The sequence below is a fragment of the Janthinobacterium breve genome, from assembly GCF_051380895.1.
Taxonomy (GTDB): Bacteria; Pseudomonadota; Gammaproteobacteria; order Burkholderiales; family Burkholderiaceae_D; genus Janthinobacterium.
Genome location: NZ_JBNYXY010000010.1, coordinates 57,476 through 168,218, shown reverse-complemented (window position 1 = coordinate 168,218; position 110,743 = coordinate 57,476). Strand labels below are relative to the sequence as shown.

Annotated in this window: 108 protein-coding genes (2 of these 108 cut by a window edge); 62 read left to right on the top strand and 46 right to left on the bottom strand. The window is 63.1% G+C overall.

Going from position 1 to position 110,743, the window contains the following annotated elements:
- Together ACQ4W0_RS21050 and ACQ4W0_RS21045 are read right to left on the bottom strand one after the other, a co-directional pair.
- A protein-coding gene (locus tag ACQ4W0_RS21050; RefSeq protein ID WP_436578523.1) for a TerC family protein crosses the window boundary here: on the bottom strand, nt 1-1,164 show its 5' portion. It extends 384 nt beyond the left edge of the window; only the first 1,164 of its 1,548 coding nucleotides appear in the window; its start codon is at nt 1,162-1,164; the stop codon falls past the left edge of the window.
- A gap of 77 nt (nt 1,165-1,241) precedes the next feature.
- Nucleotides 1,242-1,583: a hypothetical protein gene (locus ACQ4W0_RS21045; RefSeq protein ID WP_436578522.1), complete on the bottom strand. Its 342-nt coding sequence runs from the start codon at nt 1,581-1,583 to the stop codon at nt 1,242-1,244.
- A gap of 227 nt (nt 1,584-1,810) precedes the next feature.
- Between ACQ4W0_RS21045 and ACQ4W0_RS21040 the strand changes: the two genes are divergently transcribed.
- Nucleotides 1,811-4,657, top strand: a complete 2,847-nt coding sequence (locus ACQ4W0_RS21040; RefSeq protein ID WP_436578521.1) for a M16 family metallopeptidase — start codon at nt 1,811-1,813, stop codon at nt 4,655-4,657.
- 69 nt (nt 4,658-4,726) lie between these two features.
- On the opposite strand, the gene ACQ4W0_RS21035 is transcribed toward ACQ4W0_RS21040, so the two are convergent.
- The 3 genes from ACQ4W0_RS21035 to ACQ4W0_RS21025 all read right to left on the bottom strand — a co-directional run bounded on the left by ACQ4W0_RS21035 (nt 4,727) and on the right by ACQ4W0_RS21025 (nt 6,150).
- On the bottom strand, nt 4,727-5,362 hold the full coding sequence (locus tag ACQ4W0_RS21035; RefSeq protein WP_436578717.1) for a YiaD family glycine zipper/OmpA-like lipoprotein: 636 nt from the start codon (nt 5,360-5,362) through the stop codon (nt 4,727-4,729).
- A 211-nt stretch (nt 5,363-5,573) separates the two neighbouring features.
- Nucleotides 5,574-5,720, bottom strand: coding sequence for a lmo0937 family membrane protein (locus tag ACQ4W0_RS21030; RefSeq protein ID WP_121670992.1), 147 nt, complete (start codon nt 5,718-5,720; stop codon nt 5,574-5,576).
- A 184-nt stretch (nt 5,721-5,904) separates the two neighbouring features.
- Entirely contained in the window at nt 5,905-6,150 is a 246-nt protein-coding gene (locus ACQ4W0_RS21025) for a hypothetical protein (RefSeq protein ID WP_436578520.1), read from the bottom strand.
- A 21-nt stretch (nt 6,151-6,171) separates the two neighbouring features.
- Here ACQ4W0_RS21025 and ACQ4W0_RS21020 point away from each other — a divergent pair, with 21 nt between their 5' ends.
- Nucleotides 6,172-6,318 carry a hypothetical protein gene (locus tag ACQ4W0_RS21020; RefSeq protein WP_436578519.1) on the top strand — a complete coding sequence of 49 codons (147 nt, stop codon included), beginning with the start codon at nt 6,172-6,174 and terminating at the stop codon, nt 6,316-6,318.
- Here ACQ4W0_RS21020 and ACQ4W0_RS21015 read toward each other — a convergent pair.
- Nucleotides 6,315-6,977, bottom strand: a complete 663-nt coding sequence (locus ACQ4W0_RS21015) for an outer membrane lipoprotein (RefSeq protein ID WP_436578518.1) — start codon at nt 6,975-6,977, stop codon at nt 6,315-6,317. The two genes, ACQ4W0_RS21020 and ACQ4W0_RS21015, sit on opposite strands and share 4 nt — an antisense overlap.
- Nucleotides 6,978-7,170: 193 nt before the next feature.
- Here ACQ4W0_RS21015 and ACQ4W0_RS21010 point away from each other — a divergent pair, with 193 nt between their 5' ends.
- Entirely contained in the window at nt 7,171-7,947 is a 777-nt protein-coding gene (locus tag ACQ4W0_RS21010; RefSeq protein WP_436578517.1) for a Crp/Fnr family transcriptional regulator, read from the top strand.
- A 78-nt stretch (nt 7,948-8,025) separates the two neighbouring features.
- Here ACQ4W0_RS21010 and ACQ4W0_RS21005 read toward each other — a convergent pair whose 3' ends face one another.
- Nucleotides 8,026-8,244 (bottom strand): YMGG-like glycine zipper-containing protein, encoded by a 219-nt coding sequence (locus tag ACQ4W0_RS21005; RefSeq protein WP_077401543.1) that lies wholly within the window; start codon nt 8,242-8,244, stop codon nt 8,026-8,028.
- Nucleotides 8,245-8,429: 185 nt separating this feature from the next.
- A complete protein-coding gene (locus ACQ4W0_RS21000; protein ID WP_436578516.1) occupies nt 8,430-10,478 on the bottom strand; it encodes an AsmA family protein in 2,049 nt (682 codons plus the stop codon).
- Nucleotides 10,479-10,748: 270 nt separating this feature from the next.
- Between ACQ4W0_RS21000 and ACQ4W0_RS20995 the strand changes: the two genes are divergently transcribed.
- The 7 genes from ACQ4W0_RS20995 to ACQ4W0_RS20965 all read left to right on the top strand — a co-directional run bounded on the left by ACQ4W0_RS20995 (nt 10,749) and on the right by ACQ4W0_RS20965 (nt 15,189).
- On the top strand, nt 10,749-11,153 hold the full coding sequence (locus ACQ4W0_RS20995; RefSeq protein WP_436578515.1) for a DUF4398 domain-containing protein: 405 nt from the start codon (nt 10,749-10,751) through the stop codon (nt 11,151-11,153).
- A gap of 30 nt (nt 11,154-11,183) precedes the next feature.
- A complete protein-coding gene (locus ACQ4W0_RS20990) occupies nt 11,184-12,083 on the top strand; it encodes an OmpA family protein (protein ID WP_436578514.1) in 900 nt (299 codons plus the stop codon).
- Between the two features lie 94 nt (nt 12,084-12,177).
- A complete protein-coding gene (locus tag ACQ4W0_RS20985; protein ID WP_099402792.1) occupies nt 12,178-12,714 on the top strand; it encodes a ferritin-like domain-containing protein in 537 nt (178 codons plus the stop codon).
- Nucleotides 12,715-12,772: 58 nt separating this feature from the next.
- On the top strand, nt 12,773-13,075 hold the full coding sequence (locus ACQ4W0_RS20980) for an ElaB/YgaM/YqjD family protein (RefSeq protein WP_035826246.1): 303 nt from the start codon (nt 12,773-12,775) through the stop codon (nt 13,073-13,075).
- A gap of 18 nt (nt 13,076-13,093) precedes the next feature.
- Nucleotides 13,094-13,480 carry a phage holin family protein gene (locus ACQ4W0_RS20975; protein ID WP_070224915.1) on the top strand — a complete coding sequence of 129 codons (387 nt, stop codon included), beginning with the start codon at nt 13,094-13,096 and terminating at the stop codon, nt 13,478-13,480.
- A gap of 75 nt (nt 13,481-13,555) precedes the next feature.
- Nucleotides 13,556-13,894 (top strand): hypothetical protein, encoded by a 339-nt coding sequence (locus tag ACQ4W0_RS20970; protein ID WP_071078646.1) that lies wholly within the window; start codon nt 13,556-13,558, stop codon nt 13,892-13,894.
- A gap of 140 nt (nt 13,895-14,034) precedes the next feature.
- Nucleotides 14,035-15,189 (top strand): patatin-like phospholipase family protein, encoded by a 1,155-nt coding sequence (locus ACQ4W0_RS20965; protein ID WP_436578513.1) that lies wholly within the window; start codon nt 14,035-14,037, stop codon nt 15,187-15,189.
- A 28-nt stretch (nt 15,190-15,217) separates the two neighbouring features.
- Here ACQ4W0_RS20965 and ACQ4W0_RS20960 read toward each other — a convergent pair whose 3' ends face one another.
- From ACQ4W0_RS20960 to ACQ4W0_RS20950, 3 genes are all read right to left on the bottom strand, one after another.
- Entirely contained in the window at nt 15,218-15,526 is a 309-nt protein-coding gene (locus ACQ4W0_RS20960) for a hypothetical protein (RefSeq protein ID WP_436578512.1), read from the bottom strand.
- A gap of 44 nt (nt 15,527-15,570) precedes the next feature.
- The gene (locus ACQ4W0_RS20955; protein WP_010396415.1) at nt 15,571-15,723 is read right to left on the bottom strand and encodes a DUF3309 family protein; all 153 of its coding nucleotides are present in this window, start codon (nt 15,721-15,723) and stop codon (nt 15,571-15,573) included.
- 67 nt (nt 15,724-15,790) lie between these two features.
- Complete coding sequence (locus tag ACQ4W0_RS20950; RefSeq protein WP_070278587.1) at nt 15,791-16,237, bottom strand: outer membrane lipoprotein; 447 nt, start codon at nt 16,235-16,237, stop codon at nt 15,791-15,793.
- Nucleotides 16,238-16,502: 265 nt separating this feature from the next.
- Between ACQ4W0_RS20950 and ACQ4W0_RS20945 the strand changes: the two genes are divergently transcribed.
- The 3 genes from ACQ4W0_RS20945 (at nt 16,503) to ACQ4W0_RS20935 (ending at nt 18,720) form a co-directional block, all read left to right on the top strand.
- Nucleotides 16,503-17,057 carry a hypothetical protein gene (locus ACQ4W0_RS20945; RefSeq protein WP_046682431.1) on the top strand — a complete coding sequence of 185 codons (555 nt, stop codon included), beginning with the start codon at nt 16,503-16,505 and terminating at the stop codon, nt 17,055-17,057.
- Between the two features lie 82 nt (nt 17,058-17,139).
- On the top strand, nt 17,140-17,451 hold the full coding sequence (locus tag ACQ4W0_RS20940) for a BON domain-containing protein (RefSeq protein WP_034786324.1): 312 nt from the start codon (nt 17,140-17,142) through the stop codon (nt 17,449-17,451).
- Nucleotides 17,452-17,523: 72 nt separating this feature from the next.
- A complete protein-coding gene (locus ACQ4W0_RS20935; RefSeq protein ID WP_436578511.1) occupies nt 17,524-18,720 on the top strand; it encodes an AI-2E family transporter in 1,197 nt (398 codons plus the stop codon).
- A 57-nt stretch (nt 18,721-18,777) separates the two neighbouring features.
- Here the strand turns inward: ACQ4W0_RS20935 and ACQ4W0_RS20930 are convergent, their stop codons facing one another.
- Together ACQ4W0_RS20930 and ACQ4W0_RS20925 are read right to left on the bottom strand one after the other, a co-directional pair.
- A complete protein-coding gene (locus tag ACQ4W0_RS20930; protein ID WP_436578510.1) occupies nt 18,778-19,725 on the bottom strand; it encodes a YihY/virulence factor BrkB family protein in 948 nt (315 codons plus the stop codon).
- A 67-nt stretch (nt 19,726-19,792) separates the two neighbouring features.
- Nucleotides 19,793-20,821 (bottom strand): OmpA family protein, encoded by a 1,029-nt coding sequence (locus ACQ4W0_RS20925; RefSeq protein WP_436578509.1) that lies wholly within the window; start codon nt 20,819-20,821, stop codon nt 19,793-19,795.
- A gap of 473 nt (nt 20,822-21,294) precedes the next feature.
- On the opposite strand from ACQ4W0_RS20925, the gene ACQ4W0_RS20920 reads away from it, so the two are divergent.
- On the top strand, nt 21,295-27,036 hold the full coding sequence (locus ACQ4W0_RS20920) for an alpha-2-macroglobulin family protein (RefSeq protein ID WP_436578508.1): 5,742 nt from the start codon (nt 21,295-21,297) through the stop codon (nt 27,034-27,036).
- A 14-nt stretch (nt 27,037-27,050) separates the two neighbouring features.
- Complete coding sequence (gene pbpC / locus ACQ4W0_RS20915; protein ID WP_436578716.1) at nt 27,051-29,138, top strand: penicillin-binding protein 1C; 2,088 nt, start codon at nt 27,051-27,053, stop codon at nt 29,136-29,138.
- 54 nt (nt 29,139-29,192) lie between these two features.
- On the opposite strand, the gene ACQ4W0_RS20910 is transcribed toward pbpC, so the two are convergent.
- Nucleotides 29,193-29,873: a hypothetical protein gene (locus ACQ4W0_RS20910; protein ID WP_436578507.1), complete on the bottom strand. Its 681-nt coding sequence runs from the start codon at nt 29,871-29,873 to the stop codon at nt 29,193-29,195.
- A 162-nt stretch (nt 29,874-30,035) separates the two neighbouring features.
- On the opposite strand from ACQ4W0_RS20910, the gene ACQ4W0_RS20905 reads away from it, so the two are divergent.
- The gene (locus ACQ4W0_RS20905; RefSeq protein ID WP_436578506.1) at nt 30,036-30,554 is read left to right on the top strand and encodes a hypothetical protein; all 519 of its coding nucleotides are present in this window, start codon (nt 30,036-30,038) and stop codon (nt 30,552-30,554) included.
- Between the two features lies 1 nt (nt 30,555).
- Here ACQ4W0_RS20905 and ACQ4W0_RS20900 read toward each other — a convergent pair whose 3' ends face one another.
- From ACQ4W0_RS20900 to ACQ4W0_RS20870, 7 genes are all read right to left on the bottom strand, one after another.
- Nucleotides 30,556-30,852, bottom strand: coding sequence for a hypothetical protein (locus ACQ4W0_RS20900; RefSeq protein ID WP_436578505.1), 297 nt, complete (start codon nt 30,850-30,852; stop codon nt 30,556-30,558).
- 105 nt (nt 30,853-30,957) lie between these two features.
- Entirely contained in the window at nt 30,958-32,304 is a 1,347-nt protein-coding gene (locus tag ACQ4W0_RS20895) for a sigma-54-dependent transcriptional regulator (protein ID WP_436578504.1), read from the bottom strand.
- Complete coding sequence (locus ACQ4W0_RS20890; protein WP_436578503.1) at nt 32,304-34,190, bottom strand: sensor histidine kinase; 1,887 nt, start codon at nt 34,188-34,190, stop codon at nt 32,304-32,306. The genes ACQ4W0_RS20895 and ACQ4W0_RS20890 overlap by 1 nt, the downstream gene beginning before the upstream one ends.
- Before the next feature lie 73 nt (nt 34,191-34,263).
- Nucleotides 34,264-35,055: an ABC transporter ATP-binding protein gene (locus ACQ4W0_RS20885; protein ID WP_035826298.1), complete on the bottom strand. Its 792-nt coding sequence runs from the start codon at nt 35,053-35,055 to the stop codon at nt 34,264-34,266.
- Nucleotides 35,056-35,066: 11 nt separating this feature from the next.
- The gene (locus ACQ4W0_RS20880; RefSeq protein WP_426072454.1) at nt 35,067-35,888 is read right to left on the bottom strand and encodes an ABC transporter permease; all 822 of its coding nucleotides are present in this window, start codon (nt 35,886-35,888) and stop codon (nt 35,067-35,069) included.
- Between the two features lie 30 nt (nt 35,889-35,918).
- Nucleotides 35,919-36,920, bottom strand: coding sequence for an ABC transporter substrate-binding protein (locus ACQ4W0_RS20875; RefSeq protein ID WP_436578502.1), 1,002 nt, complete (start codon nt 36,918-36,920; stop codon nt 35,919-35,921).
- Nucleotides 36,921-37,339: 419 nt separating this feature from the next.
- Nucleotides 37,340-37,576 (bottom strand): hypothetical protein, encoded by a 237-nt coding sequence (locus ACQ4W0_RS20870; RefSeq protein WP_436578501.1) that lies wholly within the window; start codon nt 37,574-37,576, stop codon nt 37,340-37,342.
- Between the two features lie 478 nt (nt 37,577-38,054).
- On the opposite strand from ACQ4W0_RS20870, the gene ACQ4W0_RS20865 reads away from it, so the two are divergent.
- Both ACQ4W0_RS20865 and ACQ4W0_RS20860 read left to right on the top strand, forming a co-directional pair.
- Nucleotides 38,055-38,555: a winged helix-turn-helix domain-containing protein gene (locus ACQ4W0_RS20865; protein WP_226938940.1), complete on the top strand. Its 501-nt coding sequence runs from the start codon at nt 38,055-38,057 to the stop codon at nt 38,553-38,555.
- Nucleotides 38,556-38,811: 256 nt separating this feature from the next.
- The gene (locus ACQ4W0_RS20860) at nt 38,812-39,684 is read left to right on the top strand and encodes a M90 family metallopeptidase (protein WP_436578500.1); all 873 of its coding nucleotides are present in this window, start codon (nt 38,812-38,814) and stop codon (nt 39,682-39,684) included.
- Nucleotides 39,685-39,693: 9 nt separating this feature from the next.
- Here ACQ4W0_RS20860 and ACQ4W0_RS20855 read toward each other — a convergent pair whose 3' ends face one another.
- Entirely contained in the window at nt 39,694-40,383 is a 690-nt protein-coding gene (locus ACQ4W0_RS20855) for a LytR/AlgR family response regulator transcription factor (protein WP_436578499.1), read from the bottom strand.
- The gene (locus tag ACQ4W0_RS20850) at nt 40,380-42,056 is read right to left on the bottom strand and encodes a histidine kinase (RefSeq protein ID WP_436578498.1); all 1,677 of its coding nucleotides are present in this window, start codon (nt 42,054-42,056) and stop codon (nt 40,380-40,382) included. Before ACQ4W0_RS20850 ends, ACQ4W0_RS20855 begins: the two co-directional genes overlap by 4 nt.
- 165 nt (nt 42,057-42,221) lie before the next feature.
- On the opposite strand from ACQ4W0_RS20850, the gene ACQ4W0_RS20845 reads away from it, so the two are divergent.
- From ACQ4W0_RS20845 to ACQ4W0_RS20815, 7 genes are all read left to right on the top strand, one after another.
- The gene (locus ACQ4W0_RS20845) at nt 42,222-44,324 is read left to right on the top strand and encodes a serine hydrolase domain-containing protein (RefSeq protein WP_436578497.1); all 2,103 of its coding nucleotides are present in this window, start codon (nt 42,222-42,224) and stop codon (nt 44,322-44,324) included.
- A gap of 96 nt (nt 44,325-44,420) precedes the next feature.
- Nucleotides 44,421-45,251: a transporter substrate-binding domain-containing protein gene (locus tag ACQ4W0_RS20840; RefSeq protein ID WP_436578496.1), complete on the top strand. Its 831-nt coding sequence runs from the start codon at nt 44,421-44,423 to the stop codon at nt 45,249-45,251.
- Between the two features lie 20 nt (nt 45,252-45,271).
- Nucleotides 45,272-45,949, top strand: coding sequence for an amino acid ABC transporter permease (locus ACQ4W0_RS20835; RefSeq protein WP_436578495.1), 678 nt, complete (start codon nt 45,272-45,274; stop codon nt 45,947-45,949).
- Complete coding sequence (locus tag ACQ4W0_RS20830) at nt 45,949-46,641, top strand: amino acid ABC transporter permease (protein WP_436578494.1); 693 nt, start codon at nt 45,949-45,951, stop codon at nt 46,639-46,641. The genes ACQ4W0_RS20835 and ACQ4W0_RS20830 overlap by 1 nt, the downstream gene beginning before the upstream one ends.
- Nucleotides 46,638-47,381 carry an amino acid ABC transporter ATP-binding protein gene (locus ACQ4W0_RS20825; protein WP_436578493.1) on the top strand — a complete coding sequence of 248 codons (744 nt, stop codon included), beginning with the start codon at nt 46,638-46,640 and terminating at the stop codon, nt 47,379-47,381. Before ACQ4W0_RS20830 ends, ACQ4W0_RS20825 begins: the two co-directional genes overlap by 4 nt.
- Before the next feature lie 105 nt (nt 47,382-47,486).
- Nucleotides 47,487-48,041, top strand: coding sequence for a glycine zipper domain-containing protein (locus ACQ4W0_RS20820; protein WP_436578492.1), 555 nt, complete (start codon nt 47,487-47,489; stop codon nt 48,039-48,041).
- Between the two features lie 196 nt (nt 48,042-48,237).
- Entirely contained in the window at nt 48,238-48,597 is a 360-nt protein-coding gene (locus ACQ4W0_RS20815) for a hypothetical protein (protein WP_436578491.1), read from the top strand.
- Between the two features lie 20 nt (nt 48,598-48,617).
- Here the strand turns inward: ACQ4W0_RS20815 and ACQ4W0_RS20810 are convergent, their stop codons facing one another.
- A complete protein-coding gene (locus ACQ4W0_RS20810; RefSeq protein ID WP_436578490.1) occupies nt 48,618-49,484 on the bottom strand; it encodes a universal stress protein in 867 nt (288 codons plus the stop codon).
- A gap of 168 nt (nt 49,485-49,652) precedes the next feature.
- Here ACQ4W0_RS20810 and phbB point away from each other — a divergent pair, with 168 nt between their 5' ends.
- On the top strand, nt 49,653-50,399 hold the full coding sequence (phbB, locus tag ACQ4W0_RS20805) for an acetoacetyl-CoA reductase (protein WP_436578489.1): 747 nt from the start codon (nt 49,653-49,655) through the stop codon (nt 50,397-50,399).
- A 176-nt stretch (nt 50,400-50,575) separates the two neighbouring features.
- On the opposite strand, the gene ACQ4W0_RS20800 is transcribed toward phbB, so the two are convergent.
- From ACQ4W0_RS20800 to ACQ4W0_RS20775, 6 genes are all read right to left on the bottom strand, one after another.
- A complete protein-coding gene (locus ACQ4W0_RS20800; RefSeq protein ID WP_436578488.1) occupies nt 50,576-50,947 on the bottom strand; it encodes a TraR/DksA family transcriptional regulator in 372 nt (123 codons plus the stop codon).
- Nucleotides 50,948-51,057: 110 nt separating this feature from the next.
- Nucleotides 51,058-51,477 carry a VOC family protein gene (locus ACQ4W0_RS20795; RefSeq protein ID WP_436578487.1) on the bottom strand — a complete coding sequence of 140 codons (420 nt, stop codon included), beginning with the start codon at nt 51,475-51,477 and terminating at the stop codon, nt 51,058-51,060.
- 79 nt (nt 51,478-51,556) lie between these two features.
- Nucleotides 51,557-52,030: a hypothetical protein gene (locus ACQ4W0_RS20790; RefSeq protein ID WP_436578486.1), complete on the bottom strand. Its 474-nt coding sequence runs from the start codon at nt 52,028-52,030 to the stop codon at nt 51,557-51,559.
- Nucleotides 52,015-52,728, bottom strand: a complete 714-nt coding sequence (locus ACQ4W0_RS20785; protein WP_436578485.1) for a hypothetical protein — start codon at nt 52,726-52,728, stop codon at nt 52,015-52,017. Before ACQ4W0_RS20785 ends, ACQ4W0_RS20790 begins: the two co-directional genes overlap by 16 nt.
- Before the next feature lie 83 nt (nt 52,729-52,811).
- A complete protein-coding gene (gene otnI, locus ACQ4W0_RS20780; RefSeq protein ID WP_436578484.1) occupies nt 52,812-53,603 on the bottom strand; it encodes a 2-oxo-tetronate isomerase in 792 nt (263 codons plus the stop codon).
- 244 nt (nt 53,604-53,847) lie between these two features.
- A complete protein-coding gene (locus ACQ4W0_RS20775) occupies nt 53,848-55,221 on the bottom strand; it encodes a DEAD/DEAH box helicase (RefSeq protein WP_219135656.1) in 1,374 nt (457 codons plus the stop codon).
- 290 nt (nt 55,222-55,511) lie between these two features.
- Here ACQ4W0_RS20775 and ACQ4W0_RS20770 point away from each other — a divergent pair, with 290 nt between their 5' ends.
- Nucleotides 55,512-57,236 (top strand): methyl-accepting chemotaxis protein, encoded by a 1,725-nt coding sequence (locus tag ACQ4W0_RS20770; protein ID WP_436578483.1) that lies wholly within the window; start codon nt 55,512-55,514, stop codon nt 57,234-57,236.
- 31 nt (nt 57,237-57,267) lie between these two features.
- Here ACQ4W0_RS20770 and ACQ4W0_RS20765 read toward each other — a convergent pair whose 3' ends face one another.
- Nucleotides 57,268-57,522 (bottom strand): hypothetical protein, encoded by a 255-nt coding sequence (locus ACQ4W0_RS20765; RefSeq protein ID WP_436578482.1) that lies wholly within the window; start codon nt 57,520-57,522, stop codon nt 57,268-57,270.
- Between the two features lie 218 nt (nt 57,523-57,740).
- Here ACQ4W0_RS20765 and ACQ4W0_RS20760 point away from each other — a divergent pair, with 218 nt between their 5' ends.
- From ACQ4W0_RS20760 to ACQ4W0_RS20745, 4 genes are all read left to right on the top strand, one after another.
- On the top strand, nt 57,741-58,394 hold the full coding sequence (locus ACQ4W0_RS20760) for a hydrolase (protein ID WP_436578481.1): 654 nt from the start codon (nt 57,741-57,743) through the stop codon (nt 58,392-58,394).
- 69 nt (nt 58,395-58,463) lie between these two features.
- Nucleotides 58,464-60,314, top strand: a complete 1,851-nt coding sequence (locus ACQ4W0_RS20755) for an amidohydrolase (protein ID WP_436578480.1) — start codon at nt 58,464-58,466, stop codon at nt 60,312-60,314.
- A 9-nt stretch (nt 60,315-60,323) separates the two neighbouring features.
- Nucleotides 60,324-60,524, top strand: a complete 201-nt coding sequence (locus ACQ4W0_RS20750; protein WP_436578479.1) for a DUF1427 family protein — start codon at nt 60,324-60,326, stop codon at nt 60,522-60,524.
- Entirely contained in the window at nt 60,521-60,679 is a 159-nt protein-coding gene (locus tag ACQ4W0_RS20745) for a XapX domain-containing protein (RefSeq protein ID WP_426072426.1), read from the top strand. The genes ACQ4W0_RS20750 and ACQ4W0_RS20745 overlap by 4 nt, the downstream gene beginning before the upstream one ends.
- 4 nt (nt 60,680-60,683) lie before the next feature.
- On the opposite strand, the gene ACQ4W0_RS20740 is transcribed toward ACQ4W0_RS20745, so the two are convergent.
- From ACQ4W0_RS20740 to ACQ4W0_RS20730, 3 genes are read right to left on the bottom strand one after another with little or no spacing between them, the layout of a single operon-like run.
- Nucleotides 60,684-62,027 carry a vWA domain-containing protein gene (locus ACQ4W0_RS20740; protein WP_436578478.1) on the bottom strand — a complete coding sequence of 448 codons (1,344 nt, stop codon included), beginning with the start codon at nt 62,025-62,027 and terminating at the stop codon, nt 60,684-60,686.
- The gene (locus ACQ4W0_RS20735) at nt 62,027-62,632 is read right to left on the bottom strand and encodes a TadE/TadG family type IV pilus assembly protein (RefSeq protein ID WP_436578477.1); all 606 of its coding nucleotides are present in this window, start codon (nt 62,630-62,632) and stop codon (nt 62,027-62,029) included. Before ACQ4W0_RS20735 ends, ACQ4W0_RS20740 begins: the two co-directional genes overlap by 1 nt.
- Complete coding sequence (locus ACQ4W0_RS20730; protein ID WP_436578476.1) at nt 62,632-63,120, bottom strand: TadE/TadG family type IV pilus assembly protein; 489 nt, start codon at nt 63,118-63,120, stop codon at nt 62,632-62,634. Before ACQ4W0_RS20730 ends, ACQ4W0_RS20735 begins: the two co-directional genes overlap by 1 nt.
- A gap of 562 nt (nt 63,121-63,682) precedes the next feature.
- Here ACQ4W0_RS20730 and ACQ4W0_RS20725 point away from each other — a divergent pair.
- The 10 genes from ACQ4W0_RS20725 (at nt 63,683) to ACQ4W0_RS20680 (ending at nt 72,690) form a co-directional block, all read left to right on the top strand.
- The gene (locus ACQ4W0_RS20725; RefSeq protein ID WP_436578475.1) at nt 63,683-64,378 is read left to right on the top strand and encodes a LuxR C-terminal-related transcriptional regulator; all 696 of its coding nucleotides are present in this window, start codon (nt 63,683-63,685) and stop codon (nt 64,376-64,378) included.
- Between the two features lie 204 nt (nt 64,379-64,582).
- Nucleotides 64,583-64,756 (top strand): Flp family type IVb pilin, encoded by a 174-nt coding sequence (locus tag ACQ4W0_RS20720; RefSeq protein ID WP_071650303.1) that lies wholly within the window; start codon nt 64,583-64,585, stop codon nt 64,754-64,756.
- A 116-nt stretch (nt 64,757-64,872) separates the two neighbouring features.
- The gene (locus tag ACQ4W0_RS20715; protein WP_436578474.1) at nt 64,873-65,433 is read left to right on the top strand and encodes an A24 family peptidase; all 561 of its coding nucleotides are present in this window, start codon (nt 64,873-64,875) and stop codon (nt 65,431-65,433) included.
- A 63-nt stretch (nt 65,434-65,496) separates the two neighbouring features.
- The gene (gene cpaB / locus ACQ4W0_RS20710) at nt 65,497-66,330 is read left to right on the top strand and encodes a Flp pilus assembly protein CpaB (protein ID WP_436578473.1); all 834 of its coding nucleotides are present in this window, start codon (nt 65,497-65,499) and stop codon (nt 66,328-66,330) included.
- Between the two features lie 29 nt (nt 66,331-66,359).
- Complete coding sequence (locus ACQ4W0_RS20705; RefSeq protein ID WP_436578472.1) at nt 66,360-67,868, top strand: type II and III secretion system protein family protein; 1,509 nt, start codon at nt 66,360-66,362, stop codon at nt 67,866-67,868.
- 9 nt (nt 67,869-67,877) lie between these two features.
- Nucleotides 67,878-68,150: a hypothetical protein gene (locus ACQ4W0_RS20700; RefSeq protein WP_436578471.1), complete on the top strand. Its 273-nt coding sequence runs from the start codon at nt 67,878-67,880 to the stop codon at nt 68,148-68,150.
- Nucleotides 68,151-68,187: 37 nt separating this feature from the next.
- Nucleotides 68,188-69,348: a CpaE/TadZ family protein gene (locus ACQ4W0_RS20695; RefSeq protein WP_436578470.1), complete on the top strand. Its 1,161-nt coding sequence runs from the start codon at nt 68,188-68,190 to the stop codon at nt 69,346-69,348.
- A gap of 63 nt (nt 69,349-69,411) precedes the next feature.
- Nucleotides 69,412-70,755 carry a TadA family conjugal transfer-associated ATPase gene (locus ACQ4W0_RS20690; RefSeq protein ID WP_436578715.1) on the top strand — a complete coding sequence of 448 codons (1,344 nt, stop codon included), beginning with the start codon at nt 69,412-69,414 and terminating at the stop codon, nt 70,753-70,755.
- 39 nt (nt 70,756-70,794) lie between these two features.
- Nucleotides 70,795-71,730, top strand: a complete 936-nt coding sequence (locus ACQ4W0_RS20685) for a type II secretion system F family protein (protein WP_436578469.1) — start codon at nt 70,795-70,797, stop codon at nt 71,728-71,730.
- 18 nt (nt 71,731-71,748) lie between these two features.
- Entirely contained in the window at nt 71,749-72,690 is a 942-nt protein-coding gene (locus ACQ4W0_RS20680; RefSeq protein WP_436578468.1) for a type II secretion system F family protein, read from the top strand.
- Between the two features lie 71 nt (nt 72,691-72,761).
- On the opposite strand, the gene ACQ4W0_RS20675 is transcribed toward ACQ4W0_RS20680, so the two are convergent.
- Nucleotides 72,762-73,544, bottom strand: a complete 783-nt coding sequence (locus ACQ4W0_RS20675) for an inositol monophosphatase family protein (RefSeq protein WP_152254720.1) — start codon at nt 73,542-73,544, stop codon at nt 72,762-72,764.
- Between the two features lie 195 nt (nt 73,545-73,739).
- Here ACQ4W0_RS20675 and ACQ4W0_RS20670 point away from each other — a divergent pair, with 195 nt between their 5' ends.
- The 12 genes from ACQ4W0_RS20670 (at nt 73,740) to ACQ4W0_RS20615 (ending at nt 87,675) form a co-directional block, all read left to right on the top strand.
- Entirely contained in the window at nt 73,740-74,504 is a 765-nt protein-coding gene (locus tag ACQ4W0_RS20670) for an RNA methyltransferase (RefSeq protein WP_436578467.1), read from the top strand.
- Nucleotides 74,501-75,403, top strand: coding sequence for a LysR substrate-binding domain-containing protein (locus tag ACQ4W0_RS20665; protein WP_436578466.1), 903 nt, complete (start codon nt 74,501-74,503; stop codon nt 75,401-75,403). The genes ACQ4W0_RS20670 and ACQ4W0_RS20665 overlap by 4 nt, the downstream gene beginning before the upstream one ends.
- Nucleotides 75,404-75,507: 104 nt before the next feature.
- Complete coding sequence (locus ACQ4W0_RS20660; protein ID WP_436578465.1) at nt 75,508-76,686, top strand: MFS transporter; 1,179 nt, start codon at nt 75,508-75,510, stop codon at nt 76,684-76,686.
- 86 nt (nt 76,687-76,772) lie between these two features.
- Nucleotides 76,773-77,300: a hypothetical protein gene (locus ACQ4W0_RS20655; protein ID WP_436578464.1), complete on the top strand. Its 528-nt coding sequence runs from the start codon at nt 76,773-76,775 to the stop codon at nt 77,298-77,300.
- A gap of 7 nt (nt 77,301-77,307) precedes the next feature.
- Nucleotides 77,308-78,954, top strand: a complete 1,647-nt coding sequence (locus ACQ4W0_RS20650; protein WP_436578463.1) for a GMC family oxidoreductase N-terminal domain-containing protein — start codon at nt 77,308-77,310, stop codon at nt 78,952-78,954.
- Nucleotides 78,951-79,910 carry an alpha/beta hydrolase gene (locus ACQ4W0_RS20645; RefSeq protein ID WP_436578462.1) on the top strand — a complete coding sequence of 320 codons (960 nt, stop codon included), beginning with the start codon at nt 78,951-78,953 and terminating at the stop codon, nt 79,908-79,910. Before ACQ4W0_RS20650 ends, ACQ4W0_RS20645 begins: the two co-directional genes overlap by 4 nt.
- A 301-nt stretch (nt 79,911-80,211) precedes the next feature.
- The gene (locus ACQ4W0_RS20640) at nt 80,212-83,850 is read left to right on the top strand and encodes an EAL domain-containing protein (protein WP_436578461.1); all 3,639 of its coding nucleotides are present in this window, start codon (nt 80,212-80,214) and stop codon (nt 83,848-83,850) included.
- Between the two features lie 135 nt (nt 83,851-83,985).
- Nucleotides 83,986-84,579 carry a phasin family protein gene (locus ACQ4W0_RS20635; RefSeq protein WP_436578460.1) on the top strand — a complete coding sequence of 198 codons (594 nt, stop codon included), beginning with the start codon at nt 83,986-83,988 and terminating at the stop codon, nt 84,577-84,579.
- Nucleotides 84,580-84,717: 138 nt separating this feature from the next.
- Entirely contained in the window at nt 84,718-85,389 is a 672-nt protein-coding gene (locus tag ACQ4W0_RS20630) for a TetR/AcrR family transcriptional regulator (RefSeq protein WP_436578459.1), read from the top strand.
- A 49-nt stretch (nt 85,390-85,438) separates the two neighbouring features.
- Entirely contained in the window at nt 85,439-86,212 is a 774-nt protein-coding gene (locus tag ACQ4W0_RS20625) for a tetratricopeptide repeat protein (protein WP_436578458.1), read from the top strand.
- A gap of 11 nt (nt 86,213-86,223) precedes the next feature.
- Complete coding sequence (locus ACQ4W0_RS20620) at nt 86,224-86,769, top strand: LOG family protein (protein WP_436510412.1); 546 nt, start codon at nt 86,224-86,226, stop codon at nt 86,767-86,769.
- 312 nt (nt 86,770-87,081) lie between these two features.
- Nucleotides 87,082-87,675 (top strand): PEP-CTERM sorting domain-containing protein, encoded by a 594-nt coding sequence (locus ACQ4W0_RS20615; protein ID WP_436578714.1) that lies wholly within the window; start codon nt 87,082-87,084, stop codon nt 87,673-87,675.
- 131 nt (nt 87,676-87,806) lie between these two features.
- Here ACQ4W0_RS20615 and ACQ4W0_RS20610 read toward each other — a convergent pair whose 3' ends face one another.
- From ACQ4W0_RS20610 to ACQ4W0_RS20600, 3 genes are all read right to left on the bottom strand, one after another.
- Entirely contained in the window at nt 87,807-88,319 is a 513-nt protein-coding gene (locus ACQ4W0_RS20610; RefSeq protein ID WP_096234633.1) for a YgjP-like metallopeptidase domain-containing protein, read from the bottom strand.
- Between the two features lie 100 nt (nt 88,320-88,419).
- Nucleotides 88,420-88,830 carry a KGG domain-containing protein gene (locus ACQ4W0_RS20605; RefSeq protein ID WP_436578457.1) on the bottom strand — a complete coding sequence of 137 codons (411 nt, stop codon included), beginning with the start codon at nt 88,828-88,830 and terminating at the stop codon, nt 88,420-88,422.
- A 35-nt stretch (nt 88,831-88,865) separates the two neighbouring features.
- Complete coding sequence (locus ACQ4W0_RS20600; protein WP_436578456.1) at nt 88,866-89,378, bottom strand: phasin family protein; 513 nt, start codon at nt 89,376-89,378, stop codon at nt 88,866-88,868.
- A 344-nt stretch (nt 89,379-89,722) separates the two neighbouring features.
- Here ACQ4W0_RS20600 and purU point away from each other — a divergent pair, with 344 nt between their 5' ends.
- Together purU and ACQ4W0_RS20590 are read left to right on the top strand one after the other, a co-directional pair.
- Complete coding sequence (gene purU, locus ACQ4W0_RS20595) at nt 89,723-90,592, top strand: formyltetrahydrofolate deformylase (RefSeq protein ID WP_436578455.1); 870 nt, start codon at nt 89,723-89,725, stop codon at nt 90,590-90,592.
- A gap of 39 nt (nt 90,593-90,631) precedes the next feature.
- Nucleotides 90,632-91,174, top strand: coding sequence for a YaeQ family protein (locus tag ACQ4W0_RS20590; RefSeq protein WP_034758748.1), 543 nt, complete (start codon nt 90,632-90,634; stop codon nt 91,172-91,174).
- A 60-nt stretch (nt 91,175-91,234) separates the two neighbouring features.
- Here ACQ4W0_RS20590 and ACQ4W0_RS20585 read toward each other — a convergent pair whose 3' ends face one another.
- Nucleotides 91,235-92,020: a head GIN domain-containing protein gene (locus tag ACQ4W0_RS20585; protein WP_436578454.1), complete on the bottom strand. Its 786-nt coding sequence runs from the start codon at nt 92,018-92,020 to the stop codon at nt 91,235-91,237.
- A gap of 186 nt (nt 92,021-92,206) precedes the next feature.
- On the opposite strand from ACQ4W0_RS20585, the gene ACQ4W0_RS20580 reads away from it, so the two are divergent.
- On the top strand, nt 92,207-92,842 hold the full coding sequence (locus ACQ4W0_RS20580; RefSeq protein ID WP_034758744.1) for a class I SAM-dependent rRNA methyltransferase: 636 nt from the start codon (nt 92,207-92,209) through the stop codon (nt 92,840-92,842).
- A 52-nt stretch (nt 92,843-92,894) separates the two neighbouring features.
- Here the strand turns inward: ACQ4W0_RS20580 and ACQ4W0_RS20575 are convergent, their stop codons facing one another.
- Nucleotides 92,895-94,169, bottom strand: coding sequence for a c-type cytochrome (locus ACQ4W0_RS20575; RefSeq protein WP_436578453.1), 1,275 nt, complete (start codon nt 94,167-94,169; stop codon nt 92,895-92,897).
- Entirely contained in the window at nt 94,166-94,906 is a 741-nt protein-coding gene (locus ACQ4W0_RS20570; protein WP_436578452.1) for a c-type cytochrome, read from the bottom strand. The genes ACQ4W0_RS20575 and ACQ4W0_RS20570 overlap by 4 nt, the downstream gene beginning before the upstream one ends.
- A 152-nt stretch (nt 94,907-95,058) precedes the next feature.
- Between ACQ4W0_RS20570 and ACQ4W0_RS20565 the strand changes: the two genes are divergently transcribed.
- Together ACQ4W0_RS20565 and ACQ4W0_RS20560 are read left to right on the top strand one after the other, a co-directional pair.
- Entirely contained in the window at nt 95,059-96,480 is a 1,422-nt protein-coding gene (locus ACQ4W0_RS20565) for an aminotransferase-like domain-containing protein (RefSeq protein WP_426072399.1), read from the top strand.
- Nucleotides 96,481-96,733: 253 nt separating this feature from the next.
- Nucleotides 96,734-97,081, top strand: coding sequence for a DUF4870 domain-containing protein (locus tag ACQ4W0_RS20560; RefSeq protein WP_436578451.1), 348 nt, complete (start codon nt 96,734-96,736; stop codon nt 97,079-97,081).
- Between the two features lie 161 nt (nt 97,082-97,242).
- Here the strand turns inward: ACQ4W0_RS20560 and ACQ4W0_RS20555 are convergent, their stop codons facing one another.
- On the bottom strand, nt 97,243-97,884 hold the full coding sequence (locus ACQ4W0_RS20555) for a 3'-5' exonuclease (protein ID WP_436578450.1): 642 nt from the start codon (nt 97,882-97,884) through the stop codon (nt 97,243-97,245).
- Nucleotides 97,885-97,893: 9 nt separating this feature from the next.
- Nucleotides 97,894-98,394: a ProQ/FINO family protein gene (locus ACQ4W0_RS20550; RefSeq protein WP_436578449.1), complete on the bottom strand. Its 501-nt coding sequence runs from the start codon at nt 98,392-98,394 to the stop codon at nt 97,894-97,896.
- A 576-nt stretch (nt 98,395-98,970) separates the two neighbouring features.
- Between ACQ4W0_RS20550 and rpoD the strand changes: the two genes are divergently transcribed.
- Nucleotides 98,971-101,520: an RNA polymerase sigma factor RpoD gene (gene rpoD, locus ACQ4W0_RS20545; protein WP_436578448.1), complete on the top strand. Its 2,550-nt coding sequence runs from the start codon at nt 98,971-98,973 to the stop codon at nt 101,518-101,520.
- A gap of 56 nt (nt 101,521-101,576) precedes the next feature.
- Here rpoD and ACQ4W0_RS20540 read toward each other — a convergent pair whose 3' ends face one another.
- From ACQ4W0_RS20540 to ppc, 3 genes are all read right to left on the bottom strand, one after another.
- Nucleotides 101,577-102,716, bottom strand: a complete 1,140-nt coding sequence (locus ACQ4W0_RS20540) for an HAF repeat-containing protein (RefSeq protein ID WP_436578447.1) — start codon at nt 102,714-102,716, stop codon at nt 101,577-101,579.
- 52 nt (nt 102,717-102,768) lie between these two features.
- Nucleotides 102,769-104,565, bottom strand: a complete 1,797-nt coding sequence (locus ACQ4W0_RS20535) for a PAS domain-containing sensor histidine kinase (protein ID WP_436578446.1) — start codon at nt 104,563-104,565, stop codon at nt 102,769-102,771.
- Nucleotides 104,566-104,742: 177 nt separating this feature from the next.
- Nucleotides 104,743-107,592, bottom strand: a complete 2,850-nt coding sequence (gene ppc, locus ACQ4W0_RS20530) for a phosphoenolpyruvate carboxylase (protein ID WP_436578445.1) — start codon at nt 107,590-107,592, stop codon at nt 104,743-104,745.
- A 221-nt stretch (nt 107,593-107,813) separates the two neighbouring features.
- On the opposite strand from ppc, the gene hemC reads away from it, so the two are divergent.
- The 3 genes in view from hemC to ACQ4W0_RS20515 are tightly spaced (each overlapping or abutting the next) and all read left to right on the top strand, a layout consistent with a single transcriptional unit that may run on beyond the window.
- Nucleotides 107,814-108,830, top strand: coding sequence for a hydroxymethylbilane synthase (hemC, locus tag ACQ4W0_RS20525; RefSeq protein WP_436578444.1), 1,017 nt, complete (start codon nt 107,814-107,816; stop codon nt 108,828-108,830).
- Nucleotides 108,823-109,605 carry a uroporphyrinogen-III synthase gene (locus ACQ4W0_RS20520; RefSeq protein ID WP_436578443.1) on the top strand — a complete coding sequence of 261 codons (783 nt, stop codon included), beginning with the start codon at nt 108,823-108,825 and terminating at the stop codon, nt 109,603-109,605. The genes hemC and ACQ4W0_RS20520 overlap by 8 nt, the downstream gene beginning before the upstream one ends.
- Nucleotides 109,602-110,743 carry the 5' portion of a uroporphyrinogen-III C-methyltransferase gene (locus tag ACQ4W0_RS20515; RefSeq protein WP_436578442.1) on the top strand. It continues 19 nt past the right edge of the window, so 1,142 of the gene's 1,161 nt are visible here — the first part of the coding sequence; its start codon is at nt 109,602-109,604; its stop codon lies beyond the right edge, outside the window. The genes ACQ4W0_RS20520 and ACQ4W0_RS20515 overlap by 4 nt, the downstream gene beginning before the upstream one ends.

Below are 110,743 nucleotides of genomic sequence, written 5' to 3'. Positions count from 1 at the left end.
CGAGCGCTTCAAGGTTTCCATGGCTTTCAGCACGCCTGCCGCTTCCGGCACGACGACGGCTTCGCGCATGCTGGCCGGGTCGATCTTGCCATGCGACACGAGATCTTCGATGAGGTCCTTGCTGCGCGCGATGCCCATCACATTGTCCAGGTCATCATTGCAGACAGGAATCATGCTGTGCGGCGTTTCGCGCAGCAGTTGCAGCATCTTCTCGCTGCTGTCGTTCAGGTTGACCCACGAGACGTCGCCGCGCGGCGTCATCACGGAGCGGATCGAGCGTTCGGCCAGGGTCAGCACGCCGCTGACCATGTTGCGCTCTTCCACGCCGAAGGCGGAGACGTCGGGCAGTTCCTTGACTTCATGCTCTTCGACAGCTTCGCGGCCCTTGCGCCCGCCCAGCAGGCTCAGGACGGCTTGCGCCGTGCGGTCGCGCAGCGGGGCGTTCGATTGCAGCTTGAGGAAGTTGCGGCGCGCCAGCTGATTGAAGAATTCGATGACGATCGAGAAACCGATAGCGGCGTACAAATACCCTTTCGGAATGTGGAAGCCCAGGCCTTCGGCCACCAGCGACAGGCCGATCATCAGCAAAAAGCTCAGGCACAGCACCACGACGGTGGGGTGGGCGTTGACGAAGCGCGTCAGCACTTTTGAAGCGAGCATCATGACGACGATGGAAATGACGACGGCCGCCATCATCACGTACAGGTTGTCCACCATGCCGACGGCCGTGATGACGGCGTCGAGCGAAAAGACGGCGTCAAGCACGACGATCTGCGCCACCACCAGGCCGAAGCCGGCGTAGACTTTCGGGCCTGTCTGGGCATGCGTGACGCCTTCGAGGCGCTCGTGCAGCTCGGTGGTGGCCTTGAACAGCAGGAACAGGCCACCGACGAGCAGGATCAGGTCGCGTCCGGAAAACGAGAATGTCCATAGGGAAAACAAGGGCGTGGTCAGCGTGACCAGCCAGGAAATCAGGGAAAGCAGGCCCAGGCGCATGACGAGGGCCAGGGTCAGGCCCAGCACGCGCGCCTTGTCGCGCTGGTGCGGCGGCAGTTTCTCGGCCAGGATGGCGATGAAGATCAGGTTGTCGATACCCAGTACGATTTCCAGTACGACCAGCGTCAGCAGGCCGACCCAGATTGTCGGGTCAAATAACCATTCCATGTGTGTAACCTTGTAAAGTCAGTAAGTATCAAACTTGCCTGGCGGCTAGTGCCCCAGGCGTGATGGGTGCTGCGGTATCAGTGGCGGACGCGCGGCGGTCGGGTGGCCTGCCGCGCGTCCGCTTCGGCAAGTGCGCCCGGTCCCGCTTGCCAAATGATGGCGCAAAACGGCGCCCCCTGGCGCGAGGTCGGGTACAGCGTGATGGGGTCGTTGTCGCATTCTTCGGCGTCGCAGTTGTCGCCGGGCTGGCCCGCATGGGCGTTGGGGTCAGGGCAATCCGCGACGAAGGCAGGCGTGTCAGTAATGCCGGCCGCGACTGCATGCTGGAATGGGGAAGGGCTGGCGTAGGCCATGCTGGCGAACGCCTGGGGTAAGGCGATGAAAACAAAAAGGCAGAGCAGGACGAGAGCTCGTCTCATATACAGGCAGATAGTTCTGGAACCATGGAGTATAACACGGGCAGATAACAGCCCGATGACAGGACTTGCATTAGTGATACGTATGCCGTAAATTACGAAATGGCAATAATTTCACGTGGCGGCGAAGACGCAGCGCGGGCCCCGTGACTATTCTTGCGTTCGTATCACATTGCGCCTGCGCTGATTGCTTGCGCACGTCTATAACGTAGTGTTACCAGGACTCCGCCTTGAAACCAATTACCGCCCTCCTGCTTGCCGCCGGCATCCTTTCGCCTTCCTTCATCCTGGCCGCCACCCCGGTGGACGCCGCACCGACCCAGAAAACCGGCAAGGCTGCACCCAACCGCGCCGGCGCCGTCAAAGTCACGTCCGTCGAAGGCATCACTGAATACCGCCTGGCCAATGGCTTGCGTGTGCTGCTGTTTCCCGATGCCAGCAAGCCGACTCTGACCACCAACATCGTCTACCTGGTCGGTTCGCGTCATGAAAACTATGGCGAAACGGGCATGGCCCACTTGCTGGAGCACTTGCTGTTCAAGCCCAGCGCCAACTTCGGCGTCAGGAAGGGCACCAAAACCCCCGTCGAGATCCTGAACTCGACGGGCGCGCAGTTCAACGGCACCACCTGGTACGACCGCACCAATTACTACGCTACCTTCCCCGCCAACGACGACAACCTGCGCCAGATGCTGGCCATGGAAGCGGACCGCATGGTCAACGCGGCCATCGACCAAAACGACCTGTGGAATCCGACAACGCAGAAGGGTGAAATGACGGTCGTGCGCAACGAGTTCGAGATGGGCGAGAGCGACCCGATCGGCGTGACCAGCGAACGCATCCAGGCCATCGCCTACGACTGGCACAACTATGGCAAGTCGACCATCGGCGCCCGCTCCGACATCGAGCAGGTGAACATTCCCCGCTTGCGCGCGTTTTATCATAAATATTATCAGCCCGATAACGCTGTGCTGATGGTGGCGGGCCGCTTCGATGAAGCCAAGGTCTTGCAGCAGATCAATTCGCTGTTCGGCAAGATCCCGAAACCCAAGCGCGTGATCGAACCGACCTACACGGCCGAACCGGTGCAGGATGGCGAACGCGCCGTGACGGTGCGCCGCAGCGGCGGCACGCAGTTCGTCGGCGCCGGCTACCACGTGGCGCCGTCCGGTAACCCGGACGCCGTCGCCATCGAGGTGCTGGGCCACGTGCTGACGGACGCCCCGGCCGGCCGGCTGCACAAGGCGTTGGTGGAAACCAAACTGGCCAGCAAGATCGAATACAACTCGGTGAGCAACCTGGAGCCGGGCTACAACCTGTTCGGCGCGCTGGTGCCCGTCGATGGCAACCTTGATGCGGCGCAAGCTGCCATGCTGAAAGTGCTGGAAGACTTGAAATCGCAGCCGATCACGGAGGCGGAAGTGGCGCGCGTCAAGCAGCAATTGAACAAGCAGATCGAACTGGCCACCTCGAACACGGCGCGCCTGACGATTGCCCTGACGGAGTCCTTGGCGGCCGGCGACTGGCGTCTGTTCTTCCTGCAGCGCGACTTGCTCGACAAGCTGACGACGGCGCAGGCGCAGGCAGCGGCCGAGAAATACCTGAAGAGCTCGAACCGCACCCTGGGCCGCTTCATCCCCACCGACGCGCCGGACCGCACGGTCGTGCCAGCTTACGCCGACGTGGCGCCGCAATTGGCCGGCTACACGGGCCGCGCCGTGGTGGCGCAGGGCGAAGCGTTCGATCCCAGCCCTGACAATATCGAAGCGCGCACGCAGCGCTTCACCTTGCCGAACGGCTTGAAGGGCGCCTTGCTGCCGAAGAAAACCAAGGGCAACACCGTCAGCGTCGTGCTGAAATTGCAGATCGGTAGCGAAGAGAGCTTGCGCGGCAAGGCGCAAGTGGGCAGCTACACGGCCAATCTCTTGTCGCGCGGCACGGATAAACTGTCGCGCCAGGAAGTGAAGGACAAGTTCGACCAGCTGGGCACGCAAGTGGCCATCACGGGCGGCGCCGAAGGCGTGACGGCGATGTTGACGGGCAAGCGCGAGAACTTGCCTGCCGCCATGGACCTGCTGGCGCAAGTGCTGCAAAAGCCCGCCTTGAGCGAGACGGAATTCCTGGAGTTGCAGCGCGAACGCGTGGGCCGCGCGGAGCAGGAATTGCCTGAACCGCAACCGCTGGCCGTGAACGCCTTCCGCCGCCTGCTCGACGCCACGCCGGAAGGCCATGTGCGCCACGTGGCCACCTTGCCAGCCGAACTGGCGCAATGGAAAGCCATCCAAGTGGCCGATGTGAAAGCCTTCCATGGCGCCTATTATGGTGCGTCGAACGCCACCGTTGCCGCCGTGGGCGATTTCGACCCAGCCGCGCTGAAGGCGCAAGTGGCCAGCCTGTACGGCAACTGGAAGGCGCAGCAGCCGTATGTGCGCATTCTTGATGCCGTCAAGCCCGTCAGCGGCGAGAAAGTCACCCTGGAAACGCCGGACAAGGCCAACAGCGTGCTGTTTGCCATCCAGCCGATTCCCCTCAAGGATGACGCCGCCACCTATCCCTCCTTGCTGATCGCCAATCACATGCTCGGTGGCGGCGCCTTGCGCAGCCGCCTGGCCGACCGCATCCGCCAGAAGGAAGGCTTGTCGTACGGCGTCGGCTCGCAAGTGACGGTACCGTCGCGCGAACCGGCCGGTTACTGGATGGCGTATGCCATCAGCGCGCCGCAAAACACGGTCAAGGTGGAAGCTGCCCTGCGCGAGGAAATCGCCAAGGCGCTGGCCGACGGCTTTACGCAAGAGGAATTGGTCGAGGCGAAAAAAGGCTGGCTGCAATCGGAAGAAGTGGGCCGCACGCAGGATGCGGGCCTGGCGCGCGAACTGGCCGGCTACCTGGCGCAAGACCGCACCATGGCCTACGACAAGGACCTGGAAACGAAAGTGGCCGCCTTGACCCTGGCGCAAGTGAACCAGAGCCTGCGCGAGTACCTGAAGCCATCGGCCGTCTCGATCGTGACGGCCGGCGACTTCGCCAAGGTGGCGAAGGAAGGTGAAAGCGGCGCCAAGGCAACGACGTCGAAATAAGCTGTTTTAGATGGAAGAAACCCGCTGGCAATGACATTGCCAGCGGGTTTTTTATTGATGTGTGTCAACTTAGCGTGGCGCTAACTCTGCAACGTAGATTTCCACGCGGCGATTGCGTGCGCGTCCCGATGCATCCGCATTCGAGGCGATCGGCTCGCGGGCGCCGCGGCCTTCCGTGACGACGCGCGTCGGCGAGACGCCGCGCATGGCCAGGTAGTCGCGCGTGTGGGCCGCGCGTTCTACCGACAGCGGTTCGTTGATGGAAGCGCTGCCCGTGCTGTCCGTGTGGCCGATGATGCTGACCGTGGTGTTCGGATTTTCATTCAGGGTGGCGGCAAAGCGGTCGAGAATCGGGCGGAAGTTGCCCTTGATGTCGGCGCGGTTGGTGTCGAAGGAAATATCGCTGGGGATTTCCATTTTCAGGCGGTTATCGGCCGTCTGCGTCACTTGCACACCGGTACCCTGTGTCGCTTGTTCCATCGCGCGCTTCTGGTTTTCCATGCGGTTCGACCAGATATTGCCGATTACGGCGCCCGCTGCCGCGCCAATCAGGGCGCCGCCGGCCGTGCGGCCGCTGCTGCCGCCACCGGTAGTGCCGCCGATCAAGGCGCCCAGGCCTGCGCCGACGCCGGCGCCCGTGGCCGTGCCACGTTGTGTGGCGGACATATCCGCGCAACCGCTAGCGGCCAATGCGATCACCAGCATGCCGATCAGGGATTTGGCGCCAGGGCCTTTTTTGAAGGTTTCTTTCATGGATTTTCTCCTTGTTTTGTTATTGGGACATACCCAGAATTACCTGCACACGTTACTGCAAAATGCAGCTGTTTGCCAGTGTGCGCGCACTGTACGCAAAAGGCGGCAAAAAGGCGGCGCCCGTTTGCACGCGCGCCGCCCTGTCTGGCCAGTGGATTGGCTACTATAAACCGCGCCCGCTGATCAGGCGCAGCAGGATCATGATGACGGCGACTACCAGCAGAATGTGGATGAAGCCGCCAATGGTATAGGAAGTTACCAGGCCCAGCAGCCAAAGAATAATGAGTACGACGGCGATTGTATACAGCATGATATGTCCTCCGAGAGTAATGTGTGGATGACGGCGACTGCCTTGGCCTTGCGAGGCGCTGGCGTCTGGCGCTGTCATCGGTTTTTGTCATTGCGCGGCGACTGGGTCGCTGAACGCTGATGCCATGACTTAGTGTCTACTTTGTTTCCCTTGCGTTCTGTACGCTGTCGTACACAAGGCTCAACTATCGGGGCCGGTCGGCGTGTTCATCTGCCATGCCCGGTATCCAGCCCAGCATGCCGGCCATGCCGACGGCGCCCGCCAGGCAGCTGACCATGCCGCCCGTTAGCAGCAGCATGACGCCGAACACGGGCGCGCTCGCTTGCAATGGCGCCAGGTCCAGCGCGCAGAAGCCCAGCGCGGTAGCCAGGATACCGCCGCCGATAAAGCCGAGCCAGATCCTGTTACCGCCTGTCTTGTCGTTTTTCATCGCATCTCCTTGAAGATATCCGTGAACTTTCCTGAGTGCATCATCTCGCGTGATGGCAAGCTCATCTGTACGCCAACGAACATTGCTAAAAAGAAAACGCCCGGACAGGCCGGGCTTGTGTTTGATTTGCAACGAATCGCGGCGGCGCCGCCGCCGCTGTTCGCTTAGCCCAAGGCGCGCAAGCCGCCGTTGACGACGCGCACGCGGTCGCCCTGGCGCCAGTTCGGCGCGGCGCTCTGGTGCACGGTGCGCGTCTTGCCGTTATCGAGGCGCACGACGATGTTGTAGCTGCGCGTGGCGCGCACGCTGCCTTCGATCTGGTTGCCGGCCACGGCGCCGCCAACGGCGCCCAGCACGGTGGCCAGTTGCCTGCCGTGGCCGCCGCCTACCTGGTTGCCCAGCAAGCCGCCGACGACGGCGCCGCCGGCCGCACCCACACCGCTGCCTTCGGCGCGCGTATTGACTTCATGGATGGCTTCGATCACGCCGCAATTGCTGCACACCTGCGGCGCCGGGGCGGCTGCCGCGTATTGCTGCTGTGCTTGCTGCTGCTGGCGTACGGGTTGCTGCTGAGGTTGCTGTGGCAGTTGCTGCGGCGGCAAAGCAGCCAGCGCTTGCGCGCCGGCAGGCTGCAAGTTCGCTTGCGGCTGGTTCGCCTGCAGGCTGGCCAGTTGTTCGGCCGAGGTGCTGGCCGCCAGTGTCCGGGCATCGCCCTGGGACGAGGGCAGCCAGCCCATCAGGGCCGCCGTGCCCACGCCGCAGAACAGCAGGACAGCGACGGCGGCGGCAAGCACCAGCGGATGGAGGGATTTGGTGGTGGTGGTCATGGAAAGCTCCTTGGTTTTTTTAAATAATGAAATGGGTAGTGCGTGTGATCCGTGCGATTCGCGTGTATTGCCAGTGTGCTGTGCCGCGTGCCGTGCTTCCGTGCGTCACCGTACATACAGGGACGGTACTGCACCGTAGGCTAAGTAAAAATTATGTCGAGTTGTAACGTTGTAACGACACCAAGGAAAAGCAATGCGACCAACGAACGCCAGCATGACCCTGTCCCGCGACGCAGGCCGATCTGGCCTGGGCTCGCCTGCGGGCACGCTTGACGCCGGCAACCGCTTGCTGGCCAGCCTGCCCGAGCACGATTTGCGGCACTTGACGGCGCTGTTCGATACCGTCACGGTCGAGGTGGGCGAGGTGCTGTACGAACCAGGCCAACCCATCGGCTACATCTACTTCCCCGGCGACTGCCTGATCTCGCTGCTGGCCGTGGCGGAAGGACGGATGACCCTGGAAGTGGGCTCCGTCGGCCGCGAAGGCGTGCTGGGCGCTTCCGTCGCGCTGGGACATGACCTGGCGCAAGTGCGTGCCGTGGTACAACGTTCCGGCACGGCAAGCCGCATCGCGCGGGCCGCGTTCTGCGCCGAGTTCGCCCAACTCGATTCCCTGCAGCGCCTGCTGTACCGCTACACGGATACCTTGCTGGCGCAAGCCATCCAGATTGCCGTGTGCAGTCGCTTCCACGTGCTCGAGGCGCGCCTGGCCCGTTCGCTGCTGATCACGCGCGACCGCCTGCAGTCGGAAAAATTTCACCTGACGCATGAATTCCTTGCCCATACTCTGGGCGTGCGGCGGGTCGGGGTGACCAAGGCAGCGAGCGCGCTGCAACAGCAAAAACTGATCACCTACAGCCGCGGCAATATCGAAATCATCGATTCCGCCGGCCTGGAAGCCGTCTCCTGCCGCTGCTACGCGCTGGTCAAGGACAGCGGCAGCATCGGCATGGCCAACGTCTTCGTCTGATTTTCCTCATCCTTGTGCCGCGGACGCAAAAAAGCGGGGCGGGCGCCTGGGCACCCACCCCGCTTTCTTGTGCGACGATTACTTCGGCTTGACCTGGTTGCCGATCACGCCGCCGACGGCGGCGCCGCCGACTGCGCCGATGGCGCTGCCGCCCGTCAGCACGGAGCCGGCAACGGCGCCCACACCGGCGCCGATGGCCGTGTTTTTATCCTGGCCCGACATGTTGGCGCAAGCAGTCAAGCTCAGCAGCAGAGCGGCAACGGAAGTGGTAGCGGCGATTTTTTTAATGATTTGCATAATAGTTCTCCTATGAATTCGGACCTCGTGGCGCCGGCATGGTATGGGCCGGTTGGACTTCGTGTCGCCACGTGTTTCAGGCACGATTACAGAATAGGATTGTGACAAGGCAAGGTCTGTTCGGCAACGCACATAGGGGTGTAACAATTGTAATTGTGCACGGCCGGCCTATCTTGCCATCTTGTTCAGCGGTGTTTGCGCGGTGTCTTGCCCGGTTTCGGCGCCACCGGCTTGACGCGCGCCTGGGCCAGCAGGGCTGCGCATTCGCTGTCCTCGCCGGGGCCGGCATTCACCAGCGGCAGCAGGGCGGCGACGGGCGCCACCACGGCCAGCGCCAGGGCGCCGCCGGCGCGCAGGGCCAGCACGCCCTTGTCGACGCTGACGTCGGGCTTGCTGAACGTACCTTGCACGTACAGGGGCGAGCGCAGCGAAAAGATGCGCAGCCCCTTGCTATCCGGCTGCAAGGTCAGGTCCAGTTGCTCATTGGCCAGGTTCACCGTGCCATCGATATGCAGCACCGCATCGTCCGTGTCGACGATGAACTGGCGCGTGCGCATCAGCCCCTTGGCGACGACGAAATCGGCGGCCATGCAGTTCAGCTTGACCTGTTTGTCGCCCACCAGCTTGGTCAGCACGATACTGCCGATATTCAAGCCCATTTCTTCCAGCAGCAGCTTGCTGATGCTGCCCCGGTTGATCAGCGCGCGCACTTCGCCGTTCGAACTGCCCAGCAGGCTAGCGACGGAATTGCCCGTGGCCGACAGCGAAGCGTCGCCATTGATTTCGCCCGCGCTGGCCTGCAGGGCCGGCAGGCGGGGAAACAGTTGCTGGATATGCAGGTGGCGCGCGCTGGCCTTGAGCTCGGCGGCGATGCCGTTGGCGATGACTTTGCCGCTGCCGTCGAGCTTGATCTGCGACGTCAGGGTGCCGCCCGCTACATTGAAGTTGAGCGGCGTCAGGGACAGCACGCCGTCCGTCAGCACCACATGCGTGTCGAGCTTGCTGATCGGCAACTCGGCGTCGCGCGTGATTTGATCGGCCGTGTAGCGCACATCGGCGTCCAGGCTGGTCCAACGCTCCGTCTTGAACGTTTCCACCGGCAGCACGCGGCCGGCCGGCTGCGTCGACGGCACGCCCCGTTCCTTCTTGCTGGCGCTGGAATCGGCGCCCACCAGCGGACCCAGATCGGAAAATTGCAGCAGGCGCGAGTGCACTTCACCCGTCAGGCGCTTGCGCGGCTTGCTGGCCGAAAAGGCTAGCTTGCCACGGATGTCGCTAGCCCCCACCTTGCCGCTGAACTGGTCGTACACCCATTCGCCGCCGCGCGGCGCCAAGGTGCCCGTCAAATGGCCTTCCGTGCTGAAATGCGGCGTTTCCGGCAGCAGCACGCCCGTCAAGGGATACAGGCGCGCCATGCTGGGTCCGGATATTTTCAGGCGCACGTCGAGCGCGGCCAGGTCTGCCGGGCGCGTCAGGGTGCCTTCGATGGCCACGCTGCTGCCGCTCGCGCGCATGTCGGCCTGGATGGGGAAGGGCGTACCTTGCTGCTGCAGCGACAGCACGCCGCCCGCCTTGCCGCCGCCTTGGATGCTTTCGCCACGGTATTTGCCGGACAAGGTCCAAGCGATGCCGTAGCGCGCATCGTCCGCGATGGTGTCGATATCGGCGCGCATCGCCGTGTGCGTGACGTCATCGTCAAGCGTCACCGTGCCCTTGCTGAAGACCACGCTTTGCAGTTCCAGCTGCCACGGCGACGGCTGCTCCTGCTTGTCGAAGGTCCAGTTGTTCTTGCCATCCTTGTTGCGCAGCAAGCGTACTTGCGGCGCGTCGAAGCGCAATTGCGGAATGATGATTTTCTTGTCCAGCAGGGCCAGGGGATTGAGTGTAAACGCCAGCTGGCGCACGCTGGCCAGCTGCGCTTCGCCATCCGTTGCTGCCATGGCGCTCGGGTTGCCCAAGCGTACATCTTGCGCCTGCAGGTGCGGCCACGGCAGGTAGGTGCGCCAGCTTTGTTGTCCCGCAGTCGGCGGCTGCTGCCACGTCAGCGACAGCTTGCCCGCAATGGCGAAGGGCCGGCCCAGCGCTTCACTGGCGCGCGCATTGAGCCAGGGCTTGGCGCGGTTCCAGTCCATATTGAGCAGGGCGACGGCCGCCGTGACGGGCAGGGCGACCAGCACGGCGGCGCTGGCGAGGGCGATTTTCTGGCGGCGCGAGAATGAGATAAAGCGTGGCATAGGGTGTGGGCTAAGAAGCGTTTCTTTCTGGACAGAAGCACGATGCTACAGGAATCGCTACAAAGCCGGGTCTGTTTCAGGTTTTGCTGGCGCAGGCGTGCGCTGGCGCACCTTGCCCACGCAAGTATTGTCGATTTCTTACTCTATGTGCGGCACCGAACGGATATGCGGGGAGCCGGAGCCTATAACGTCATACATCAAACGCCGTTCCTGATTCCAGATGCACCGACGTATGAACCTTATTGCTTAACATTCTCCAGGAGAAGAAAAATGACAAACCGAGATTTCACGCTGTCCCCACTGGCCGCCCTGGCTGCTTGCGCCACCGCCGTCGTCCTGATGACGGGCTGTTCCAGCCTGAAAACGCCAGCCACGGCCGATGTCGCCGTGTCGCGCGCGGCCGTCGATAACGCCGCCAGCGCCGGCGCCGCCGACCTGGCACCCGATGAAATGCGTTCGGCCCGCGAAAAAATGCGCATGGCCAACCAGGCCTTGAAAGACCGCGACTACAAACTGGCGCGCGACCTGGCCGACCAGGCGCAAGCCGATGCCAAGCTGGCGCAAAGCAAGGCCAACTCGGCCAAGGCCACCAGCGCCGCCGATGAAATCAACGAGAACATCCGCGTCATGCGCGAAGAACTCGACCGTGCCAACCAGCAAGCCCCGAAACAGTAACTAACAATAAGAACAGAACAGGACCCCATCATGAAAAAAGCTAACTACACCACGATTCCCGGCCTGCTGGCCATGGCCGCTTTGGTTGCCGCCTGCAGCTCCGCACCGACCACCACCAGCCTGCTCGACCAGACGCGCGGCGACTACATGGCGGCGCAATCGAACCCGCTGGTGTCGACCTATGCGCCACGCGAATTCCGCGAAGCGAGCGCTGCGCTGGACGCGGCGAACGCGGCCGCCACGCGCCAGGATGACAGCGAAAAGGTCGACAAGCTGGCCTACCTGGCCAAGCAAAAAATTGCCACGGCACAAGAGGTAGCCAAGCAGAAGGCTGCGGAAGCCGATATCGCCAACGCCGGCAAGCAGCGAGACCAGTTGCGCCTCGATGCGCGCACGCAGCAGGCTGACCAGGCCACGGCGCGCGCCCAGGCGGCGCAAGCCGATGCGGAAGCGGCCAAGGCCCAGGCGCAATCGGCCGAAGCGTCGGCACGTGACGCCACCGCCCGCGCCGCCGCGCTGGAAGTGCAGCTGGCCGACCTGGCCGCCAAGAAAACCGAACGCGGCATGGTCATTACCCTGGGCGACGTGCTGTTTGGCACGGACAAGGCGAATTTGACGGCCGATGGCACGAATACGGCACGCAAGCTGGCCGACGTGCTGAAAAACAACCCGCAGCGCACCGTGCTGATCGAAGGTTTTACGGATAGCACGGGCGGTTCCGCGCACAACCTGGAATTGTCGCAGCGCCGCGCCGAATCCGTGCGCAATGCGCTGCTGGAACAAGGCATCAGCCGCGACCGCATCGCCACGAAAGGCTATGGCGCCGCTTATCCGGCCGCCGGCAATGACAGCGCGGCGAACCGCCAGCTGAATCGCCGGGTGGAAATCGTCTTGTCGGAAGATAACACGGCCATTCCCGCCCGCCGATAGTATTGGGAAAAACGTCGCCAAGTGCGGCAGTAAAAGGCAGCACCGGCCGCTTTCCGGCCGGTGGATACCCATGCAAGACTTGAAAGGAAACATCATGACCCAAACATCTGTTGAGATTCCAGCTGGCATCGATACGGCCGCCATCCGCGCCGCCGCCAAAAACCTGGACGACGGCGCCGTGACGGCCGGCTACCAAGCCGACCGCCAGGAGTTGATCACCCTGCTGAATGGAGCGCTGGCCACCGAACTGGTGTGTATTGCGCGCTATAAACGCCATTACTACACGGTGAGCGGGCGCGACAATGGCAGCATCAAGGCCGAGTTCCTTGAGCATGCGCAGCAGGAGCAGGAACACGCCGACTGGCTGGCCGAACGCATCGTGCAATTGAATGGCAAGCCAGATTTTAATCCTGCAACATTGCTTGCGCGCAGCCATGCCGAGTATGATGACTCCGAAGACGTGCAAAGCATGGTGCGTGCCAACCTGATCGCGGAACGGGTAGCGATCGAGTCGTATCGCCAGATGATCGTGAAAATTGGCGACAAAGACCCAACCACACGCCATTTGTTGATCAAAATCATGGCTGTCGAGGAAGAGCACGCCGATGATATGCGCGATCTAATGGAATAGTGTTTTTGAGTAAAGTAGGTATAGTAACTACATTCATCCATAGCTAAGGAGCTAAACCATGTTGGAAAACAATATCACCACCGTCAATAACGATGTCAAAACCCTGGTCAAGGATGCGCAAGCCCTGTTCAGCGCCGCTGCCGCCCTGACCGGCGAAAAAGCCGATGAAGTGCGCGTCAAGGGCATGAAAACCCTGGATGCCGCCCTGGCCAAGGCGCACGAAGCGCAAGCGTCGGCTATCGTTGCCACCAAGCAGATGGCTGCTCAGGCAGACGGTTACGTCAAGGAAAATCCATGGCGCACGGTGGCCGTCGCCGCTGGCGTCGGCGTGCTGGTCGGCTTCATCCTGGGCCGCAAGTAATCCACCGTCAGGAGCGATATGGACAAGTCTGCTTCGTCTCACCAGGGGCCGGGATTGATCGGCTCGGTCGCCGGCCTGGCCAAAAACGCCGTCGGACTGATGTTGTCGCGGCTGGAACTGGCCACCATCGAACTGTCGGAGGTGCGCAATCACATGCTGCAGCTGGTGGTCATTTTCGCCCTGGCGACGGTGGCGGGCTTGTTTGCCATCGCTTACGGCAGCGTGCTGATCGTTTTCCTGGCCTGGGATAGCCTGGGCTGGAAGATCCTGGCGATCATGACGGTCGTGTTCGTACTGCTGGCCATTGCGCTGGTCATGTATGCGCGCGCCATGCTGCGTCAAGGAAAGTTGTCCATGCCCGCCACCATGGCGGAATTGAAGGCCGACCGCGACATGCTGATGTAAGCTGCTGGCGGGAACCACCGGGACTTGTGCCGGAACGGGGCCCGCCATGTCCAGCCTGCCTTACGAGGAGAATTCATGTCGGAAAACGACAAACTGGCGGCGCAAGCCGCCCGCAAGCGCCTGCTGATCGCCCAGGGCGAAATGTACCGCGTGGGCATCGTGCATGCGCGCGCCAACGTGGGCTATGCCCTGCGTCCCGAATCGCTGCTGCAGGGCGTGGTCGAGACGGCTGTCGGCTTTGCCGGCCACCGCGTCGAGTCCCTGCTGGCACCGGGCGGCATGCGCCTGCAAGGCGCCATGCCCTACGTGCTGACGGCACTATCGTTTATCGGACGCAAGAAGCTGGTCAAGCCGGCCCTGGTCCTCGTGGCCGTGGCCGCAGTGGCCGCCAGCTGGCTGCGCCGCAAGCGCTGACGCTGCCAATACCCGGAACGCCGTCATTGACGGCGTTTTTTTTGCCCGTACGCTAGGTCCGGCAGGTGCCAGCGCAAGCGCGCACAATCCCTTACAATGATTCACGCCGCACCCGCGCGGAGAACAGAGGGGCCATCTTGATGACGAATTCGAAGACACCGATCAATCAGTTAAATCCCTCGCGCCTGCGCATCGTGCTGGTGCTGCAAGGCGGCGGCGCGCTGGGCGCCTATCAGGCCGGCGTCTATCACGCCTTGCACGAACATGGCCTGGCACCCGACTGGGTGGTGGGCACCTCGATCGGCGCCATCAATGCGGCCATTTTGGCGGGCAACAAGCACGAGGACAGGCTGGTGCGGCTAAAACAGTTTTGGCAGCGCGTGGCGCACCGCGACAGCATCGACATGAATCTCGTTTCAGACCAGCAGCGCCGCTCGAACATCTGGCTGGCCACGCTCGATACGGTGTTGCGCGGCGTGCCCGGCTTCTTCAAACCGCGCTCATTCAGCCTGTTCCCGGCAGGAATTACCGTCAAGCCGGAAGACGCCAGCTATTACGACACGAGCGAGCTGGCCAGCACCCTCGATGAACTGGTCGATTTCGATTACCTGAACCAGCCCGGCGGCATGCGCCTGACGGTCAATGCCCTGCGCGTCAAATGTGGCAGCCTCACCAGTTTCGACAGCCAGCAGCGGCCCCTGACAGCCGACCATATCCGTGCCAGCGGCGCCTTGCCGCCCGGCTTTGCCGGCGTGCGCGTCGATGGCGACCTGTACTGGGATGGCGGACTGTACTCAAACACGCCGCTGGAAACCGTGCTTGACGACACGCCCCACGTCGACACCCTGGTCTTCATGGTTGACCTGTGGAGTTCGGAAGGGCCGGAACCGACCACCCTCGATGAAGTGCAGACGCGGCAAAAGGACGTCACCTTCGCGTCGCGCTCGAAGCGGCATATCGAAGATTACGTCAATACGCATACCTTGCAGCACAAATTGCGCGAACTCTACGCCAAGCTGCCCGACGACGCACACAATCGCCAGCAGACGGAAGAACTGGTAGCGCTGGGCTGCGACAGCACCATGCACATCGTGCGCTTGCCGTATGCGGGGCGCGACTGGCATATGGCGGCCAAGGATATCAATTTCTCCAAGGGCTCCATCGACTGGCGCTGGGAGCAGGGCTACCAGGACGCCTTGCGCGCGATCAAGGCGGCTGGCTGGCTGGCTTTTGTCACGGAAGACACGCCACTCGTGGTGCACGAGTTGCCGCCTTACGAGCGCGACGCCGCCTGATCCGGCGGCGTCGCAACAGCACTGCGCATCACTGCGGATGCGCCGCTACGCGCAGTTTTTCCGCGTTCGCCAGGTCTTGCCGGTAAGTGTCTTGCGCATCCTTCAGGCAGGACGCCCGCGTGGCGGACGGCTCCACACGGCAGGCTTTTTTGGCCTCGGCCAGGGCGGCGGCGATTTCCTTGCGCAAGGTGCGCAACTGGGCTTGCGCCGTGCTGTCTTCCTGGTACCAGCGGGCCGGATCGCCCGCTTGCGGGGCAGCGGTTTGTGCCTGGCTGAATGGTGCCAGGCTGCATGCCAGCACGAGGGCCAGCGCCGGGGAAATGAGTCTGTGTGTCATGATATTTCCTCCTTGAAATAAAAAAGGCGCCGCAGCGCCTTTTTTTACAACCTGCCCGTGAGTAATAGCAGGATCAGTATCACGACGACCAGGCCGGCGATGCCGCTGGGGCCGTAACCCCAGTTGCGGCTATGCGGCCAGGTAGGCAGGACGCCGACCAGGGCCAGGATCAAGATGATCAGAATGATGGTGCCCATGGCAACTCCTTGTTATCGTACGACGCATGCGGGATGGCGGGTGCCTGCTGGCACAATCCGCCGAGAATTAATAGCGGTAGACGCGGCCGTCAACGACGCGCACGCGGTTGCCTGGGCGCAAGTCGTTCGCGTTGTCCTGCACCACGGTGCGGTATTCACCGTTGTCGAGGCGCACGCTGATCTGGTAGGCCTGCGCTTGCTGCCTGCGGCCCTCTACCTGGTTGCCGACCACGCCGCCGGCGACGGCGCCAGCCACGGTGGCGGCCGTGCGTCCGCCGCCCGAGCCGATGGTATTGCCCAGCAGGGCGCCGGCGATGCCGCCGACCACGGCGCCGGCGCCGCTGGTTTGACCGCCACCCTGCACGATCTGGATGGAGTCGACGGTGCCGTACATGGCGGACTCAGGCTGGTTGGCCGGGTAGTATTGTTGTGACTGGGAAGGGCCGGTGGCGCAACCGCTCAGTACGGCGGTGGCGGCGAGCATCAGTGCAGCCAAGGTGGCATTGGTTTTCATTTTATTCTCCTGACGAGGTGAAGGTGTAGTGCCATCTTAGTTACGCCCCTGTTCCCGGTCTGTACGCTGCCGCACGCACTTATTTCGTATCGAAATGGTATTTTTGGCAAATGTGATGCATCAAAACGTTGTTATTTCTCCCTGTCCGCCTTCTGCTTTCAAAATAAATTACTTGTGTACGGCAGCGTACAGAAGAGCGGCGACGATCCACGTAAAACGGTAGTCATGCCAAGCAGACATGCTTGTCACCACCAGGGAGAAATACATGAACAAAAATAAGCTTTTCACCGCCATCGTCGTCAGCCTGGCCTGCGCCGCCTGGGGCGGCCAGGCAGTGGCCGCCACGCCGGAAGCGAAAGCAGCCTACAAGGCGGCTAACGAACAGGCTGGTTTGAATTACAAGCTGGCGCATGCCGAATGCGAAAAAATCACGGGCAACCCGAAGGATGTCTGCATCGCCGAAGCGAAGGCCGTGCGCACCTACGATGAAGCAGTTGCTCAGGCGCAATATACGAATACCCTGCGCGCCTACACCAAGGCGCGCATCAAGATTGCCGATGCCAACTACGACGTCGACCTGGCCCGCTGCAATGCGCTGACGGGCAACGACAAGGATGTCTGCGTCAAGCTGGCCAAGTCCACCAAGGTGGCGGCCCTGGCCGACGCCAAGGCGGACAAGAAAGTTATCGAAGCGCGCAGCGATGCGCGTGAAGCAAAGAGAAAAGCCGAGTACAAGGTCGCGACAGAAAAATGCGATGCATTAGCCGGCGCAGCCAAGGATGACTGTATCAAGGCTGCAAAAACCCAGTTTGGCTACTGAGCTCCCTCCGGCGCGCAGTCACCAGATTGGTATAAGAAGCTCATTGTGAGCACATTGATTGACCACTCCTAAGGAAAAAACCATGAAATTCACTAAATCTATCGCTACCGGCCTTTTCGTCGCTTCCCTGTTCGCCGTTGCAGGTTGCGCTTCGACCCCAACCAAAGAAGGCACGGGCGAGTACATCGACGACGCGGCGATCACCACCAAAGTCAAAGCCAGCATCTTCAACGAGCCTACCCTGAAATCGACGGAAATCAACGTTGAAACTTTCAAGGGCGTGGTTCAGCTGAGCGGCTTCGTGGCCCAGCCAGCTGACGCCGCCAAAGCGGGCGAAATTACCCGTGGCGTCAAAGGCGTGAAGTCGGTGAAAAACGACATCCGCGTCAAGTAATGGCATGACCTGCCGCAGCGCCCGGCCCGATGGCTGGCGCTGTGGCCCTCCACCGACCGTCGCGGGAATCGCATGCATATCCAGCCTTCAGATACCCCGCCCGAGCCGGTGGCGGCTGCCTCTATCGAGCCTGCCGGGCCACCTCCCGGCGCTCCCGTGGAGCATCCAGACGCATCCTTGCGCCTGCCGTTGCATGTCCATGCGCGCGGCCTGGCCTTGGGCATTATCGCTACTGTCAGCTTCATCTATGCGCTGCAATGGGCGCAGAAATTCCTCATTCCCGTCATCTTCGGCATTTTTATTGCCTACACCCTCAATCCCGTCGTCGCCTGGCTGGAAAAGCTGCGCCTGCCGCGCGCCATCGGCGCCACCGCCGTCACGGCCCTGATCCTGTTCGGCTCCATCGTCGTGGTCGAGCGCGTGCAGGGTGAGTTTGAATCCATCGTTGAAGAGTTGCCGGCCGCCACGCACAAGCTGTCGCGGCTGATTGCGGCCAATACGGGCGGCAAGAACAGCACCTTCCAGAAAATGCAAGCCGTGGCCAATGAAATCGAGCAAGTGGCCGCCGGCGCCGAAGCGCGCCGCAACAACCGCCGCGCCGCCGCCGCCGAGGCGCCCAACTTCAAGATCATGGACTGGGTCTGGGCAGGTTCGCTGGGACTGATGGGTTTCATCAGCCAGGCCACCATGGTCATTTTCCTCGTGTTTTTTCTGCTGCTGTCGGGCGACACCTTCAAGCGCAAGCTGGTCAAGCTGACAGGACCGTCGCTGAGCCGCAAGAAGGTCACCGTGCACATCCTGGAGGATATCAATACCTCGATCCAGAACTATATGTTCATGCTGCTCGTCACGAATGGCTTGCTGGCAGTCCTGATGTGGATCGCCTTGCGCGTAATCGGCCTGGAAAATGCGGGCGCCTGGGCCATCGTGGCCGGCTTGTTGCACATCATGCCGTATTTCGGCCCCTTGCTCATCACCATCGCCACGGGGCTGGTGGCCTTTTTGCAGTTCGAATCGCTGGAAATGGTCTTGCTGGTGACGGGCACCTCGATGGCCATCGCCACCCTGGTCGGCACCTTTGTCACTACCTGGATGACGGGGCGCATCGCCCGCATGAATCCCACGGCCGTCTTCATCAGCCTGCTGTTCTGGGGCTGGCTGTGGGGCGTCTGGGGCTTGCTGCTGGGCGTGCCCATCATCGTCATCGTGAAGGTGGTGGCCGAGCGCGTGCAGGGCATGGAAGTGGTGGCCGAACTGCTGGGCGAATAGCGTGCGGCAACGCCAACGGCGCCCGCAGGCGCCGTTGTTGCATGAGGCGGCAGGCAATCAGGACTGGTGGCGTTTCAATATCTTGACTTGCACATCGCCGTCTTCCGTCTTTGGCATGTCCTTCATGCTGCCCAGTTGCAGGGCGAACTGGCGCGTGAATTCGGCACCCAGGAAGAAAATTTGCGCCGAGTAATACACCCACAGCAGCAGGGCCACCAGCGAACCGGCTGCGCCATAGCTGCTGGCCACGCCGCTATTGCCGATATACACGCCAATCGCATATTTCCCCAGTGAAAACATGAAGGCCGTGCCGACGGCGCCGATCAGCACGTCGCGCCAGGACAGGCGCACGCGCGGCAGCATTTTATAGATGACGGCGAACAGGCTGGCGATGACGGCAAAGCCGATCAGGTTCGACAAAATGGTAAATAGCACGGCCGTGTCCTTCCACACGCCTTCCCAGAAGTTGGCGAGAATGGCCATGGCTGCATTGACTACCAGCGACACCATCAACAGGAAGGCCAGCACCAGCACCAGGCCAAAAGACAGCAAACGCGTGCGCAGCATGTCCCAGGCGCCCGCTTCCTTCAAGGCTGGCACTTGCCAGATTTCATCGAGACTGGCTTTCAGTTCGGCAAACACGCTGGTCGCGCCAAACAGCAGCAGGGCGCTGGCGATGAGGGTGGCGATGCGGCCCTGCTCATGGTTCTTCGCGCCGGCCAGCACCAGCTGGATGGCTTCGGCGCCTTGCGTGCCCAGCAATCCCTGCAATTGCCCCATCAGCTCGCCGCGCGCGGCGGCCGGGCCATAGAAAAAGCCGGCGATGGCAATTACCAGCACGAGGATGGGAGCGATGGAAAACAGGGTGTAATAGGCGAGGGCGGCGCCCTTGCTCGAGGCGCGGTGTTCCAGCCATTCGGTGACGGAACAGACGATGACCTTGCGCATCTGTTTGCTGAACGGCGCCAGGCCGGCCAGTTTGGGATAGCGGGTAGAGAAATTCATGGTGGCTTTCAATGAAAAAAAGGGGCCGCAGCCCCTTTTTTAACTAGTGGCGTACCACTGGCATTACTTATTGTACGCGGCGTTCGATGGTGATCTGTTCCACTTCAACGCGGCGGTTTGGTTCCAGGCACTTGATCAGGTCGGCACGTTTCTTGTTATTGCAGGTGACGACAGGATTGGTGGAGCCCTTGCCTTCGGCCGTCAGGCGGTTGGCGGCGACACCGTGGGCGACCAGGTATTCCTTGACTGCATCAGCGCGCTGCTGCGACAGTTTCAGGTTGTACTTGGGCGAGCCGATGCGGTCGGCATAACCACTGATGACGACGTTGTTGACGTCCGGTGCAGCGTTCAGCACGCGGGCGATTTCGTCTAGCTTGGTCTGTGTCGGGCCCAGCTTGGCGCTGTCGAACGCGAACAGTTCCGTTGCCGCCATCGTCACTTTTTCAAAGCGTGGCGGCGGTGGCGGTGGTGGTGGCGGCACGACCACGACGACTTCCTCGCGTACTGGCGGCGGTGGTGGCGGTGGTGCCGGCGGTGCCGGCGGTTTGTCGAACGCGAAGTTCAGGCCCACGGTGACATAGTAGTTGTTGGCCTTGCTGTTCGGATCGAAAGTATTGCCGCGCAGGAAACCGTGCACATTGCGCACGTCAGCCTGGACGGACAATTGATCCGTGATGCTGGACTGGAAGCCCAGGCCCACGCTGGCGTATGGCGAGCTCTTGCTGCGTTCACCAAAGGCGAAGCTGGTGTCCTTGTCGCGCTGCATGCCGGCACCCACCAGCAGGAAGGGACGGAAGGCTTTGCGCGAGAACATGTACAGGCCGTCTACGCCCAGCGTATTTTGCTGGTAGCGCTGACCGCCATCCTTGGAGCGGGCGTACGTGGTGCCCAGCTGGATATCCCAGTCAGGGGAAACAGGCTTACCGAAACGCAAGCCTGCGCCATAGCCGGTTTTATCCGTGGCAAAGTCGGAATCTGGCTTGAGTGCGTTGATGCTAGGTTGAATATACCAGGAGGGATTGATTTCCTGGGCCTGTGCGCCGAGGGCGGAGCACAGGACTGCGGCGGCAACGGCGATTTTTTTTAGATTATTCACAAGTAACTCCCAACGTTGATAAGAGATTTTCTCTACAGCATCAAAGCGACATCTTGCTACACGTGCTATTGCATGAGATAGACAACAACTCCAGGTGCGCCCGTCTTGCGATAAATGCACTGCTGTTGGACTAGAGAATACGATTTCAGGTTCGCGAGGTCGGTGCGTTAGCGCACAAAGCATTGTTGTATATCAATGGTGTTGCAGATTCACGACAAAGACATTGGTGTTGAAAAAAACTAATTTACTCGGTGGAATTTTGACCAGCACGGCCACTTCCTGGCGCCGCGGCAAGAGGCAATCGTACGACTTGTTCCCAGCATGCCACTGTATATTAGCAACAATGATGAGCTTGATAACTAATATTACATTGATGTTGTATTCCTGCCGCGTTCTGTTGCCTTGCCGGGCTTCCTCCGGGCAACTTGTGCGTGCCGCAGCCAGCTCCGCCACTTTTCATCAAGGAGTCACCCGTGCCTGACCACCGCCGAATTTTTTCTTCCCCGCTGTCTGGCAAACTGGGCCCGCTATGTCTGCTGCTCTCGCTGGGCATGGCTATGCCGGTCTGGGCCGATAGCGGCGTGTCTCTGTTTTCACCGAGCGGCACGGTCAAGGCCGTGCGCCAGGTGCGGGCCCAGTTCGCCACGCCGATGGTGCCGTTCGGCGACATGGGCTTGCCCGCGCCGTTCGCCATCGATTGCGGCAAGGCCGAGCCTGCCGTCGTGGTGGGCGCCGGGCGCTGGGCCGACGAGCGCAACTGGAACTTTGATTTCGAGCGCGACTTGCCCGCCGGCGTGGCCTGCAACTTCACCTTGAAAACGGGACTGAAGGACCTGGCGGGCCAGCCCTTGCAGGGGACGACGTCCTACCGCTTTTCCACGGGCGGCCCGGCCATCGTCGAGGCCGTACCGTATGACGGCCAGCCGTACATCGATGAAAACCAGATTTTCGTGCTGGGCCTGGACGCCGTGCCGAACGAGGCCAGCGTGGCCGCGCATGCGTATTGCCGCGCCGATGGCATCAATGAAAAGATTCCCGTGCGGCAGCTTGTGGGCAAGGAACTGGAGCAGGTCTTGATCCTGCGCAAGAGCTTTCTCGACCGCTACCTGACCGTGTATTTCAAGAAGCGGGGCACGCTGTGGAAAGTGGGCATGCCCGTCGCCAGCAAGGGCGCGCCGCCTTTGCCTGTCACCGTGCTGCAATGCAAGCGCAGCTTCCCCGCCAACGCCAAGGTTTCCCTGGTGTGGGGCGAGGGCATCGCCAGCGCCAGCGGCATCGCCACGGAGAAGGCGCAAACCCTGCAGTTCAAGACGCGTCCCGATTTCACGGCCAAGTTCAGCTGCGAACGCAGCAACCCGAAAGAACAGTGCATCCCCTTCCTGCCCATGCGCTTGCAGTTTTCTGCGCCCGTGAAAGCGTCGCTGGTACGCGCCATGACCCTGACAGGGGGCGGCAAGACGTATGCGCCGACGATTTCGAAGGAAGAGGAAAAAGCGGAATTCGTGCAGTACGTGAGCTTCAACGGTCCTTTCCCCGTGCAAGCCAGTTTTGTCCTGAGCTTGCCGCCGAAACTGACGGATGACGCGGGCCGTGCCTTGCTCAACCGAGCGCGCTTTCCCATGACGGTGCGCACGGGCGATCAGCCGCCGCTGCTGAAGTTCCCGGCCCCGTTCGGCATCATCGAAGCCAAGGGCGACGGCTTGCTGCCCGTTACGGTGCGCAATATCGAGCCTGTGCTGTCGGGCAAGGAAATTACCCATCCAGCCGCCACCACGGGCGCCACCTTGCGCGTGCCCGACAATGACGACAAGTTCATCATCGAGTGGATGCAGCGCCTGGCCGGCGATGGCGCCGGGGGCGAATACTGGCAGCCGTACGCGCAATATGCGGGCAACATGAGCAAATCCGTGCTGGCCGATGCCGCCGGCACGCACCCCATCAGCCTGCCCCGTCCCGATGGCAAGAAAACCTTTGAAGTGATCGGCATCCCGCTGCAGAAACCGGGCTTTTACGTGGTCGAGCTGGCCAGCCCCATCCTGGGCAAAGTGTTGCTGGGCAAACCCACCACGGCGTACATCCGCACGGCCGCGCTGGTGACCAACCTGGCGGCCCACTTCAAGCATGGCGCGCAATCGTCGCTCGTGTGGGTGACGTCGCTGGACAAGGGCGGGCCTGTTGCGAAAGCGCAAGTGGCCGTGCGCGACTGCGCCGGCAAGCTGCTGTGGCAAGGCGCCACGGGCGCGGACGGCGTGGCGCACATTCCCGGTGAGCTGGCCAATTCCAGCTGCAAGAACAATGGCCGCTACTTTATTAGTGCGCGCAGCGGCGGCGACATGACGTTCACCCTGTCGGACTGGGTGGGCGGCATCGAAGCCTGGCGTTTCAACCTGCCCACGGACGATACGCGCGCCGACAACACCTTGCTGGCCACGGTATTCGACCGCACCCTGCTGCGCGCCGGCGAAACCGTGCACATGAAGCATTTCATCCGCAAGCACACGGGCGAGGGCATGAGCCTGGTGGACAAGAACAACGGCCCCGGCAGCGCCACCTCCGTCGTCATCACGCACCAGGGCAGCGACCAGAACTACCAGTTGCCACTGCGCTGGTCGGCTACCGGCACGGCGGAAAGCGACTGGGTCATTCCCGCCGACGCCAGGCAGGGTGAGTACAGCGTGACGATGGCGGGCCGCCCGTCCGGCAGTTTCCGCGTCGAAGCGTTCCGCGTGCCCACCATGAAGGCCGTGCTGCAGGGCCCGAAAGCGCCCGCCGTGCAGGCGAAGCAGGTGGCCCTGGATGCGCAAATCACCTATCTGGCGGGTGGTGCCGCCACGAATGCACCCGTCAAGCTGCGCACGGTACTGCAAGACAAGAGCGTGACTTTTGCCGACTATCCCGATGTCAGCTTCAGCAATGGTGACGTGAAGGAAGGCCTGGTCAAGCAGGGCACGGGCTACGACGACGATGAAGGCGAGTGGCAGGATGAGGGCAATGGCGGGCGCGCCGGCGCCGGCGCGCCGGCCGCGCGCACGCAAAGCTTGACCCTGGACAAGGCGGGCGGCGCGCGCATCATCATCGACCAGCTGCCGCAGCTGTCCACGCCGCGCGACCTGGTGGCGGAAATGGCTTTTCAGGATGCAAATGGCGAGACGGCTTCCGTGGCCACGCGCGTGCCGTTGTGGCCATCGAATGTTGTGATCGGCATCAAGCCCGACGCCTGGGCCTTGAGCAAGGACGCCTTCAAGTTCACGGTCGCCGTGCTGGGCACCAATGGCAAACCCGTGGCAAATGCGGCCGTGGCCGTCGACTTCTTCCAGCGCAACAGTTATTCGCACCGCCGGCGCCTGATCGGTGGTTTCTATGCGTATGAAAACAGCAGCGAAATCGTCAAGCTGGGGCCGGCGTGCTCGGGCAAGACGGACAGTAAAGGCTTGCTGGTCTGCGACGTGAAGGCGCCCGCCAGCGGCAATTTGATTCTGCGCGCCCGCACGCAGGATGCGTCCGGCAATGCGGCAGTCGCCAACCGCGAAACCTGGGTGGCCGGCAGCGGCGACTGGTGGTTCAACGCCAGCGACAATGACCGCATCGACGTGCTGCCTGAAAAGAAACGCTATGAGCCGGGCCAGGAAGCGAGCTTGCAGGTGCGCATGCCCTTCCGTTCGGGCACAGCCTTGATCACGGTCGAGCGCGAAGGCATCCTCGACACTTATGTGCGCCAGCTGAATGGCCGGGAACCGGTGGTGAATATCCCTGTCAAAGCGAATTACGCGCCGAATGTGTATGTCTCCGTGTTTGTCGTGCGGGGCAGGGTCGATGGCGTGCAGCCGACCGCCTTGGTTGACCTGGGCAAGCCGGCCTACAAGATGGGCATCGCGCCGCTGAACGTGGGGTGGCAGGCGCATGAACTGAACGTCATGGTGGTGTCCGACAAGGAAGTGTATAAAACGCGCGACAAGGCGGAAGTGTCCGTGCGCGTGCGGCGCGCAGACGGTAAACCGCTGCCGGCCGGCGCCGAAGTGGCGCTGGCGGCCGTCGACACAGGGCTGCTGGAGTTGATGCCCAACGATAGCTGGAAGTTGCTCGACACCATGATGGCGCAGCGCAGCCTGCAGGTGGAAACGGCGACGGCGCAGATGCAGGTGATCGGCAAGCGCCACTTTGGCCGCAAGGCTTTCCCGGCCGGCGGTGGCGGCGGCAAGGGGGCCAGCCGTGAACTGTTCGACACCCTGCTGTTCTGGAAGGGCACCGTCAAGCTCGACGCCAAGGGCGAAGCCACGGTGCAAGTGCCGCTGAACGATTCCTTGACGGCGTTCCGCATCGTCGCCATCGCCAGTGCCGGCAAGGAACTGTTCGGCACGGGCAGCACGGATATCCGCAGCTCGCAAGACTTGATCCTGATGTCGGGCTTGCCGACCCTGGTGCGCGAAGGCGACCAGTTGCGCGCGGGATTCACCGTGCGCAATACCTCGGCCACATCCTTGAGCGTGGACCTCAACGCCAGCGCTGCTGGCAAGGCTTTGCCGCGCCAGAGCCTGACGTTGGTCGCGGGCGAAGCGCGCGAAGTGGGCTGGGATTACCAGGTGCCGCTCGGCGCGCAGAATATCGTGTGGGAGATAGTCGCCAAGGCCGGTAACCATACGGATAAACTCAAAATCACGCAAAAAGTGGGCCAGGCCACCCCCGTGCGCACTTACCAGGCCACCTTGCTGCAAATCGAGAAGCCCATCAATATGTCCGTGCAGATGCCGGCCGGCGCCTTGCCGGGCCGGGGCGGCATCCAGACCAGCTTGGTCGCCAAGCTGGGCGGCGAGCTGCCCGGCGTGCGTGAATACATGGCCGCCTACCCGTACACCTGCTTCGAGCAGAACACGTCGAAAGCCATCGCCCTGCAAGACCAGGATGCGTGGAACAAGCTGGCCGCCAGCTTGCCCGCCTACCTGGACAGTGACGGCATGCTGAAATACTTCCCCATCATGGAGCAGGGCAGCGACAGCCTGACGGCGTATGTGTTGTCGGCCACCAGGGAAGCGGGCTATGCGATTCCCGAGCAGACGAAAAACCGCATGGAAGAAGCCTTGACGGCCTTCGTGCAGGGGCGCATCGTGCGCCGCTCCGCGCTGGCCACGACCGACCTGGCCGTGCGCAAGCTCGCTGCCCTGGAAGCGCTGTCGCGTTCGAACAAGGTGCCGCCCGATGCGCTGGAGAGCATCAGCATCAGCCCGAACCTGTGGCCCACTTCCGCCGTCATCGACTGGAGCCTGCTGTTGCAACGCACGCCAAGCCTGGCGCGCCGCGATGCGCTGCTGGCCGAGGCGCAACAGATCTTGCGTTCGCGCCTGAACTTCCAGGGCACGACCATGGGCTTTTCCACCGAGCGCAAGGATAACTGGTGGTGGTTGATGGTGTCCGGCGACGTCAACGCCAACCGGCTGCTGCTGGCCGTGATGGACGACCCGGCGTGGAAAGATGACATTGGCCGCCTGGTGCGCGGCAGCATGGGGCGCCAGAAGAAGGGCCGCTGGGATACCACGGTGGCCAACGCCTGGGGCACCCTGGCCATCGCCAAGTTCTCGTCCAAGTTCGAATCCACACCCGTAACGGGCGCCAGCGCCGTGAAACTGGGCGGCGATACGCAAGCGCTCGTGTGGAATGGCGCGGCGAAGGTCGGCCCCGTGCTGCAAGCCTGGCCGAAGGGCACGGACACCCTGGGCCTGGCGCATAGCGGCACGGGCAAGCCCTGGGCCACCGTGCAAAGCCTGGCGTCCATCCCGCTCAAGGCGCCCGTGTCCAGCGGCTATACGATCAGGAAAACCATTACGCCAGTGGAACAGAAAACTACGGGCCTATGGTCGCGCGGCGATGTCTACCGCGTGCGCCTGGACCTGTCGGCGCAGGCGGACATGAGCTGGGTGGTGGTCGACGACCCGATTCCCGCCAGCGCCACGGTGCTGGGCAATGGCCTGGGCCGCGATTCGCAGCTGTTGACGGCAGGTGAAAAATCCACGGGCTGGGTCTGGCCCACGTTCGAGGAGCGGGCGTTTGACGCGTTCCGTGCGTATTACGCCTTCGTGCCGAAGGGCAACTGGAGCGTGGAATACACGGTGCGCCTGAACAACGCCGGGGATTTCAGCCTGCCGGCCACGCGCATTGAGGCCATGTATTCGCCCGAGATGTTTGGCGAGTCGCCCAATGCGAATGTGAAGGTGGGGCAGTGAAACGTCTGGCTTTGATGACGTGCAGCCTGCTGGCTGGCCCAGTGCTTGCACAAACGGTATTGACGCCGGCCCAGGTGCAGGCCGCCTACCGCAGTTCGGAGGCGCAGCTGCTGGACCGCAGCGGCGCACCCCTGCAATCCTTGCGCGTGGACATGAAAGTGCGCCGCTTGCCGTGGGTGCCGCTGGCCGATATTTCTCCCGCCGTGCAGCAGGCCGTGCTGCTGGCGGAAGACCAGCGTTTCATGCGCCATGGCGGCGTGGATGTGTCCGCGCTGGCCACGGCCGCCTGGGACAATCTGTTTTCGACAAAACCCCGCGGCGCATCGACCATCACCATGCAGCTGGCGGGCCAGCTCGATGCAGACTTGCAGGCGTCCTCGGGCGGACGCAGCCTGCGCCAGAAATGGGACCAGATGCGTGCCGCCCAGGCCATCGAAGACAGCTGGAGCAAGGCGCAGATTTTTGAAGCCTATCTGAACCTGGTGTCGTTCCGCGGCGAGCTGCAAGGCATCGGGTCCGCCTCGTACAGCCTGTTCGGCAAGGCGCCGTCGGGCCTAAACCAGACGGACGGCATCATTTTAGCCAGCCTGGTGCGGGCGCCGAATGCGCAGCCGGCCACCGTCACGCGGCGCGCCTGCGCGCTGGCGAAAGAGTGGCGCATGGACAGCAGTTGCCAGCTGATCGGCCAGCGCGTGCAGACGGCCTTGCAGCGCACGGCCCTGTACGCCGACCTGGCCGCCGCGCCGCAGGTGGCGCAGCAGCTGCTCAAGCAATCGGGCGCCGCCGTGCGTAGCACCCTCGATGGCCCCCTGCAACGCTTTGCGCAGGAAAACCTGCGCCAGCAACTGGCCTCCTTGCGCGAGCGCAATGTCAACGATGGCGCCATCATCGTGCTCGACAATCGCAGTGGCGAGATCCTCGCTTATGTCGGCAATGCGGGCGGCAGCCATGTCGATGGCGTGGCGGCCCTGCGCCAGGCCGGTTCCACTTTGAAACCATTCCTGTATGAACTGGCCATCGAGCGCCGGCTGATGACGGCCGCCTCCGTCATGGACGATTCGCCGCTGGACGTCGCCACGGCGTCCGGCATGTATGCGCCGCAAAACTACGACCGCAATTTCAAAGGCTACGTCAGCGCCCGCACCAGCCTGGCCAGCTCACTCAACATTCCCGCCGTGCGCACGGTGTTGCTGACGGGGCAGGACGGTTTTTACAACCGCCTGAAGGAAGTGGGCCTGTCCAGCCTGACGGAACCGGCCGAATACTACGGCCCTTCGCTGGCGCTGGGCTCGTCGGAAGTGACCCTGCTGGAACTGGCCAACGCCTACCGGGCGCTGGCCAATGGCGGGCTGTATAGCACCACCGGCTTGCAGCCGGGGCAGGCTGGCAAGGATAGACGCCGCGTGATGGAGCCGGGCGCCGCCTTCATCGTCGGCGATATCCTGGCCGACCGCGCCGCGCGCAGCATGACGTTTGGCTTGCGCAACGAACTGGGGACGAATTTCTGGAGCGCCGTCAAGACGGGTACGAGCAAGGACATGCGCGACAACTGGTGCATGGGTTACTCGGCGCGCTACACGGTGGGCGTCTGGGTAGGCAACTTCGACGGCAAGCCCATGTGGGACGTCTCGGGCGTGACGGGCGCCGCGCCCGTGTGGCGCGACGTGATGGACTATCTGCACAAAAACGTGCCCAGCCATGCCCCGAAAGCGCCGCCCGGCGTGCTGCAGCAGATGGTGGCGTATCAGCCCGCGCTGGAAGCGCCGCGCCGCGAATGGTTTATCTTTGGTACGGAAAGCCCCGTCATCGCCGTGCTGGGCGACACCGTGAAGCCAGTCGCCATCGTGTATCCGGCCGAGGACAGCATCCTCGCCATCGACCCCGACATCCCGCCAGCCCTGCAGCGTGTGTTCTTCCAGGCGCAGGGCAGCCGCGACTTGCGCTGGGTGCTCGACGGCAAGGATATGGGCGCCGCTCTTGATAGCATCAGCTGGCGCCCCGTGCCGGGCAAGCACGCGCTGGCCCTCGTCGACGATGCGGGCAAGACGGTGGCAAAGGTGGCGTTCCAGGTGCGGGGGAATGCGCTGGCGCAGCTGAATTAGGCGGAGTGATTCACGCCCTTGGCCCGCTTCTAGCGCAGTCTTGTTAAAAAGTATTTATGGTGCGCTGAGGATGTTCGTCAATGCGATGCGATACGCCGGCTGCACGTCGCCATCCTGGTCCAGCTTGTCCGTCATGATCACGCCGTAACCTTGCGCGTACCATACGTATTCGCCGCTTTTGCCTTTGCTTTTTTCACCGACGTCACGCAGTTCGAACTTGCAGGCATCGGGGAAGCGGCGACCGCCCAGTTCCAGGCGTTCCCAGCCGAGAAAGGTGATGGAGAAATCGCGTTTGTCCGTGCGCGTGGAGGTGGTGATCTTGTCGGACAGGCCCGCCAGCGGGTAGTGGGTGCTCGTTTGCGTGTCCGTGAATTGCACGCGCACTTCCTGGCCGGGACGCATCTTGGCGGGAATGGCCGACTGCGGCGTGTAGACGTTTTTGCTGCGCACGCTGCCGTCTTCGTTGTAGTGCACCATACCCGTGAGGAATACCTGGCCGTCGCGGATGTCCTGGTAGGACGTGGCCAGCAGCACGCCGCCGTCGAGGATCAGCTGCGTGCCCTTTTGCTTCTTGCCCTCGAAGGTTTCCTCGACGTTGACTTGCGCATCGCCATTGTTCTTGCTGAACTTGATGCCCGTCGTCAGCTCCATGCACTCGCCCACCGTGGGCGCCGCCTGTGCACCGACGGCGGCCAGTATGCCTGCCGCAATCATCGTTTGCCATGCTGCTTTCATTGCCATCCTTGTTATTTTTTAATGACGCGATGATAGCGTGTGGCTACTGTTCATGAGTGCACGATTGCCTTATGCTCGAGACGCGGGCGGCATCAGGACCACCTGCGACTGGTATCAACGGGCCGCGCGTTTCGCGGCATGGATCGTTGCAGGAGTTAGCCCATGACATTACGATTATCGATATTGCTGTGCCTGCTGTGCGGCGCGCTCGCGTTGCCAGCCGCGCAGGCGGAAGATGCGCCCTATGCCATGCGCGCCGCTTCGGCGCCGGTGCAAGGCGCGCTGGATCTGGGCTTCATGAATGAGGCACCCAACCGGAAATTCAAGCGGCGCGTGGACTTGTCCGCCATCACCCGCGCCGACGACCTGGCGGTCGTCAAGGCGGCCATCAATCCTGTCGTGGTTTTTTTTCAGGTAACAGGGGCGGTACGCCAGCCTGCGCATGCGATACGGATAGTGACGACCCGCAACGGTGAACTGGCCTTGATCAAGCCGCCGCGTATCGATGACTACAATTATCTTCTTGCGCGCCGCTTATGGAACTGGACCGTGCATGATGCACAGACCATCAGCTTGACGGTCGAGTTCGTGGGACTCAGTAATACTCGGCCCCACTATTCCAACACCTATGTCTTTGTCGAACGCTATGGCACCTGGCTGTTCGACCGCCATCTGCTGTAGTTCAGCGCGTCGTCGCTGGCGGCGAGGTGGCCGCTGCGCTGGCAGCCGGGGTGTCCTGCGTGGCCACGGGCTTGCCGCGGCGGCTGCGCTTGTCCGTGCGCGTTTTGCCGGGCTTGGCGTCGTGCACCAGCTTGCCTTTGTTGTCGAGCTTGTCGGACTGGTCCGATTTCTGGCCTGGATCATTCGGATTGTTGGTGTGGTTGCCCGTCTGGTTCAGATTCGTCGTCGACTGGGCTTGCACCCAGGCGCCGCCGACGGTCATCAGGGTGGCGGCCAGCAAGAGAGCGGCGGTTTTCATGGCAGTGTCCTGTGCAAGTGTTGATTCGAGCTGGCATTGTCACACACGCGCCCGCCCGCACGGGTAGGACGCCGCCGCATGGCTGTGTCGGCTATTTGCCTATGATTATCGAAATTGTTCCGTCGAGATATCAAATCGCTTGAGCTTGTCGTACAGGGTTTTCTTCGGGATATTCAAGGCAGCAGCCGCATCGATGACGTTGCCGTTGTGGCGGCGCAAGGCTTCCTCGATGATGGAAATTTCGAAGGTGTCGACTTGCTCGGCCAGCGAGGCTTCGCGGCAGCCGGCCGGACTCAGCGTGTCGTCGAGCAAGCCCAGCACGAAGCGGTCGGCCACATTGTGCAGCTCGCGCACATTGCCGGCCCAGCGCTGCGACATCAGGGACGCGATCAGTTCACCGCTGACGAGGGCGGCCGGCTGGCCATAGCGCAGCGCCGCCTGCAGCACGAAGAATTCGAACAGCAGGGGGATATCCTCGCGCCGGTTGCGCAGCGCGGGCAGGGTCAGGCTGGCCACGTTCAGGCGGTAATACAGGTCGGGCCGGAACTTGCCCTGTTCCGCCAGCACATTCAAATCTTCCTTGGCGGCAGCGATCACGCGGAAATTGACGGAAATCAATTTATTGGAACCAAGCCGCTCGACTTGCCGTTCCTGTAGCACGCGCAGCAGCTTGACTTGCAGGGCCAGCGGCATGCTTTCGATTTCGTCCAGAAACAGGGTGCCGCCGTTGGCGTACTCGATCTTGCCGATGCGCTGGCGCTGCGCGCCCGTGAATGCGCCTTCCTCGTGGCCGAACAGTTCCGATTCAAAGATCGATTCGGGCAGCGCGCCGCAGTTGATCGCCACGAAAGGGTGGTCGCGCCGCTCGCTGAAGTCGTGCAGGCAGCGGGCGATCAGTTCTTTTCCAGTCCCCGTTTCGCCCAGGATGATGATGTCGGCCGATTTCGGCGCCAGATTCAGCACCAGCTGGCGCACCTTGGCCATGGCCGCGCTGCGGCCCACGATGCGCGCCTCGATGCCGACCCGCTGCTCGAGCTGGCGGCGCAAGTTCATGTTTTCCAGCACCAGATGGCGTTTATCGAGCGCGCGGCGGCACACTTCCACCAGCAAGTCGGCGGAAAACGGTTTTTCGATGAAGTCGTAGGCGCCACGGCGCATGGCGCCCACGGCCATCGACACGTCGCCGTGACCGGTGACGAGGATGACGGGCAGGCTGGCATCCTGCGCCACGGCGATATCGAGCAGTTTCAAGCCATCCATGCCGGGCAGCTTGATATCGCTCAATAAAATGCCCGCAAATTCGGGCACCAGGTAGGGCAGCGCTTCTTCGGCCGTGGCGACGGCCGTGACTTGCAAGCCCGCCAGTTCCAGCGATTGCCGGGCGCCCTTGCGCACGACGGCATCGTCTTCCACCAGCAGCACTTGCATGCCTTCAAAATTATTCTCGTGCATCAGATGTTTCCTTCGTCTCTCTCCCCCGGGTCGCAGCTCAGGGTGATGGTAAATTGCGCGCCGCCCCCTTCCTGCGCGCTGCGGTTGCGCACGGCCAGTGCGCTGCCGGCCGCGCGCAGTATGCCTGCGCTGATCGATAATCCCAAGCCCAGTCCGTGTTCCTTGGTGGTATAGAAGGGGTCGAAGATCTTGTCGAGCGAGGCCAGCGGGATGCCGGGGCCATTATCGGTGATATGCAGCACGGCGAGCTTGCCTTCGCGGCGCACCTGGAACCATATCTGCACGGGCTCGCTTTCCGGCACGGCATCCATGGCGTTGGTGATCAAGTTGGTAAACACCTGTTCCAGGCCGATGGCGTTGCACAGCACGATGATGTCGTCCTCAAGCCAGCTTTCATGCAGGGTCAGCCGCTGCGAATGCTTGCGCGTGCGGATTTGCAGCATGGTTTGCGCAAACGCCTGGCGCACGCTGACGGGTTTGCGGGCATCGTCGCTGCGCCGCGCAAAGCCTTTCAATTGCGATGTGACATAGCCGAGGCGCTTGACGAGGTCGGAAATGGTCGACAGATTGTCCAGCGCATCGTCGATGCGGCCGCGCGCCAAAAAGACTTTGGCATTGTCGGAAAAAGTTTGCAGGGCGGCCAGCGGCTGGTTCAGCTCGTGCGTGACGCCGGCCGCCATCTGGCCGATGGCCGCCAGTTTGCCGCTTTGTACCAGTTCCGCCTGGGCATAGCGCAGGGTCTGCTCGGCCCGCTCACGTTCGGCCACTTCCGCTTGCAGGCGGCCATTCGCGTGCACCAGGTCGGCTGTGCGCTGCTCGACCTTGATTTCCAGCTGTTCGTAGGCGCGCGCCAGCGTCTGCTGTGCATTGAGCTTGTCGGCGATGCGGCGCCGGCGCTGGCGCGCATACATCAGGCCCAGCAGCAGCAAGGCCCAGCCCAGCGCGGCGGCCATCGCCCCGTTGCGCGCCGCCTCGTTGACCTGGTCGAGTTCGGCCAGCACTGTGATCTGCCATTGCAGCGGACCCAGCGCGCGGTTCACGGCCAGGTAGTCGGCGTTGCCGGACAGGGCCGGCGTGTCGCCCGACTGTTGGCGCTCCAGGGTCATCACGCTGGCGCCGTCGGCGAACTGGCGCAGCACCTTGTGCGGCAGGATGGGCAGGTTTTCCTGCAGGAACTGGCGCTGCTCGCTGATATCGTTCTTGGCGGCCGGCGACAGGGGCGCCAGGGTCTTGAACTTGAAGGCGGGCGTGGTGGCCAGGATGATCACGCCATTCGCATCCTTGACCCAGATCTGCTCGCCTGCACCGGGCGTGCGCCACGATTGTTCGATCCAGTCCAGGTTGACCTTGGCGGCGACGATGCCGATGATGCGTCCGTTGCGCTGCACGGGCTGCGAAATGAAGTAGCCGGCCTCGAACGTGGAGAAGCCGATGCCGTAGAAGCGGCCGATGCCGCCCGCGAACGCATCCTTGAAATAGGGCCGGAAACCGTAGTTGACGCCCACGTAGGAACTGCGCTCTTGCCAGTTGCTGGACGCCAGGGTCGTGCCCTTGTCATCGAGCACATACACGGCAAAGGCGCCCGCGCGGCGGTTCATGTCGACCAGGTAGGCGTTGATCTGCGCGACTTTGTCGGCGCTGGGCTGCTCCAGCAATTGCGCCACGGCATCGCTCTGGGCCACGGCCAGGGGCAGGAATTCGTATTTGTTCAGGGCGCCGCCGATGGACGCCGCATACAGTTCCGCGCGCGAATCGAGCGTGCGGTGCAATTCATCGAGCTGGCGCTGCTTGACCCAGGCATACGACGCCCACGTCAGCACGACCAGCGAGCCCAGGGCCAGCAGGGGGCCGAGCGCGGGTCTCAGGGTCCATTTGCCGAATGCCATGGTGCTCCGTGTGTCGGGTTGATGGGGGCAGGCCAGACGGCGCTGCCCCGGTGCTAACTAATCAGACATACTATCAGTCTGCCGTACTCGCCATCGTCTCCGCATTGTGATGGCGTTGCTGCTCTTCCATCACCATCTCGCCCAGCATGCGCTTCAGGCGGTTGAACTCCGGGTCGCTCGGGTCGCGCGGGCGGGGCAGGTCGATGGCCACGTCGCGCTTGATGGTGCCGGGACGGTAGGTCATGACGATGGTGCGGTCGGCCAGGTAGATCGATTCCTCGATCGAGTGCGTGACAAACACGATGGTGGTGCCGAAGACTTTCCAGATTTTCAGCAATTCATCTTGCAGGTTGCGCCGCGTCAAGGCATCCAGTGCGCCGAACGGTTCATCCATCAGCATGATGGGCGAATCGAGGGCCAGTACGCGGGCGATGGCCACGCGCTGGCGCATGCCGCCCGACAAGTCTTTCGGATAGCGGGCACGGAATTCCGTCAAGCCCAGCATGCTCAGCAGCATGTCGACCCGTTCCTTGATTTCGGCCGGCGTCTTGCCGGCGATTTCCAGGCCGAAGGCGATATTGCTCTCGATGCTCATCCATGGGAACAGCGCGTATTCCTGGAACACCATGCCGCGGTCGGGACCGGGTTCGGTGATCAGCTTGCCACCGGCCAGGATTTGGCCGGAAGTCGGCTGCGAAAAGCCGGCGATGGCATTGAGCAGGGTCGACTTGCCGCAGCCCGACGGCCCCAGCAGGCAGATGAACTCGCCGCTGGCGATTTCCAGGTTGATATCCTTCAGGGCGATGACGTCCGCGCCGCCCGTGGTGAAGATTTTATTGACTGCATTGATATTGATCGTGGTCATGGCCGTTCCTCTCAGTGTTCCAGGCCGCGGTGCCACTGCAGCAAATGATTATTCAGGGCATTCATGGCCATATCGATGGCCAGGCCGAACAGGCCGATGGTAAACATGCCGGCGATAATCTTGTCAGACCAGAAATACTCGCGCGCTTCCAGGATGCGGAAACCGAGGCCGCTGTTGACGGCGATCATTTCCGCCACGATCACGACGATGAAGGCCGTGCCCATGCCGATGCGCGCGCCGGCCAGGATGTAGGGCGTGGCCGCCGGCAGGATGACGCGGCGGAACATCGTCATCTGGCTGGCGCCCAGGTTGCGCGCGGCGCGGATATAGATGCCGTCGACCTGGCGCACGCCGGCGATGGTATTCATCAGCACGGGGAAGAAGGAACCGATGCTGATCAGGAAGAAGGCGGGCGGGTTGCCCAGGCCGAACCACAAAATCGCCAGCGGGATGTAGGCGATCGGTGGAATCGGGCGCAGCACCTGCACCAGCGGGTCGAACAGTTTATAGATGGTCTTGTTGGTGCCCATCAGCAAGCCCAGCGGCAAGGCCAGGCCGGCGCCGATGGCGAAGCCGCCCAGCACGCGCGATAGACTGGCCCAGGCGTCGTGCGGCAGTTCGCCGGAGAACATCCACACCAGGTAGTTGCCCGCTTCCGGCGTGTACGCTTGCATGGGGATCAGGTATTCATACCACTTCACCAGCACGGCCACGGGCGAGGGCAGGATTTGCGGATTGATCCAGCCAAACGTGGACAGCGCTTGCCAGAACAGCAGCACGGCCACGGGCACGATGGCACCGTGCACGAAGCGTTTCATCATTTGAATATTCATCGTGATACTTTCAGATTAGCGAGGTCGTGGTTAGCGTGGTACATAGGACTTCTTGGCTTTTTCCAGCAGATCCAGCTTGACCCAATCCTGGGCGGCAGGCGGTTTGGCCATGCGTCCCACGCCGAATTTCACCATGTAGTCGGTGGTCAGCTGTACGTGGCTCTGCGTGATGTCTTCCGTGAAGATGGCGTTGTCGATGGCATCGCGATAATCCTCGGACGTGATCTGGTTCTTGAACATCGATTCGCGCACGTATTTTTCCGCCAGTTTCGGGTCGGCCAGGAAGGCGCGGGTGGCGGCGACGAAGCAATCCATGAAACGCTGGGCCACGGCCGGCTTTTCCTTGTACATTTTTTCCGTCATCACGAGCGCGCGCACGGGCTCGCCCAGCGGCGTGTCATACGGCTTGATGATGGCCGCGCCGTATTTCTTGTGGATCGCCTGCGTGGAGTAAGGCTCGGATTGGCTCATGACGTCGATATCCTTGGTCAGCAGCGCCTGGTTCAAGTCCGGGTAGCCCATGTACAGGATCTGCACGTCCTTGCCCGGTTTGTCGGACCAGGTCAGCTTGGCCTTGGTGAGTTCGGCAAACAGCAGGATTTCCTGCGGGCCACCGCGCGTGACGCCGACTTTCTTGCCTTTCAGGTCGGCAATGCCCTTGATGTTCAGGTCGGGACGCCCGACGATCTGCACGCCGCCCTTGGCGAAGCCGCCCACCAGATACACGGGCAAGCCTGTGGCGCGGCCCGTGATGGCTGCTTCCAGCGCGCTGGCGGAGACGTCGATTTCACCGGCGATCATGGCTGGCACGATGTCGAGGCCCTTGGCGAAGATGCGTTCCTCGATTTTCAAGTCGTATTTCGGCGCAATTTCCTTCATGTAGGCGACGGCGCCGTAATGGGCGAATTTCAGGTTGCCCAGGCGGACCAGGTCGGCCGCATGGACGGCCAGCGGGAATTGCGCGGCCAGTGCGACGGCGACGGCCAGTGCCTTGGTGTTCAGGAAGGACGCGATACGGAAGGTGCTTGCCATGCTGTTGTCTCCAAAAAGTAGATGGTTTTATATAGTGGGTCAGGCTGCCGCTCTGATGGCGGTTATGAAAATATAAAAGCATCTTCCGTGCCAGTGGAGCGCATTTTGGCGTTTATTGCAAGTGATTGTTTATAAAGGTTTAATTTGAATCTATTGAAAATGGGAAATATCGATATTCCGTCTTTCCGCACGGCGAGGGGAAAGCTTGTGCGGATTGCCGCTTTTGGGCGGGCGGCGGGGTGGGCCTATTCCGTGCTGGCTGGCGCTGTGCCTGCCGTTGAACCTTCATGGCGTGGCCGACTCCAATCGTAAAAAAACGCGTTGCAAACAGGCTGGCAACGCGTAACTCCCCCGTGGAGTAGGGATGGCGCCGCATGGGCGCCTGATTGATCGCCGTCCGGCGGCCTCGTCTGTAGGCTTTACTTCGGCGCCGTGGCGGGCGGCAGGGCGGGCGCGGTGGCGGGATCGGTCAGCGGCGCAGGCGGTGTCGTGCTGCCAGCACCCGTTTCCGGCGTGGCCGGCGCGACGGGGGCGGGCATCACTTGTGGCGCGGAAGTGGGCTTGGGTGCCGTTTCGGGCAGCGGCGCTTCGGCCGGTTTCTTGCAGGCGGACAGGGTGACGAGCAAGGCGGCGGCCAACAGGGCGGGCATTTTCATGAAGTTTCCTTTGCAAGAGTCGAAGGTTCGCGATGCGGGCGGCGGGCGCCGCGCGCGAAGCTTGAATTTATTGCAATGGCGCTTCCGCTTCTGTTCGCTATTTCACTTTGCGCCATGAATGGAGGCGTAGAGAGGGAGCACAGCGTTTTTTAGGTGCCACTTAGATGCTATGAGAGAAAGAATTCAGTGGGGCAATATTTTTCACTTTCTTGCTTCTAATGTTCGTTAACGCACAGACCAGCGCGGTGCAGGATGGCATTCTGTGCCCAGACGCTCAGGATTTGTGGTGTTTTGGTATAAAAATTGCCAAGAACTTAACAATCCGGGCTACCGGCAATCGTTTAAAAGGAGTATTCAAATGCATGCAATGACTCAGTCTCACGTGAAGAGCGAATTAAAGGCAGCGCACCAGGAACTTCGTAGCCCCGAAAAAGGCTCGCAAATGGTAGAACGCGCAGCACCCATCCCCCCGGAGCGCATGAATCCCATTTCCATGGCACCGATCGAGCGCGTGCGTTCGACGTCGGCCACCCTGCGCCGCATCGAAAACATGCAAAAGCTGATCGGCGAATTGTCGCTGCACGAGATGCTGGCCGATGAAATCGCCTGGTTCCTCAAGTTTTCGCCATCGGGCGCCCGCAAATACATCCGCGACTTGCGCGAAGCGGGCGTGATCGAACTGGCACGCTATATCGAAGGCACCGCCACTTACCTGGGCAAGGCAGTGTACCAGCTGACGCCAGACCCTGAGCGCGTGCGCGCCTTCCTGGCCGCCATCGTCCAACCGAAACGCGAAGGCGCGCCACCGCGCAAGGACCGTCCCGGCCTGCGCGAGCAAAGCATGGCAGGCAGCGGCCGCCACTTCCACATCCTGGCCGATGACACGCATTACGCCATCCGCGTCAACCGCGGTCCCGTGACGCGCGATCCGCTGGTGGCTGCCTTGTTTGGTGCTCCACAGCAAAAGACGGCTGAATAAGTCTGCGCCTTGCGGGCCGCGTGGCGGCTGGCGGGCGTAATTTTTCAGATGCAGGTTGAAAGCCGGGTGTCGCCCCGGCTTTTGGCGTTGCCCGCGGCTCTTTGATCTAGTCTGATTGAAAAGACTGCAAGCATCCCCATGTGGGCTGGACTGCCCGCCCGTCCCGATGCGGGTTCATTCGAAGGAGCTTGTCCTTGTCTGCCTACGCCGCCTCCCTTAGCCTTATTGCCCTCGCTGTCCTGAAGCGGGTCGCCGCATGAACCCGCTGCTGTGGATTGCCCTCGTCACGGCCGCCATCGTCTTTTCGCTGTGGTTTCCCCGCTGGCGTTTGAAGCGTGCCCTGGCCAAGCCACTGCCGCCCGAAGGCCTGGCCGTGCTGGAAAGGAATATTCCCGTGTATGCGCGCATGCCGGCCCCGCTGCAGGAACAATTGCGCCACCTCGTCGTGCAATTCCTGTACCAGAAGAAATTCGTCGGTTGCGGCGGCCTGGAGATCACGGACGAGATGCGCTATACCATCGCCGGCCAGGCCTGTTTGCTGCTGCTGAATCGCCAGACCCAGGTGTATCCGGAGCTCGACACCATCCTCGTGTATCCCACGGAATTCATCGTCACGCGCAATGAAGTGGGGCCGGGCGGCGTGGTGACGCCATCGGCGAATGGTTTATTGGGCGAATCCTGGGGCGATGGCCGCGTGGTGCTGGCCTGGGACCACGTGCAGCGTGGCGCCGCCGACTGGACCGATGGCCACAATGTGGTGCTGCATGAGTTCGCCCACCAGCTCGACAGCGAATCGGGCGCCGCGAATGGCGCGCCGTACCTGCCCAGCGTGTCCAGCTACCGCAGCTGGGCCACGGTCCTGTCGCGCGACTTCGACAACCTGCGCCACGACGCCATGCTTCAGCAGCAAAGCGTGATGGACCATTACGGCGCCACGAATCCCGCCGAATTTTTTGCCGTGGCCACGGAAACCTTCTTTGAAAAGCCGTACCAGATGGCCGAGCACCATGCAGAGCTGTATGCGCAATTTTTGCAGTATTACAAGGTTGACCCGCGCGACTGGATGGCGCCGCCCGTGGAAGCTGAACACATGGCCTCGCCATTCCCCAACTTTGCCCAGCACTGGTAAGCGGGGACTTCAGCCCAGCAGCCGCTGTTTCAGCGCGGGATAGCTGCTGCGCGAGACGGGAATGCCCGTGCTGGTCTGCGTGTCGAGTGCGTATTTGCCGCCCGCCGCGATCTGCAGTCGCTTGAAGCCGAGGCTGTTGACGATGTAGGAGCGGTGCACGCGCAGGAAATGGGGCGGCAGCAGGGCCATGAGCTTGTCGATAGCCAAGTCGTGAAAACACTGTTCGCCGCTGCGCAGCACGATGTTGCTGTAGTGACCATCGGCTTGCACGTGGTCGATGTCGGCCATGGCGATCCATTCCAGCGCCCCCCGTTTCTTGACGGCCAGCGAGGCCGTTTCCGTGTGCCGCCCCGTATAGCGTTGCAGCGCCTTGTGCAGCCGTTCGCGGCTGAAAGGCTTGGCGACGAAGTCGAGCACGCCAAATTCGAAGGCGGTGATCGAGCGTTCCGCGTGCGCCGAGACGATGATGGTCTGGAACGAGGCGCTGCCGGCCTGGCGCAGCAAGTCATAGCCATCCGCGCCGTGCAGGTGCAAGTCCAGCAGCAGCAAGTCATACTCATGCTGCCGCAAGGCGGCTTGCGCCTGTTCCACATTGTCATGCAGCACGAGATTGCTGAGGCGTGCGCCGAAATGCGCGCGCACCTCGCGTTCCAGGCCTTGCGCGATCAGCGGTTCATCTTCCAGTATCAACACATTCATGGCGCCGCCGGCAAGGTAAAGGTGAGGCGCCAGCCCGCTGGCTGTTGTTCGCTGGCATATTCGCTGGCATAGCGGGCGGCATCGCCGAACACGGCGTGCAGGCTGGCGCGGATGTACTGTTCGCCCACGCCGCTGCCCGCATGCGGGCGAGCCTCGCCTTTGGGCAAGACCAGGGTGAGCACGTGCGTTTGCGCATGTTGTGCGATGCGCAGGATAAAGGCAGCGCCATGGCGGTAGCGGTTGTGGCTGAACGCATTTTCCAGCGCCGTCAGCAACATGGCGGGTGTCACGGTGATGCCCGCCGCCTCGCCATCGAGCTGCAGGCTGCACGGCTGCTGCAGCCGCGTGCCCATGATGGCCAGATAATTGTGGCACAGGGCCAGTTCCTGCGTCAGGGCGATGCTGGGCTGCTGCGCAAATTCATTGAGCATGCGCAACTCGGCGCCCAGCGCCTCGATGAAGGTTTCGGCCGCCTGCGGCGATTGCGCATTGAGCTCGCTGATCAGGCTGAGGGAATTCATCAGGAAATGCGGTTGCATGCTTTTGCGCAAGAGCTGGTTTTCCAGCTGCTGGGCGCGCGCCGCCTTGCTGCGTACACGCAACAACTGCGCCAGCAATTGCGCGCACAGGGGCAGCAGCAAAAAGCACACGACGAGGGCGAAGCCGCCTTCGGCAAACTGGCTGCCCGTCAGCAGGAACAGGGCGCACGAGGCCAGCGCGATCAGCGTGCCGCCACGGCTGCCCGGCAGGCGGCGCCTCAGGGCGACCAGGTTGAGCGCCAAGCTCGCCGCCAGGCCCGTCAAAAACATCAGCCAGCAGCGCGCGTCGAAATGCGTGGGCAGCGCTGCGGCCAGCGCGATGCACGCCAGCAGCACTGCCGCCGCCAGCGGCCAGCGCGGCAGGCGGTAGGCCGTATAAAAATACAGGGGTAGCAGGGCGGAAAACAGCCAGGTCAGGGCGCTGACGGCATACAGGCGCGGTAGGTGCAAGGGGTAGGCATAGCCTGTAACGCTGCGCCAGAGTTCCACCACCAGCAGCAGCGCCGCCACCAGGCACAGCGCGGCAAACATGGCCCAGTGCCGCTGCCGCTGGTACAGCGCCGTGAGGGCCAGGAAGAGCAGGGCGACGGCGCCCAGCGCCCCGGCCAGCAGCAGTGGCGGCAGCCTGTACCAGGCTAGCGCCGCGCGGTAATCTTGCCGGTCGACCAGGTACAGCGCATAAAATGGCGCCGCCAGGCGCTCCGGTACCATCTGCGTCGACAGCAGCAGGCGCAGATGGTGCTTGCCGACGGTCAACTGCTGTGGCGTCAGGTGAATGGCGAAATCGATGTCGCCCGCGCGTTCCCCGCTTGCCAGGCGGGCCGGTTGGCCATTGCTGCCGATCAATACGCCATCCAGCCAGAGTTCGCTGGAAGCCAGTGCCGATAGCACCAGCAGCTGCGTCGATGGCGGCGTGGCGGCCAGGGTCAGCTCGCGCTCGACGCACAGCAGCTGTCCCGGCTGGAGCAGCTGGTGCAGCGGGGCGGCGGGCGCGGCGCTTGTTGTGCCGCAAGCGCGCCAGCCCTCGTCCAGCGATAGCCTGTCCATGCCCATGGCGAAAGAGGGCAAGGCCAGGCAGCAGAGCAGCAGGTAGTGGAAGAAGGAGGGCAGGAAGAAGGAGGGCATGGCGGGCATTGTAGCTGCTCATTTGCCAACCCTTTGCAACATTTTCATCCTCTTCGGTGCCGTTCATGCGTGCCACGTGCATTTCGTGCACCGCCCGCCAAAAGTGTGTAAAAGAACACTTACCATGCATCAGCGCCGCGCGGTGGACGCGGCCTCACCAGGGAATGACTGATTATGCAAAGCAGCAAATACTATGGTTTCGCCGGCGCGCTGGCGCTGCTCTGCGGCGTGGCGCAAGCCGCCTCCGAACCTGCTTCCGCACTGGCCGCCCGCCTGGCGGACTTCGACGGCTGGGTGGCCCAGCGCATGGCCACCCAGCGCTTGCCGGGCGTCACCATCGGTTTTAGCCAGGGCGACGTGGAATGGGTAAAAGGCTATGGCTATGCCGACCTGGAAAACCGCGTGCCGGCCACTGCCCGCTCCAGCTACCGGCTGGCGTCCGTCACCAAGCCCATGACGGCGGTGGCCGTCCTGCAACTGGTCGAACAGGGCAAGATCGACCTGGATGCGCCCGTGCAAGCTTACGTGCCGTACTTCCCCGTCAAAGCGTTTCCCGTCACGGTGCGCCAGTTGCTGGGCCACCTGGGCGGCATCGATGCCTACCGCGACAGCAAGGTGGAACAGCATTTCAAGGAGCACAAGGATACGCGCCAGTCCATCGCCGTCTTCGCGCAGTTCGACCTGATCGCCGAACCGGGCACGCGCTTCCGCTACACCAGCTATGGCTACAACTTGCTGGGCGCCGTCATCGAGGGCGCCTCGGGCGAAAGCTATGGTGGCTACATGCGGCGCCACGTGTGGGGGCCGCTGGGCATGGACGCCACCGTCATGGACGACCCGGACGCCGTGATTGCCCATCGCGTGCGCGGCTACCGGCTGGACGGCCAGGAATGGAAAAACTCGGAATTCGTCGATATCAGCAGCCGCTTTTCGGCCGGCGGCACACGCAGCAGCGTGCCCGACATGCTGGCGTTCGGCAGGGGCGTCCATGAAGGCAAGATTTTGTCGGCGGCCAGTGTGGCTGCCATGGTGCAGCCGATGGCCACGCGTGCCGGCCGCTTGACGAACTATGGCATGGGCTGGGAAATTCTCCCCACGGGCGGGCGCTACGCCATCGCCCACAGCGGCCAGCAGCCGGAAACGGTCACCTATCTGTACAGCTTTCCCTCGCGCAAACTCACCATTGCCGTCGCCGCCAATCTCGAGCGCATCAATCCGGAAGCCTTCGTGCAGCGCCTGTTCGAGGTGGTCACGGGCGAGCCGTGGCAGCTGAAAACGTATATCGCCGAGGCGGGCGCGCAGCGCGCTTACCAGGTGGCGCAAGGCCTGTTCGAGGAGGGCAGGGCGCATGCCGAGCGCACGGATCAAGCGTACGCCGATGCAGCCGCCACGCGCGAGGTATTCCTGCAAATCAACCGCCAGGCGCTGGCACCGGACGCCAGGGCGGCGCGCGCCTTCATCGAGGCGGCCCGCCATCCCGCTGGCGGAAGCGTCTTCCTGGTGGCAGGCGCCAGCATGGCCGAGGCGCTGCGCCAGTCGGGCGCCGACCTGGACACCTACTCGCGTGGCGGCGCGCTGGCGTTTGCGCGCGACTATGTCCTGTTGTCGCAAGGCGCGGCGGCTGGCACCTTGCCCCGCTTCGATCCCGCCTTCGAGCAAGCCATCGTAGTACTGGCCGCCAGCTGGGATCGCACGGCCGCCATCGCCTGGCCGGCCGCGCCCGCGTCCATTCCTGCACTCGATAGCCAGCTGCGCGCAGCCTTCCGCGGCCAGCGCGCCTATCCCGATTTCGTGCCCGAGCTGCTGGAGCTGGCGCAAGCGTCGGCCGGGCGCGGCGAGTCAGAGGCGGCGCTGGCGGCCAGCGGCCTGGCAGTGGCGCTGTATCCGCTCAGCGATCGCGCCCATGCGCTGCAGGGCTTGACCTTGCTGCACGCCGGCAAGAGGGAAGCTGCCCTGGCCGCCCTGCGCCTGGCGCTGGCCCGTGATCCCCTGGGCGCGGCCAGCCCGGCGGCGCTGAACCTGGAAGCCTACCGCTTGAAAGGCAGCGGCGCCGTCGCGCAAGGCATGGTCGTGTTGCAGGCGGCCGTCAGCCTGCATCCGCGCGACGCGAATTTGCAAGACAGCCTGGCCGAGTTTTATGTGGAGCAAGGCTTGCGCCCGCAGGCCGTCGAGGCCTACCGGCAGGCACTGCAGCTCGATCCCCGCTATCCGGGCGCCGTGGGCGCCAGGGCGGCAATCATTCGCCTGGGCGGCGAGACGAAGGCGCTGGCACCTTAGACGATTTGCTTATAAGCAAGGCTGAAAAGATTCCTTTTTGGAAATAAGCGCGCTGCGGTCTAATGGCGGCATTCATTACGCCACCAGAGGAATCCCATGCAGACCCGTCTTCACTTCGCCGCGCTTCTTTTCACCTCCATCGCCTTCACCCAGGTGGCGCAAGCCGACCAGCTGGCCGCCATCAAGGCGAAAGGCGAGCTGGTCTGCGGCACCCTGGGCACGGACGAGCCGAACAGTTTCATCGACGCCAAGTCGCGCCAGCTGGTCGGCTATGAAGTGGATCTGTGCCGCGCCATCGCCCAGGGCCTCGGCGTCAAACCGGTGATCAAGCAGCTGGCCGTGGCCGCCCGCATTCCTGAGTTGCAGCAGGGCCGCATCGATATCCTGACGGCATCCTTGACGCATAACAAGGAACGCGAAGCGCTGATCGATTTTTCCCTGTCCACGTTTTACACGGGCCAGCGCGTGCTGGTGAAGAAAAGCAGCAATATCACGACGGTCGCTGGCCTGGCCGGCAAGAAAGTGCTGACCGTTAAGGGCGGCACGCAGGAACCGAATATCCGGAAGGCCGTGCCCGGCGTGGAGGTGGTGACATTCGAGACGGCGGGCCAGGCCTATCTTGGCTTGCAGCAAGGCAAGGGCGTCGGCTATGTCGACGATGAAGTCTCGCTGCTGAACAATTACGCCAAGCTGGGCGCCGCGCAAAAGGATTACCTTGTGCTGCCGCAAAACATCAGCCAGGAAGTGTTTGCCTTCGGCATCCGCAAGGGCGAGACGGGCGTGAAAACAGCCGTCGACCAGGTGCTGCGCGGGCTGGAAAAGTCGGGCGAGGCAGAAAAACTGTTCTTCAAATGGTATGGCCCGACGAGCAATGTCAAGTTTCAAAAACGTACATTTAAAATTGAATCGGACAAGATCGACGCCTGAATCTCGCCTGACTCTTCCGCATGTTTGATCTGAACTTTTTGCTGTCCGGCGACTACCGCGACTGGCTGCTCTCCGGCTTGCTGCTGTCCTTGCAACTGATGGGCATCACCTTGCTGCTGGCCTTGCCGCTGGCGTGTGGCGTGGCCATGCTGCGCCTGGCCCCGTCGCGCCTGCTCAACGGGCTGGGCGCCGCGTATGTCGAGCTGATCCGCAACGTGCCCTTGCTGGCCCACTTCCTTTTCTGGTATTTCGGCGCGCCCGAACTGCTGCCCGAGGCTTGGAAGGAGCGTTTGTATGCCGGCAATATCGAAGCCGTCAGCGCCATCACGGCGCTGACCTTGTACACGGCCGCCTACATGGCGGAAGATATCCGCAGCGGCATTCGCGCCATTCCTGTCCAGCAATTCGAGGCGGGCCGGGCGCTGGGCTTCAGCTTTCTCGCCACCATGCGCCTGTGCATCGTGCCGCAGGCGCTGCGGCTGGCCGCGCCGCCGCTGCTGTCGCAAACCCTGAACCTGTGGCAAAACACCAGCATCGCCACCGTCATTGGCGTGGCCGAGCTGATGTACCAGACGCAGCGCGTGGAAGCGGCCTCGTTCCGCAGCGTCGAGGCGTTCGTCTTCGCCAGCGTGGCCTATCTGGTCGTCTCCTTGCTGATCGCCGGCCTGGCGGCCTTGCTGCAAAGGAAGGTATTCTGATGCTGGAACTGATCCAAGATTACTGGCTGTATTTTCTTGTGGGCCGCTATCCCGAGGGGCCGCTGGGCGGCCTGGCGCTGACGGTGCTGCTGGCCAGCCTGGCGCTGGTGCTCAGCCTGCCTTTCGGCTTGCTGCTGGGACTGGCACGCCTGAGTCCCTGGCGCCTGCTGCGCTGGCCCGTCGCCGCGCTGATCCACGTGGTGCGGGGCATCCCCTTGTTGCTCGTCATCTTCTGGGCATATTTCTTCCTGCCCAGTATCACGGGCCATGAAAGCGGGCAATTCGGCACCATGCTGGCGGCCCTCGTCGTCTTCGATGGCATTTATTTGGCGGAGATCGTGCGCGCCGGCGTGCAAGCCGTGCCCCGGGGGCAGGTGGAAGCGGCTCGTTCGCTGGGCTTGAACTATCTGGACAGCATGCGCACGGTGGTGCTGCCGCAGGCGCTGCGCCACATGCTGCCTTCGCTGGTGAACCAGTTTGTTTCCACCATCAAGGAAACTTCGCTCGGCTATATCATCGGCCTGGCCGAAGTGTCGTTCATCGCCTCGCAAGTCAATGGCCTGGTGCTGACCAAGCCCGTGCAAGTGTATTTCCTGTTGGGCATAACGTATTTTGTTTTATGTTTCAGCCTGTCGCGCGCCGCCTTCTGGCTCGAGCGGCGCCAGGCGCGTCTTTTGAAAGCGGCAGCATGATTACCTTTGACAACGTCAACAAATACTATGGCGACTATCACGCCTTGAGCGGCATCAATGAACACGTGGCCAAGGGGGAAGTGCTGGTCGTGTGCGGCCCGTCCGGTTCCGGCAAGTCGACCCTGATCCGCACCATCAATCGCCTGGAGGCGATCGCTTCGGGCCGCATCACGGTGGCGGGCCAGGACATTCACGCGCCGGGACTGGACGTGAATGCCTTTCGCTCGCACATCGGTTTTGTGTTCCAGCAATTCAACCTGTTTCCACACTTGTCCGTGCTGGACAATTGCGCGCTGGCGCCGCAGCGCTTGCGCGGCCTCACCCGGCGCGAAGCGGAAGAGCGGGCGCTGGCCCTGTTGGAAAGGGTGGGACTGGCGCACAAGGCACGCGCCATGCCGGCGGCTTTGTCGGGTGGCCAGCAGCAGCGCGTGGCGATTGCCCGCGCGCTGGCCATGCAGCCGCCGCTGATGCTGTTTGATGAACCCACCAGCGCATTGGACCCGGAAATGGTGGGCGAGGTGCTGCAAGTGATGCGCGATCTGGCGCAGGGCGGCATGACGATGGTGTGCGTCACGCACGAAATGGGTTTCGCGCGCGACGTGGCCGACCGCGTCTGGTTCATGGACCATGGGCAAGTGCTGGAGCGGGCTACGCCCGAGGATTTCTTTGCGCGGCCGCAACATGCGCGCGCGCAGCAATTCCTGTCTGATATCCGCAGCCCGTTCGGTGTGCCGGCCTGAAGAAATGCGGCCTGTGTGCGCAAGCGAACGGTATTTCGCGGTGGTCAGGCGCACGCTGGAAAGGTGGCGCACGGTGCGCCCGCAGCCTACCAGGAGGGCCGTATCATGTCACGCATCATCGCAGGTCATTTTCAGTTGCAGGAACAGATCGACGCCGCGCGCGCCGCCCTGAACCAGGCGGGCTTTACCGACAGCCGCATCAGCGCCTTCTTTGTCAACCAGCCGGGCCAGCATGATCTGCATGCGCTCGGTGGCGACCGCGACATGTCGCCCGGTGCCAAAGAGACGCCGGAAGGCGTGGTGGAAGGCGTGGCCGTCGGGGCCGCCGTGGGCGCCGGCATCGGCGCCGCCGCCACGCTGGCGACAGGGCCGCTGGGTCCGGTGGTGGGGGCGCTGGTGGGCGCCCACGTGGGATCGCTCTACAGTTTCAATAAAATGAAGGAGGCGGGCGAGCCCGAAAAGAATGGTGAAAACCGCCGCCAGCCACGGCATCCGGGCATGCTGATTGCCGTCGCGCTGGGCGGCCTCGACGAGCGCGAACGGGCGCTCGAGGCGCTGCACCGGCTGGGCGCCGAGCATATCGAGGAAGCGGAAGGCACGATTGCCCATGGCGACTGGCACGACTTCGATCCGCTCAGCATTCCCGTGCTGGTGGCGTGAATCGGCGCACCCGCCGTGCAAGATGCATAAATGCCGCGCCGCACGAAATGTAGGTATGATACTTGTCAGTATTCGTAATTATTGGTAAACAATGCCGACAGGGATAGTTTCCGTGCGCCCGAAGTGACACTGGACCCAGGTGACTGCCTGTAATACTTGCCTCGCATGCTAACGAGTATGAATAGGAGGTCGCGTCATGACACAGGCATGGTTCATTCTGACACGGGCCGACGGGCGCGACATCTGCGCGCCCTCGCCGGCGCAGCTGGCCGATGCGCTGGCCGAAGTCTACCGCGGCGGCGCCATCACGCCGGACGGCAGCCGGGCCGCCGTCGTGTTGCGCTTTGGCTACGACGATGGCTTGATGTATCAGGTCGAGGTCGCTAGCGGAGGCGAAGTCACTTTTGAAGAATGGTCGGACCGCGATTGCGAAATAGCCCTGGCCAGTCCGCGCCACATGTCGGCCCTGCCGCAGGGCGACGCGCTGCAGCTGTGGCAGTGGCTGACGCAGCGCCAGGTGGCGAAGATCCGCAGCCAGCCCTGGCAGGGCGGCTAGCCGCAACCTCGCCCAAGGTATTAGTGCGCCATCAGCACGGGAATCGTCATGCTCTGCAAAATCGTGCGCGTGACGCCGCCCAGGATGGTTTCGCGCAGGCGCGAATGACCATACGCTCCCATCACCAGCAAGTCCGCCGACAGGTCCGCCGCCTGCGACAGCAGCGCTTCGCCGATATCGCCCCGCCGCACGCCACCGCCATCGAGCAAATGCAGCCGCGCTTCCACACCGTGGCGCGCCAGGTAGTGCCTCAGTTCGGCGCCCGGCTGTTCGCCGTGCTCGGCGGCATGCACCTGGGCATCGAAGATGGCCACGTGGACTTGCCCTGCGCGCTGCAGCAGGGGCAGGGCGGCGGTCACGGCGCGGCTTGCTTCCTTGCTGGCATTCCAGGAGATGAGCACATTGCGTGCGGCCGCCGGCTGCGCCAGCAGGGGTAGCGGCGGCGCATACGGCACGATCAGCACGGGTCGGCCCGAATGCAGCAGCACGTAGGCGGGAAAGTCGCGCATCACGGACGGCGATTTATCCTTGGCATTGTATTGGCTGATCACGACCAGGTCCGCATAGCGGGCCAGCACGCTGATGCCGCCAGCCGCCTCGTCGTCGAGCACGCGCTGTTCGAACGAGGCGACGCCCGCCGCGCGCACCTGCGCCTCGAAACCGTCGAGGGCGCGCGTCGCCCGTTCTCTCAGGAAGTTGAGGTGCAGACTCAGGTTTGGGTCGGCATCGAGGTCGGGCTGGTTCTGGTACAGCAGGCGTGACACGCCCGTCAGCGCCACGCCCGTCAGGTGGCCGCCGCAAGCCTGGGCGATGCTGGCGGCCGCTTCGATGCGGGCGGCGCGCCCGGCGCTGTCGTCGATGTGGAGCAATACGGTCTTATACGTCATGGCCAGGCCTTTCGCTGTGCATTGGCGGTCATTCTGGCACAGACCGGGGCGTCGGCCGCGCACGACTGCATCAGACTGAGCACTTGATCTGGCGCAAAGCTGGCGATAAAAACTGCTCCTACACTTGATCCCACGCAAAACAACCATAACAAGCGGGGAGAGACAGCAATGAAGGAACAAAAGGTAGCGCTGGTCACGGGCGGCATGGGTGGCCTGGGCACGGCCTTGTGCCGGCGCCTGCATGCGGCGGGCTTTGCCGTCGTGGCGGCGCATACGCCGGGCAATGCGCGCGTGGCAAGCTGGCTCGACGAGCAACAGGCGCAGCAGTATTATTTTCATCCGCTGGCCATCGACGTGGGCGATTTCGACGCCTGCAGCGTAGCCGTGGCAAGAGTGCTGGCGCAGTTCGGCCGCATCGACGTGCTGGTCAACAACGCCGGCATCACGCGCGACCAAAGCATGCGCAAGATGGAATTGCCGCACTGGTCCGAGGTCATGCGCACCAATCTCGACAGCCTGTTCAACATGAGCAAGCAGGTGCTCGAACCCATGCTGGAAAAAAAATGGGGCCGCATCATCAACATCTCGTCCGTGAATGGCCAGAAGGGCGCGTTTGGCCAGTGCAACTATGCGGCCGCCAAGGCGGGAGTGCATGGCTTCAGCAAGGCGCTGGCGCTGGAAGTGGCGCGCCACGGCATCACCGTCAACACGGTCTCGCCCGGTTACCTGCGCACGCAGATGGTGACAGCCGTGCCGGCTGATATCCTGGAAACGAAGATCCTGCCGCAGATTCCCCTGGGCCGCCTGGGCGAGCCGGACGAGGTGGCTGCCCTGGTGGCTTACCTGGCATCCGACGAGGCGGCATTCGTCACGGGCGCGAATATCGCCATCAATGGCGGGCAGCACATGAGTTAAGCAAGCTGAGTCAAGCAAGCGTGCAGCTTGCAGCAAGGCAATGGCAGTAGAGGAGACCCGTCCACCCAGCCGGCACACAGAGGCTGGCGGGGGACGACAGGCAGCATGGCAGCGCAGATGGAAAGCAGGGGGCGGGGCAGCGATGCCTTGCCCCTTTGCCTTGCCGCAGCACCAGGTCAGCGCTGGGTTTTTTCCAGCCGCGTCTGGCAATCGATGCACAGGCGCGCTTCGGGGCGCGCATTCAAGCGGGACAGGCCGATGGCTTCGCCGCAGTTGTCGCACAGGCCATAGCTGCCATCGGTAAACTTGGCCAATGCGTGCTTGATGATGGCCAGCTGCGCCAAGTTGTGCTCGGCCGCTTCGCCGACGAGGGCGTTCAAGGTGTGCACGCTGGCGTTATCGGCAGGCGAGGCTTCGATTTCATTGAGCAGCGAGGCGCGCGCATCCGCTTCGGCCGCTTCGTTCTCGATCTGTTTCAGCAACGCCAGCTTGCGTTGCTCCAGCACGCCCTGCAGGCGCTGCAACTGGTCTTGCGGCAATCCATTCATGGTTGTCACCCGGTAGAGGCTACTTCCATTATGGTAGTCCAAGATTGGCCGCTCTGCTTGCGCTACTGCCCGCGCCGCGTTTGATGCGGCGCAGGCAGGCATGGGCCGTTCTATGCTGGTTCTTTCAGACAGTTGACCATCCAGGCCACGCCGAACTGGTCTTTCAGCATGCCGAAGCGCTTGGCCCAGAACGTTTCCGCCAGCGGCATCTGGATGTTGCCGTCACGCGCCAGTGCGTCGAAAGCCCGTTCCGCTTCCTCCGGCGTATCGAGGGTTAGGCAGACCGAGCAGCCACTCATGCCCTTGGCACCATCCTCGGTGCAGCCGCCGTCCGAGCCCATCAGCATGTTGGCCCCCAACTGCACGGAGCCATGCATGATCTTGTCGTACCAGTCTTCCTTGACTTGCTCCTGGCCCGGCGAGCCGCGAAACGGCATCAGGCACAGGTCTGTGCCATGCAGGTGCTGGCGGTAATATTCCATCGCTTGCGCGCAATTGCCATTGAATTGCAAATACGGTTCGATACGCATATTGGTCTCCTCTGGTCGCCCCGCCGGCACGATTGTCATGCGGGACGTCCCAGTATAGGCGCTCGCTGGCCAATTTCAATCAGTCCGGCGCCATCTCTTGCAGCCGCTCACGCACCTTGCCCAGAGTGCCGAGGATGCGCTCGGGATTGCTGGCCAGGACGGCGCTGCCCAGGTGCAACAAGCTCGTTGCCAGGCTGATCCAGTGCCGCACGTCGTCGTTGCGGGCGATGCGCAGCCGCACCGTGTCGAGCAGGCCGCTGAGCTGGCGCTGCGCCGTTTCCAGGCCGGCCACCGTGTGCCCGGCGGCATCGGCATACAGCTGGTTGGCTTGCTGGCGCAGGGCCACTTCCAGGGCGAAGACGGCCTGTGCCTGGCCGTGGCTGATGCCGTTTGCTCCCTGGCTGGCGCGCTTGCGGATGGCGCGCATGACGGCGCCATGCAGGGTGACGGCCGCCTGCGACAGGCTGTCGGCCAGTTGCTCGACGCGCATGGCGCTGCTGAGAGCCGCTTCGCGGCGTTCGCTGCTGCTGCTCCTGTCTACCGATCCGTCCATCTTGCCTCCGTGGTGGTGAGGGTGGCAGCGAGGTGGGCATGGTCGCGCCCCAGTGCCGCCAGTTGCCGGCGCGCCAGCGTATGGCGCAGGCCAACCAGACGGTATTCTTCAGTTTTGCTTTGCTGCATGTTTTTCGCCAGCACGGCCAGCAGGCGTTGCTGCGGCGTGTCGGCATACGCGATTTCCACGTCGAGCAAGCCGAGCACCATGTCGCGCTCGTTGTCGCCGCTCTTGTCGTACAGGGCCAGCAGGCTGTCGAGCGCGGCCAGCAGGGCTTGCAGCGGCGCATCGCCGTCGTGCAGCACCTGCGCCAGGTGCGCCTGCTGGCTGGCGGCACCGCCCAGGCGCGCGAGTTGCTGCAGCAACAGGGTGTAGGCGCTGACGTGGCGGTCGTCGATGCCGCTGCCGGGCCAGGCGCGGATGGCAGCGCCGGCACTGGCCAGTTCGGGCTGCAGGTCATACGCCTCGGCTTGTGCCAGCCGGCCCAGCGCCTGCAGGTACAGGCGCACGGCCTGCGCCAGGCGCGCGACATCCGCTTGCGCGGCGCGGCGCTGCGCATCGAGCAGGCGTTCGCGCGCGTCTTCGGCCGGCGATAGATAGGGGCGGGCGCGCTGGTAGCTGTCCACGTGGCGCTGCGACAGCTCGCTGAAGGCGCTCAGGGCATCGGTGCCGGCGGGTGGGCAGGGCGGACACGTCACCTCTCGACAGGAAATACTGTATGGAAAGGTATTGTGGTGCCGGCCTGCGCCGCCCGCCTTGTGCGGGCGCAAGCGCGCTGCGATCAGGCGCCCGCGATGTCAGTCAATTGTTCGCGCCAGCCCAGTCCGGCCACGGTGTTGCTGGCGGGACGGTATTCGCAGCCGACCCAGCCTGCGTAGCCGACCTGGTCCAGCAGCTTGAACAAGTGGCGGTAATTGATCTCGCCCGTGCCCGGTTCGTGGCGGCCCGGCGTGTCGGCGATCTGGATGTGGCGGATCAGGGGCAGCAGGGCGCGGATGGTGTTGCTCAGTTCGCCCTCCATGCGTTGCATGTGATAAATGTCGTACTGCAAGAAGATATTGCTGCGCTGACAGTCGGCGATGATGTCGGCTGCCTGCTGGCTATGGTTCAGAAAGTAAGCGGGCATGTCGTAGTGGTTGATCGGCTCGATCAGCACATTGATACCATGCGGGCGGCAGGCGTCGGCCGCACATTGCAGGTTGCCGATCAGGCTTTGCCGCGCCCGCTCCAGGCTCATGCCGGGCGGCACAATGCCGGCCATGCAGTGCAGCTGTTTCGCGCCGAGCGCCAGCGCGTAGTTGAGCGCCAATTGTACGTTGCTGCGGAATTCCTCGCTCCGGCGCGGATCGCAGGCGATGCCCCGTTCGCCGTGCTCCCAGTCACCGGGCGGGAAGTTGAACACGGCCAGCTGCAGATGGTGGCGTTCCAGCCGCATGGCGATCTGCCGCGCTTCGACGGCGTAGGGAAACAGGAATTCGACGGCATCGAAGCCCGCCTCCCTGGCGGCGGCAAAGCGGTCCAGGAAAGGCAGTTCGGTAAACATCATGCTGAGGTTGGCAGCGAAGTTCGGCATGGCAGCACGCAGGTGAGGACGATGGACGCTATCCTAGCCCAAATCGGCAAATGGTGGCGTGCATAAAAAAACCGTTCCAGAAACAAGTTCTGGAACGGTTTTTGTCGTCTTTTTGATAAAAACAAACGCTGCCTGAAAGCGTCGCGAGCGGGAGTGATATTGCGTCGAGTAGCGCAGCCCTACTCAAGTACGGCGAGCAACGCAAACGCAATAGCGCCCCGCACAGTAGCTTTAAGGTCGCGTTTTAGCGACCGCGGCCACCGGAGCGATGATTTGCCGCCGAACGCGGCGCATTGCCCGAACGGTTGCCACCGCCACCACCGCCACCCGCCGGGCCGGCGCTGCGTGGCTTGGCGCCGCTGCCGCCGGTTTTCACGCGCACCACGGCGCCAGCCGGCGCGCGGCTGTTGTTGCGGTGGCCGCCGGTGCCGCTGCGCAATTGCACAGGCTGGGCGCGGGCGTTCAGGTCGGGCTCGAAGCCTTCGATGACTTCGCGCGGCAGGGTTTGCTTGATCAGCTTTTCGATGTCTTTCAACATTTCGTGCTCATCCACGCAGACCAGCGATACGGCTTCGCCCTTGGCGCCGGCACGGCCCGTGCGGCCGATACGGTGCACATAGTCTTCCGGAATGTTCGGCAAGTCGTAGTTGACGACGTGCGGCAACTGGTCGATATCGATACCGCGCGCGGCGATGTCGGTGGCGACCAGCACTTGCAGGGTGCCATCCTTGAACTCGGACAGCGCGCGCGTGCGCGCCGACTGGCTCTTGTTGCCGTGGATGGCCAGGGCGCCAATGCCGTCCGCGCCCAGTTGCTCGACCAGTTTATTGGCGCCGTGCTTGGTGCGCGTAAACACCAGTACTTGCGTCCAGTTGTTCGACTTGATCAGGTAGGACAGCATCGGGTGCTTCTTGTCGCGGTCGACCGGATGGATTTTTTGCTGGATCACTTCCACGGTCGAATTGCGGCGCGCCACTTCGATCATGGCCGGCTTGTTCAGCAAGCCGTCGGCCAGGGCCTTGATCTCTTCCGAGAACGTGGCCGAGAACAGCAGGTTCTGGCGTTTAGGCGGCAACACGGCCAGCACTTTCTTGATGTCGCGGATGAAGCCCATGTCGAGCATGCGGTCGGCTTCGTCCAGGATCAGGATTTCCACTTTCGACAGGTCAACCGTGCCCTGGCCCATGTGGTCCAGCAGGCGGCCCGGCGTGGCGACGAGCACATCGACGCCGTGTTTCAGCTGCTTGATTTGCGGGTTGATGCCGACGCCGCCGAAGATCACGGTGGAGTTCAGCTTGGTGTATTTGCCATAAGTGCGCACGCTTTCCTCGACCTGCGCGGCGAGTTCGCGCGTCGGTGCCAGGATCAGGGCGCGGATCGGGCGCGTGGACGTGTTGCTGGTGATGGCCGCGCCATTCGCGTCGGTCGACAGGCGGTGCAGCAAGGGCAGGGTGAAACCGGCCGTCTTGCCGGTGCCGGTTTGTGCGCCGGCCAGCAAGTCGCCGCCAGCCAGCACGGCGGGAATCGCCTGCGTCTGGATCGGGGTCGGCACGGTGTAGCCGTGTTCGGTAACGGCACGTACGATAGCGTCGGACAATCCGAGGGAGGAAAAGGACATGGTAACTTTATTGTGAGATCGGCCTGTCGCCATCGGGGGGCGCCAGTCGCAGGCAATCAGATTAGGGGTCGAAAGACAGCGGCAAGGGGACTGGTCATATGTGCCGCACACGCGAAGTATAACAGCATGGCAAAAAAGCGCTGAGTTTGTTTCAAGTACGCAATGCTGCAAGTAAAGGAAATGCATGGCAAGGGCGCGCTCCTTATCGTCGTTATTCACTATGATCCCCTGTAGCACTCCATGCGCGGGACTCACCGTGGCGCCGGGGTGTTCATTCCCGGAGGAATATCATGCGTATCGCCGATCTTCGCATCGCCACCCGCCTGTATGGCGGTTTCGGCACCATCGTCCTGCTGCTGGCCGCCCTGGTCACCGTCGCCACGCTGAATGTCTCGCGGCTGGCCGATGCCAATGCCATCAATACCCACACTTATCAGGTACTCGCTGAAAACAGCGCAATCCTGGAAAGCCTGATCAACGTGGAAACGGGCCAGCGCGGCTACGTGATCACGGGCGCGGAGGCGTCGCTGGAGCCGTACAAGGCGGGCCAGTCCGCGTTTGGCACGCACCTGACCAAGGCGCGCGAGATGACCAGCGATAACCCTGCCCAGCAAGAGCGCCTGGCGAAGCTTGATGCTGCCAAGCAAGCCTGGCTGGCCGGCGCGCTCGATCCCGTGATCGCCATGCGGCGCGCCGTGGCGCAGGGCACGGCGGCGATCGAGCCCGTGCTGGCGCTGGAGAAGGAGGGCAGGGGCAAACAGGGCATGGATGCCATGCGGGCACTGCTGGGCGAGATCGGCCAGGCGGAAACGGCGCTGCTGGCCAGCCGCTCGGAAGCGGCGGCGGCCTTGCAGGCGCGCACGCACTGGACTTTACTGGGCGGCGGCGCGGCGGCGCTGATCCTGGCCGCCATGATCGCCTGGTGGCTGGCGCACAACATCTGCGGTCCGCTGCGCTCGGCCATCGACGTGGCCAGGCAGGTGGCGCAGGGCGATTTGACGGTGCAGGTGGATGTGCGTTCGAAGGATGAGACGGGCGAGCTGATGCAGGCATTGAAAGACATGACGGCCAGCCTGCTGCGCATCGTCACCGAAGTGCGCGGCGGCACGCAGGCCATCGCCACGGCCTCGCGCCAGATTGCCTCGGGCAACCTCGACCTGTCGGCGCGCACGGAGCAGCAGGCCAGTTCGCTGGAAGAGACGGCGTCGTCGATGGAAGAACTGACCAGCACGGTACAGAGCAATGCGCAGAATGCCAGCGAGGCCAATGGCCTGGCGGCGTCGGCCTCTGCCGTGGCCGGCAAGGGCGGCAGCGTGGTGGCGCAAGTGGTGGACACCATGGGTTCCATCAATGACTCGTCGCGCAAGATCGTCGACATCATCGGCGTGATCGACGGCATCGCCTTCCAGACGAATATCCTGGCCTTGAACGCGGCCGTGGAGGCGGCACGGGCGGGCGAGCAGGGGCGCGGCTTTGCCGTCGTCGCCACCGAGGTGCGCAACCTGGCACAACGCTCGGCCGGCGCCGCCAGGGAAATCAAGGGCTTGATCAATGATTCGGTGGCCCAGGTGGAGAGTGGCGCGCGCCTGGTCGACGAGGCGGGCCACACCATGCGCGAGATCGTCGATAGCGTGCACAAGGTCAGCAGCATTGTCGGGCAGATCTCGTCTGCCAGCGACGAGCAGCGGGCCGGCATCGAGCAAGTCAACCAGGCGATCAGCGAAATGGACCAGGTGACCCAGCAAAACGCTGCGCTGGTGGAAGAGGCTGCCGCAGCTGCGGAAGCCATGCAGGAGCAGGCCGCCCGGCTGGCTGATGCGGTGAGCGTGTTCAAGACCGCGCAGGTGGACGCCGTGCCGCCGGTGCCGCGCCGCAAGGAAGTCCTCCCCGTCGCGCGCTTGCCCGCGCGCCCGCCCGCCATGGCGACCCGCCCTGCCGCCAAGGTCTTGCCGGCCAAGGCGCAGGCGGGCGACGGCCAGCGCCTCACCAAAAATGACGAATGGGAAGAGTTCTAGCCAGGGCTTTCGCTGACGGCGCCTTGCAGGCCTAGTCGTCGATCTCCTCGACGGTGTAGCTCACGCCCTGGGCATCGAGGCAGGCGCGCAACGACTCCAGTCCGTGCCAGGCATCCGGGCGCAGGTGCTGGCAGATATACAGGCCGGCGTCCGTCAGCCGGATATCGGTCTCGGGCATGCTTGAGCCGGGCGCGCGCGGCGCCTGCGGCCGTGCCGCCAGCAGCTGCGCGATGTGCTGGCGCTGCTCCGGCGTCAGGCTGGCCGTGATCCTGAATTCAAATCCCATGTTTTCTCCTTGATGTGCGGGTTGCTGTTGCGGCTATTCTGTATCATCGAAAAAATTGCATATAGCTTGGCATTCTTTCCGTTTTTGTTTTCAAAGTATCTCGTCCATACTGCATAGCACTGGCCCGGCACACACAGCGTGAAGCAAGGGCAGGAGCAGAAGCGCCGTACAAGGAAAGCCCTCTTTTATATTCAATTATTTTCACTAAGGAAAACATCATGCCTATCGCCACCGCCCAAGCCGCACAAAAACTGCTGACCCCGAACGATCATACCCTGATCATGATCGATCACCAGTCGCAGATGGCGTTCGCCACCCGCTCCATCGACCTGGCCCTGCTGCGCAACAACGCGGCCCTGGTGGCCAAGGCGGCGGAGGAATTCAAGGTGCCGACGATTTTGACGACGGTGGCCGCCAAGTCCTTCTCCGGTCCTATTTTTGACGAAATCCAGTCCGTCTTCCCTGAGCAGGCGCCGGTCGACCGCAGCACCATGAACACCTGGGAAGATGCGCGCATCGCCGACAAGGTGAATGGCTACGGTAAGGGCAAGATCGTGCTGGCCGGCCTGTGGACATCCGTCTGCATCGTGGGCCCCGCGCTGTCGGCGCTGGAGCAGGGTTTTGAAGTCTACGTGATCGCCGACGCCAGTGGCGACGTGTCCGACGAAGCGCATGCGATGGCCATGCAACGCATGCTGCAGGCGGGCGCGCAGCCGATGACGTCCGTGCAATACTTGCTGGAACTGCAGCGCGACTGGGCTCGCGGCGAGACCTACAATGCAACGGTGGCGACGGCCGTGGCGCACGGCGGCGGCTACGGCCTGGGCTTGATCTACGCCAAATCCATGTTCAACGCCAGCGAAGGCCATTGATTTTTCATCGATGTATCGTCCCTGCCAACTGGCAGGGTATCGTCCAGCACCTGATTCCGGAGAACCAGCATGAACGCAAGCACGATCTTACTCAATGGCCGTTTCCACACGGTCGACAGGACCCAGCCGCTGGCGTCCGCCGTCGCCATCGCCGATGGCAAATTCCTGGCCGTGGGCGACGTTGAAGACGTGATGCGCCATCGCGGCCCCGCCACGCAGGTGATCGACCTCGATGGCCGCACGGTGATTCCCGGCCTGAACGACTCGCATTTGCACCTGATACGGGGCGGCTTGAATTACAACCTGGAACTGCGCTGGGAAGGCGTGCCTTCGCTGGCCGACGCCTTGCGCATGCTCAAGGAGCAGGCGCTGCGCACGCCGAACCCGCAATGGGTGCGCGTGGTGGGCGGCTGGACGGAATTCCAGTTCGCGGAAAAACGCATGCCGACGCTCGAGGAAATCAACGCGGCCGCACCCGACACGCCCGTCTTCATTCTGCACCTGTACGACCGCGCCCTGTTGAACCGCGCCGCCCTGCGCGCCGTCGGCTATGACAGGAACACGCCGAACCCGCCGGGCGGCGAAATCGTGCGCGACGCGGCCGGCAATCCCACCGGCCTGCTGATCGCCCGTCCGAACGCCATGATTTTATATGCGACCCTGGCCAGAGGCCCGAAGCTGCCGCTGGAGTTGCAAGTCAATTCCACGCGCCAGTTCATGCGCGAATTGAACCGGCTGGGCATCACCAGCGCCATCGACGCGGGCGGCGGCTTCCAGAATTATCCCGAGGATTACGCCGTCGTCGATGAACTGGCGCAAAAAGAGCAGCTGACCATCCGCATCGCCTACAACCTGTTCACGCAGAACAAGGGCGCCGAACTGCAGGATTTCCAGAAGTGGACCGGCATGATCAAGCCCGGCGACGGCACGGACTTTTACCGGCATAACGGCGCCGGCGAGATGCTGGTGTTTTCCGCCGCCGATTTCGAGGATTTCCTCGAACCGCGCCCGGAACTGGCGGCCGGCATGGAAGACGAGTTGGAAAAGGTTGTGCGCCACCTGGTCGAGCAACGCTGGCCCTTCCGCCTGCACGCCACCTATGATGAATCGATCAGCCGCATGCTCGACGTCTTCGAAAAGGTCAACCGCGATACGCCGTTCGGCGGCTTGCACTGGCTGTTCGACCACGCGGAAACCATCAGCCCGCGCAATATCGACCGCGTCAAGGCGCTGGGCGGCGGCCTGGCCATCCAGCACCGCATGGCCTTCCAGGGTGAATATTTTGTCGAGCGTTACGGTGCTGAAGCGGCGAAGGCCACGCCGCCCGTGCAGCGCATGCTGGACGCGGGCGTACCGGTCGGCGGTGGCACGGACGCCACGCGGGTGGCCAGCTACAACCCGTGGACGGCGCTGTATTGGCTGGTATCGGGGCGCACCGTGGGCGGCCTGGCCCTGACCGAGGCGGCAGGCAGACTGTCACGCGACACGGCGCTGGAACTGTGGACGGCGGGCAGCGCTTGGTTTTCCAGCGAGCAAGGCAAGAAGGGGCGCATCCGCGAGGGCATGCTGGCCGACCTGAGCGTACTGTCGGCCGATTATTTCGCGGTGCAGGAAGAAGCGATCAAGTCCATTGACTCCGTGCTGACCATGGTGGGCGGCAAGATCGTCTACGGTCAGGCGGAATTTGCGACCCTGGCATCGCCACCGATTCCCGTGCTGCCAGAATGGTCGCCCGTGCGCACGGTGCCGGGACACTATCGTCCTGCGGCCAGGCCCGCACAAGCCTTGCTGCCGCACCAGTGCGCGGGCGCCTGCGGCGTGCATGCGCATGCCCACGACCGGGCGCGCAAGTCGGCCGTGCCGATCAGCGATTTTTCCGGTTTCTGGGGCACGCTGGGCTGCAGCTGCTTTGCCTTCTAGGAGATCCTCATGCGTTACAAGAAAGTGAGTCTGGGCCTGCTGCTGGCCTTTGTCGTGGGTTTTGTCTGCCAGCTGGCGCACATCCCCGTGCCGGCGCCGCCCGTGCTGGGCGCCACGCTGCTGGTGTTTTTGACCAGCTGCGGCTACTGGCTGACGGGTTTGTACCTTGAGCGCCGCGCGCAAGCAGAAGCGCAGCGGGATGCTCCATGAATGTCATGCTGGCCGGCGCCGTGCTCGGCGTGCTGGTGGGTGCAGTGTGCCGCTGGTTCGACCTGCCATCGCCCACCCCACCCACGCCGACAGGCGCGGCGATGGTGGTGGCCATGACATTGGGCTTCGTCATGGCAGGGCAGCTGCCGGCGTAGGCGATTACTTGGAAATGCGCAAAATGGCCGAGGCGAGGCGGGTGAAACAGGGGCTCAGGTCGCTGTCGGTGGCCGCATAGCAGTACAGGCCCATGGGCTCGGTCGGCTTGCGGCAGCGGCTAGGCGCATCGGTCGTATTGGCCAGGCAGCGCAGCAAGTCTTCACCGAGTTCGTTGTCCGGTCCTTCCTTGGTTTTCAGCGAGGCGCCCATGCCCAGGGTAAAGACGTAAATGCCTTCCTGGCGCGCCTTTGCCGCCATCGCCTCGACCAGGTTGCGCGAGGCGCGGTGCACATTTGTCCATTGCGCCTGCGCCGAGGCGACGGAAGCGGTCACGACGCGGGGCGTGCTGGTCACGATGGGAAATTCGCGCAGCGGGGCGGCGTCATTATTCGCGTTATACCATGGGGGAAGCGCGGTGATCTGCGTGGCGGCGCAATCGCCGTACTGGAGCGTGTCGCTCACTTTCATCTGGTACAGGCCGGCCAGCGCAGGGTTTTGCAGTTTTGGAAAGGTGGCGAGCGCGCCTGCCGTCTTGCATTTGTTGCTGATGTTGGGAAAGTACGAAGAAAATGCCGCTGGCGAACCATCGGAAAAAAACACGATGACGCGCAGGCTGGAGCGGTTGACCTGCTCGATGTCCTTCAGCTGTTTGCGTGCCTGGAACATGCCTGCGGAAGAATTGGTGCCGCCGATAAAGGCGAACTGATCGATCTTTCCGTCCTTCATGGTCATGCTGCTGCGGTCAAAACCGCGCTCGACCTGTCTGATCGGAATATCGATTTGCGCTTCCGAAGCGAAGTGCAGCAAGCCGACCCGGTCGACCGTGGAGTTGAATTTGTTCAGGAAAGACTTGCCCGCCGCCCGCACGGCCTCGGCATTGTTTTCTAGCGACCTCGACGTATCCATCACCAGCACCATGTCCAGGTCCTTGCGGATGGTTTGCGCGCTGGCGGCCACGTTCAGGGTATTGAAGCCAAGTATGCCCATCAGCGAGACGGGCAGGGAGGCGGTGGCCGAGACGTCGATGGTGACGCTGCCGCTGTCGAACGTGACGCTGACCGGATGCAGGGTCGGCGTCGACATCAGGAAGTTGTCCGGATAATTAATGTCAAAGAACTCCTTCGCCGACTGGCGCGCATTGGCCCGCTGTTCCTCTTCCGAGTTGCCTGCGGTAACGCCACGCGCCGCCGCCAGGCTGGCCGAGTCGACCGCTGCGTTGAGCTTGGCCTTGACGAAGTAGCCGAGGGCCGAATCGACGGCCAGGCCCACGGAGGCGATCAGGACGACGGCCGACAGCGCCACCATGATCAGTACTTGCCCGCCTTGCCGCTTGTGTGGAATGCGCATCAGAATATCGTCATCGAAGTGAGGTTGGGACCCAGCACGGGAGTCGTGCTGTTGCCAAATTTCAAGGTACCGAACAGCATGTCGAAATTGTAGAAAGTTTCCACTGCGTAGATCAGTTCGCCATCGGCCAGCTGGCTCTGCATCAATGACACCGCGGGCGCATACTCATCCTTGGCGATGCCGGTGCACGTGCCATTGCTCCAGCTGCCGCATTGCCATACCTGGCTGGCGGGCAAGTAGCCGCTGGCCTTCGCGCCGGCGTCCCAGCGGTACTGTTCCAGCACGATATTGCGCAAGCCGCTCTTCGCCGTGTAGCCCATGATCTTGGTGATATAGATCATGCCGTGCCCGTTCATGTCCAGCGGCGGCGTGCTGGCGGCCAGCGCATTCATGATGATCTGGCTCGAGCCGCTTAGGTCGGCCGTGGAGCGCGAAGCCAGGTTGGCGCCTTCGCGGCTGATGTTGAGCAGGATGATCTTGGCCTGGATGGCGCGCGACAGGTCGACCACCATGAACAGCAGCAGTGCCAGCAGCGGCAGCACGATGGCAAATTCCACGGCGGCAATGCCGCGCGCGGCGCGCGGCACGGGAGGGCGGATGCGCATCACAGGCCGCCAAAGCTTTCATTGCGCATGGTGGCCGCTACCACGAAATGCGCCTTGCCATCGCGGAACAGGGCCTTGACCATGGGCGTGGCAAACGCCCAGCGGCAATCGACGGAAATGACGACGATATCGCCGGCCTGGCCGAACATGGCGGCGCCGACCGCATCGCTGCCGTTGACGGAGATCACGGGGCTGACCTTGTCATACATGCCCATGGAACTGTCGCGTATTTTTTGCATCACGGCATGGTAGCGCTGCTGGTTGGCGCTGTCGGGATCGAGGTCTTTGGCCCCCGTGACGGCATAGCGGGCGCCTTCGCGTACCGCGTGCTGCATGGTCATATTGGCAAAATAAGCCATGCTCAATTCGATGATGCCGATTATCAGCAGGAGAAAGGCTGGTGTTATCAGGGCTAATTCAAGCAGGGTGGTGCCACCCTGTCCGCTTTGCTTGCGGAATATGCGGGAATCGGCCTGTTTTAAACGCATGGGAATAATCCGGTTAAGTTCCGCGATGACGAATGTCGGGCGGCTGGCATTGCGCCATTTGACTGGCGATTATTCTATATCGATTTTCAAGGGTGTGGCCGCCATTTAAATTATTACAGGTCAAGATAATCGTAATTAACTGCCTTATTTCAAGCGTGCCGGCCCCGTCCCTACAGGGCCGGGGGTAATATGCGCGGGTATGAAAACAGGCCTGGTGTCAGGATTGTCCTGCGTGCAGGCAAGGACTTGTTTTGCAAGGTGATTCAACAAAAATGCTGCAATGTAAGCAACAGCAGCGGTGGCAGCAGCGATGGCCCGCCCGTGGCGCACCCGCCCTGACCACGCTGCCCATTCATCGGCACACGCCCGGCATGCGGCGACCGCTGCCCTGGGGCACGCACCGCGTTTGCGCGTGCCGGCCCAAGGCCTCTTCCTTCATGCCCCCATGACTTCTTGCCCCTGCGCGCGGCAGCACATGGCGCGCGCGGATGAGGAATGCAAGTCGATTCGGATCAACAACATTTCCCCCGATGGGAGTGGGCTTCAAGTAAAGAGGTAAAGCATGTCAACAAAAAATGTCATACGCGTCATGCTGGTGTCGGACCACAAGACCTGGCTGTGGGGCCTGGAGCAGTTGCTCGCCGGCGCCCAGCCGGCGATGCAGGTGGTGGCCAGCTCCACCGAGATCGACGGCGCGCTGCTGCTGGCGCGGACCCTGTGTCCCGACGTCATCGTGCTCGACGCCGATCTTGGCTGCGGCGGCGCCTGCGCCTGCGCCATCGATTATCTGCCGGAACTGCTGGGCAATGGCGTTTCGCGGGCATTGCTGTTCAGCGGCACGCAGGACCAAGCCGCATGCGGGCGCGCCGTCCGCAGTGGCGCGCGTGCGGTGGTGGGCAAGGAAACGCCCGTCAAGCAAATGGTCGATGCCATCACCCGCCTGCATCAAGGCGAGTTGTGCCTGGATCCGGCGCTGCTCGATAGCATGCTGGGCGTGCTGAACAAGCCAGAAGCGGCGCCCGATCCGGAAGAGCAGCGGATCGCCAGGCTGACGCTGAAGGAGCGCAAGATCGTTGCCATGATGGTGGAAGGAAATGGCGCGCTGAACCGTGCGATAGCCCAGCGCGCTTTTATCTCGGAGCAAACCTTGCGCAATCATCTGACATCGATCTACAGCAAGCTCGATGTCACCAACCGCCTGGAATTATATGTGTACGCCACCCGCAACCGGCTGGCCGAGCCCGTCCATGCGGAATGACAGTACATATGTCCTGGTTATGAGCAAAAAATTAAGATGTTTTGTACTGCGCATAAAATGACTTTTCTCTGATTCGATTTAATGTTTGTTTATATAAAATACACGCATCAGAAATTTGCAAATAAAAACAAAGATCATGTTCTTATTTTCAGACTGTATTTTCAGTTTTTATCATGTTTAAAACTTGACCTGAAAGGGAATAATATGAATTTCATTAAAAACTTTATCGCCGAAGAAGATGGCGTGACTGCCATCGAATATGCGTTGATCGCTGCGCTGGTGGCTGCGGCGCTAGTAACGGCCGTCGGCTATTTCACCACCGGCCTCGATGGCGCCTTCAAGGCGATCGGCACCAAGCTGACGGGCGCGGCGATTTAAGGCGCCTGCCCACCGCGCAGCACCCCGACAGGCCGGCTGCCCATGCGGGCCGGCCTGTCGACTTCCCGCCCAACGATGCGCATGCTGTCATGCGGTCGGCTTGCATCAGGTACACGATGGACCCTCATTCTTTCTGGACGTTCAGCCCCGCCATAGCCTTGTGGGGGCTGCTTGCCGCAGCTGTCTGGCATGACGTGCGCCGCCGGCGCATTCCCAACCGGCTGGTGTTTTCCGGCGCCTTGCTTGGCGTGCTGCTCAACAGCCTGGCCTTGCCGGGGGTGACGCCGGCCGGGACGTGGCTGGCGCTGGGCGGCATGGCCGTCGGCCTGGGCTTGCTGCTACCCATGTATGCGATGAAGGCGCTGGGCGCGGGCGACGTCAAGCTGATGGCGATGGTGGGGGCTTTTCTTGGCCCGCGTCCCGTCGTGTTTGCCGTGCTGTGCAGCCTGCTTGCGGGCGGCGTGCTGGCGCTGGCCGTCGCCCTGTGCCAGGGCACGCTGCGCCAGGCCATGGCCAATGCCTGGCAATTGCTGTTGCAAGGCTGGCTGCGCGCTGCGGCAGGCGAGGTGCCGCAGGTTGGCGCGCCTGCCGTGCCGGGCGGCAACTTGCCGTACGCGATCGCCATTGCCGCCGGCACCGCTATCTGGCTGGCCCTGGAGGCCGGCGGGTATGCATGATGCGCCCGGCACTGATCTGGTCGCGTACACCCGGAAAACCCTGCTTCACCGAGAGGATAAATAATGAGAAATAGCCGCGTTGCGATCGTGCTGCTGCTGGCGTTGCTGATGGCGGGGGGCGCCGTGCTGGCGGCGGCGCGCTGGATGTCAGGACAAGGCGCGTCGGCCAGCCAGACGGTGATGGTCGCGCTGGTCGATATCGGTGTGGGCGCGAAGGTGACGCCGGCCATGCTGCGCGGCATGGACTGGCCGGCAGGCGTCTTGCCGCCCGGGACCTTTGGCGAGGCCGGCGCGCTGGACGGGCGCGTCACGCGCACTGCCGTCAGCATGGGCGAGCCTGTCCTGGAAAGCAAGCTTGCAGCACCCGGCGCCACCGGTGGCCTGTCGGCCATCGTGGCTGCCGGCAAGCGCGCCATGACCGTGCGCGTCAATGACGTGGTGGGCGTGGCCGGCTTCGCGCTGCCGGGCAATTTCGTCGACATTCTCGTGCATACGCAGGATGACCGCGCCAAACCGGCGGGTGGCGGGCCGCTGGCCATTTCCAAGATCGTGCTGGAACGCATTCTGGTCCTGGCCGTGGCGCAGGAGTCCGGCCGCGATGACAACAAGCCCAAGGTGGTCAATGCCGTGACCCTGGAGCTGACGCCGGAGCAGGTGGAAAAGCTGGACCTGGCGCGCAGCGTGGGCAGCCTGTCCCTGGTGCTGCGCAACCAGGTCGATCCGGCGCCCGTCAACACGGATGGCGCCACCAAGGAGTCGCTGCTGGAACTGAAGGCGCTGGCGCCTGCGGCCGCGCCGTTGCGCGCGGCGCGGCGCCAGACGGCCCCGTCCCGTGCCCCCGCGCGCGACAGCATCACCGTCATCAAGGGCATGGATACCAGCGTCCAGCAATTTTAAATCAGCAGGCAAGCGAGCAAGGATGATCGATGAACAAATTTCGTAAGCACGCCTCGAGTACGGGCATGCGCCTGACCCTGATGCTGGGAAGCGCGGCGGCAGGCATGGCCTGGCCTGGCAGCGCCATCGCTGCGGCGCCAGGCAGGCAGACCGTCATGTCGCCAGTCGCGGCGCCAGCCATGTCGCTGGGCGCCGATATCGCCCGCCTGGGCGTGCCCATACGCATCGCCGTGGGCAAGTCCACTTTGCGCAACCTGAGCTTGCCGGTGTCGCAGATCGCCGTCAACGATCCGCGGGTGGCTGGCGCCAGGATGCTGGGCTCGTCCAGCCAGCTGTTCGTCTGGGGCCTGGCTCCGGGCAGCACCAACCTGATCCTGTGGGACCGGCAGCAGCGCCCCGTGATCGTCGATATTGAAGTCGAGATCGATGTCGAAGGCTTGCAAGCGCAGCTGGCCTATGTCTTCCCTGGCGAGAGTGCCGTCAAGGTGGGGGCGGCTGGCGGCAGCATCGTGCTGTCGGGGCAGGTGAGCGACAGCGTCAAGGCCAGCCAGATCTTGGAGATGGCGCAGGCCTATGCGCAGCGCGGCGCCGGAGAAGCAGCCGCACCTGCTGCGCCGGCCGACGGCGCCGCCAGTATGGGCGGCACCGTCAAGGTCATCAATATGCTGTCGATTGCAGCGCCGCAACAGGTCATGCTGGAAGTGAAAATCGCCGAAGTGTCGAAGACGCTGGTTGATCAGCTGGGCGCCAGCGTGGGCATCAGCGGCACGCGCGGCAACTGGACGTATGGCATGTTGTCGAACCTGCTCAGCGGCAATCCCAGCCAGCTGGGCGCCTTGAACGGCAAGAATGGTAACGGGCTGACGCTGGATGCGCAAAAGCGCGACGGCCTGGTTAAGGTGCTGGCCGAACCGAATATCATGGCCATCAGTGGCCAGGAAGCCAGTTTCCTGGCAGGTGGCAAGATTTTCATTCCGGTCGCGCAAGACAGCACCACCAACAAGATCACGTTGGAGGAAAAGGAATTCGGCATTGCCGTCAAGTTCACGCCCACCGTGCTGGAAGGCGGACGCATCAACCTGAAGGTGGCGCCGGAAGTGTCGGAGCTGAACCGCGAAGGCATCGGCATCACCACCGGCGGGGGCGCCGGCGCCAATGCTGTGCTGCCGGCCTTTACCACGCGGCGCACCACCACCACGGTGCAGCTGTTCGATGGCCAGAGCTTTGCTGTTGGCGGCTTGATCAAGAACAATGTGACGACCAATATCAAGGCCTTGCCCTTCCTGGGCGAGATTCCGGTGCTGGGCGCCCTGTTCCGCAGCAGCGATTTCCAGACCGACCGCACCGAGCTGGTGTTCATCATCACACCGCACCTGGTCAAGCCGCTCGACACCGCTATCGTGCTGCCGACCGATGCCTATGTGGCGCCCAGCCGCGGCGAGTTCTTCTTGCACGGAAAAATGGAAGGCACCGCCGTGCCACGGCCACGGCAGGAAGCGGCAGCCCAGACACCGCCGGCCAGTCCGGACCTTCAATAGGAGCACACCATGCAGCATTCCCTTTTCCTTCCCGCGCTGTTGGCAGCCCTGGCCGCCAGCGGCTGCGCTTCCACCCCGAACCTGGATCGCCAGTTCGGCGACAGCGTCCAGCAGCTGCGCGCGCGTCAAGTGCTGTCGCCGCAGGCGGGCGCTAACCGCGACACCGTGGCCGGCATGGACGGCAAGGCCGCCCAGGCCGCCTACGTGGCGTATCAGAAAAGCTTTGCCGCGCCCGCGCCGCAATCGGCCGCCTTTACCATCGGCGTCGGGGCGCGTCAGTGAGCCTGGCATCGTCACCACAGAACAAGCAAGGCATATCGTGAAAATCGCCATCAATTCCAGGGATGAAAAAACGCTGTCCGAACTGGGCCGGCTGCTGCGCAGCCGGAATCGGCTCGACGAGATCAACGTAGTCGGCGAAACGTTCGAGTCGCTGCAGGCGGCGCAGCCTCTGCCTGACGTGCTGATCTTCGACCGTCCATCGAACGACGGCGCCGACTTGGCCGCCATTGAGCGCCTCAGCAACCTGCATCCGCGCATGGCCTTCATCGTGCTGTGCCATCAGCAGGCGCCTGAATTCCTGCTGCAGGCCATGCGCGCAGGCGTGCGCGACGTGCTGCCGTTTCCTGCCACGCCGGCCAGCCTGTATGCGGCGCTGGAACGCATCGAGGAAAAGCTGGAACGGCGCGAGCATGGCAATGGCAAGGTGCTGGCCTTCATCTCCTGCAAGGGCGGCAGCGGCGCCACCTTCATTGCCAGTAACCTCGGCTATGCGCTGGCCGCCGACGGCCAGCAGCGCGTTGCCCTGATCGACATGAACCTGCATTTTGGCGACGCCTCGCTCTTCGTTTCCGAAAACAAGCCGCTGGCTACCTTGTCCGACGTCACGCGCGACATCCACCGGCTTGACCCTTCGTTCCTGGGTTCGAGCATGCTGCATATCCTGCCCAACTACAGCGTGCTGGCCGCGCCCGAGGACCCGGCCCACGCCAGCGAAGTGGCGCCCGAACACATCGACGCCATCATCAAGCAGGCCAGGCGCCAGTTCGATTTCATCGTGCTCGACGTGGGCCGCAACCTCGATGCCGTCAGCGTGCGCGCGCTGGACCATGCCGACATGATCTTTCCCGTCCTGCAGACGACCTTGCCATATATCCGCGATGGCAAGCGCCTGCTGGGCATGTTCCGTTCGCTCGAATACGCCAAGGACAAGGTACATATCATCGTCAACCGCCACGACAAGGGCGGTGAAATTCGCCTGCGTGACCTGGAAGCGGCCTATGGTACGGCGATTTACCGCACCGTGCCCAATCACTATGCTTCGGCGGCCGCCTCGGTCAACCAGGGCGTGCCGATTTTACAGCTCGACAAAGCCAGCCCGATCACCCGCTCGCTGCAGGAGTTTGCCGCCAGCCTGGCCGGCGGCGCGGCCAGCACGGTGCGCCAGGGCTGGTTCGGCCGCGTCCTGCGGCGCGCCTGATCCACGCGCTTGATCCCCATCCCAGAACAGGAGCATTTCATGGCTAGTTCCCCCATCGCCGCCTTGTCCATCCGCGAACGGCTCGGCAGCGCCAAGATCGCCGTGCTCGCGCCGCAACGCACGGCGGCCATCGACAACCACGGCTACCGAGACCTCAAGCGGCGCATCCATGGCTTGCTTCTCGAACGGGTCGACCTGGAAAGCATGCAGCGCCTGTCGCAGGATCGCATCCGCGAAGAGTTGCGCGGCCTGGTCGAGCACCTGCTGGATGAAGAGGCGGTGGTCATCAACGACGCCGAGCGCAAGAGCCTGACGCGCGACATCCAGCATGAGATGCTGGGCTTCGGACCGCTCGAAACGCTGCTGTCGGATGCCAGCGTGTCGGACATCCTGGTCAACGGCCACAAGCAGGTCTATGTGGAGCGTGCCGGCCGTCTGGAACTGACCGACGTCTGCTTCGACGATGACGCTCACCTGATGAAAATCATCGACAAGATCGTCTCCAGGGTGGGGCGGCGCATCGATGAATCGAGCCCCATGGTCGATGCACGCCTGCCCGATGGTTCGCGCGTCAACGCCATCATTCCGCCGCTGGCGATCGACGGCCCCGTGATGTCGATCCGGCGCTTCTCCGTCGATCCGCTGCGTTTGGCCGACCTGGTCGCCTACCACAGCATGACGGCCGAGATGGCCGAGGTGCTGCAGGGTCTTGGCAAGGCAAAGATGAACATTCTCATTTCCGGCGGCACGGGCAGTGGCAAGACCACCATGCTCAACGTGCTGTCCGGCTTTATCGGCCAGACCGAACGCATCGTCACGGTGGAAGACGCGGCCGAGTTGCAATTGCAGCAGCCGCACGTGGTGCGCCTGGAAACGCGCCCCGCCAATATCGAAGGCAAAGGGGAGGTGAGCCAGCGCGCGCTGGTGCGCAATGCGCTGCGGATGCGCCCGGACCGCATCATCCTGGGCGAGGTGCGCGGCGCCGAAGCGCTCGACATGCTGGGCGCGATGAACACGGGCCATGAAGGCTCGATGGCCACCATCCATGCCAACACCCCGCGCGACGCCATTACGCGGCTGGAAAACATGATCAGCATGGCGGCCAACCTGCCCAGCAAGGTCATCCGCCAGCAGATCAGCTCGGCCGTATCGGTGGTGGTACAAGTGTCGCGCCTGATCGATGGCAAACGCAAGGTGACGTCGATCCAGGAAATCACCGGCATGGAAGGGGAGGTCATCACGATGCAGGAAATCTTCAGTTTCAGGCAGACCGGCGTGGCCGAGGGCGGCTCGGTGGTGGGGTATTTCTCGGCCAGCGGCATCCGCCCGCGCTTCCTCGAGCGCCTGAACAGCTTTGGTATCGGCGTGTCGGGCGCCCTGTTCGAACCCACTGCGGCGGGACGCTGACACACCATGCTTTCCTACCTTGTTTATCTATTTCTCTTTATGGCCGTCCTGCTGCTGGTGGCTGGCGTCTGGCTGGCGTGGCAAGCGGCGCGCGGGCCGGGCGCGGCACGGGTGGCGCGGCGCCTGCAAGCCATGTATACGGCCAGTGGCGTCGAACAAGCCCTGTCGATCACCAAGCAGCGCCCGCTGAGCGCCAACCCGCTGCTGCAAGGCATGCTGGAAGGCTTGCCCGGCGCGCAGCGCCTCGATCAGTTACTGCTGCAGGCGGGCATGTGCTGGCGTGTGGCCACCTTCCTTGGCTATTGCGCGCTGGGCTGGACGGCGGGCTTGCTGCTGGCCAGCGCGCTGCCCCTGCCATGGTATGTGCACCTGGGCATGAGCGTGGGCGGCGCCGCGCTGCCCTATCTGCTGGTGTGTCGGGCCAGGAGCAAGCGGCTGGTGCGCATCGAGCAGCAACTGCCGGACGCGCTCGACCTGATGGGCCGCGCCATGCGCGCCGGCCATGCCTTTCCCACCGCGCTGAAAATGGTGGGCGAGGAGATGACGGGGCCCTTGGCCGAAGAGTTTCGCTCAGTGTTCGACGAAGTCAGTTTCGGCGTCGCGATGGCCGATGCGCTGAGCAACCTGGCCGCGCGCGTGCCCAGCACGGACTTGCGCTATTTTGTCATCGCCGTGCTGATCCAGCGCGAAACGGGAGGCAACCTGACTGAATTGTTGAGCAGCATCAGCGCCATTATCCGCGACCGCCTGAAATTGCTGGGACAGGTGCGCGTGCTGTCGGCCGAAGGGCGCATGTCTGCCTGGGTCCTGGGCTTGCTGCCGTTTGGCACGGCGCTAATGATGCACTTGATGAATCCGCAGTTTATTGCCGTGCTGTACACGGATGGGGGCGGGCGCAAGATGGTCGCCGTATCGCTGGGCTTGCTGATGCTTGGCGTGCTGTGCATCAGAAAAATTATCAATATCCGGGTGTGATATGAAAGAACCGACACGATGAGCAACATGAGTGCGGCGCAGTTGGCTTTGTTGGGCCTGCTGTTCCTGATCGTTTTCGCGCTGGCCTTGCTGGTACTGCGCCTGTTCGCTGGCAGCGTGGTACAGGAGCGGTTGCAGGCGCTGGGCAATGCCAGCGCCGCCGGCGATAGCGGGCGCCATGCCAGGCGGCGCTGGCTGGCGCATGCCGTCAGCCTGACTCGCCCGCTGGCCAGGCTGTCGCTGCCGGAAGAGGGTTGGGAAAGTTCGCCGATCCGTAGCCGCTTCGTCCATGCCGGCTGGCGCAGCCAGGCCGCGCCCGCTCTGTTTTACGCGGCCAAGACAGGCTTGTTCCTGGGCTTGCCGCTGCTGGCATATTTTCTGCTGCGCCAGGGGCGGCACGCCATGCCGTTATGGCTGGTCGCAGCGGCCGCCCTCGGCTATTACCTGCCCAATGTATGGTTGTCTCACTGTGTGAAACAGCGCCAGCGCGAGGTGTTCGAGACATTTCCCGATGCGCTGGACCTGATGACGGTGTGTGTCGAAGCGGGGCTGGCGATGGATGCGGCACTGGCGCGCGTGGCGCAGGAAATCGGCCTGAAAAGCGCGGTCCTGGCCGAAGAGCTGCAACTGGTGACGCTGGAGTTGCGCGCCGGCAGCGCCAAGGAAAAGGCCTTGCGCAACCTGGCGCTGCGCACCGGAGTGGAGGACGTGGACGCGCTGGTGACCTTGCTGATCCAGGCCGAGCGCTTCGGTACGAGTATAGCCGCGTCGCTGCGCGTGCAGTCCGACCAGCTGCGCACCAAGCGGCGCCAACGCGCCGAGGAAACGGCGGCCAGGATCGCCCTCAAGCTGCTGTTTCCGCTGATCTTCTTTATCTTCCCCTCGCTGATGGTGGTGCTGATGGGACCGGCGTTCCTGCAGATTTACCGCGTACTGCTGCCTGCCATGAGGGGGAGCTGAGGGCTGGGGCCCAAAAAAAGCTGCCGGAGTCATCTCCGGCAGCTTTCAGGTCAGTTCAGGTCGGCCGTCGCTCAAGCGAATGGCGTCAGCAGGGTGATCATCTGGCCAAAGATCTTCGGGCTGGCGGCGATGACGTCGCCCTTGTACAGGTAGTCCGATTCGCCGCTGAATTCACCGACGATACCGCCCGATTCCGTGATCATCAGGGCGCCGGCAGCGATATCCCAGGGTTTCAAGCCTTTTTCGTAGAAGCCGTCCAGGCGGCCGCAAGCGACGTAGGCCAGGTCCAGTGCGGCCGAGCCGGCGCGACGCACGCCCTGGCTGCGTTCACCCATGATCGCGTACATCTTCAGGTATTCATCCAGCGCGCGGGCGCTGCCGGCCACGTAGCCGGTGCCCAGCAGGGCGTTCGAGATGCGATCGAGCTTGGTGACGCGGATGCGTTTTTCGTTCAGGTAGGCGCCGGCGCCCTTGGTGGCCGTGAACAGGTCGTTGCGTACCGGGTCGTAGATGACGGCTTGCGTGATGACGCCGCGATGCGCGAGGGCGATCGAGATGCAGTATTGCGGGAAGCCGTGGATAAAGTTGGTGGTGCCATCGATCGGGTCGATGATCCACTGATATTCATTCTCGTCGTGCGAGTTGGCGGAAGCTCCCGATTCCTCAGCCAGGAACGCGTGGTCCGGGTAGGCTTTGGACAGCACCTCGATGATGGCTTGTTCGGCCGCCTGGTCGACGTCGGTGACGAAATCGTTATGTTGTTTTTCCGTGACGACGACGCGGTCGAGGTCAAATGAGGCGCGATTAATGACGGCGGCGCCGCGGCGGGCGGCTTTGATCGCCGTGTTGAGCATTGGGTGCATGTGAGCTTCCGTTAAAAGCACGCGACCGCCCATAGCCGCCTTGCGGCGCCGGTACGATAGAGTGCAAGAATGAATTAAAGAGCGGAGCGGTGCCGAAGTGGTTAAAATCCCGGCCTGGAGTCAGCGTTTTGTGACTCCGTTTCCCGAAATTTTCTGTATCGATACCGCGCAATAGCGCTATTTTAAATGAATCTGCCCGAAATCAACACGTCTCTTTTCAAACGCCTGCGATTTATTCTTGTCGAAACTAGTCGTCCTGGCAACATTGGCGGCGTCGCGCGCGCCATGAAAACGATGGGTTTTTCCGATCTGGTGCTGGTCAATCCCCGTTTTCCCGATGCCTTGACGGATGCGGAAGCGGTGGCCTTCGCCAGCGGTGCGCAGGATATTCTGTCTGGCGCGCGCATCGTCGGCTCGATCGCCGAAGCGCTCGAAGGCTGCAATTACGCGGCCGCCGTGTCGGCCCGATTGCGCGAATTCTCGCCGCCCGTCACCGCCCCGCGCGCCATCGCCAGCCAGCTGGCCGCCAGCGAAGACTTGCACGCGGCTGTCATCTTCGGCAACGAGCGCTTTGGCTTGCCTAACGAAATCGTCGAGCAATGCAATGTGCTGATCAATATACCCGCCAACCCCGAATATTCCTCGCTGAACCTGTCGCAGGCGGCGCAGGTCGTCGCCTATGAATGCCGCGTGGCGGCCCTCGGCGATGCCCAGGCGGCCAGTGCCGTCGGTTTCCACGGCGACGCGGCCAGCCTGGCGCAGGTCGACGGCATGTACGATCACTTGCAGCAGGCGCTGGTGGCCATCGATTTCCTCGACGCCGACAATCCGAAAAAGCTCATGCCCCGTCTGAAACGCCTGTTTTCCCGCACGGGACTGGAGACGGAAGAAGTCAATATCCTGCGCGGCATCGCCCGCCATATCCTGGCGGTGGCCAAAAAAGGCCCATGATCGAGACCCGGCTGCTGCGCCAGTTCATCGCCGTCGCCGAGGAACTCAATTTCCGCCGCGCGGCCGAACGGCTGCACATGGCGCAGCCGCCGCTGTCGCAGGCGATTGTGCGGCTGGAAGCGGCGCTGGGCTACCCTGTATTCGAGCGCACCAACCGCAAGGTCAGCCTGACACCGGCCGGCAGCACTTTTCTTGTCACGGCGCGCCAGGTGCTGGCCAGCCTGGAAGAGGGCGTGGCGGCCACGCGCCGCGTGGCGCAGGGAATCGAGGGGCACTTGCGTCTCAGTTTCATTCACATCACGCCATACGCCCACGTATTGCAAGCCTTGCGCGCTTTCCGCGCCGCCTCGCCAGCCGTGCAATTCACCTTGCGCGAAGCGTCGACGCAGCAGCAAGTCGAGTGGCTGGAGCAGGACGACGTCGATATCGCCCTGCTGCGCGCGCCGGGGCACAGCACGCCAGGCTTGCGCTTCGAGCGCCTGTCGGGCGAAGACTTCCTGGTGGCGTTGCCGTCCTCCCACCGCTGTGCGGGGCAGGCGCGGGTGGACCTGGCGGCGCTGGCCAGCGACGATTTCGTCGCCTCGCCGCGCGCGCTGGGCCAGGGTTTTCACGATCAGCTGGCCAGCCTGTGCCTGCACGCGGGCTTCGTGCCGCACGTGGTGCAGCAGGCGCGCCGCTTGCAAACGGTGCTGGGCCTGGTGGCGGCCGGCTTCGGCGTGGCCCTGTTGCCGGCCAGCCTGGCCGCGGCCATGCCCGCCGGTGTCGTCATGCTCCCGCTGCAAAGTGATGCGCCCGAGGCCTTGCGCCAGCTCGACCTGTACATGGCGTGGAACCCGCAGCGCGATTCTCCCGTGCGCGAGCGGCTGCTGGCGCAGCTGCGGCTGTCTGCCATCCAGTGAGACTTGAGATTGAGACGTTAAGCGTCTCGTTTCAAGATAAATAAGATATTTTACAGATGACGGCCCAGGGACCAGCATGGCGCTTTGCCTGTCCTGGAGCCGTCATGTCCAACGTTTCATCGCGCAGCAGTGCGCTGCCGCCCGCCATTTATCTGCTCTCCCTGTGCAGCTTTGCCTTCGGTCTGTCCGAATTCATCGCCGCCGGCCTGTTGTCCCCCATGGCGCGCGACTTGCACGCCAGCGTGGCGGCGGCCGGTGGCGCCATCGCCGCGTATGCGCTGGGGGCGGCCATCGGCGCGCCCGTGCTGACGGCCATGCTGGCGCGCCGGCCCACGCGCCAGGTCCTAGTGGCGACGATGGCCGTGCTGGCGGTCGGCAGCGTGGCCATGGCGCAAGCGCCGGCACTGGGCGCGCTGCTGGGTGTGCGCTTTGTCGTGGGCCTGGCGCATGGCGTGTTCATGGCCGTGGCCTCGCATGCGGCCACCAGCCTGGTCGACCCTTCCCGCGCGGGCCGCGCCCTGTCCATCGTCTGGCTGGGCCTGACCCTGGCGCTGGCCGGCGGCGTGCCGCTGGGGACCTGGCTGGGCGCCGTATCGTCGTGGCGCTGGGTATTCGCCGCCATCGGCGTGCTGGCCCTGTGCGGCGGCGCAGGCTTGCGCTTCGCCATGCCTGCCGCGCGCCAGGAGGCGGTTGCCGCATCGCCGCTGGACAGTCTGCGCGCCATCGTGCAGCCGCCCCTGCTGCTGGCGGCCGGCGTGGCGGCGCTGGTCAGCGTGGCCACCTTCAGTTTTTTCACGTATATCTCTCCCTTCCTGCTGCAGCTGGGCGGACTCGATGCGGGCTGGCTGGGCGCCGCCATGCTGTGCTTTGGCGCGTGCGCCATCGGCGGCAACCTGCTGGGCGGCTGGTGCGCGGATCGCCCTTCCGCGCTGCGCTCCGCCATGCTGGCGCTGGCCGCGCTGGCGCTCAATCTGCTAGGGTTTTATGTGCTGCGCGCCCAGCCACTGGCCATGCTGGCCCTGTGCGGCACCCTGGGCTTGCTGTTCTTTGCCCTCGTCACCCTGTCGACCATGCGTTTGCTACGCCTGGCGCAGCAGCATTGCCCGGGCAGCGACGCGGTGGCGGCGGGGCTCAATATCGCCGCATTCAATGCGGGGACGGCCGCCGGCGGTGCGCTGGGCGGTGTGCTGATCGTCGCCTTTGGCTTGCCCAGTATCGCCATCGGCGGCGCGCTGGCGGCGCTGCTGGCCATGCTGTTGTTATGGTCTCAGTCGGAAAAATAGACGCACCGCTCTAGGTTTTGCGTTCAAACGCCCACTGCCTTTGGCGTACACTGGCCTGCAAAAGGCCGTACAAAACAAGGGGAGACATGGGAATGCGACGCAGATCGTTTCTGAAACTGGGCTTGCTGGGCGCCTGTGCGCTGGCCGCCGGCGGCGCCGCGTACCGCGCGCTGCGGGGGCCGGCGGCGCCTGGCCGCTTCGTACTCGATGGCGAGGCGCGCGCGGCGCTGGCGGCCATCGTGCCGGCCATGCTGGGCGAGGCCTTGCCACGGGTGGGCGATGCGCGCAGCAAAGCCCTCAATGGCGCCATCGCCGGCGTGGACACGGCCATCCATGGTTTGCCCTTGGCGGCCCAGCAGGAGGTGCAGGACCTGTTTGGTTTACTGGCGCTGGCGCCCGCGCGGCGCTTCGTCGCCGGCGTGCATGGCGGCTGGCTTGACGCCGACCCGGCCCAGGTGGCCGCCTTCCTGCAGTCGTGGCGCACGCACCGCCTGGCCACCCTGCAGACGGCCTATCTGGCCCTGCATGATTTGATCCTCGGCGCCTGGTATGCCGATGCCGCCCACTGGGCCGCCATCGGCTATCCGGGACCGCTGCCCGAACTGAGCGCATAAGGCACCCATGAGCACATCCCCCATTCCTGACCCCATCGCCATCGGCGTGGCCGCCGGCTGGAACGTCACCGACGCCAGCACCTTGAACACCGACCGCACGCTGGAGGCGGACGTCGTCGTCATCGGCAGCGGCGCCGGCGGCGGCGTGACGGCGGAAATCCTCGCGCTGGCCGGCCTGAAAGTGCTGATCGTCGAGGAGGGCGGCTTGAAGTCCTCCAAAGACTTCAAGATGCGCGAAGCTGATGCTTATCCCACCCTGTACCAGGAATCGGCCGCGCGCAAGACGCGCGACAAGGCCATCAACATCCTGCAGGGGCGCACGGTGGGCGGCTCCACCACCGTCAACTGGACCTCGAGTTTTCGCACGCCGCCCGGCACCCTGGAATACTGGCGCAAGCATTTTGGTTTGTCTGGCTACTCGGTGGACGCCATGGCGCCGTGGTTCGCCATGATGGAAAAGCGCCTGCACGTGAGCGACTGGGCCGCGCCGCCCAACGAAAACAACGATTTGCTGCGCCGTGGCGCCACGGCGCTGGGCATACCCACGGCCGCCATCCGGCGTAATGTGAACGGCTGCTGGAATCTCGGCTACTGCGGCATGGGCTGCCCGACCAACGCCAAGCAGTCGATGCTGGTGACGACGATCCCCGCCGCGCTGGCGCTGGGCGCGGGCCTGCTCGTGCATGCGCGCGCCGAGCGTTTCCTCTTCAAGGGCGAGCGCATCGACAGCCTGCAGGTGACGGCGCTCGACGCGGCCGGGCAGGCGCCGACAGGCGTGCGCCTCACGCTGCGCGCCAAACATTTTGTGCTGGCCGGCGGCGCCATCAACTCGCCGGCGCTGTTGCTGCGCTCGCAGGCGCCCGATCCGCACGGCTTGCTGGGCCGGCGCACTTTCCTGCACCCGACGGTGATCTCGGCGGGCCTGTTCCCGCAGCGCGTCGACGCCTATGCGGGCGCGCCGCAAACGATTTATTCCGACCATTTCCTGCACGTGGCGCCCATCGATGGTCCTATCGGCTACAAGCTCGAAGCGCCGCCCCTGCATCCGCTGCTGATGGCCACCACCATGGGCGGCTTCGGCGATGAGCATGCGCGCACCATGCGCGAATTCCCCCATGCGCACGGCTTGCTGGCGCTGCTGCGCGACGGCTTTCACCATGAGGCGGCGGGTGGCAGCGTATCCGTCGACAGCTTCGGCGCGCCCGTGCTCGACTATCCGCTCACACCTTTTATTTGGGATGGCGTGCGGCGCGCGCTGCTGTCGATGGCGGAAATCCAGTTTGCGGCCGGCGCGAAAAGCGTGTATCCCGTGCACGAGCTGGCCAGCCACTATACGAGCTGGGCGCAGGCGAAGCAGGCCATCAACGGCTTGCCCTGCAAGGCGCTGCTGACGCGCGTGGTATCGGCCCACGTGATGGGCGGCTGCGCCATGTCGGACGATGCGCGCCTGGGCGTGACGGGGGCCGATGGCCGCTACCACGGCGTGCGCAACCTGTCGGTGCACGACGGTTCGCTGTTCCCCACTTCGATCGGCGCCAATCCGCAGCTGACGCTGTATGCGCTGGCGGCGCGCCTGGCCAGCGGCCTGGCGCAGCAGTTGACGGGCAAGCCGGCCCCCGTGCCCATGCCTGTCGCCGCCCCAACTGCCGTATGATCGCGCGCATCCTCAAGTGGCTGATGCTGCTGCAGGTGCTGGCCGTGCTGGGCGTGGCGTACTTGGCGATGCAGGCGTGGGGCGTCGCTTCGCCCGTCATGGCCCTGCTGCTGGCGGTCGCCATGCTGCTGGCCGTGCGCGCGCTGATCGTGGCGCGCAATTTCTGGCAGAGCCGGCGCCTGGGCAGCCCCGTGCCGCCGGAATATCAGCTCGGTGTCCGGGGCACCGCGCGCCTGTTCCTGGGCGAGCTGCGCGCCACCTTGTGGACGTCGTCGTGGGGCATGCTGTGGCCGCGCCTGCATGCGCTGGACGCCGCCATGCCGTCGCAGGGCTTGCCGGTGCTGCTGATCCACGGCTATGTGTGCAACTGCGGCTACTGGACGCAGCTGAGCGGCCAGCTGGCGCGGGCCGGTATCGCGCATGACGCCGTCGACCTGGAGCCCATAGCCGCCGACATCGAGGATTTCGTGCCACAAGTGGAACGGGCCATCGAGGCGCTGTGCGCCCGCACGGGCAGCAACCGCGTCATCATCGTCGCCCACAGCATGGGCGGCCTGGTGGCGCGCGCCTGGCTGCGCCATTTCGGCGCGGCCCGCGTGGCGCGCATCCTCACCATCGGCACGCCGCACCACGGCACGGCGCTGGCCAACCTGGCGGCGGGCGCCAATGCGCGCCAGATGAGCCGTATCAATGGCGCGCCGGACGCCTGGCTGGCGCAGCTGGCTGCCAGCGAGACACCGGAAACGCGCGCCCTGATCACGTCGATGTATTCGCATCACGATAATATTGTCGCGCCGCAAACTTCCGCCCACTTGCCCGGCGCGCGCAATCTGGCCTTCGGCGGCATCGGTCACGTGGCGCTGGCCAGCGATGTGCGCGTGCTACATCAGCTGTTAGCGGAAATCACTATCAAGGTCGAAGCCGTCCAGGCACCGTCTTGCCCCCATTTTTCCTGAATCCTGTTGTGTTTTGTCTGCATGGCAAGACTGTCTCTTTTGACTCTGCTATTGCCCAGGTTTAACAGGTACAGGCCCAGAAAATGCTGTTTTCCACTGGCGTCCTGTATTAAGCTAGCAGCACGAAGGTGACGGCCAGCAATGATTGCCGAGGCCGTATGCGCCGCGCCATGCGCATCCGCATGCGAGATAGTTGCAGGGATGCATGGAAGGATGTTGTAGTATTGGCATGTTGCTGCGCAAGCGGAAAGATGGGTGCAGGCAAAAAATGAGACTATGCAGTTTTCATGGGAGGTGCTAATTGTCCGCACGTATCCTGATTATCGAAGATAACGCCACCAATATGGAATTGATGGTGTACCTGTTGCGTGCCTTCGGCTACACGCCGCTGGCCGCCTATGACGGCGAAGAGGGCGTGCGCATGGCGCGCAGCGAATTGCCCGACCTGATCATCTGCGACGTGCATTTGCCCAAGCTCGATGGCTATGGCGTGGTGGCCGAGCTGAAGAAAGACCCGCTGCTGTGCAAGATCCCGGCTCTGGCTGTGACGGCGCTGGCCATGGTGGGCGACCGCGAACGCCTGCTCGAAGCGGGTTTCAATGGCTATATTGGCAAGCCGATCGAGCCGGACCTGTTCGTGGCGGAGCTGGAATCTTTTTTACCCGGGGCGCCGTCGACGCCAGTTAAAAACGACATAGCTACGATATTGATCGTTGACGATCATGTGCTGAACCGCGAGTTTCTGACCGCACTGTTGGGCTACGGCGGCCACCGCCTGCTGGAGGCGGCGAATGGCGCCGACGCGCTGGAAGTGCTGCGCACCGAGCGGCCGGACCTGATCATCTCCGACATCCTCATGCCGAACATGGACGGCTACGAATTCGTCACGCGCGTGCATGCCGATCCCGCGCTGACCGACGTGCCCATCATTTTTTATACGGCCACCTACCGCGAGCAGGAAGCGATCTTGCTGGCGCAGGCGTGCGGCGTGCGCTGGGTGTTGCCCAAACCGTCCGACCCCGAGGTCATCGTGCGCACGGTCAACGAGGCGCTGGGGCTGAGGCCGGCGGCCTCCCAGGTGCCCGCCGTGCCGGGCGCGGGCGGCACGGCGGCCTCTCCCGCCACTGGCCAGCTGGCCGACATCGAGCACCAGGTCAGCGGCTACCTCGACGAAGTCGAGTCCAGCAGCCAGCAGATTTCGCAGCTGGCCAGCCAGCGCGAAGGCCATGCCACCATGCCCGAAGACCTGGGCATCATGACGGAGCGCCTGTCGCGCTCTCTGTCGAGCCTGCAGGCGGTGAGCCTGCGCCTGACGGCCCTGATCGAGCTGGGCATCGAGCTGGGCGCAGAACGCGATCCGCGCGCCTTGATCGAGGCGGGCTGCAAGGTGGCACAGAATATCTGCGTCTCCAAGTACGCCTGCATCGGCGTGCTGGAAGAGGGCGCCGAAAAGCTCAGTTATTTTTCCTCCTGCGGCGCAGAGAAAAACCTCGAGCGTATCGCCAGCGCGCCGCGCACGGGCATCCTGAACCGCTTGCTGGAACAGCGCCAGCCCTACCGTGTCAATGGCCTGAAAGGTGACCCCGGCGCACTGGGCCTGCCCGACACCCATCCACCCGTGCATTCCTTCCTGGGCGTCGCCATCGCCTCGCGCGAGCGTAGCCACGGCTGGCTGTACCTGGTCGACAAGCTGGGGGCGAACGAGTTTTCCGAAGTCGACGAGCGGGTGGCCGCCACGGTGGCGGCGCAGATCGCCGTCGCCTACGACAACCTGCTGCTGTACGACGAGATCAAGCGCCACCACGAGCAGCTGACCCTGGACATGGCGGCGCGTATCCGCCTCGATGAAGACTTGCGCCGCTTCCGCCTGGCGATGGATGCCACGGCCGACGCGATTTTCCTCGTCGACCGCGCCGGCATGTGCTTCGTCGATGTCAACCAGACTGCCTGCCGCATGCTGGGCTTTGAACGCGAGGATTTCCTGCGCGTGGGGCCGGGGCGCGCGAACGCGGGCGAGACCCACCTGGAAGAGCTGTACAACAAGCTGCTGGCGGGCGATCAGGGTGGTCCGATGACGGAATTGCAGCTGCAGCGCAAGGATGGTTCGCCACTGTCGGTGGAAGTGCAGCGGCGCACCCTGCGCTCGGGGCAGAGCTGGATTCTGGTGGCTGTGGCGCGCGACATCACCGAGCGCAAGGATGCCGAGCAGCGCCTGATGAAGCTGGCCCATTTCGACACCTTGACGGGCTTGCCGAACCGCAGTCAGTTTTACGCCTCGCTGACCCATTCGCTGTCCCAGGCGACCGAACACCAGTGGGCCGTGGCCGTGCTGTTCATGGACATCGACCGCTTCAAGAATATCAACGATACCTTGGGCCACACCCTCGGCGACGACCTGCTGCGCCAGTTTTCCAGCCGTCTGGTCGATTGCCTGCGCGTGCGCGATACCATCGGCCGCTTTGGCGGCGATGAGTTTGCCACCATCCTGGTGCTGCCCGAAGGCGCCCAGCATGCCGTGGGCGTGGTCGCCAAGATCCGCGAAGCGATGCGCAAGCCCTTCGACTTGCAGGGGCACGAGGTGACGGTGACGGTCAGCATCGGCATTTCCGTGTTCCCCGAAGACGGCGTCGATGCGGACACCCTGATTCAATATGCCGACACGGCCATGTACCGCGCCAAGGAGGCCGGGCGCGATGCCTTCCGCTTCTTCACGGCGGAAATGAATGCCCAATCGATGGCGCGGCTGGACATGGAAAATGCCCTGCGGCGTGCCATCGACAACGAGGAATTCGTGCTGTTCTTCCAGCCCAAGGTGAATATCATCTCGGGACGCATCAGCGGCGCCGAGGCGTTGATACGCTGGCGCCGTCCCGGCCACGGCATGGTTTCACCGGCCCTGTTCATCCCCCTGCTGGAAGAAACGGGGTTGATCGTGCGCGTCGGTAACTGGGTGCTTGACGAGGCATGCAAGAAGATCAGCGAGTGGGGCGCCAGCAGCATCGGCCCCGTGCACCTGTCCGTGAATGTGTCGGGCATCCAGTTTTTCGTCGGCGGCCTGGAAGAAGAGGTGCTCAAAGCGATCAGCAAGTACGATATCGCGCCCGACCTGCTGGAGCTGGAGCTGACGGAAAGTTCGCTGATGTCGAACGCCGAGGAAACCATCGCCGTGCTGCGCAACCTGAAGGCGCTGGGCATCCAGATTTCCATTGACGATTTCGGCACCGGCTATTCCAGCCTGGCCTATCTGAAGCGCTTCCCCATCGACAAGCTGAAGATAGACATCGCCTTCGTGCGCGAAGTGACCAGCAATCCGGACGACGCGGCCATCGTGCTGGCCATCATCAGCATGGCGCACAGCATGAAGCTGGAAGTGATCGCCGAAGGCGTGGAAAACGATGCACAGCTGGCCTACCTGCGGCGCCACGGCTGCGACGAGATGCAGGGCTATTATTTCAGCCGCCCCGTGCCGCAGGAAGAATTCGAGCAGATGCTGATGAAAGGCAAGCAGCTGCAGGCGCCCAAGGATGCCGATGGCGAAGAGCAGCAGACCTTGCTGATCGTCGACGACGATGTCTTCATGCTCGACGTGCTCAGCGACTTCCTGGCGCAGGACGGCTACCGCATCCTCACCGCGCAGACGGCCGCCGAGGGTTTCGACATCCTGGCGCGCCACAAGGTGCAAGTGATCCTGTGCGACCAGTGCATGCCGCTCATGAGCGGCACCGAATTCATGGAGCGGGTCAAGCACCTGTGCCCCGACACCTTCCGCATCATGCTGTCCGCATTTGCCGACCTGACCCCCATCATGGCGGCCATCAACCGCGGCGCCATCGACCGTTTCTATACCAAGCCGTGGAAAGGCGCCGTGCTGCGCGAGAACATCCGCGAAGGCTTCCGCCTGCACAAGCTGCTGCATGGCCCGGTGAAAGCGGCGGCCTAGCTGCTTGCCACTGCGTGCGCTGGCGCACGTTTAGAAGCAGCTTTCTATCGAATTAGACTCCCGTCTCTAGTTTTGCTCTCTAGAATAAAAAGCATCCATGAAGTGGCATGGCCTTTCAAATGACGGGAGCGGGCGATGGTGAAGAAATTGAAGGAGTTGACGGAAGACAAGGAATTGGCGAGTGCCGTGCGCTCGTCCGCGCAGCAGATCTGGCAGGCGGGCCTCGGTGCCTTCGCCAAGGCGCAGGAAGAGGGCGGGCGCGTGTTTTCCAAGCTGGTGAAGGAAGGCACGGAATTCCAGAAGCGCGCCGAAGACAAGGTGGCCGATGTCAGCGACAGCGTCAGCAAACTGGCCGGTGGCATGGGCAAGCAAGCCAGCGGTTCCTGGGACAAGCTCGAGCAAGTGTTTGAAGAGCGCGTCGCGCGCGCCCTGGCCACCATCGGCGTGCCGATGCAAGACGATATCGCCGCGTTGCACGCCAAGATCGATGCCTTGAGCGTGCAGGTGGCAGCGCTGTCGGCCCAGGCCGCGCCGGTGCCCAAACCGAAGGCTGTGGCCAGGCCCGCCGTGAAGGCGGCGCCGAAAGCAGCACCGAAAGCGGCCGTCGCCAAGGCCCCGGCCAAGCCGGCAGCCAGGGCCTCGCCGCGCGCCGCAGCCAAGCCAGCGAGCAAGCCAGTGAGCAAGCCTGCTGCGAGAGCGGCGGCGAAGAAAAAAGCAGCGCCGGCCTGATATGGTGCAGCATGCCTCCAGCCTGCTCGCGCAGGCTTTTTTTTGCCTGCGTTTTTCGCCGGTGCCGTGGGGCCGAGTGTTTCATTACGGCTATCTTAGGTGGTATGCTTGCGGCAGAACACAGAGAGATTGCCCGCCATGCTACAAAAAGCACCACGCCGTACCCGCGAACGCATCCTGGAGTTGTCGCTGCGCCTGTTCAATGAGTTTGGTGAGCCGAATATCACGACGACCGTGATTGCGGAAGAGATGAACATTTCGCCGGGAAACCTGTATTACCACTTCCGTAACAAGGATGACATCGTCAATTCGATCTTCGTTCAGTTCGAGGCGGAAATCGAACGCATCCTGACCGTGCCTGACGGGCGCCGTTCGAATATCGAGGATGTCTGGCTGTACCTGCACCTGATGTTCGAACTGATCTGGCGCTACCGTTTTTTCTATCGCGACCTCAATGATATGCTGTCGCGCAACCGCAAGCTGGAACTGCACTTCAAGCTGATCCTGGCGCACAAGATCAAGGTGGCCACGCAGCTGTGCGAAGATTTGCGCAGCGAACAGTCGCTCGAAGCGTCGGACATGGAAGTCGCTGCGATGGCGACGAATATGGTGGTCGTTGCCACTTACTGGCTGTCGTATGAATATGTGCGCAACCCGCGTAAATACAGCGAGCAGCAATCGATGTCCGATGCGCTGGCGCGCGGCTGCTACCAGGTGCTGTCCCTGATCGGACCATATTTGCGCAATGAAACGCATTTGCTGTTTCGCAAACTGTCGGAAGAGTATGTGACCAAACTCAAGAACGACTGACACGGCCGCTGGCGGCAAGGCGGCAAGTGGTCATTTACAGGAGACATGTATGGCTTGGAAACAATTTCCCTATCCGGACGCAGCATATGTCTACACGCCGCACACCCTGGAGGCGGCCTGGGCGCGCCTGCATGCGGGGGATGTGGAACCGTTTCCCACGCACGCGGCGCTGGTGCAGGCCTGGCTGGCCTTCCATGCGGGCGACTTCGAGCGCGCCGTGAAGCTGGGCCTGGCCGTCGGCGTGCCCGGCTATGCGGTGGCGCACAAGGCGACCTGCATCTACGCCACGCACCTGGAAGTGAACGACAGCCAGAAACTCGACATGTACGAAGAAGTGGCGGAGCGTTGCGAGCGCCAGCAGAGCGAGCAGCCGGACAACCCGGCCGGCTACTACTGGCATGCCTACAGCCTGGGCCGCTACGCGCTGGGCACTTCCGTCGTCAAGGCCCTGGCGCAGGGCATGGGTGCGCGCGTGCGCAACAGCCTGGACCGCACGATGACGGTGGCGCCCATGCATGCGGAAGCGCATATTGCGTTTGGGATTTATCATACGGAAATTATTGACAAGGTCGGCGCCATGATCGGCAGCCTGACCTACGGCGCCAACAAGGAAGACGGCTACCAGCATTTCAAGACGGCGCTGGCCCTGACGCCCTATTCGGCATTGGCGCACAGCGAATATGCGCGCGCCTTGAACATGCTCGACGGAAAGAAAAAGCTGGCGGAAGCGCTGGCCCAGTATGAAAAGGCGGCCGACTGCGTGGCACTGGACGCCAAGGAACGCCTCGAGGTCGAGGCGGCGATCGATGAATTGAAAGGATAAGGACTACTGTGATTAAGGCTTTATGTGTGTACTGTGGCGCCAACGCGGGCGTCTCGCCGGACTATGCCGTGGCGGCGCGTGAATTGGCGCGCGTGCTGGTGGCAGAAAATATTTCACTGGTATATGGTGGCGGCAAGGTTGGCCTGATGGGCGTGATCGCCGATGAAGTACTGCGCCTGGGCGGCGAGGTGACGGGCGTGATTCCCACTCAACTGGTTGAGCGCGAAGTAGGCCACACGGGCTTGACGCGCCAGTTCATCGTGAAGGACATGCATGAGCGCAAGGCGATGATGGCCAGCCTGTCTGATGCCTTCATCGCCATGCCCGGTGGCTATGGCACCCTGGAAGAGCTGTTCGAGATGCTCACGTGGGCCCAGTTGGGCCTGCACGCCAAGCCCATCGGCTTGCTCAATGTCGACCGTTTTTATGATGGCTTGCTGGCCTTCGTGGAAAATGGCAGGGAGCAGGGCTTCATCCGCCCGCAGCACGCGGCTTTCCTGAACGCCGATGCCGACCCTGCCGCGCTGGTGCAGCGCCTGAAGGAGTGTGCGCCCTAGCGTCGTCGATGCCATGCGATATAGCCATGCCCTGGAAAGCGCATGGCTTTTTTTATTTCTGCACGGGAAAATTGATTAGTATCAATAAATCAATTAATAAAAATATGGCTACAATATTTCTTATTTGGCATGTTTTTTTGAAAATGAAGATGCTTTTTAAGCATGAGTGTGTTCTACTGGCATGGTTCAAAAGTTAGAAATGTCGGACACCGACGAGCGTTGTACAGACTCCCAAAAAAAAGGTGCCGATCCGTTTCAAGTTGCCACAGCCACGCTACTTCATCATCTCGAAAGGATGCTATTTTGAAACCAATGACTCTCTTGCGCGCGACTGCTGTCGCTGCCATTCTCGCCGCTGGCGGCGCCCACGCACAAACCACTACCATCGGCTTCGATGCGCTGGAACACCCCGGCATCCTCGGTTCCGTCTTCAACTCCTATTCCGAAGGCGGCTACGATTTCGACAGCAGCTTCCTGGGCCTGTTGAGTTCTGCGCATCAAAGCAACTTTGCCTATGCGGGTTCGGCCGGCCTTGGCGCCACGCTGCTGACGACAACAACGCTGAGCCGTACCGATGGCGCCGCATTCTCGCTGAGCTCGATCAGCCTGGCGGACTTCGTGAGTTTGCCTGGCCCCTACGACGTGACGTTCGTCGGCCATCAGGTGGGCGGCGGCACGGTGACCCAGACCTTCAGTCTCGATGGCAGCCATGCTTTCAGCGATTACACGTTCACGGGCTTCAACAATCTGTTGTCGGCATCGTGGAAGGAAGGCGCCTTGCACACTTTCCAGGTCGATAATATCGCTGCCAGCGTGAGCGCCGTGCCAGAACCGGCCACGTACGGCATGCTGCTGGGCGGCCTGGGTCTGCTGGCCTTCCTGCGCCGCCGCAAGAACGCCGCCTGAGCCTGAACATGGTGCCGGCCACGCCGGCGCATACGTAAAAGCCGCCAGTTTTACCGGGCGGCTATGCAGACAGGCTGGCGCACGCAAACAAAGCCCCCGTGCAACTGCGGGGCGCCTCCGTTACGAGCGGGTCACGACCACAGGCGCTGGCCCGACAGGTCGAGCTGGGTCAGGTACAGGCGCACGTCGAATTCGTACTGGTGGTACTGCGGTTCCATATACGCGCAAAGCTTGTAGAACGCCTTGTCATGTTGCTTTTCTTTCACATGCGCCAGCTCGTGCACGGCGATCATGCGCAGGAATTCCAGCGGCACTTCCTTGAACATGGTGGCCACGCGGATTTCATGCTTGGCCTTGAGCTTGCCGCCTTGCACGCGCGAGATCGAGGTATGCAAGCCCAACGCATGCTGGATCACATGGATCTTGCTGTCGAACGCCACCTTGTTGATGGGCTCGGCATTGCGCAGGAATTCATTTTTCAAATCTTGCACGTACTGGTACAGCGCCTTGTCGTTGCGCACATCGTGCGCGTTCGGGTAGCGTTTCAACAGGACTTCGCCCAGCTTGTCTTGCGCGATCAGTTGTTGCACTTGCGCTTGCGTTTGTTCGGAATAGGCGCTCAGGTATTTCAGGGATGGCTGCATGCGGAGAAGGGCGGGGCGGGGCGCGGAGGTGTCAGTAAGGCGAGAATGTACCATACCGCCGCGCCCCGCGCTGCGCCAGCCCTGGCGCAGGTCAGCCTGGTCAGCCCTGGCCCTTGTCGTCCCCGTCCTTGCTGCCTTGCCGGCTCGCCTTGGCTTGCTGCTCGGCGCTGCCGCTGCGTGCCGCGCTACTGCTACTGCTGCTGCGGCTTTCATTGGCGCGCTGGGCCGATTGTCGGCTTTCGCCGCCTTTCCTGCCGATTTCGGCCATGTGTTCGCGGTTGCGGCTGACGGCTTCACCGCCTTTCTGCCCGGCCCGGCGTGCTTCTTCCGAGTCGAATTCATGCGCCGTGCCCTTTTGATGGGCTGCCTGACCGCCCTTGCTGGCAATTTCGCGTTGCTGCTCTTCGTTCATGGCGGCGAAACCGCGTTTGCCCGTGCCTTTGGCGTTGCCAGATTCGCCGGCTTTCTGGCTGCTGCCAGCGCCTTTGCCCTGTTCATTACTGTTAGCCATGTCGCTCTCCTTGCTGTCGAGTGGGAATCAGATACTCAATGCGCCTGATCGGATTGCCTGCCGGTCTCGCGGCTGCGGCCCGCGCCATCGTGGCGGCCCGTGGCGTGCATTTTTTCGATCATTTCACGCTGGCGCTGTGTGGCTTTTTCCGTTTCTTCGGCCGTCTTGCGCACCACTTCATCGGCGAAGGCCACGGCCGTGCGGCTGGCTTCGGGCAGGTGGTTCTCTGCCGTGCGGTTCATCTCGACATTGGCATTGGCGACGAGATTGCCGAGTTGCTGCTGGTACTGGCGCAGTTTGTTGCTGCCCGGCTGCAACTGGGCAGCCGCCAGCGACATGAACTCGCCCGTATCGCGCGCGCACAGCAGTTGCTGGCTGGCGCTGTTCCATTCCTGCAGCAATTCTTGCGCCAGCCGCAGATGCAGCTCGCTCAGTTGCTGCGCCGTATCGAACAGCTTGCGCGATAGTTCTGTGGCGAAATTGCCCTGTGCCTCCAGGTGGGACTTCAGGGCGGGGCTGAGACTTTTGGGGGGACTGTTGGTGAACATGTTCTACCTCAATGAAAATCTGGTCCGAGAAACACCCGGTGCACCGGATGCGGCGTGTGCTGAAACAAGCAAAGAGATAGACGCCGGATGGCGTGCCAGGTTCCACGTCGGATGCCGGTTTGGCGCGATAATGGCGCCTGGCAGGCGGAAAATCGCGATGACTTTGTGCCAGATCAAATGAACGTGAATCGGCTTGCCACCTCCGGCAGCCATGCAGCTTGTGTGGAAAATGCCAGCTTGCAGGCCCGGCCGTGAGACAATAGCCGGCTCGCGGCAGCGCAGCCGATGGCCGGTGCGCGTGGCTGAGCCGAGCATAGCCCTCTTTTTTGCCTTATTCCGCGACCATGACGCATCCCGAATACATCCTGACCCTGTCCTGCCTGGACCAGCGCGGCATCGTGCACCGCGTGTCCGGCTTCCTGGCCGAACACGGCTGCAACATCCTCGATTCGGCCCAGTTCGGCGACCAGGAATCCCAGCTGTTCTTCATGCGCGTGCATTTCGCGCTGGAAGACGGTGCCGTCAGCGACGCCCAGTTGCGCAGCGACTTCGCCGACCTGTCGCAAGCCATGCAGCTGAATGGCCAATTGCACGATGCGCGCGTCAAGCCGCGCGTGATGCTGATGGTGTCGAAGATCGGCCATTGCCTGAACGATTTGCTGTTCCGCTACAAGAGCGGCTTGCTGAACGTGGAAATTCCCGCCATCGTCTCGAACCACATGGAGTTCTACCAGCTGGCGGCCAGCTACAATATTCCCTTCCACCACCTGCCGCTGGCGGCCGGAGCACCGGAAGCGGCCAAGCTGGCGCAGGAAGCGAAGATCATCGAGCTGATGGACACGCACAAGATCGACCTGGTGGTGCTGGCGCGCTACATGCAAATCCTGTCACCCGGCCTGTGCCAGGCGCTCGACGGCCGCGCCATCAATATCCATCACTCCTTCCTGCCCAGCTTCAAGGGCGCCAAGCCGTATGCGCAGGCGCACCACCGCGGCGTCAAGCTGATCGGCGCGACGGCCCATTTCGTCACGGGCGACCTGGATGAAGGCCCGATCATCGAGCAGGATGTCGAGCGCGTCGACCATGCGATGGATGCCGAAACCCTGACGGCCATCGGCCGCGACGTCGAGTGCGTGGTGCTGGCACGCGCCGTGAAATGGTTCGTCGAGCACCGCATCCTGAAAAATGGCCACAAGACCGTGGTATTCCGCTGATACCGACTTCACTATTCACTTTACCGAGACAGAAACACGATGGCCCTTAAAGCAACAATTTTCAAAGCCGATCTGCAGATCGCCGACATGGACCGCAACTACTACCAGGATCACGCGCTGACCCTGGCGCGCCACCCGTCCGAAACGGACGAACGCATGATGGTGCGCCTGCTGGCGTTCGCCATCCATGCCGACGAAGCGCTGACCTTCACCAAGGGCCTGTTCGACACGGAAGAGCCCGACCTGTGGCAGAAGGACTTGACTGGCGCCATCCAGCTGTGGATCGAAGTGGGCCAGCCCGACGAAAAACGCATCCTGAAGGCCTGCGGCCGTTCGGAACAGGTGATTGTCTACAGCTATGGCGCAACCAGCCACATCTGGTGGAAGCAGATCGCGAACAAGCTGGAACGGGCGAAGAACTTGACCGTGATCAACCTGCCATCCGAGGCGGCGCAAGACATGAGCAAGCTGGCGCAGCGCAACATGCAGCTGCAATGCACGATCCAGGATGGCCAGATCTGGCTGACCGACAGCGTCAACACGGTCTTGATCGACCGCGAACCGGTGAAGCCGGCGCGCTGATTTTGACCGTTTGAAACGCAAAAAGCCCGGAGCGATCCGGGCTTTTGTCATGGCAGGCGTTTAATTGGGCGCGCTGCCCAGGTGCTTGATGCTGCTCGAACGTTGCATGCTGCGGCTGATGCGGGGATCGCCGTAGTAGCTCACTTCGCCCGAGCCGCCGATGCTGATGGCCAAGTCATCCTTGGCCCACACTTCCGCCTCGCCCGAACCGCCGATGCTTACCTGCACCTCGCGCGCGGCCAGGCGGCCCGCCTGGATATTGCCCGAGCCGCCGATCGATGCCGTCAGCTGCTCCGTCTTGCCGCTGGCCTTGAAGTTGCCGCTGCCGCCGATGGCCACGGACACCATGCGGCTGTCGAGGTCGCGCGCATCGATGGAGCCGGAGCCGCCCACATCGAAGCGCAGCTTCTCGGCACGCAAGCCCGTTGCCGTGATGTTGCCCGAGCCGCCCACGCTGATGCGCTCTACCTGGCGCGCCTGGATGACAATGGTCAGGCTGCTCTGGCGGAAGTTGGCGTTGCGCTTGGCGGGCCGGATGCGCAGGGTGCCGTTTTCCACCGCCGTCTCGATCAGCGGCAGGATATTGTCATCAGCCTCGATGGTGACGCTGTCCGTGTTGCCGATGCGCAGTTCGACCGTGCCCGGCACATTCAGCGCCACGCCATGGAAACTGCCGACCTCGCGCGTCTGCTTTTGCAGCTTGCCGCTGCCCTGGGTACTGTTGCTGGAAATCCAGTCCAGCGGCGACGCCAGCGCCGGCGCGGCCGGGATGGCCAGCGCGCAGACGGCCAGCAGCAGGGCGGTCACGGCGCGGGCATGGCGGGGTTGGAAAATTGCGAGTGTCATTCTTGCTCCCTGTTTTGAATTGGACTGCATGCATGGTATGCCAGCCGGCCACGTCTGCGTACCACGCTGCGACAGACGGCAATGCTGGCGGGACAGAATGCAGGAGGATGCGACTGGATGGCATGAGGTATCATGTCGGTGGGACATACGACGACCGGCACGCGCCGGTCACACTACTGGAATTACATGCTGATCATCACCATCAAACAGGGCAAGGAAAAGAGCTTGCTGGGCCAATCGTGGATTTACGCGTCCGCGATTGAAAAAGTCGAAGGCAAGCCGCAGGAAAAAATGAAGCCCGGCTCGACGGCCATCGTGCAAAGCTCGTCGAAGCAGTTCATCGCCCGCGCCGCCTACAATTCGAAGTCGCAGATCCGCGCGCGCATCTGGAGCTTCAAGGAAGACGAACCGGTCGACCACGCGCTGATCAAGCGCCGGGTCAAGGCCGCCATCGAAAAAAAGCTGCCGGCCATCAAGAAGGCGGGCGAGAATCAACTGCTGACCCTGATCAAGGGCGAAGACGAGGGCTTGCCGGGCCTGGTGGTACAGCTGTTTGGCGGCGTGCAAGGTTATCTGATCTGCGAATTCAATGCCGGCGGCGTCGATGCGTGGAAAGTGGCCATCGTACAATCGCTGATGGCTTCCACGGGCTGTGCGAACGTGTATGAGCGCTGCGACGACTTGATGCGCAAGGGCGAAGGCTTGCCCCTGATCGACGGCGCCCTGGCGGGCGAGGAGCCGCCCGATGAAGTCATGCTGACGGACAATGGCGTGCGCTATGCGCTGGATTTGAAAACGGGACATAAAAGCAAGTTCCGCTGAGAATGGCTGTGGTTCATGAAAAAGCCGGCGCGAGCCGGCTTTTTCATTCCTGCTACTCCAAGGGCACGCTGCGGTACTTGTTCACTTCCAATGCAGAAACCGCCGGCGCATCATTGCCCCACGAGGCGCGCAGATACGTCACCACGGCTGCCACCTCGGTGTCATCCATGACGGGGCCGAACGGTGGCATGCCGTAGGGGCGCGGGTTGCCGCTGGTGCCCGGCGCAAAGCCGCCGTTGAGCACGAGGCGGATGGCGTTGACGGCCGAGTCCGTCGTCAGCGCACGGTTGCCGGCCAGCGGCGGGTAGCCGGGCGGCACGCCCTTGCCGTCGGCCTGGTGGCAGCTTGCGCATTGCGTTTCATACAGTTTCGCGCCCAGCGCCAGCTGCTGCCTGGCTTGCTCCGACGTCTGGCGCGGCGCCCGTTGTGCCCCTTGCGCGGGGCCGGGCAAGCTTTTCAGGTACACGGCCATCGCCTGCACGTCGGTAGTGCCCATGTGCTGCAAGCTTTGCCGCACCACCTCGGCCATGGGGCCGAAGACGGTGGCGCGCGGCGAGACGCCCGTTTGCAGCAATTCCACGATATGCGCCGTGTCCCAGTCGCCCAGGCCCGCTTCCGCGTCCGACGTCAGCGAAGGCGCGTACCAGCCCAGGACGGGGATCAGGCCGCCCGACAGGCCGTCGTCGCTGCCGCCCAGGGTGGTGCGGCTGCTATGGCAGGCGCTGCAATGGCCCAGTCCTTGTACCAGGTAGGCGCCGCGGTTCCATTCCATGCTTTGCGTCGTGAGGGGCTGGTACACGCCCGGTTTGAAGTACAGCGCGCGCCAGGCGGCCAGCGCGATTTGCTGGTTATAGGGGAAGCGCAGCGCGTGCGGCGCGTTTGCCTGCCTGTGCGGCGGCACACTCTGGAAATACGCGTACAGGGCGTCGCTGTCTTCGCGCTGCACCTTGGTGTAGCTGGTGTACGGAAAGGCCGGATACAGCAAACGGCCATCTTTCGACTTGCCGTTGTGGATGGCGCGCCAGAATTCGTCGGCCGTCCAGCTGCCGATGCCCGTTTCCTTGTCGGCCGTGATGTTGGGCGAAAGCACCTTGCCGAACGGCGTTTGCAGTGCACGGCCGCCCGCGTACGCCACGCCGCCGCGCGTCGTGTGGCACGCCATGCAGTCGCCCGCCTTGGCCAGGTAGGCCCCGCGCGCGACCAGCTGTTGCTGGCTCAGGGTGCTGGCCACGGCAGGCGGGCCGATGTCGTTGTCCGGGTACAGCAGGAACTTGGCGCTGCCGCCGGCGATCAGCACCAGGCCGGCCGCGATCATCCATTTTTTCATGGCGCCACCTGCGCGGTAGAACCCGGCACGCCGCCGCAGTGCAGCGGCAAGGGCAGGGTGATGCTGCTGGCGGGACGTGCGTCGGCGCTGGCCACTTGCGTGCCCAGCCAGGCCGAGACGGCGCCTACGTCCGCGTCCGACAGGCGCTGCGCCACTTGCGCCATGCAGTCGGGGGCGTGGGCGCGGCGGATGCCGTTCTTCCAGGCGCCCAGTTGGGCGTTGATATAGTCACGCGGCAAGCCCAGCAAGCCGGGAATGGCGGGCGCCACGCCGGCCAGCTGCTGGCCATGGCAGGCGATACAGGCCGGGATTTTTTTCGCACTATCGCCCTGCAGCACCAGCTGCTTGCCCCGCGCCAGGGCCGTCGTGCCGGCGCTGCTGGGCTGGGCCGGCGGCGGGGCAGGGTGCTGGGCCGCAAAATAGTCGGCGATTTCGCGCAAGTAGTCGTCCGGCAAGTGCTCGACCATGTAGTTCATCATCGGATACTGGCGCCTTCCCTCGCGGAAATTGAGCAGCTGGTTGTACAGGTAGCCGGCCGGCTTGCCGGCGATGCGGGGAAAGAAGGCGTCGTGGCGCTCCTTTTGCGCATGGCAGGACGTGCACGCCTTGATGCGCTGCTCCAGGCTGTCGTGGCCGGCTGGCAGTGCGGCAGGTACGGCCAGCGCCATGCCGGGCAAGGCGGCGGCCAGGACCAGGGCCAGCACGAGGGGGGAATGCAGTTGCACGGAAAGTCGCATGGGAAATGGCATGGAAAAATAAGCTGTCTCGTTGGTCAGGATGGCGTGCCGGTGTTGCTGCCCGGATGTTGTTACCCTAGCATATACCGGGTGCTGTCACTGTGACAGGATCAGTTGTGCAATAAAACTACGGATCAGTTTGAGGAGCAGGGTTGAAACGATATGAAGAATTGGCGGAAGAGGTTGCCGCCATGATCAGCACGCAGCTGTTGCTGCCTGGTGACAAGTTGCCCTCCGTGCGCCAGCAGCATGCGCGCAGGGGCGTGAGCCCGTCGACGGTGTTCCAGGCGTATTATTTGCTCGAAGCGCGCGGCATGATCGTCTCGCGCCCCCGTTCCGGTTATTACGTGGCGCCGCAGCGCGCCGCGCTGGCGCCCGAGCCGGACAGCTCGCGCCCGCTCGACGCCAGCACCACCGTCGATGTCAGCGACCTCGTCTTCGAGGTGCTGGGCGCCGTGGGCGCGCGCGATATCGTGCCCTTCGGCTCGGCGTTTCCCAGCCCCCATCTGTTCCCCATGGAACGGCTGGCGCGGGCCGTCTCGGCCAGCATGCGCCGCCTCGACCCGTGGAGCACCGTGACGGATTTATCGCTGGGAAATGCGGAATTGCGCCGTCAGATCGCCCTGCGCTACCAGCTCGATGGCGTGCTCGTTTCCAGCGATGACATCGTCATTACGAATGGCGCGCTGGAAGCGCTGAACCTGTGCCTGCAAGCCGTCACGCGGCCTGGCGACACGGTGCTGATCGAGTCGCCCAGCTTCTATGCCTGTTTGCAGGCGCTGGAGCGGCTGGAGCTCAAGGCCGTCGAGATCGCCACCAGCCCGCGCGACGGCGTCGACCTGGCGGCGCTGGAAGAGTTGCTGCAGCGCCACCAGCCCAAGGCATGCTGGCTGATGACGAGTTTCCAGAATCCCTTGGGCAGCCTGATGCCGCCGGAAAAGAAACGCGCGCTGGTGGAACTGCTGGCGCGCCATGGCGTGCCGCTGATCGAAGATGATGTGTATGGCGAGTTGTACTTTGGCAAGCAGCGTCCCGGCCTGACGAAAAGTCATGACAGCGCGGGGCTGGTCATGCATTGCAGCTCGTTCTCCAAGACCCTGGCGCCAGGTTTCCGGCTGGGCTGGGCCGTGGCGGGCCGCTACGCGCGCCAGGTCGAGCGCTTGAAACTGACCACCAGCCTGTCGGCGCCCATACCACTGCAGATGGCGCTGGCCGATTACCTGGCGCAGGGCGGCTACGACCGTCATTTGCGCCAGCTGCGGCTGACCCTGGCGGCACAGCAAAACACCATGCTGCAAGCCATCGCCGTGCATTTTCCGCCTGGCACGCGGGTCACGCGGCCGCAGGGCGGTTATTTTGTGTGGGTGGAGATGCCTGCTGGCGTCGATGCGCTGGCCTTGCACCGCAGCGCGCTGGCGGCCGGCATCAGCATTGCGCCCGGCCCCATCTTTTCCGCCACGCGCGCGTTTCGCCATTGCATCCGCCTCAATTACGGCCACCCGTGGAGTCCACAGCTGGAAGACGCCATCGCCACGCTGGGGCGGCTGGCGCTGGCGGCGGCAAGCGGCGCATGAAAAAAAGTCGGCTGTGTCCCCGGCGAATAGGGGAAATGCCGGAATCTTCCCGCTGCGCAGCTGTCTGACTCTGCATACTGAACCAGGCAGGGAGCCGATCATGCGGCCAGCCGAATGGAAGGCGACACTGGCAGCATTCCCACATCTGACGGTGACATGGCCCAAAAAAGTCCCTTGCGCCAGCAAGTGTTTCATTTCAAAAAGAAATATTGCTGTTATATTGATGTATCTACAACTAATGATGGGAATAATAATGGATAACACGCAGCCGGAAGTAACTCGTACGCAAGATACGACGATCGCCATCCTGTCCCACGTTGGCGGCCTGTTCACCAGCTGGGTGGCGCCGCTGATCATTTATTTGATCAAGAAAGATGATGCGGATAAGTTCTCGGCCGAGAACGCCCGCGAAGCGCTGAATTTCCAGATCACCCTGATCATCTGGTATTTCGCCTGCTTCATCCTGTCGTTCGTGCTGATCGGCCTGTTCCTGTTCTGGGTGGTGGCGCTGGCCAACCTGGTGTGCTCGATCGTCGCGGCCGTCAAGGCCAGCAATGGCATCACCTACCGCTATCCCTTGACCTTGCGCCTGGTTAAATAAGGCAGTGCCGGCCGCCCGCTTTCATCGCGGGTGGCCGGGCAGCGCCAGGAGTGTGGCAAAGTCGGGCGCCACCGCAGTGGTGGCGCCTGTTTCGTGCGAACACAGCACGGGCACCGGTTGGTACCGATGGACTTGCTCTTGCTGCAGGAAGGCGCGCCGGCTCAGGCGGATACGGGTGGCGTGGCTGGCGGCGTGTTGGCGCGCGGCGCTTTTTGCGGCGTTACCTTGCCGCCGTCAGCGATCCAGCGGCGGTACACGCGCAGCGCCACTTGCGCATCGTCGGCCGCGTACAGGATCTGCTTTTCCGTCAGGCGCGACGTAGCCCAGTTGGTGGTGGAGATTTTTTTCGACTTCTGCAGGTGCAGGCCGAAGAACTTGGCCACGGCCGTCTTGGCGCCCAGGTCGTTGCGCTGGCCGCCGCGCAGGGCCACGGACAGGTCCAGCACTTGAACTGGAACAATGCCCAGCTTGTTGCGCAGGCGCTTGACGTCGTCGGACAGGCCAAAACCCACCTTCAGGGTGGTGGTCGATTCGAGGATGGCCTTCAGTTCGGCCAGGGGCGGCGTGGCGCCCACCTGGAACAGGTAGGCGATGTCGTCGGTGGCCAGCTGGATCAAGTGCGGCCCCGTGGAGGATTCGCCCTTGACGAACGTCGGCTTCGATTCCGTATCGAAGCCGATGGCGTCCGCTGCCAGCAGGGCGGCCATGGCTGCCCTGGCTTCGTCACTGGTGCGTACCAGCTTGACGTGGTCGAGTGCTATGCCTTGATAGGGGGGCAGTGGCGGTGCGGCAGCTGTGTCCATGAAACCGGATCAACCTTTGCGCGAGAATTTCGCGGTCAGCTGATTCAGTTTTTCCAGGCGCAAACGGTTCGCTTCTTCGGCGGCCGCCGCGTCGCGCTCGGCTTTCTTGCGCTCGGCTTCTTTCTTGAAGCGTTGCTGCAATACTTGCGTGGCGTGGTCGCGGTGCGTTTGCGTCACTTCCGCGCCGGCCGTGCCGTCGAGGTCGTAGCGGATCTTGGCTTTTTCCATCACGCGCAGGTAGCGCAGCGAACCCGTGTGGATGCCCAGCGCCGTGCGCATCAGCTTGCGGTCCAGGTCCGGCAGGCGCGCCAGGATCTGCTTGTCGATACCGATCGACAAGGGCAGGCAATCGCGGAATGGCGGGAATTGCTCCTGGAACTGCTTCAGCAGGGCGCGCGCGGTCAGGCCGGCAGGTGCCGGCGCGGTCGCTGCGGCCGGTGCCGCCGCTGGGGCTACATCGACTGGCGTGTCAGGAGTGGTGGCTTGCTGGTCTGGCGTGGAGCTGGTCATCGACATCATTGGTTGGGCTATAAAAGGGGAGCATAGCACGCGCCACAGGCAAGTGCATTGTCTTTTTTGGCAACTTGCACTGAGATAAGCGGGGCCGTACTACAGTGCTCGCAGCGCGAAAGGCGGGAAATGTGTATAATGTCGGCTTGCGCTGATGACTGGACCCCGTATTTGACGGTCTGGCTCAGGTGTGCAGGGGATAGGAGCAGTGCGGTGCAGGGCCATCATTATTGATATTTTTGATATCAGATATTTTGCTTATCAATTATCCAGATAACTGGCCTTCGTGCATAATCTTGCTCTCCGCTGTGTCTTCACTGAACAACAATAGATTCAAGCCCGTTCTGGTACGGGCTTTTTTTCATTCCGCAATGTACATCGCTTATTTATCTGATCCGGCTTCGGCCCCGCCGCTCTCGTTACGGGATGCGCGGGCTTTGAGCGCCCCGATAGACAGGCGCCGCTGCCTTTGACGGCAGCCGCAACAACACGCTCCATCGAGTCCGGTTTCGCAGGCTTAGGTGGAATCATTCACTTCGCGCCGACACCATCTGGTCTCGCATTAAGAGATATCTCATGAAGAATACGCCAAAAACTTTAACGTTGTCCGCCAAGGCGCCACGCCCAGCTGCGGCACCACTTGCCGTACCCAAAACGACTTTATCTTACTTCATCGATAATGCGCAAGCGAATCCGGAAGCCACCGTCACGACGGCGCCCACCGTCGTCACCGTGGTCAAGAAAAGCCGTTCGCGCCTGGCTGCCGTGCCACCTGCCGAGTCGGTTGGGGAAGCGCCCGTTGCCGCAGCGGCCGCCGAAGCCGTTGTCGAGGTCGCCGACGCTGCACCGGCCAAGGCGCCAAGCGTGAAGATCGCCCCTGGCGCCAAGGCCCCGGCCGCGCCACGCAAGGTCAGCGAAAGCGCTGCCACGAATAAAGTGGTGACGGCTGCCCGTTCGAAAGTCGTGCGCGCCAAGCCAGAAGCGGCGCCCGTGACCATCATCACCGGCGCGCAAGTGGTCAGCAAGACCACGGACGCCGATGCCCTGGCCGCCATCGATACCTCGAATTACTTCTTGCCGACCGTCAAGGTGCCGGGCCGCCGTGGTCGCAAACCAAGCGAATTCACGCCGGAAAACGATGAAGTGGCAGCACTCAACGCCGTCGAGCGCGCCGAACTGAAGGCCGTGTCGAAAGCGCGTGACCGCAAGGCCAAGGGCGGCCTGGCGGACGCATTGGGTGATCCGGAAGCCTCGGCAGCGGACCTGGAACGCCGCCGCAAGCAGATTACGGGCTTGATCAACATGGGCAAGGAACGCGGTTTCCTTACCTATGCCGAGATCAATGACCAATTGCCGGAAAACATCATCGATCCGGAAGCGATCGAAGGCATCATCGCTACCTTCAACGACATGGGCATAGCCGTCTACGAGCGCGCCCCTGACGCGGAAAGCTTGTTGTTGACCGACAACGTCGCCACTGTCACCAGCGACGACGAAGTGGAAGCGGCTGCCGCTACCGCCCTGTCGACCGTCGACTCCGACTTCGGCCGCACCACCGACCCCGTGCGCATGTACATGCGTGAAATGGGCGCCGTGGCGCTGCTGACGCGCGAAGGCGAAATCGAGATCGCCAAGCGCATCGAAGGCGGCCTGAAAGACATGATCCAGGCGATTTCCGCCTGTCCCACCACCATCGGCGAAATCGTTGCCCTGTCGCAAAAAATTGCGCGCGACGAAATCAAGGTCGATGAAGTGGTCGACGGCTTTGTCGACTTGAACGAAAGCAATGCCCCTGCGCCTGCCGCTGCCCCCGCGCCCGCCGCCGCCAGCGGTGACGACGAGGAAGAGGAAGAAGAAGCCGAGGAAGAAGATGGCGACGCCAATGGCGGCGCGGCCGGTTTCTCCAGCGAGCAATTGGCCCAGCTGAAAAAGAATGCGTTGGAGAAGTTCAACGTCATTTCGATGCAGTACGACAAGATGCGCAAGGCGCCCGAGGGCTACAACTCGAAAGTCTACGTCAAGGCGCAGGAAGCCATCTCGCAGGAACTGCTGGGCATCCGCTTCACGGCCAAGGTCGTGGAAAAGCTGTGCGACACCCTGCGCGGCCAGATGGAAGAAGTGCGCCATATCGAGCGCGCCGTGCTGGAGCTGTGCGTGAACAAATGCGGCATGCCGCGCGCCCACTTCATCAAGGTGTTCCCGGGCAATGAATGCGACCTGGAATGGGTCGACCGCGAAGTCGATTGCAAGTATCCGTACAGCGCCATCCTCAGCCGCAACGTGCCTGCCGTCAAGGAACTGCAAAAGAAGATGATCGACCTGCAAGCGCGCGTGGCCCTGCCACTGGCTGACTTGCGCAAGATCAACAAGCAGATGGCTGCCGGCGAAAAGCGTGCGCGTCACGCGAAACGCGAAATGACGGTCGCCAACTTGCGTCTGGTCATCTCGATCGCCAAGAAATACATCAACCGCGGCTTGCAATTCCTCGATCTGATCCAGGAAGGCAACATCGGCTTGCTGAAGGCGGTCGATAAATTCGAATACCGCCGCGGCTACAAGTTCTCGACCTACGCCACCTGGTGGATCCGCCAGGCCATCACGCGTTCGATCGCCGACATGGCCCGCACCATCCGCGTGCCGGTGCACATGATCGAAACGATCAACAAGATGAACCGCATTTCGCGCCAGATCATGCAGGAAACGGGCAGCGAGCCGGACCTGGCGACCCTGGCCGTCAAGATGGAAATGCCGGAAAACAAGGTGCGCGAGATCATGAAGATCGCCAAGGAACCGATTTCCATGGAAACGCCGATGGGCGAAGATGGCGATTCGCAACTGGGCGACTTCATCGAAGACAACACCACCCTGGCACCGCTGGACGCTGCACTGCATGCGTCGATGCGCAACGTGATCAAGGAAGTGCTGGACTCCTTGACGCCACGCGAAGCGAAAGTGCTGCGCATGCGTTACGGCGTGGAAATGTCGAACGACCACACGCTGGAAGAAGTGGGCAAGCAATTCGACGTGACGCGCGAGCGTATCCGCCAGATCGAAGCGAAAGCCATGAGCAAGCTGCGCCAGCCTTCGCGTTCGGATAAATTGAAAACGTTCTTGACGCAGAACTAAGCAGTAACAAAAAAAGAGGCGCAAGCCTCTTTTTTTACGTCCGTAGCGTGCCTTGCCTACATAAAACGGGTACGCGCTCCCAGCAGGCCCATGCGATAGTTACGCTGCAATTTGTACAGCAGCACACCGCTGGCGGAGATGAGAATGGTGGTGAGCAGCCAGTCGAATGGATTGCTGCGCTGCGGTGCGGGAGCCGCTTGCGACGGTACGGCGAAGGCCTGGAACTTGTGCCCAGTGTAGATGGCGCCGACCACCAGGCCCGCATCGGTGATCTTGTTGGTCAGGTACAAGCCGTCGTCGCGGCGGCGTACCGTCATCACGCCTTCCTTGTAGACAAAGGTCATCGGTTCAAAGCCTTTGATGTTGACGCTGCCGACGACGTGTCCGGCCGCGTTGACTGCCGTGGCATAGCTGTCGCCCTGGCCGATCAGGGCGCCCAGGTCGAGCATGCGCTTGCCATCCCAGGCAAAGGCGTGCCAGCGGCGCTTCTCCGTTTCAGACGCGCCCACGATCATGCCTGCGTCATTGATGGCGGTGGCTGAACTGATGCGTCCGCCGGGCAGGGTGCCGATTTCCTGCATGCCCGTGCCGGGGCGGTAGACGAAGGCGCGGCGGTAGCCGTCGCCGCGCTGCGCCGTGCCCACCACTACGCCATGTGCGTTCAGGCCGCTGGCATAGCTGCTGGCGCCGCCCAGGGTACCCAGGTCTTGCAGGCTGTGGTCGGCTTTCGTGACAAAGGCGTGGAAATCGCCGGCGCTGGTGTCGGCATAGCCGGCGATCATGCCGTCGCGCGTGATGGCCGTGGCATAGCTGCTGGTGCCCCCCAGGGTGCCCAGGTCGCGCATGCCACCCGCTGCTTCAAAGCGGAATGCATGCCAGGCGCCGGCGGCCGTCTGCGCCGAGCCGACCACCACGCCATGGGTATTGATAGCCTTGGTAAAGCCTTCATTGCCGCCCAGGGTGCCCAGCTCGCGGATGCGGCCATGCTGATAGGTCACGGCGCGGCGCCGTCCTTCTTCTTCCATGATGATGCCGGCCACCAGGCCGGCCGGGTTCAGGTCGGAAGCAATGCTGCCATTGCCATCCCTTTCGCCAAAGCCCCGTTCGGCATAGATGGTGGCGCTGGCGGTGGGGATAGCGGCCAGCAGGAGCAGACCGAGCCGTGGGGCGGGGAAGCAGGCGAACCGTAGCGGCATGATAGTTTCCTCAAAAAAACTTACTATACTTTTTTATGCCACAAATGCATACTTAATTTACTACTGTTTTTGCTAATTTTTGTGTTTTAGCATGATCGACATGGTGCTGGCCTGCCTGCTGGGGCAGGCGGATGGCCAGCGCCGTGCCGCGGCCCGCCTGGCTGTCGATGCGCAGTTCGCCGCCCAGCGCATGGACACGCTCGCGTATGCTTTTCAGGCCGAAGGCGGCCCGCTTGCCGTGGTCGCCCGGCTGCATGCCGATGCCGTTGTCGCTGATGCGCAGCACGATGGCGTCCGTATCTTGCGCCAGCGCCACTTCCACTTCGCTGGCCTGGGCGTGGCGCACGATGTTCGACAGCGATTCCTGCAGTACGCGGAAGATGGCCGACGTCTGGCGCTGGTCCAGGCCCAGGTCGGGCGCCTCGCTGTCGAGGGTGAGCCGGTAGCGGATGGCGCCGCGACCCTCCATCTGGCGGATCAGCCATTCGGCCGCCGGGCCCAGTCCCAGCTCCAGGGTGCTGGGATGCAAGTCATTGATGATGCTGCGCACCGAGCGGATGGTGGCGTCGATGGTGTCGAGCACGCGCTGCGCATGACGGTGCAGGCGCTGGTGAGTCTGGGCCGTGCGCGCGTGCAGCAGCGACACGTCGATGCGCAGCACCATCAGGTTCTGGCCCAGGTCGTCATGAATGTCGAGCGCGATGCGCCGGCGCTCCGCTTCCTTGATGGTCTGCTGGTGGTCGGTCAGTTCGCGCAGCTGGGCCAGGGTGCGCTGCAGGTTTTCCTCGTTGCGCTTGCTGTCGGTGATGTCGATGGCCATGGCGATGATCATCTGAGGCCGGCCGTCGGCGTCAAACACGGGTTTCTTGTGCGTCTGCACCAGGCGATTTTCCTGCAACTGCACGTTCCATATCCGTTCTTCGCGGATCACTACCTTGCGGCTGGCAAACGCTTCCTGGTCCGCCGCGTGGAAGCCCGCGTTCTGTTCCTCGGGAAAGTGCTTCAGGTCGCGCCCTTCGGCGACGTCGTGCTGGCACACGCCCCATTGCTGTTCGCAAGCCTGGTTCATCAGCACGATGCGCGAATCGGCATCTTTCAGGAACAGCGACAGGGGCATCATGGAAATGATGTCCTGCAGCCGCTCTTCGCTGCGCGCCAGGGCCGCTTCCGTTTGTGCGCGCATGGCGATTTCCGCAGACAGCTGGATATTGACATCGAGCAACTGGGCCGTGCGCAGAGCCACGCGGTTTTCCAGCTCCGCATGGGCCAGGCTCAACGCGTGTTCGGCCCGCTTGTGTTCGGTGATGTCGCTGGCCATGACCAGCGCGCCCGTCAGGCGTCCCTCGCGGTCGTACAGGCGCCGCCCGCTGAGCATGGCCCAGCGCTGTGTGCCGTCGCCATGCCGGTACTGCAGTTCGCCCATGCAGCTGTCGCTCGCCGTCTGGCGCAGCGGACACAGGCGCAGCAAGGTGGCCTCGTCGTGGAATTCCTCCATGGAGTGGTTCAGCAGTTGCCCGGCGGGGATGCCCAGCATGTCGCACAGGCGCTGGTTGACGTACAGGATGCGGCCGTGCGCATCCGTTTGCCACATGCCGTCCTGCGCCGTTTCGCTCAGGTGCTGGTAGCGCAGGAGGCTGGCGTCCAGCTGCGAACGCGTGCTGGCGAGGTGGGCGCGCAGCCTGCGCATCAGCCACATGGCCGTGCCGGCGGCGGCCAGCAGCAACAGGGCCAGCCAGACATGCTCCCAGAAGTCGAGTTCCGGCCAGGCTGCGCCTGCCAGCCAGCCCAGCATGATCAGGATCAGTGCGGCGCACGCCGCGCCCAGTGTTTCAATCGACCATTTGCTCATCCGCGTCCCTGGCGTCATGGTTGGCCGCTGCGGTGCGCATGGGGCCGGAGTGGGAAAGGTGTTAACCGCTAGTGTAATATCAATTGTTGTTTTATTGAGAATATTTTGCCATTGGGCAAGCAAAAGGGCCGGCCCTTGCGGTGCCGGCCCCTGCCTGCCAATGGCCGCCTGGCGCGATCAGCCCGTGTTGCGCAGGCCGGCCGCCACGCCATTGATCGACAGCTGAATGCCGCGGTGGACCCGTTCATCGATCTTGCTTTCCGCTGACAGGGCGCGGTTGCGTTTGATCAATTCCACCTGCAAGTGGTTCAGCGGATCGAGATAGGCGAAGCGGTTCTGGATCGAGCGGGCCAGCAGCGGATTGCCCGCCAGGCGCTCGGTGTTGCCGGTGATCAGCTCCAGGCAGCGCAGGGTGTTGCCATGTTCGTCCGTGATGCGCTTGTAGATGCGTTCGCGCAAGTCCTGGTCTGCTACCAGTTCCGCATAGCGCGAGGCAATCGCCAGGTCCGTCTTGGCCAGCACCATGTCCATGTTCGACAGCAGGGTGGCAAAGAACGGCCATTCGGCATACATGGCGCGCAGGGTGGCGATCTTGTCATCCTTCGCGTCGCCGTCAGCCTGCTTGATCCACGCATCGATGGCGCTGCCGAAGCCGAACCAGCCCGGCAGCAGCAAGCGGCACTGGCCCCAGGAAAAGCCCCAGGGTATGGCGCGCAAGTCTTCGATGCGCTGGTTGGCCTTGCGCGAGGCGGGGCGCGAACCGAGGTTCAGTTCGGCGATTTCCGCAATCGGCGTGGCCGAGAAGAAATACTCCGTAAAACCCGGCGTTTCATACACGAGGTGACGGTAGGCGTGATAGGCGAGGTCCGACAGCTGCGCCATCACGGCTTCGAACTGCGCCAGCTGGCTCGCGTGGGCGGGATTGGCCGCCTGCGGCGCCAGGCTCGCTTCCAGGGTGGCGGCCACCAGCAATTCCAGGTTGCGCCGGCCGATTTCCGCGTTGGAAAACTTCGAGGCGATGATCTCGCCCTGTTCCGTCAGGCGGATCTGGCCGTTGACTGTGCCCGGCGGCTGCGCCAGGATGGCTTCGTAGCTGGGTCCGCCGCCGCGGCCTACCGTGCCGCCGCGGCCGTGGAACAGGCGCAGCTTGACGCCGGCCTTCTGGAAGTCGGATACCAGCGCCAGTTCCGCCTTGTACAGTTCCCAGTTCGAGGTGAGGAAGCCTCCATCCTTGTTCGAATCGGAATAGCCGAGCATGACTTCCTGCAACTGCCCCTGCTTGGCGATCAATTGTTTGACCAACGGCAAGGCCATGACCTGGCTCATGATGCCGGCCGCGCGCTGCAGGTCGGGGATCGTCTCGAACAGGGGGATGACCATCAGCTCGCAGCTGCTTTCGCCTTCGCCGCCTACCTTCCAATCGGTGCGCAGCAAGCCCGTTTCCTTTTGCAGCAGCAACACTTCCAGCAAGTCGGAGACGGTTTCCGTGTGCGAAATGATGTAGTTGCGGATGGCCCGCGCGCCGTAGCGCTGGCGGATGTCGCGCGCCGCGCGCAGGATCGCCAGCTCGGAATCCGTTTCCGTGGCGTAGGCGATGTAGGGCGAGTACAGCAGGCGTGGCTGGGCCAGTTCATTGAGCAGCAGCGCCTGCTTGTCTTCCTCGGACAGGCCCGAGTAATCGGCGGCCACGCCGCTGTGCGCGAACAGGTCGGCCAGCACTCTTTCGTGCACGTCGGACGTCTGGCGCATGTCTAGCGACGCCAGGTGGAAACCGAAGATGTCGGCCGCGCGCGCCAGGGTGGCCAGGCGCGGGCGCACCAGGGCCGCGCCGTGGTGCGATTCGAGCGAGGCGACGATGGTGCGCAAGTCGGCGACAAACGCGGCCGCGTCCGGATAGGCGGCGGCCGGTCCCACTTCCTTGCGCAGGATGTTGGTGGCGCCCAGCGCGCGGGCCGTGGCGGCCAGGCGCGCATAGATGCCGATCAGGGCACGGCGGTACGGTTCGTCGCTGCGGTGCGGCGAGGCGTCCGGCGACTGGTCGGCCAGCGCCTGCAGTTCGGCGCTGACGCCCACCATCAGGGTCGAGACGGACAGCTCCGCGCCCAGCGCGTGCACTTCGTCGAGGTAAAAGTCGAGGATGGTGGTGGCGTGGCGCGCCAGCGCATGCTGCATGGTGCCCGCGTTGACGTTCGGGTTGCCGTCGCGGTCGCCGCCGATCCAGCTGCCCATCTGTACGTAGGCGGCGTTGATCGGTTCGATGGTGCCGTCGCCGTTCGGGTATTCGGCGGCGATATCGTCCTCGATATCGTCATACAGGCCCGGCAGTTCACGCAAAAAGGTGATGCGGTAGTAGGACAGGGCGTTTTCGATCTCGTCGGCCACCGTCAGCTTCGAGTAGCGCAGCATGCGCGTCTGCCACAGGGTGGAAACGCGCGAACGCAGCAGCTGCATATTGGCTTGCCGCTCTTTCGGCGTCTGCGGCACGTCGCGCTCGGCCAGCAGGCGGGCGATGTCGTGCTCGGCGTCGAGTATGCTCTTGCGCTGCACTTCCGTGGGGTGGGCCGTCAGCACGGGCGCGATCAGCGCGTCCTGGAAGAAGGTGTCGACGGTCTTGCGGGGCACGCCGGCGGCGCGCAGTTTTTTCAGCGCGAAGCTGACGCTGCCCTTTTGCGCTGGCGAGCCGGCCAGCAGGTGGGCGCGGCGGCGGCGGATGTGGTGTTGATCTTCCGCAATGTTGGCCAGGTGCGAAAAATAGGAAAAGGCGCGCACGACGGAAATCGTCTGTTCGCGGCTCAGTTCCTTGAGCATGGCGTCGAGTTCCAGCGCGGCGCCCGCGTCCGCTTCGCGGCGGAAGCGCACGGACGTCTGGCGTATGGTTTCCACCACATTGAAGACGGCGTCGCCTTCCTGTTCGCGCAGCACGTCGCCCAGCAGGCGGCCCAGCAGGCGGATGTCTTCTTTCAGCGGCGCGTCCTTGTCGGAGGCGGCCGCTGGAACTATTTCTGGTGCTACTGCGTCATTGAGCATAATAAAGAACCAAAGTAAGTGTAAAAGCAAGGGAATGTGGATCGCACCGGGCGTTTGGCCGCAGAGGGGAGGGGGCGCATGATAAAATTTGTGGTCTTCAACATGGACGCTAGCCTGACTTGGCCTTCTAGGCTAAGGGATAACGATTATAGCGACGCCGGGCGCCACCCGATACAAATTGATATCGGACGGGTGAATTGGCAACGCCAATCGCAACGACAATGACAGCGAAAGAACTTGTTTTGAAAGCATCCGAATTGACTCCAAACATACCCGCCCGCCTGGTGATTGCCACGCGCGAGAGCCGTCTTGCCATGTGGCAAGCTGAACACGTGCGTGCGCGCCTGGCCGCCCTGTATCCACAGTGTAGCGTTGAAATTCTCGGCATGACCACACGCGGCGACCAGATTCTCGATCGCGCCTTGTCCAAGGTAGGCGGCAAGGGCCTGTTCGTCAAGGAGTTGGAAGTGGCGATGGAAGAAGGCCGCGCCGACCTGGCCGTGCATTCGCTGAAAGACGTGCCGATGGAGTTGCCGGAAGGCTTTGCTTTGGCCGCCATCCTCGAGCGCGAAGACCCGCGCGATGCGTTCGTGTCGAACGATTACGCCAGCCTGGCCGAGTTGCCGCATGGCGCCGTCGTCGGCACCAGCAGCTTGCGCCGCCAGTCGCTGATCGCCGCGCGCTATCCGCACCTGACGATTTTGCCCCTGCGCGGCAACCTCGATACGCGTTTGGGCAAGCTGGACCGTGGCGACTACGCCGCCATCATCCTGGCTGCCGCCGGCCTGAAACGCCTGGGCCTGGCGTCGCGCATCCGCGCCGTGCTGGCGCCGGAAGACAGCTTGCCGGCCGCCGGCCAGGGCGCCATGGCGATCGAAATCCGCAGCGGGCGCGCCGACTGCGCCGACCTGGTGCGCCTGCTGGCGCCGCTGAACCACGCGGCCACGGCGCAAGCCGTCACGGCCGAACGCAAGGTGTCGAAGATCTTCGGCGGCAGCTGCCAGATTCCGCTGGCTGCGTTCGCCACCGTCGAGGGCGAACAGATGCGTTTGCGCGCCATGGTCGCCACGCCGGACGGCGCGCGCATGGCCAGCGCCGATGTCAGTGGTCCGGCCAGCGCGCCGGAACTGCTGGGCGAGCAAGTAGCTGAATTGCTGCGCGGCCAGGACGCCGCCGGCATCCTCGCCTCGTGTGCCGTCACGCCCGACAACCATGAAGGCCTGGCGCCGCATGCCTGACACCGTGGTGATCACGCGGCCCGCAGCGCAAGCGGGGCCGCTGGCCGCCAAAATTGCGGCGCTGGGCTGGCCCGTGACCTTGCTGCCGCTGCTGGAGATCCACGCGCTCGATGGCGAAGAGGAATGCGCGCAGCTGCAAGCCGTGCTGGCGCGCCTGCGCGAGTATGACCTGGTGGCCTTCGTCTCGCCCAACGCCATCGACTGCGTCTTTGCGCACTTGCCCGCCTGGCCATCCGGCCTGCCGCTGGCCGTGGTGGGCGAGGGCAGCCGCCTGGCATTGGCGGCGCACGGCGTGACGGACGCCAACGCGACCATCACCAGCCCGCTCGATACGGCGCGCAGCGATTCCGAACATCTGTTGCTGGCGCTGGACTTGTCTGCCCTGCGCGGCAAGCGCGTGCTGATCGTGCGCGGCGACGGCGGACGCGACTACCTGGCCGACGGCTTGCGCGCCGCCGGTGCCGAAGTCGAGTTCGTCACAGCCTACCGCCGCAAGGTACCGCTGCTGACGCCGGCCTTGCGGGCGACCCTTGAAAAGCTGTTGCAGCATAATAATGACTGGATCATCACCAGCTCGGAAGCGCTGCGCGGTTTGCTGGCGCTGCTGGGTGAAATGGGGGATGAAAAGACGGTTGTTGTGAAAATGCAACAGCAGCATTTGATCGTGCCGCACGCGCGCATTGCACAAACGGCGGCGGCCCTGGGTTTTGCCCGTGTCACCTTGACAGGATCAGGCGACGCAGGAGTGCTCGCCGCGTTACAATCACGACCATGAACGAAATGCCTACACTCTCCGAACCGAATGCAACGCCTGGCAGCGCCGTGAAGACGGCGCCGCAGGCGGCCGACCAACCCGCTGGCCGCGCGCCGACCCTGCTCGAACAGCTGCAAAAGCCCATGAGCATTGCCGTCATCGTGCTGGCCGTGCTGCTGGCTGCGCAAAGCTGGTCGACCAGCAAACAGATCCGCAACCTGCGCGAAGAAGTGGCCAAGCGCCTGCAAAAGGGCGATGTCAGCAATGCCGAAACGGGCGTGCTGGCGCGCAACGTGCAAGAAGGCACGAAAGAGCTGCAAATCAAGGTGGGCGCACTGGAAAACCGCCAGAGCGAAACGCAAAGCCAGCAGCTGGCCCTGGAGCAGCTGTATAACGACTTGTCGAAGAACCGCGACGAGTGGGCGCTGACGGAAATCGAGCAAGTACTGTCGACGGCCAGCCAGCAGCTGCAACTGGCCGGCAACGTGCCCGGTGCGCTGATCGCCCTGCAAAACGCGGACCGCAGCCTGTCGCGTTCCGACAAGCCGCAATTCATCACCATCCGCCGCGCCATCGGGCGCGACATGGAAAAACTCAAGGCCCTGCCCAGCGTCGATTCGACGGGCGTGGCCCTGCGCCTCGATGCCGTGATCGCCCAGATCGACGCCCTGCCGATGCTGTCCGACGAAACGCCGGCCTTGCCGGCTGCGCCGGAAAAGCCGGGCAAGGCCAAGGCCGGGGCCAAGCCCGTGCGCGATGCCAGCGGCAAGCTGGTAGGGCCGCCGGCACCGGAACCGCTGCTGCAAAAAGTACGCGACGGCTTCAATACCTGGAGCGGCGACATGTGGGCCGACGTGCGTCAATTGATACGCATCCGCCGCGTCGATACGCCGGAAGCGCTGATGCTGTCGCCGACGCAATCGTATTTCTTGCGTGAAAACGTCAAGTTGCGCTTGCTCAATGCCCGCATGGCCTTGTTGTCGCGCAATGAAACGGCTTTCCGCAACGACTTGATCGCTGCGCAGGATGCGCTGGCCAAGTATTTCGACACCCGCGCCAAGAGCACGCAGACGGCGCAAGCCTTGCTGCGCCAGGTACAGGGCAGCAACCTGGCCATCGAAATGCCAACCTTGTCCGACAGCCTGACGGCTGTGCGCAA

Coding starts and splice junctions, on each gene's coding strand:
- ACQ4W0_RS21045 (WP_436578522.1), bottom strand. CDS start 1,583: ATGAGACGAGCTCTCGTCCTGCTCTGCCTTTTTGTTTTCATCGCCTTA.
- ACQ4W0_RS21035 (WP_436578717.1), bottom strand. CDS start 5,362: ATGCTGGTGATCGCATTGGCCGCTAGCGGTTGCGCGGATATGTCCGCC.
- ACQ4W0_RS21030 (WP_121670992.1), bottom strand. CDS start 5,720: ATGCTGTATACAATCGCCGTCGTACTCATTATTCTTTGGCTGCTGGGC.
- ACQ4W0_RS21025 (WP_436578520.1), bottom strand. CDS start 6,150: ATGAAAAACGACAAGACAGGCGGTAACAGGATCTGGCTCGGCTTTATC.
- ACQ4W0_RS21015 (WP_436578518.1), bottom strand. CDS start 6,977: ATGACCACCACCACCAAATCCCTCCATCCGCTGGTGCTTGCCGCCGCC.
- ACQ4W0_RS21010 (WP_436578517.1), top strand. CDS start 7,171: ATGCGACCAACGAACGCCAGCATGACCCTGTCCCGCGACGCAGGCCGA.
- ACQ4W0_RS21005 (WP_077401543.1), bottom strand. CDS start 8,244: ATGCAAATCATTAAAAAAATCGCCGCTACCACTTCCGTTGCCGCTCTG.
- ACQ4W0_RS21000 (WP_436578516.1), bottom strand. CDS start 10,478: ATGCCACGCTTTATCTCATTCTCGCGCCGCCAGAAAATCGCCCTCGCC.
- ACQ4W0_RS20995 (WP_436578515.1), top strand. CDS start 10,749: ATGACAAACCGAGATTTCACGCTGTCCCCACTGGCCGCCCTGGCTGCT.
- ACQ4W0_RS20990 (WP_436578514.1), top strand. CDS start 11,184: ATGAAAAAAGCTAACTACACCACGATTCCCGGCCTGCTGGCCATGGCC.
- ACQ4W0_RS20985 (WP_099402792.1), top strand. CDS start 12,178: ATGACCCAAACATCTGTTGAGATTCCAGCTGGCATCGATACGGCCGCC.
- ACQ4W0_RS20980 (WP_035826246.1), top strand. CDS start 12,773: ATGTTGGAAAACAATATCACCACCGTCAATAACGATGTCAAAACCCTG.
- ACQ4W0_RS20975 (WP_070224915.1), top strand. CDS start 13,094: ATGGACAAGTCTGCTTCGTCTCACCAGGGGCCGGGATTGATCGGCTCG.
- ACQ4W0_RS20970 (WP_071078646.1), top strand. CDS start 13,556: ATGTCGGAAAACGACAAACTGGCGGCGCAAGCCGCCCGCAAGCGCCTG.
- ACQ4W0_RS20965 (WP_436578513.1), top strand. CDS start 14,035: ATGACGAATTCGAAGACACCGATCAATCAGTTAAATCCCTCGCGCCTG.
- ACQ4W0_RS20960 (WP_436578512.1), bottom strand. CDS start 15,526: ATGACACACAGACTCATTTCCCCGGCGCTGGCCCTCGTGCTGGCATGC.
- ACQ4W0_RS20955 (WP_010396415.1), bottom strand. CDS start 15,723: ATGGGCACCATCATTCTGATCATCTTGATCCTGGCCCTGGTCGGCGTC.
- ACQ4W0_RS20950 (WP_070278587.1), bottom strand. CDS start 16,237: ATGAAAACCAATGCCACCTTGGCTGCACTGATGCTCGCCGCCACCGCC.
- ACQ4W0_RS20945 (WP_046682431.1), top strand. CDS start 16,503: ATGAACAAAAATAAGCTTTTCACCGCCATCGTCGTCAGCCTGGCCTGC.
- ACQ4W0_RS20940 (WP_034786324.1), top strand. CDS start 17,140: ATGAAATTCACTAAATCTATCGCTACCGGCCTTTTCGTCGCTTCCCTG.
- ACQ4W0_RS20935 (WP_436578511.1), top strand. CDS start 17,524: ATGCATATCCAGCCTTCAGATACCCCGCCCGAGCCGGTGGCGGCTGCC.
- ACQ4W0_RS20930 (WP_436578510.1), bottom strand. CDS start 19,725: ATGAATTTCTCTACCCGCTATCCCAAACTGGCCGGCCTGGCGCCGTTC.
- pbpC (WP_436578716.1), top strand. CDS start 27,051: ATGACGTGCAGCCTGCTGGCTGGCCCAGTGCTTGCACAAACGGTATTG.
- ACQ4W0_RS20910 (WP_436578507.1), bottom strand. CDS start 29,873: ATGAAAGCAGCATGGCAAACGATGATTGCGGCAGGCATACTGGCCGCC.
- ACQ4W0_RS20905 (WP_436578506.1), top strand. CDS start 30,036: ATGACATTACGATTATCGATATTGCTGTGCCTGCTGTGCGGCGCGCTC.
- ACQ4W0_RS20900 (WP_436578505.1), bottom strand. CDS start 30,852: ATGAAAACCGCCGCTCTCTTGCTGGCCGCCACCCTGATGACCGTCGGC.
- ACQ4W0_RS20895 (WP_436578504.1), bottom strand. CDS start 32,304: ATGCACGAGAATAATTTTGAAGGCATGCAAGTGCTGCTGGTGGAAGAC.
- ACQ4W0_RS20890 (WP_436578503.1), bottom strand. CDS start 34,190: ATGGCATTCGGCAAATGGACCCTGAGACCCGCGCTCGGCCCCCTGCTG.
- ACQ4W0_RS20885 (WP_035826298.1), bottom strand. CDS start 35,055: ATGACCACGATCAATATCAATGCAGTCAATAAAATCTTCACCACGGGC.
- ACQ4W0_RS20880 (WP_426072454.1), bottom strand. CDS start 35,888: ATGAATATTCAAATGATGAAACGCTTCGTGCACGGTGCCATCGTGCCC.
- ACQ4W0_RS20875 (WP_436578502.1), bottom strand. CDS start 36,920: ATGGCAAGCACCTTCCGTATCGCGTCCTTCCTGAACACCAAGGCACTG.
- ACQ4W0_RS20870 (WP_436578501.1), bottom strand. CDS start 37,576: ATGAAAATGCCCGCCCTGTTGGCCGCCGCCTTGCTCGTCACCCTGTCC.
- ACQ4W0_RS20865 (WP_226938940.1), top strand. CDS start 38,055: ATGAATCCCATTTCCATGGCACCGATCGAGCGCGTGCGTTCGACGTCG.
- ACQ4W0_RS20860 (WP_436578500.1), top strand. CDS start 38,812: ATGAACCCGCTGCTGTGGATTGCCCTCGTCACGGCCGCCATCGTCTTT.
- ACQ4W0_RS20855 (WP_436578499.1), bottom strand. CDS start 40,383: ATGAATGTGTTGATACTGGAAGATGAACCGCTGATCGCGCAAGGCCTG.
- ACQ4W0_RS20850 (WP_436578498.1), bottom strand. CDS start 42,056: ATGCCCGCCATGCCCTCCTTCTTCCTGCCCTCCTTCTTCCACTACCTG.
- ACQ4W0_RS20845 (WP_436578497.1), top strand. CDS start 42,222: ATGCAAAGCAGCAAATACTATGGTTTCGCCGGCGCGCTGGCGCTGCTC.
- ACQ4W0_RS20840 (WP_436578496.1), top strand. CDS start 44,421: ATGCAGACCCGTCTTCACTTCGCCGCGCTTCTTTTCACCTCCATCGCC.
- ACQ4W0_RS20835 (WP_436578495.1), top strand. CDS start 45,272: ATGTTTGATCTGAACTTTTTGCTGTCCGGCGACTACCGCGACTGGCTG.
- ACQ4W0_RS20830 (WP_436578494.1), top strand. CDS start 45,949: ATGCTGGAACTGATCCAAGATTACTGGCTGTATTTTCTTGTGGGCCGC.
- ACQ4W0_RS20825 (WP_436578493.1), top strand. CDS start 46,638: ATGATTACCTTTGACAACGTCAACAAATACTATGGCGACTATCACGCC.
- ACQ4W0_RS20820 (WP_436578492.1), top strand. CDS start 47,487: ATGTCACGCATCATCGCAGGTCATTTTCAGTTGCAGGAACAGATCGAC.
- ACQ4W0_RS20815 (WP_436578491.1), top strand. CDS start 48,238: ATGACACAGGCATGGTTCATTCTGACACGGGCCGACGGGCGCGACATC.
- ACQ4W0_RS20810 (WP_436578490.1), bottom strand. CDS start 49,484: ATGACGTATAAGACCGTATTGCTCCACATCGACGACAGCGCCGGGCGC.
- phbB (WP_436578489.1), top strand. CDS start 49,653: ATGAAGGAACAAAAGGTAGCGCTGGTCACGGGCGGCATGGGTGGCCTG.
- ACQ4W0_RS20800 (WP_436578488.1), bottom strand. CDS start 50,947: ATGAATGGATTGCCGCAAGACCAGTTGCAGCGCCTGCAGGGCGTGCTG.
- ACQ4W0_RS20795 (WP_436578487.1), bottom strand. CDS start 51,477: ATGCGTATCGAACCGTATTTGCAATTCAATGGCAATTGCGCGCAAGCG.
- ACQ4W0_RS20790 (WP_436578486.1), bottom strand. CDS start 52,030: ATGGACGGATCGGTAGACAGGAGCAGCAGCAGCGAACGCCGCGAAGCG.
- otnI (WP_436578484.1), bottom strand. CDS start 53,603: ATGCCGAACTTCGCTGCCAACCTCAGCATGATGTTTACCGAACTGCCT.
- ACQ4W0_RS20775 (WP_219135656.1), bottom strand. CDS start 55,221: ATGTCCTTTTCCTCCCTCGGATTGTCCGACGCTATCGTACGTGCCGTT.
- ACQ4W0_RS20770 (WP_436578483.1), top strand. CDS start 55,512: ATGCGTATCGCCGATCTTCGCATCGCCACCCGCCTGTATGGCGGTTTC.
- ACQ4W0_RS20765 (WP_436578482.1), bottom strand. CDS start 57,522: ATGGGATTTGAATTCAGGATCACGGCCAGCCTGACGCCGGAGCAGCGC.
- ACQ4W0_RS20760 (WP_436578481.1), top strand. CDS start 57,741: ATGCCTATCGCCACCGCCCAAGCCGCACAAAAACTGCTGACCCCGAAC.
- ACQ4W0_RS20755 (WP_436578480.1), top strand. CDS start 58,464: ATGAACGCAAGCACGATCTTACTCAATGGCCGTTTCCACACGGTCGAC.
- ACQ4W0_RS20750 (WP_436578479.1), top strand. CDS start 60,324: ATGCGTTACAAGAAAGTGAGTCTGGGCCTGCTGCTGGCCTTTGTCGTG.
- ACQ4W0_RS20745 (WP_426072426.1), top strand. CDS start 60,521: ATGAATGTCATGCTGGCCGGCGCCGTGCTCGGCGTGCTGGTGGGTGCA.
- ACQ4W0_RS20740 (WP_436578478.1), bottom strand. CDS start 62,027: ATGCGCATTCCACACAAGCGGCAAGGCGGGCAAGTACTGATCATGGTG.
- ACQ4W0_RS20735 (WP_436578477.1), bottom strand. CDS start 62,632: ATGCGCATCCGCCCTCCCGTGCCGCGCGCCGCGCGCGGCATTGCCGCC.
- ACQ4W0_RS20730 (WP_436578476.1), bottom strand. CDS start 63,120: ATGCGTTTAAAACAGGCCGATTCCCGCATATTCCGCAAGCAAAGCGGA.
- ACQ4W0_RS20725 (WP_436578475.1), top strand. CDS start 63,683: ATGTCAACAAAAAATGTCATACGCGTCATGCTGGTGTCGGACCACAAG.
- ACQ4W0_RS20720 (WP_071650303.1), top strand. CDS start 64,583: ATGAATTTCATTAAAAACTTTATCGCCGAAGAAGATGGCGTGACTGCC.
- ACQ4W0_RS20715 (WP_436578474.1), top strand. CDS start 64,873: ATGGACCCTCATTCTTTCTGGACGTTCAGCCCCGCCATAGCCTTGTGG.
- cpaB (WP_436578473.1), top strand. CDS start 65,497: ATGAGAAATAGCCGCGTTGCGATCGTGCTGCTGCTGGCGTTGCTGATG.
- ACQ4W0_RS20705 (WP_436578472.1), top strand. CDS start 66,360: ATGAACAAATTTCGTAAGCACGCCTCGAGTACGGGCATGCGCCTGACC.
- ACQ4W0_RS20700 (WP_436578471.1), top strand. CDS start 67,878: ATGCAGCATTCCCTTTTCCTTCCCGCGCTGTTGGCAGCCCTGGCCGCC.
- ACQ4W0_RS20685 (WP_436578469.1), top strand. CDS start 70,795: ATGGCCGTCCTGCTGCTGGTGGCTGGCGTCTGGCTGGCGTGGCAAGCG.
- ACQ4W0_RS20680 (WP_436578468.1), top strand. CDS start 71,749: ATGAGCAACATGAGTGCGGCGCAGTTGGCTTTGTTGGGCCTGCTGTTC.
- ACQ4W0_RS20675 (WP_152254720.1), bottom strand. CDS start 73,544: ATGCTCAACACGGCGATCAAAGCCGCCCGCCGCGGCGCCGCCGTCATT.
- ACQ4W0_RS20670 (WP_436578467.1), top strand. CDS start 73,740: ATGAATCTGCCCGAAATCAACACGTCTCTTTTCAAACGCCTGCGATTT.
- ACQ4W0_RS20665 (WP_436578466.1), top strand. CDS start 74,501: ATGATCGAGACCCGGCTGCTGCGCCAGTTCATCGCCGTCGCCGAGGAA.
- ACQ4W0_RS20660 (WP_436578465.1), top strand. CDS start 75,508: ATGTCCAACGTTTCATCGCGCAGCAGTGCGCTGCCGCCCGCCATTTAT.
- ACQ4W0_RS20655 (WP_436578464.1), top strand. CDS start 76,773: ATGGGAATGCGACGCAGATCGTTTCTGAAACTGGGCTTGCTGGGCGCC.
- ACQ4W0_RS20650 (WP_436578463.1), top strand. CDS start 77,308: ATGAGCACATCCCCCATTCCTGACCCCATCGCCATCGGCGTGGCCGCC.
- ACQ4W0_RS20645 (WP_436578462.1), top strand. CDS start 78,951: ATGATCGCGCGCATCCTCAAGTGGCTGATGCTGCTGCAGGTGCTGGCC.
- ACQ4W0_RS20635 (WP_436578460.1), top strand. CDS start 83,986: ATGGTGAAGAAATTGAAGGAGTTGACGGAAGACAAGGAATTGGCGAGT.
- ACQ4W0_RS20630 (WP_436578459.1), top strand. CDS start 84,718: ATGCTACAAAAAGCACCACGCCGTACCCGCGAACGCATCCTGGAGTTG.
- ACQ4W0_RS20625 (WP_436578458.1), top strand. CDS start 85,439: ATGGCTTGGAAACAATTTCCCTATCCGGACGCAGCATATGTCTACACG.
- ACQ4W0_RS20615 (WP_436578714.1), top strand. CDS start 87,082: ATGACTCTCTTGCGCGCGACTGCTGTCGCTGCCATTCTCGCCGCTGGC.
- ACQ4W0_RS20610 (WP_096234633.1), bottom strand. CDS start 88,319: ATGCAGCCATCCCTGAAATACCTGAGCGCCTATTCCGAACAAACGCAA.
- ACQ4W0_RS20605 (WP_436578457.1), bottom strand. CDS start 88,830: ATGGCTAACAGTAATGAACAGGGCAAAGGCGCTGGCAGCAGCCAGAAA.
- ACQ4W0_RS20600 (WP_436578456.1), bottom strand. CDS start 89,378: ATGTTCACCAACAGTCCCCCCAAAAGTCTCAGCCCCGCCCTGAAGTCC.
- purU (WP_436578455.1), top strand. CDS start 89,723: ATGACGCATCCCGAATACATCCTGACCCTGTCCTGCCTGGACCAGCGC.
- ACQ4W0_RS20590 (WP_034758748.1), top strand. CDS start 90,632: ATGGCCCTTAAAGCAACAATTTTCAAAGCCGATCTGCAGATCGCCGAC.
- ACQ4W0_RS20585 (WP_436578454.1), bottom strand. CDS start 92,020: ATGACACTCGCAATTTTCCAACCCCGCCATGCCCGCGCCGTGACCGCC.
- ACQ4W0_RS20580 (WP_034758744.1), top strand. CDS start 92,207: ATGCTGATCATCACCATCAAACAGGGCAAGGAAAAGAGCTTGCTGGGC.
- ACQ4W0_RS20575 (WP_436578453.1), bottom strand. CDS start 94,169: ATGAAAAAATGGATGATCGCGGCCGGCCTGGTGCTGATCGCCGGCGGC.
- ACQ4W0_RS20570 (WP_436578452.1), bottom strand. CDS start 94,906: ATGCGACTTTCCGTGCAACTGCATTCCCCCCTCGTGCTGGCCCTGGTC.
- ACQ4W0_RS20560 (WP_436578451.1), top strand. CDS start 96,734: ATGGATAACACGCAGCCGGAAGTAACTCGTACGCAAGATACGACGATC.
- ACQ4W0_RS20555 (WP_436578450.1), bottom strand. CDS start 97,884: ATGGACACAGCTGCCGCACCGCCACTGCCCCCCTATCAAGGCATAGCA.
- ACQ4W0_RS20550 (WP_436578449.1), bottom strand. CDS start 98,394: ATGACCAGCTCCACGCCAGACCAGCAAGCCACCACTCCTGACACGCCA.
- rpoD (WP_436578448.1), top strand. CDS start 98,971: ATGAAGAATACGCCAAAAACTTTAACGTTGTCCGCCAAGGCGCCACGC.
- ACQ4W0_RS20540 (WP_436578447.1), bottom strand. CDS start 102,716: ATGCCGCTACGGTTCGCCTGCTTCCCCGCCCCACGGCTCGGTCTGCTC.
- ACQ4W0_RS20535 (WP_436578446.1), bottom strand. CDS start 104,565: ATGAGCAAATGGTCGATTGAAACACTGGGCGCGGCGTGCGCCGCACTG.
- ppc (WP_436578445.1), bottom strand. CDS start 107,592: ATGCTCAATGACGCAGTAGCACCAGAAATAGTTCCAGCGGCCGCCTCC.
- hemC (WP_436578444.1), top strand. CDS start 107,814: ATGACAGCGAAAGAACTTGTTTTGAAAGCATCCGAATTGACTCCAAAC.
- ACQ4W0_RS20520 (WP_436578443.1), top strand. CDS start 108,823: ATGCCTGACACCGTGGTGATCACGCGGCCCGCAGCGCAAGCGGGGCCG.